Below are 113995 nucleotides of genomic sequence, written 5' to 3'. Positions count from 1 at the left end.
TCTGACACGCAGATGCCGACAACGAGAAGCGCTCATGACACTCCCGCACAACTGGGCGGGAGTGTCCCTACGACATGGGGTCGGTGGTGGATCCTCGCCGCCGCACTGCTGCTGATGTCGGGCCTGGCCGGGACAGCGCAGGGAGCTGCCCCGGTGACCCTCGGTGGTGGCTCCGGCATCGTCCTCGACGACGGCTCTACCTGCACACTCACCACGATCGGCCGGGACGGCTCCGGTCGGCTGGTCGGCTTCACCGCCGCGCACTGCGCCGCGGCCGGTGTCGGCATGGGCGTGGCGGCCGAGGCCGATCAGGAGGCGGGCAACGTGGGCTCGATCGCGTTGCTGAACAGCGAGCTCGACTACGCGGTCATCGCCTTCGACGAGAGTCTGGTGATCCCGGTGAACCGGGTCGGCTCGACCACGATCACCGACGTGGGAGTGCCCGCGCAGTTCCCGGCCGTCGCGTGCAAGGAGGGCCGCACGACCGGGCAGACCTGTGGACTGGTCTACGGCGACGTCTTCGGCGGCGCCACCTGGACGCTGACGCAGATCTGCGTGATCCTCGGTGATTCCGGTTCCCCGGTCGTCGTCGGCACGACACTCGTCGCGATCGTCAACGGATATATCGGGCTGCCGTGCATCGGCCCACAGGTCGGCGCGAATTTCTCGCTGATTCTCGACGACGTCGACGCACAGGGCGGTATCGGGACGGGATACCGGCCGATTTGATCGGGAAAATGGTTACTGTGCCGAAATAGCGGTGGTCAACAGCAGCCGGACCAATTCCGCCTGCCGATGTGTTTTCGTCTTGGCGAAAATATGTTGCAGATGTGTGCGGGCGGTGAACAGCGAGACGGAGAGCTGATCGGCGACGGCGGGCAAGCCGTCGCCGCGCAGCACCCCCATCGCGACCATGGTCTCGGCATCGGTCAGGCCGTACAGCTCGTGCAGTGCCGCGGGCTCGGGTTCGGGGTCGTGGTCCGGATCGGCGACCAGCAGCAGGACCGCCCGGTCCCACAGTCCGTCCCCGGCGATCCCGTCGAGCGGGGTCACCCGCAGGATCAGCGGTTTGCGGCCGGAACAGCGGGTGACCGCGACATTGCCACCGGCGAAGCCGGGATCCGCCGCGCAGTCGATCAGCTGGCGCAGCTGCCGCTGGGTCGTCGCGGATCCGGCCCGCAGGCAGCCCAGGGTGTCGACCGACAGGCCGTCGCCCTGCTGGGTGATCCGTTCGGCCATCGAGTTCGCGAACACCAGCGCCGCGTCGGTGGTGACGATCATGATCCCGTAGTGCGCCTGCTCCAGGGTCGCGAGCGCGAAGGCCCGCTCCCGGGACAGCTCGACGAGCTTGGACTGCGTGCGCAGCGCCCCGCGCAGGTGTGGCACGAGCACCCGCAGCAGCGCCAGGCCCGCGGGCCTGCCGGTGAGCGACTGCTGGTCGGGCATCACCAGGCAGATCCACGACGAGGGGCGGTCGTCGCTGAGCCGGGCCAGGAAGCTGTTGGACAGACCGTTCGCGCTCACCTGGTCGGCGAGGGCGCTGTCGGGTCCGGGGACGGCGAACAGGTCGTCCCCGCTGACGGTGCTGCCCACCGGCAGCTGCTGCACCCGCTCGGCGACGGCCTCGAGCTGGGCCGGTAGGTCCGGTGGGCCGACGGCCCCCGACGTCTTGATCGCGTACCGGTCGGCGGCGGGGTCGGCGATGACGAGAAACCCGTTGACCGCGCCGAAGGTGTCGGTGATCTCCCCGATCGCCGAGTCCCACCGGTCCGGATCGTTGCCGGCGGCGTAGATCGCGGCGATCAAGTTCGAAAAACGTTGTAGCGCAATCGACATGATGGCCCTTCCTCGGCCACGGGCTATCGGCGCCGCCGTTGTGCGGCACGCGCCGCCCGGGAAGTCCCAACCCTCGAATCGTAATCGATCTTCGGGCGTGGCGAAACGCTCCCCGCTGCCTACCGGGTGCTGCCGCAGGGCCCTCACCTGCTATTTTGAACGTCGTTCAATTCCATGGTGAAGGATGTCCGCTGTGCCCGATGTCGAGAAATCCCCTAAGCCCGCGGTCGGTTTCGCCGCACGGGACCTGGCGCAGATCGCGGTCTTCGCCGCGCTGATCGCCGCCCTGGGGCTGCCGGGCGCGATCACCGTCGGATTCAGCGGCGTGCCGATCACGCTGCAGACCCTCGGCGTCATCCTCACCGGCGCGATCCTCGGCGCGCGCAAGGGTACCGCCGCCGTGGCGGTGTTCATCGCGCTCACGCTGATCGGTCTGCCGCTGCTGTCCGGCGGCCGCACCGGCCTGACCGCGCTGGCCTCGCCCACCGCGGGCTATCTGATCGGCTGGATCCCGGCGACCCTGGTCATCGGGTGGCTCACCGCGGCGATCCTGCCGAAGTACCCGATCGTGCCGGGCCTGCTGATCAACGCGCTCGGCGGGATCGTGGTCATCTATCTGTTCGGTACCGCGGGGCTGCTGGTGCGCACCGATCTCGGGGTGTGGGCGGCGATCTCGACCAACTTCGCCTTCCTCCCCGGCGACCTGGCCAAGGTCGTCGTCGCCACGGTCGTCGCCAAGGGCGTGCACCGCGCCTACCCCGGGTTGATCCGTGGCTGAGCGGGTCGCGGCGTGAGTGAATTCGTTGTCGACACGGTCGGGCATCGCTTCGGTGAACGGACCGTGTTGCGGGAGGTCGACCTGCGGCTGACCGAGCGGCGCATCGGCCTGATCGGTGCCAACGGGTCGGGCAAGTCCACCCTGGCCCGCATGCTCAACGGACTGCTGGCTCCCACCTCGGGCACCGTGACCGTCGACGGGATCGACGCCGCCCGCAAGGGCGCGCAGGTACGGCGCAAGGTCGGCTTCGTGTTCACCGATCCCGACACCCAGATCGTGATGCCGACGGTGGCCGAGGATCTGGCGTTCTCGCTGCGGCGCAGCGGACTGAGCCGCGCCGAAATCGCCGCCAGGGTGGGGGAGATGCTCGACCGGTTCGGTCTCGGCGCGCACGCCGACCATCCCGCGCATCTGCTCTCGGGCGGCCAGAAGCAGTTGCTCGCGATCGGCTCGGCGCTGATCCGTGAACCCGAGGTCATCGTCGCCGACGAGCCCACCACCCTGCTCGACCTGCGCAACGCCCGCCGCGTGTCGGAGGCGCTGAACGCGCTGGAGCAGCAGGTGATCGTGGTGACCCATCAGCTCGGGCTGCTCGACGGCTTCGACCGGGTGGTGGTGCTGGACCAGGGGCGCGTGGTGGCCGACGGTACCCCGGCCGAGGCGGTCGACAGCTATCGCCGACTGGTCGAATGATCGGCCTGTACTGCCCCGGCGACTCCCCGCTGCACCGGCTGCCCGCCGGGGTGAAGCTGGCGGCGCTGGTGCTCGCGATCCTCGGCATGACGGTGTTCGTGCGCGATCCACTCGGCGTCGGGGTCGCGGTGCTGGCGGTGACCTGTCTGTACGCGCTGGCTCGGGTCTCGTGGCGGATCGCCGTCGCCCAGCTGCGGCCCGTGCTCTGGATGACGCTGATCATCGCGGTGTTCCAGCTGCTCACCACCTCGCCGACCCGGGCCGTGGTGGTCTGTGGGGTGCTGCTGGTCTCGGTGGCGCTGGCCGCGCTGGTGACGGTGACGACCCGGGTCACCGACATGCTCGACGCCCTCATCCGGGCGCTGGGCCCGCTGCGCCGGTTCGGGGTGAACCCGGAGCGGGTCGGCCTGCTGCTGGCGCTGGCGATCCGGTGCGTGCCGCTGCTGGCGCAGATCGTGCACGAGGTCGCCGAGGCGCGGCGGGCCCGCGGGGTGTCCTGGTCGGCGACCGCGCTGGTCACGCCGGTGCTGGTGCGGGCCCTGCGCACGGCCGACGCCATGGGGGAGGCCCTCGCGGCGCGGGGCGTGGACGACGACTGAGATCGGGGCTTGCCATTAGTAGACGACCGGTCGTATAGTTCCGCGCATGGCACGACCACGGCGCAGCGACGACACGCGGGCCCTGCTCATCGAGGAGGGCGCGGCGAGCCTGCTGTCCACCGGGTACCACGGCACCGGGATCAAACAGGTCCTCGACAAGGTCGGGGTGCCGAAGGGGTCGTTCTACAACTACTTCGACAGCAAGGAGAGCTTCGCGCACGCGGTGATCGACCATCACTCGGTGTGTGTGCAGCGCACCATGGCGGCCACGTTCGGCGGTGCGCCGGACGCGCTCACGGGGCTGCGCCGGTTCTTCGCCCGCCTGACCGAGGAGTTCGTGGCCGCCGACTACACCGGCGGCTGCCTGATCGCCAATCTCGGCGGTGAGCTCGAGGGCAGCGAGGTGCTGCGCACCGCCCTGTCCGACGCGTGGGCCTCCTGGCGCGACGGCGTGGCCGCCGCGTTGCGCACCGCCCAGGCCGAGGGGACGGTCCGCGCCGACCTCGATGCCGTCGACCTGGCCGACCTGCTGCTCGAATCCTGGGAGGGCGCGGTCATCCGGATGAAGATCGACCGCACCGTCGCGCCGCTGGACAAGTGCCTGCGGCGGCTGCTCGACGACTATTTCCGCCCGGATCGTGCCGTCGTCGTGTCCTGACCCCACCTGACCGGCGTTCGGCCGGGAGGGAGCTTGTCGGTCGGCCGTTCCGAGACGACCGGTCGTATATTTCTGGAGAGGATCAGCTCATGTCTGTCTCGAAGACGGTCGTCGTGACCGGCGCGTCCAGCGGCATCGGTCGCGATGTGGCCCGTGCGCTCGTCGCCCGCGGTGACGCGGTGGTGCTCGGCGGCCGCGACGCGGACAAGCTCGCCGAGGTCGCCGCGGAGCTGGCGGCACCGGACCTGGTGGCCACCGTCGCCGGCGACATCGGCTCGCCCGCCACCGGCGCGGCCTACGTCGCCGCCGCCCTCGACCGCTTCGGCCGGGTCGATGCGCTGGTCAACAGTGCGGGAGTGTTCGGCGCGACGCCGTTCGTCGACGTCACCGAGGCCGAGCTCGACCGCTACCTCGGCGGCAACCTCAAGGGCACCTACTTCACCACCCAGGCCGTCGTGCGGCAGCTGCTGGCGCAGGGCACCGGCGGCAGCATCGTCAATATCGGCACCGTGCTGATCGATCACGCGATGACCGGCCTGCCCGCGTCGGCCGCGCTGATCAGTAAGGGCGGCGTGCACGCGCTGACCACCAGCCTGGCTGCCGAGCTCGCCCCGGCCCGGATCCGGGTCAACGCGGTGGCCCCCGGCATCATCCGCACCCCGCTGTTCGGTGACGGCGACGAGCGCGCGGCCGCGGGCGCGGCGCTGCTCGGCCGCATCGGCGAGGTCGCCGACACCACCGCGGCGGTGCTGTACCTGGCCGACGCCGAGTTCGTCACCGGCCACATTCTCCCCGTCGACGGCGGGTTCATTTCGGGTAGAGCGGCGTAGAAAGGAAACCAACCATGCCGTATGTCAACATCAAGGTCACCGACGAAGGGGTCACCCCGGAGCAGAAGGGGCAGCTGATCAAAGGCGTCACCGATCTGCTGTTCGACGTGCTCGGGAAGGCGCCGGCCAGCACCTATGTGGTGATCGACGAAGTGCCGCTGACGGATTGGGGTGTCGGCGGAGTCAACGTGGCCGAGTACCGGGCACAGCGCGCCGCCGAAGGCTGAGCGGTCCGATCGGTGAGCCGGGTGCGGATCGTCCGCACCCGGCTCACCGTCGTTCAGGCCGGGCCGCCGAACGGGATCGAGGCGTCGAGGGCGAACCAGCCCATCGGGATCCGTTTCGTCTTCGTGACGAAATAGCTGGGACCGAGCCACAGGTCCGGCTCGATCTCGCGCAGCTCGTCGTAGACGTGCCGGGCCGGCCTGCGCGAGCCGACCCGCGCGTCGTCGTAGTCGAACAGCACCGCGGGCCGTCCGTCGATCACCGAATCACCCACGGACGAGACGAAATTCAGCGCCCGCATCCCACCGAGCAGGCGAAACACATTGTGGCCCACGGCGACTCCGTCACCGACGTGCCGAAACGACTTGGCCACCCAGAAATACGACGGCCGGGCCATCAGCGGTGCGAGCACCCGCTCCGCGGACCCGGGGAAGGACCGCATCGACACGTCACCGTCCAGGCGGGCGAAGTCGGCGGCCGTCGGTGCGGGCGCCGCGGCGAACAGGGCGCGGAAGGCCCCGAGGCCCGCCGCGGACAACCGGTCCAGCCGGGGACGGTGGTCGGCGGGCCTGCCGATCGGCATCAGGCCGTCGGCGGACAACGGTGTCGGCGTCATGGGCGGACTCGATTCTGTCGGAGCTGAGCCCTTCGCATAGTGCCAACATTCGGTGCCCGGCGGCACCGGAATCGCACGAAGGCGGCGACCCGGGGAACCGGATCACCGCCTTCGGTGTCGTGCCGAGCTCAGCCGCGCAGGGCGAAGGGCTCGATGGCGCCGCGCTCGAGGGCGCGCGCGTCGATCGTCTCGGCGCGGTAGGGCAGCAGGGCCAGGCGGTCGGCCATGCCGCGCACCGGGTCGTCGATCTTCTCGTTCAGGCCGAACAGGAAGGTCCACTCGTGCTCGTCGCTGCCGTAGGGGACCACGGTGGCGAACTGCTCGTGGAAACGCCCCCACGAACGCTTGAGGGTCTCGTTGCGCCACATCGTCGCGCAGCCGGCCTGGGCCGAGAGCACACCGCCCGGCGCCAGCAGTGCCTTACATCGGGACAGGAACTCCGCCTCGTAGAGGCGGTTGTGCTGGGCGTCCTCGACCCGCTCGTCGGGCAGATCGATGACGATCACGTCGTAGCGGGTGCCCGCCTCCTGCGCCTTGGCCAGGAAGTCCCAGCCGTCGGCATAGTGCACGTGCACCGGGCCCTCGCCCTTGACGGCGGCGGCCAGCTCGTCGCTGGTGTAGCCGTAGGGCAGGTGCTCGGCGCACAGCTCCACCTCGAGCTGGTCGATGTCGACGTGGTCGACCAGGCTGGCCCCGGCCGCCACCGACATCTGCGAGGCGACGCCCTCACCGGAACCGATGATGAGCACCCGGTCCAGCTTCTCGGCCAGCACGAACGCCGGGACCATCATGGCCTCGTGGTAGGTGAGCTGGGAGAACTCGGTGGACTGACGGTCGTCGTCGGAGAACAGCGAGATGCCCTGCTGGGTCCGCGCGATCACCATGTGCTGGAACGGGGTGTTGGTGTCCACGATCACCTCGTGCAGATCCCAGATCCGGGTCAGGCCGTCGCCCACCGGTTCGTAGATCTTCTCGGCACCGTGGCCGCGCTGGACCACCTTCATCTGAACATTCTCGGGAGACAACTTGTCTCGCAGAAGTTCCACCGCCTTCGTCGCGCCCGCGCCGATGCTGCCGCAGGTGAAGACGTCGACGAAGATGTCGCCGGACTCCGGATAGGTGTGAATCGAGGCGTGGGACTCCGACAACAGGGCGAGGACGGTCACCCCCTGCGGGTCGAACTTCTTGTGAACGACATCGCAGATGGTGACGCCCGCCGCGATCAGAGACTCACGCAACGCCGATTCGAGTCGTTCGAGATCGTCACACAGAGCAGTGTCGACACCACCGAACTCGGCCAGCACGTGCCAGCCGGTGAATTCCGCCGTCATGGGCAAACTCACTCTCGCTCAGCGCCCGAGACATGAACGGTCAAGGGCGGAAAACCATTGAAGGACACCGACGAATAGCTCGCGGTATAGGCGCCGGTGTCGAGGATCTGGATCTGATCACCGGCTCGCAACGTGGTCGGCAGAAGGACCTTCGTGCGTTGATACAGTACATCGTCGCCGTCGCAGGTCGGACCCGCGACCACCGCCTCACCCACCGGATCGCCGTCGCGATCGGTGACGAATCGGTAGGCGATGTACTCGTTCTCCGTCTCGGCCATGCCGTTGTAGCGGCCGATGTCGAGATACACCCAGCGCCGGCCGTCCGGCGCGAATCGCACGCCGACGACCTCGGCGTGAATGGTGCCCGCGTTGCCCACCAGCGCGCGGCCGGGTTCGACGACCAGGCCGGTGGATTCGGGCAGGAACTCCGCGGCGGCGGCCGTCATGGCGGCCGCGATCGCGTCGAGCTCGGGGGCGGCGTCGGCGTAGGAGATCGGCAGACCGCCACCCACGTTGACCGCGGTGACCCGAATGTCCTTGTCCGCCAACGCGGTCACGATCTCCCCGGCCTGCCGGACCCCGATCCGCCACGCGTCCGGGTCCATCTGCTGGGAGCCGACGTGGAAGTACGGGCCACCCACGGCCAGGCCGAGGTCGCGAGCGCGCACCAGCAGGCGCAGCGCTTCGGCGGGCGCGCAGCCGAACTTCGTGCCGAAGGGGGTGCGTGATTCGGGCGCCGAGGACAGGAACCGGCACTCGACCTCGGAACCGGGCGCGTGCTCGGCGATGCGGCACAGGTCGTCCTCGGTGTCGAAGGCGTAGCGGCGGACCCCGAGCGCGAAGGCGCGCGCGATATGGGCGCTCTTCTTGATCGGGTTGCCGTAGCAGAGCTTGTCCGCGGCGATCCCCAGCCGCAGCGCCTGCTCGATCTCGCCGATGCTGGCCACGTCGAACTCCGCGCCCTCGGCGTCGAGCAGGGTGAGGATGGCGTCGACGGGTGCCGCTTTCACCGCGTACCTGATCCGGGTGCCCTGGCTGCGCCGTGCCGACACGGCGGCGTCGAGGGCTCGGTAATTGGCACGTACCCGTTCGGGGTAGATGACAAGGTACGGGGATTCGGGCATAGTTGAACTTTCGGTCGGCGGCCGGGAGAGACTATCAGCGGCGCCTACCCAACAACGAATCCGTCAAACATTCGTCATTTACGACGATAGGGAACGGGTATCACTCACCCCGCCGATACTGTGACCTCGTCGAACACCACCTCTCCCGCGGCGTCGGACTCCTCCAGATCCACGATCGCCGTCAGTGCCCAGCCGTGGTCGCCCGCGGGGTCGTCGAGCACCTGGCGCACGTGCCAGAAACCGGGCCGCTGCTCCACCTGGAACAGCTGCGGGCCGCGGGCGTCGGGGCCGGTGCCGATCGTGTCGTACTCGTCGAAGTAGGGCGCGAAATCCTGCTCCCAGTCGGGGCCGGGGCTCAGCGCGTCCAGCTCGTCCCAGTATCGCCGGGCGGCCAGCTCGACGCGGCGGAACATGGCGTTGCGCACCATCACCCGGAACGCGCGCTCGTTGGCCGAGATCGGGCGCACCGATTCAGCGCCGAAAGCGATCTGCTCGGCGTCGTTCTCCGCGCCCGGGTTGGTGAGCTGCTCCCATTCGTCGAGCAGGCTCGAATCCACCTGGCGGATCAGCTCGCCGAGCCATTCGACGAGGTCGTCGAGTTCCTCGGTGCGGGCCGCGTCCGGCACCGTGCGCCGCAGCGCCCGGTAGGCGTCGGCGAGATAGCGCAGCACCACGCCCTCGGAACGGGCCAGTTCGTAGAACGAGATCAGTTCGGCGAAGGTCATCGCGCGCTCGATCATGTCGCGCACCACCGACTTCGGCGACGGCGCGAACTCCGAGACCCAGGGATGCCCGGCCCGGTAGGTCTCGAACGCGGGCTCGATCAGTTCGGCCAGCGGTTTGGGCCAGGTCACCTCTTCCAGGAGCTCCATCCGCTCCTCGTATTCGATGCCGTCGGCCTTCATCTCGGCCACCGCCGCGCCGCGCGCCTTGTGCTGCTGGGCCATCAGCAGCTGGCGTGGGTCCTCCAGGGTGGCCTCGATCAGCGAGACGACATCGAGTGTGTAGGTGGGGCTTTCGCGATCGAGCAGTTCGAAGGCGGCCAGCGCGAACGGCGACAGCGGCTGATCCAGGGCGAAGTCGCGTTGCAGGTCGACGGTGAGCCGGGCCATCCGGCCCTTCGCGTCGGGCTCGTCGAGCTGCTGCACCACCCCGGCGTCGCGCAGGGCGCGGTAGAGCCGGATCGCGCGCAGGATGTGCTTGCGCTGGGCCGCGCGCGGCTCGTGATTGTCCTCGAGCAGATGCCGCATCGCGTCGAAACAGTTGCCGGGCCGGGCGATCACGTTGAGCAGCATGGCGTTGGTCACCGCGAAGCGCGACACCATCGGCTCGGGCTGCGCGGCGACGAGCCGGTCGAAGGTCTCCTCGCTCCAGGACACGAAACCCTCCGGCGGCTTGCGCCGCTGCACCTTGCGCTGCTTCTTCGGGTCGTCCCCGGCCTTGGCGATGAGCCGGGCGTTCTCCACCTCGTGCTCGGGCGCCTGCACCACCACCGTGCCCATGGTGTCGAACCCGGCCCGGCCCGCGCGCCCGGCGATCTGATGGAACTCGCGGGCCTTGAGCCTGCGGGTGCGGACACCGTCGAACTTGGTGAGCCCGGTGAGCAGCACCGTGCGGATCGGCACGTTGATGCCCACGCCGAGGGTGTCGGTGCCGCACACCACCTTCAGCAGCCCGTCCTGGGCCAGTTTCTCCACCAGCCTGCGGTATTTGGGCAGCATGCCCGCGTGATGGACGCCGATGCCGTGCCGGATCAGCCGCGACAGCGTCTTGCCGAAGCCCGACGCGAACCGGAATTCGCCGATCGCGGCGGCGATGGCGTCCTTCTCGGCGCGGGTGGCGAAATTCACGCTGGTGAGCGCCTGCGCGCGCTCGAGCGCGGCGGCCTGGGTGAAGTGCACGACGTACACCGGTGCCTGGTGGGTGGTGACCAGTTCCTCGAGCGTCTCGGTGATGGGGGTGCGTACGTACGAGAACGTCAGCGGGACAGGACGTTCGGTGCCGGCGACGACCGCCGTGGGGCGGCCGGTGCGGCGTTCGAGATCGGTGGCGAAGAAGTCGACCTCGCCGAGTGTCGCCGACATCAGCAGGAACTGGGCCCGGGGCAACTCGATGATCGGCACCTGCCAGGCCCAACCGCGATCGGGATCGGCGTAGAAGTGGAACTCGTCCATCACCACCTGCCCGACCTCGGCGGCCGCGCCCTCGCGCAGCGCCAGGTTGGCCAGGATCTCGGCCGTGGCGCAGATGATCGGGGCATCGGCGTTGACGGCCGCGTCGCCGGTGACCATGCCCACGTTCGCCGCGCCGAACACCTCGCACAGTGCGAAGAACTTCTCGCTCACCAGCGCCTTGATCGGCGCCGTGTAATAGCTGCGCTGCCCGTTGGCCATCGCGAACAGGTGCGCGCCGACCGCGACCAGGGACTTTCCGGAGCCGGTCGGGGTCGCCAGGATGACGTGGGACCCCGACGCCAGCTCCATCAGCGCCTCGTCCTGCGCCGGGTACAGGGGCGTGCCCTGCTCGGCGGCCCACGCCCCGAACGACTCGTAGAGCGCGTCGGCGTCGGTCCCGGGGATTTCCAGCAGGTCGGTCAGATCCACTCCGACCACCCTAGTGGGTCGGCGGTTCAGTCCTTGCCGTCGGCGGCGGTGTCGCCGTAACCACCCTGTTCGGCCAGGAAACGCTCGAACTCGGCGCCGAGCTCGTCACCGCTGGGCAGTTCGCCGTCGCCGGCCAGCAGGCTGGACTGCTGCTCCTGCGCGGTGACGAAACTGTCGTACTGGCGTTCCAGCGCCGTCACGACCGTCTCGACCTCCTCGTTGCCCGCGATGTGCTCGGCGACCTGCTCGCGCACCCGCGCGGCCGCGTCGCCCAGCGCGGCGAGCGGCAGTTCCAGGCCCGCGCTGTCGGCGACGTTCTCCAGCAGGGTCTGGGCGGCCTCGGGGTAGTCGGTCTGGGCCAGGTAGTGCGGCACGTGCACGGAGAACCCGAGCGATTCGTGGCCGTGCTGTGCCATCCGGAACTCGAGCAGCGAGGACGCGCTGCCCGGCACCTGCAGCTCACCGGGCCAGCGCTGATGGTCACCGATCAGCGAGCGGTCCGAGGAATGCGCGGTGACCCCGAGCGGACGGGTGTGCGGGATCGCCATCGGGATCGCGGACAGGCCGATCGTGCGGCGCACGCCGAGCTGTTCGGCCAGCAGCCGCACCGCGGTGGTGAACTTCTCCCAGCGCAGATCCGGCTCCAGGCCCGCCAGCAGCAGGAACGGGGTGCCCGCGGTGTCGCGCAGCGCCCACAGGTTCAGCTCCGGCTCGGCGTAGTCGGAGAAGTGATCGGTCTTGAACGTCATCAGCGGACGGCGCGAGCGGTAGTCCAGCAGCTCGTCCACGTCGAACGAGGCGACGAGCTCGGATTCGAGGCTCTCGCGCAGATGGGTGGTCGCCAGGCGCACGGCGTGACCGGCGTCGGTGAAACCTTCGAGCCCGTGCACCAGCACGGGGCCCGCGCCGTCGTCCGAGGACAGCTGCGGTGCCGGGAACTCCAGCTCGTACATATGCGACTGGTCATCCATCGCGTACTCCTTCCTGCGCGGCCACCAACGCTCGCGGCGGGGGAGGCATTGTCCATTGTCCCCCACGCGAGCACACGCGTCGCAGACGGCCGGAGGACAGCTGGTCCTGCTACACAACAGCCACCGCCGCCGCGACATTCCCGCGCGGCGTGGCGGGCGGGCCCGGATCGGCCCGGTGCGGCACAGTGGACGGTGTGAACGTGGCGGAAACGACACCGAACGGCGGGCCCGGCCCGGTCCGGCGCACCCGGCGGCGGCGCGGGGTGCTGGTCTGCGCGGCCGCGATCACCGCGCTGGCAACCGGCTGCGGGGACAGCATCAGCGGGGCGCCGGTGGCGCAGAGCGCGCTGGCGGTGCGCCACGTCGACGGGGTGCTCGCCGAGATGCTGCCCGGTCCGCAGCAGTTCCCGCCCCGGTACCCGGCGGTGGTGCTGCCGCCGCAGGCGGCCGCCGCGGCCGCGGGCGACCTGGACGGCGTCGGCGCGGGCGCCACCGTCAGCCCGGCGCGCTGCGCGCCGCCGGAACCAGAGCCGACCGGGGAACCGCCCGCCGTGGCCGTCGGCAACGACGACGCGAACCGGGCCACCCTCACCGTCGAGCTGTCCCGGACCACCGAACAACCGGCGCGGCTGCGCGACCGGCTGGCCGGGTGCGAACAGATCAGGGTCGCCCGGGTGGGTGCGGAGGCGACCGTGTCGACGGTGCTCGACCCGGCCGTCCCGGCGGGCGCGGACGACGCGGTGTCGTTGCGGCGCACCGTGGTTCCCGACGTCGGCGGACCCGGGCTGACCCAGACCATGCAGACCTCGATCGGGCAGATCGGCGACGTCCGGATCACCGTGACCTCGATGACCTTCGGCGCGGGCACACCCGACAACGCCGCCGTCGACGAGATGTTCGCGGCCGCCGTGCGGCGGGTACGCGACAGCTGAACCGCGCCTAGCACGCGCCGGTGACAGATTCGCCGCCGCCGCGACCCCGGAACCGCTACCTCTCCACAGCTCGAGCGCCGTCAACAGGGCAGCGGAAGCCCCAGGTCGCCGCAGACAGCGGCAGGGGCCGGTCGGGCACGGTGGCGTCATGACATCGTCGACGAACTCCACCCGCCGGACCCACCGCACCAGCCCCTTCGCCCGCGCTCTCACCTGCGCGGAATCCACTCCGCCCGGCTACCGGCCCGGCCTGCCCCAGCCGCCGCTGCGGGTGGACGATCCCGGCACCCTGATCGCCGCGCTGCCGGCCATGCTGGGTTTCGTCCCGGAGCGCTCGCTCGTGGCCGCGGTCCTGCGCGGCACCGGTGCCCCCGGCCCGACGGCGATCGAGGCGGTGGTGCGGTTCGATCTGGACAGCATCACCGACCCGTGGCGCAGAGATCGGTTCACCGCCTGCCTCGGGTCGATCTGCCTGCGCGAACAGGCGGTCGGGGTCCTGGTGGTGCTCGTCGACGACCGGATGGCCGACGGCGCCGACGTGCTGTGCGCCGCGACGCTGATCGAGGCGCTCGGAACCGAGGGGGTCGCGGTGCGCGGCGCCTGGTCGGTGCCCACGATCGCGGCCGGTAGCCGGTATCGCAACCTGTCCGACCCGCGTGACAGCGGGATCGTGGGCGATCCGGGCGCGTCGCCGGTGGCGGTGGCGCAGGTCGTCGACGGCAGGCAGATCCGGCGGTCGCGCGGCGAACTGACCGCGCTGGTCCGGGCGGACCGGCAGCGCTGCGCCCGGGTCCGGACCCGGATCGGGCCCGCGGTGGCGCGTTATCGCGCGGGGCTGACGGCGGCCGCGCGCGCCGGGCAAGCGGTGGCGTTTCAGCGCAATGCCCTGGAATGGGTGCTGTGGCAGATCGCCGACGCCGCCTCCGGGGAACCGCGCGCCGACCGCGAACTGGCCCGGCTGGCCGCCACCCTGCGTGACCGGCCGATTCGCGACGCGATGTACGGATTGGCGCTGACCGATCACGCCGAAGCCGCCGAACAGCTGTGGGCCCAGCTCGCGCGCGCCACACCCGGCGTCGACCGGGCCGAAGCGGCGGCCCTGCTGGGCTTCAGCGCCTACCTGCGCGGTGACGGCCCGTTCGCCGGCGTCGCGCTGAGTGCCGCGGTCCACGCCGATGCCACGCACCCGATGGCGGTGCTGCTGGAAACGTCGCTGCAGAGCGGCCTGCGGCCGGAACGGCTGCGCAGGCTCGCTCGCTGCGGGCACCAGATCGCCGCCGACCTCGGGGTCGACATCGGCCCGATCGACCTGTGACGCCGCCGTTTCCGGCCGGGGATCAGCGTGCGCTGTGCGCCTTGTCGCCGAGCGAACGCAGGAATTCCCACGCGTCGGAGACGATCTCGTCGAGATCGTTGTGCTCGGGCCGCCAGCCCAGCTCCGCGATCGCGCGGTCGCTCGAGGCGATGAGCACCGCGGGGTCGCCCGGTCGGCGCGGGGCGTCCACGGCCTCGATCGGCAGCCCGGTCACCCGCCGGCAGGCCGAGATCACCTCGCGCACCGAGAAACCGGTGCCCGACCCGAGATTGAGGATGCGGTGGCTGCCCGGCTGCGAGGAAGCCAGCGCCAGCAGATGCGCCTGCGCCAGATCGCGGATGTGGATGTAGTCGCGCACACACGTACCGTCCGGCGTCGGCCAGTCGGTGCCGTAGACCGAGATGGCCTTGCGGTGGCCCAGCGCCACCTGCAACACGAGGGGGATCAGATGCGTTTCCACGACCCGGTTCTCACCGAGACCGCCGTAGGCGCCCGCCACGTTGAAGTAGCGCAGGCTCGTCGCCGCCATGCCGTGCGCCACCGCGTAGGAGGTGATGGCGTGGTCGATCGCCAGCTTGCTCGCGCCGTAGGGATTGGTCGGGCGGGTCGGCGCCGCCTCGGTGATCGGCACCTGTTCGGGCTCGCCGTAGACCGCCGCGGTGGAGGAGAACACCAGCCGGGGAGTGCCCGTCTCGCGGATCGCCTCGAGCAGGGCCAGGGTCTTGACCACGTTGCCGTGCCAGTACTTCTCCGGCTGCTCGACCGACTCACCCACCAGCGACTGGGCCGCGAAATGCAGGACGCCGTCGAAGGATTCGGCGCGCAGCAGTTCCGGTGCCGCGACGGCGATGTCGCCATCGACGAAGCGGACGCCGGCGGGGACGCCGTCGGCGTTACCGGTGGACAGGTCGTCGACGACGACCACGTCGTTGCCCTGTTCGACCAGGACCGCGGCGCAGACGCCGCCCACGTAGCCGGCGCCGCCGGTGACGAGGAGTTTCACGAATCAGACCAGCCTCACCTGGACGGCGTGCGCCATCTCTTCGGACAGTTCGAAACCGTTGTGCCCCGGCACCGTGATCAGCACCGCGCCCGGCTTGGTCTCCACGGTGACACGCGCGTCGGGCACCACACCCGCCTCGCGCAGCCGCCCGATGACCTCCGGGTCGGTCTGGATGTGCTCGGCGAGCCTGCGCACCACCACGGCGTGCAAGGTGCCGTTGGGCAGGTCGGAGAGCCGGACCAGCGTCTCCTCGGCAGCGGGGGAATCGCCGAGGCCGAGCTCGTCCAGGCCGGGAATGGGGTTGCCGTAGGGCGAGGTGGTCGGGTGGTTGAGCACCTCGATCAGGCGCCGCTCCACCTCCTCGCTCATCACGTGCTCCCAGCGACACGCCTCGGCGTGCACGTTCTGCCAGTCGAGGCCGATGATGTCGACCAGCAACCGCTCGGCGAGCCGGTGCTTGCGCATCACCGCGACCGCCATGGCGCGGCCCTTGTCGGTGAGCTCGAGATGACGGTCACCCGCCACCAGCAGCAGGCCGTCGCGTTCCATCCGCGCGACCGTCTGGCTCACCGTCGGACCACTCTGCTCGAGCCGTTCGGCGATCCGCGCCCGCAACGGCACCACGCCCTCTTCCTCGAGGTCGTAGATGGTACGGAGATACATCTCCGTGGTGTCGACCAGATCCTTCACCTGTTACCCCTTCGTCGGCACGAATTCTACCCACGCGCGAACGCCCGTCCGCCCGCCGGACCGGCGGCCCTATTTCTACTGCATGTCAACGCGTCACGGGGTCCGCTGCTTCCGACTAGCGTGGCGAGCATGGTCACGCCGTCGCGAAGCGAACAGCCCGGCACCGTCGTGTGGACCGAGCGATTCCTCGGCTACACCTGGGGTCCCGAGCACCCGATGAAACCGGCGCGTCTGCAGTTCACCATGTCGCTGGCCGAAAGTCTGGGCGTGCTCGACGGTGTCGAGCCGTTGACGCCGGACGCGGCCACCGAGGGCGACCTGCTGCGGGTGCACAGCAGCGCCTACATCGAGGCCGTCCGCCGGGCCGGCGACGGCCCGCCCTCGCCCGAGGACACGGTGTACGGCCTGGGCACCGCCGACAATCCGGTCTTCCCGCGCATGCACGAGGCGGCCTCGGTCATCGTGGGCGGCACCCTGGCGGCGGCCAGGGAGATCGCCGAGGGCCGGACCCGGCGAGCGGTCAGCATCGGTGGTGGCATGCATCACGCGATGCCCGACGCCGCCTCGGGGTTCTGTGTCTACAACGATGCCGCGATCGCCATCTCGTGGCTGCTCGAGCACGGCTTCGACCGCATCGCCTACCTCGATGTCGACGTGCACCACGGCGACGGCGTCCAGCGCGCCTTCTACGGCGACCCCCGGGTGCTGACCATCTCGCTGCACCAGCATCCGGCCACGCTGTGGCCCAACACCGGCTGGCCCACCGAGACCGGTATCGGCGCCGCCGAGGGCACCTCGATCAACCTGCCGCTGCTGCCCGGCACCCGGGATGCCCAGTGGCTGCGCGGGTTCCACGCGGTGGTGCCCGGCGCGGTGGCGGCGTTCCGGCCACAGATCGTCGTCAGCCAGTGCGGGGTGGACACCCACCGCGAGGACCCGCTGGCCGACCTCGAACTCACCGTCGACGGGCAGCGGGCGGCCTTCCTGGCCATGCGCGACCTGGCCGACCGTTACGCCGAGGGGCGCTGGCTGGCCGTGGGCGGCGGCGGCTACGGCGTGGTGCGGGTGGTGCCCCGGGCGTGGACCCACCTGCTCGCCGCCGCGCTGGACCGGCCGCTGGCGCCGGAGACGCCGATCCCCGACGACTGGATCGAGCGGGTGCGCGCCGCCGCGCCCCGGGTGCAGCCGCCCACGGCGATGGGCGACGGCGGCGACACCGTCTACCGCCCGTGGGACGGCCCCGGCGGCACCCCCGAGATCGGGGACGCGGGCCAGATCCGCGCGCAACGCGCGGTCGACACCGCCATCACGGCCACCCGGCGGGCCAGTTTCGGCCTGCTGGGGCTCGACCCGGAGGACCCTCGTGACTGAGCCCTTGCTCCCCGACACCCCTGATACGCCCGCGAATCCGCCTGCGCCGCCGCAGCATTGGTACGGCGATGTGCTGGCCTCCGACGGCGGTGTGGTCCGGGTCCGGCCGATCATGCCCGCCGACGCCCCCGCGCTGGCGGCCTTCCACACGGCGCTGTCGGACCGCACCCGCTACCTGCGCTATTTCGGTCCGTATCCGCAGATCTCGCCGAAGGACATGTACCGCACCACGCACGTGGACTACCACGATCGGGTCGGGCTGGTGGCGGTGCTCGGGGACGCGATCATCGGCGTGGCCCGCTACGAGCTGCTCGACCGGCCCGGCCCGCGCGCGGCCGAGGTGGCCTTCGTCGTGGCCGACGAACATCAGGGCCGCGGACTGGGATCGGTGCTGCTCGAACACCTCGCGGGCGCGGCGGCCGAGAACGACATGGCCGCCTTCGTGGCCGAGGTACTGGCCGAGAACGAGGCGATGATCACGGTGTTCCGCGACGCCGGCTATCAGCTGCAGCGCAGCCGCGACGGCGCCGAGGTGCACCTGGAGTTCGCCATCGACCCCACCGAGGCGCTGCGCACCGTGCGGGATGCCAGGGAGGCGGCCTCGGAGGCGCGCAGCGTCGGCAATCTGCTGGCACCCGGTTCGGTCGCGGTGATCGGGGCCTCGCCCGAGCAGACCCGGGTCGGTGGCGCCGTGCTGGCCAACCTGATCGCCGGCGGCTTCAGCGGCCCGATCTTCCCGGTGAACCCGAATCGGCGCTCGGTCCGAGGGGTGCGCGCCTACGCCACGGTGCGCGAGATCCCCGACGAGGTGGATCTGGCCGTGGTCGCGGTGCCGCCCGCGGCGATCGGGTCGGTGCTCGACGACTGTATGGCCAAGGGCGTCAAGGGTCTGGTGGTGCTCACGGCCGGATTCGGTGAGACCGGGCCCGAGGGTCTGGCCGCCGAACAGGATCTGGTCGCCGCGGCCCGTGGTCACGGTATGCGGGTGGTCGGGCCCAGTGCGCTGGGCATCGCCAACACCGACCCCGCGGTCGGTCTCAACGCCACCCTGGCCTCGGTGTTGCCCGACCGGGGACGGATCGGGTTCTTCTGCCAGTCCGGTCCGCTCGGCGCGGCGATCCTGGGGGAGGCGGCCGCCCGCAATCTGGGGCTGTCGACGTTCGTCTCGGCCGGTAACCGCGCCGATGTCTCCGGCAACGACCTGCTGCAGTTCTGGGACACCGCCGCCGACACCGAGGTGATCCTGCTGTACCTGGAGAGCTTCGGTAACCCGCGCAAGTTCTCCCGGCTGGCGCGGCGGGTGGCGCGGGGCAAGCCGATCGTCGCGGTGAGCAGCGGCAGGCTCGCCGCGGGCACCGACATGGACCGCACGGTGGTGCGCGACCTGTTCACCCAGGCGGGGATCATCCAGGTCGACTCGATCTCGGAACTGTTCGACTGTGCCGCCCTGCTGGCCTGTCAGCCGTTGCCCCGGGGCCCCCGGGTCGCGGTGGTCGGCAACAGCGCCGCGCTGAACTGGCTGGCCATCGACGCCGCGCACAGCGAGGGCCTGCGGGGGCACCGGCCCGCGACCGCGGTGGATCGTGGCCCGGGCGCGCGCCCGACCGAACGCAGCGCGGGCACCACCTCGGTCGACGGGCCGGTGGACCTGGGTCCGGAGGCCACCCCGGCCGACTACCGCGAGGCGGTCCAGGCGGCGCTGCGCAGCGACGAGGTCGACGCGGTGATCGTGGTGGTCGCCCCGCCGGTGGCGGTCCCGATGGCCGGCTTCGCCGACGCGCTGCGGGCCGCGGCGGCGTCCGCGCCGGGCAAGGACAAACCGGTGCTCACCACGTTCGTCGCCGAATCCGGCATCCCGAAGCTGCTGGCGGTGCGTAGCACCGGCGGCGCGCCGGGCCGCGGATCCATCCCGTCCTACCCCGATCCGGAGCGGGCGGCCAGGGCGCTGGCCAGGGCGGAGCGGTACGCGCGCTGGCGCGACCGGCCCGTGTCCCCGGTCGTGCGGCCTCCTGGGATCGACACCGAGGCCGCGTCGGCCCTGGTGGCCGAGTGGTTCGCCGACTCGGGCGGGCGCTGGCTCACCGACGAGGAGACAGCGCGTCTGCTCGACTGCTACGGCATCGACGTGGTCGATTTCCGGGCGGTGCGCGACGCCGAGCAAGCGGTGGCCGCGGCCGAGGAACTCGGCTATCCGGTGGCGGCGAAGGCGACCGGTGCACTGTGGCGGCGCCGACCCGATCTGCTCGGGGTGCGATTGGACCTGTGGACGCCGGACGCGGTGCGCCAGGCCTATGGCGATCTGGTCGAGATCTGTGGTGATCCGTTGCTGCACGTGCAGAAGATGGCGACCAAGGGGATGGGCTGCGTGCTGCGGGTCACCGACGACCCGTCGTTCGGGTCGGTGATCGAGTTCGGGCTCTCGGGCATGATCATCGAATTGCTCGGCGACCGTGCCTTCCGGGCGCTGCCGCTGACCGCCGCCGAAGCGGTGGCACTGATCGAGGCGCCGCGCGCGGCACCGCTGTTGTCCGGCGGGCAGGCGGGTCCGGCGGTGGACAAGGCGGCGCTGGCCGAACTGGCCCAGCGCATCTCGGCGCTGTTCGACGACATCCCGCTGATGCGCGAATTGTCGTGCGATCCGGTGCTGGCGGCGCCGTCCTCGGCGGAGATCATCTACGCCCGGGCCCGGATCGGGCCGGAACCGAGCCGGTTCGACACCGGTCCCCGCCGCCTGGCCTGAGCAGGGCCGGGTGGACGGACAACGCCGACCGGCTCGCGGCCACGGAGGGGAGTGGCAGCGGACACCGGCCGGCGTTCGGCAGACGACCCCTGGGGGCCGCCGGGTTCTCGGATCAGCTGGCGTAGGCGCGCAGCCGGTCGGCGCGCTCACCCTTGCGCAGCTTGGACATGACCTCGCGCTCGATCTGACGGACCCGCTCGCGGGACAGCCCGAACAGCTTGCCGATCTGGTCGAGGGTGCGCGGCTGGCCGTCGTCGAGGCCGAAGCGCAGGCGGATGACCTGCTGCTCGCGCTCGTCGAGGGTGGCCAGGACGCTGCGCACGTCGTGGTGCAGCAGGCCGGCGATCACGGCGCTCTCGGCCGAGGTGGCCTCGGAGTCCTCGATGAAGTCGCCCAGCGGGGCTTCCTCGTCGTTGCCGACCGGCATGTCCAGGCTCACCGGGTCGCGGCTGTGGTCGAGCAGGTCGGCGATCTTCTCCACCGGGATGCCCGACTCGTTGGCGAGTTCGGCGTCGGTGGCCTCGCGGCCGAGCTGCTGATGCAGTTCACGCTTGATCCGGGCGAGCTTGTTGACCTGCTCGACCAGGTGCACGGGGAGCCGGATGGTGCGGCTCTGGTCGGCCATACCGCGGGTGATGGCCTGGCGGATCCACCAGGTGGCGTAGGTGGAGAACTTGAAGCCCTTGGCGTAGTCGAACTTCTCCATGGCGCGGATGAGCCCGAGGTTGCCCTCCTGGATCAGGTCGAGCAGCGGCATCCCGCGGCCGGTGTAGCGCTTGGCCAGCGACACGACCAGGCGCAGGTTGGCCTCGAGCAGGTGCGAGCGGGCGGCCTGCCCCTCGCGGACCAGAATCGCCAGATCACGCTTGCGGGTAGCCGATAACCGCTTACCGGTCTCGAGCAGGTGCTGGGCATACAGGCCCGCCTCGATACGCTTGGCCAGCTCGACCTCGTCGGCCGCCGTGAGCAGTGCCGTGCGACCGATTCCGTTCAGGTACACGCGTACCAGGTCGGCGGCGGGGCTCTGGGCGTCGATATCGGACTCGCTGGGGCGCACACGAGTAGTGGCGGGGCTTGTCATGACTTGCCTCCTGTCGGTGGTGTCTCACTCCGATCAACGGACCCGACTTAAGGAAAGTTCCCGATCCCGTGGGTGATAAACAGCTCTGAGCTGCGTGTTCCCACCTCGACGGCTGAGAAGTTCCTGAGAAGGTCACCGTGGCCGGAACTCGGCCCCCACCACCGCCGCGGCTAGACGGGCCGCACCAGTCCGTGGCGTACCAGTCCGGCGACCACGCCCACCGCCTGGGCGGCGAATTCCGGGGTCACCTCGTCGGCGCCCTCGGCGAGGGCCAGCAGTTCGAGCAGCTCGTACAACGGCAGGCCGTCCGGTCGCATTCCCGCGACCAGGGCGACCGTCGCCTCGTCGACCTCGTGCTGCCAGCGGGGACCGTCGCCGCGATGCAGCCGGGCGACCTGCTCGGTCCAGCCGTACTCGCCGGGCAGATACACCCGCTCCAAAGCGGTGGCGGGGCCGGGAGCGAAACGCGAGGTCAGGGCCAGATTCTGGTCGGCGGCGACGGCGCGCAGCCAGGCCGAGCGGGCGAAATAGGCCGAGGCCTCGTCGCCGAGCGGATCGTCGAACCCGTGGGTGAGGTCCTCGGCCATCAGCTCGGTGGGGCCGTCGACGGCGTGCAGGTAGACGAACCCGAAGCCGATGCCCTCGACATCGGCGGCCTCGAACGCGGCCAGCCAGGCCTCGGCGCGGGCCTGGGCCGCCGGGTCGCGCGGGTCCAGCCCGGCGTCACGCAGCCAGGTGCCCACGTAGAGTGCCGGGTCGGCGACGTCGCGCTGCACGACCCAGGCGTCCACGCCGTGGGTGGGCAGCCACGACGAGACCCGCTGCCGCCAGTCCTGTCCCTCGACGTGCACCCACGCGGCGAGCATGGCGGCGGTACCGCCCGGCGCGAGCAGTCCCGGCGCCTGCCCGATGACCAGCTCGCTGGCACCGTCGAGCGCCAGCCCGGAATCGCGATAGGTGTGCTCGATGCGGGCCGGGCCGACCACGAAGGGCGGATTGGCCACGATCTGATCGAAGCGGCGCCCGGCCACCGGCTCGAACCAGGACCCTTCCACCAGTTCGATGTCGAGCTCGTTCAGCGCCGCGGTGGCCCCGGCCAGCCACAGCGCCCTGGCGTTGACGTCGGTGGCGGTGACCCGGCCCGCGTAGCTCGCCGCCTGCACGGCCTGCACGCCGCAGCCGGTGCCCAGGTCGAGCACGGTGCCCACCGGCTCGGTGGGGGTGGCACGCAGCAGCGACAGCGACGCGTGGCCGACACCGAGCACATGGTCCTCGGTCAGGGTTCGCCTGCGCATGGAGTCGTCCAGGTCGGACAGGATCCAGCGGGTGCCCGATCCGGTGTCGAGCGGGCGCAGGTCCAGGGCGGCCGCGATGTCGTCGCCGTCGCGGGTCAGCAGGCCCGCCGCGACGGCGTCGTCGATCCGCACCGGCGCCAGCGCCGCGGCCACCTCGCGCTCGGGCAGCACGTCACCGAGCAGCAGCAACCGGATCAGTGTGCCCAGTTCACCGGCCGCCCGCGCCGCCCGGCGCACCGGCACCGGCTCGGACCGGCCCAGCGCGGCGTGCACCTCGGGACCGAGCGCCGCGAGCAGCGTGTCGGCGTCGTATCCGGTCCGCATCAGCGCGGTCCGCAGGTCGGGGCACAGCGCGGTGAGCAGGGAACCGGTGGCGGTGGGGTTGGTAGACACCCGACTACTGTGCCAGGGCGGCGTGGCGCGGGGAGCACCAGCTGGGGCCGCGTGTCGCCCGGTCAGCCGGTGTAGGGATCACGGCCGGTGACGCAGTACACCGCGTCGCCGGGATCGCGCAGGACGATCCAGCCTTCGCCGTCGGCGACCCGGGTCGCGCCCAGGGCGACGTGCCACGCCGCGGTCGCCTCGATGTCGGAGGAGGCCAGGTCGGGGTGGGCGTCGGCGGGCCGGGGCTCGTCGAGGCGCTGGAGCAGGAAGTGCAGCGGCTGGTCCGGGCCGCGCAGGCGGGAGAATTCGGTCCGTCGTCCCGGGCGGTGGGTCCATCCGGTGAGGCGCTGCCAGAAGGCGGTGTCGGGGTCGAGGTCGGCGGGGGACAGGTCGAGGCAGATCTGGTCGAGCCGGGTCACCGTGCCGTCGGGCGCGGTCGTCACCGTCACCGGTGGCGTGTCGTCGGTGCCGCCGCGTCGCGGGGTGAAGCAGAAGGTCTGTCCGGCGGGCGATTCCAGCACGGTGTAGTCGGGCTCGACGCCGACGACCCGGGCGCCGAGTCCGGTCGCGACCGCCACCGCGGCGGGAATGTCGTCGACGTCGAGGTCGAGATGGATGCCGCCGCCGTCGCCGACGCGTTGCAGCTTCACCCAGGCTGGTCCCTCGGCGGGCAGCAGAGTGACGAATTCGCCGTCCGCGCCGCGTGGTTCGGACACGGTCGAGCCGGTGACGGTCGCCCAGAAGCGCACACAGTCGTCGAAACCGGTGGCGGGTCGGTCCAGGAATGCCCACGTCCAGCGAATCATGCTGTCTCCCTTCGGCTACTGATCGTCACCCGCGGCGGCATGTCGGCGGCGCCACGGGCCTTCGACCGCACCGTAGGCGCGATGCGCCGGGCTGTCGACCGGGTTGTCGCCGAGACCAGGTTTGGCAGGATATCGATGAAAGATGTCACGGCGGCCACTCGTTCGGGTCGCGTCCGTCCGGCACCCTGATCCGGTGACCGATCTGCGCGCGCCTCTCCCGCCCACCGGCGACGACGACCCGGCCGGAGCTCCGGGCGGGTCCGGTCCCGCCCTGCCTGCCTCGGCGGGGCGCCTGCACCCGGCGTGGATCGTGGCCGGTGTCGGCTTCGTCGCCCTGCTCGGCGCCGCCGCGTTCCGGTCGGTGCCCAGCGTCCTGATCGAGCCGCTGCACGCCGAGTTCGGCTGGTCGCACGGCACGATCTCCGCCGCGGTCTCGCTGAACATGCTGCTCTACGGCCTGATCTCACCGTTCGCGGCCGCGCTGATGGACCGGTTCGGCATCCGCCGGGTGGTGTGCTCGGCGCTGGTGCTGATCGCGGCGGGCAGCGGGCTGACGGTGTTCATGACCCAGGCCTGGCAGCTGGTGGCCACCTGGGGTCTGCTGGTGGGCGTCGGCGTCGGCTCCATGTCGATGCCGTTCGTGGCGACCATCACCGGCCGCTGGTTCGTCCGCAGCCGCGGGCTGGTCACCGGTGTGCTCACCGCGGCGGGGGCGACCGGTCAGCTGGTGTTCCTGCCGCTGGTGTCGATGCTGGCGCACGCGCACGGCTGGCGGCTGCCCTCGGTGCTCGTGGCCGGGGTGGCCTTGGCCGTGGTGCCGCTGGTGTGGCTGTTCGTGCGCGACTACCCGGCCGACGTCGGCGTGCGGGCCTACGGCGCACCCCCGGAGTCCGGCGCCGGGGAGCGCGTCCCGGTCACCGGCGGCGCGAGCCGGGCGCTGCGGGTTCTCGCCACGATCGCGCGCAGACCCGGGTTCTGGCTGCTGGCGGGCGGTTTCGCGGTGTGCGGCGCGTCGACCAACGGGCTGGTCGGCACGCATTTCGTGACCGCGGCCCACGATCACGGCATGCCGCCGACCACCGCGGCCGGGCTGCTGGCGCTGGTCGGGATCTTCGACGTGGCGGGCACCATCGCCTCGGGCTGGCTCTCGGATCGGGTCGACCCGCGCTATCTGCTGCTGGGCTACTACTCGCTGCGCGGCCTGTCGCTGCTGATCCTGCCGTCGCTGCTCGGGCCGCACACCCAGCCGAGCATGTGGGTGTTCATCGTCTTCTACGGCCTGGACTGGATCGCGACGGTGCCGCCCACGGTGCTGCTGTGCCGGGAACTGTTCGGCGCCGACGGGCCGATCGCCTTCGGCTGGGTGTTCGCCGCCCACCAGGTCGGCGCGGCGATCGCGGCCACCGGCGCCGGCGTCATCCGGGACGTGCAGGGCACCTACGACCTGGCCTGGTACCTGGCGGGCGCTGCGTGCGGGCTGGCCGCGCTGATGTCGATGCTCGTGCGGCGGCCGCGGCCCTCAGCCGTCGATGGCCTTGTGCGGGCGTGAGTCCAGCGCGATCTGATTCGCGCGGCCGTCCCAGCGGCTCGGCTCGTCCTTGGTGCGCGGCGGCCGGTCGTTGGCGATGAGCACCGCGATCCACGGCAGCGGGACCGAGGCGACGATGATCAGGATCGAGATCAGCGGATTCTCGAACGCGCTGTAGGCGATCGCGGCCAGGATCAGGCACGGGATCCGGAACGCCATGATCATCGTGTACCGGCGCACCCTGGCCCGGTGCTGGTCCTCGAGCGACGGCGCCGCCTCGGTGATCAGCACCGGATGCTTGGCATCGGCGCCGGGGAAATAGCCGCGCGAGGAACCGGGCGCGGCGGGCATCGCCACCTCCGGTTCCGGGGTCGGATCGTCGGCGCCGGGGGTGTCGCCGTAGGACTGCATACCCCGAGTCTTCCACTCGGCGCCGACGAACGCACACGCGGCTGGTCAGCGGCGCGGGCTCGGGATGCGGCATCATGGAAGGCGTGAGTACAGACACTCTGGTACGCCCGGATACCACCACCGACGAGACGACCGGCGACGACGTCCCCAAGTTCTTCCACTACGTGAAGAAGGACCGGATCGCCGAGAGTGCCGTGATGGGCACGATGGTCGTCGCGCTGTGCGGCGAGGTGTTCCCGGTGACCCGTTCGCCCAAGCCCGGCTCGCCGGTCTGCCCGGACTGCAAGAAGATCTACGAGGGCTTGCGCAAGGGCGACTGAGCCGCGTCCCCGGCCGGTGCGGTCGGCGTCTCCGTGGGAGCGTCGACCGCCGGGGCCTCGTCGTCTCCGCGCACCTGATTGCTGAGCCACTCCTTCACCTGCTCCATCCGGGTGGCTCTGGCCGGCCAGAACTCCTGCACCGCGGCGTTGAACTCCGCGCCGAGGATCACCGCGAAGCCGAGGAAATAGGTGAACAGCAGGAACGCGATCGGCGTGGCCAGCGCCCCGTAGCTGACACCGGTGGCGGTGATCCAGGACAGGTACCGGCGCAGCAGATCGCTGGCCCCCATGAAGAACACCCCGGCCACCAGCGCGCCGCCGAAGAGCCGGTGCCAGGGCAGCGATTTGTGCAGGGCCAGCTTGTAGAGCGTGGTGAGCCCGACGATCAGCAGCAGGCCGACGATCGGGTAGTAGAACGTGTCGATCAGCCGCAGCCCCGGCTCGCGCCAGCTGTCCGGCAGCACCCGGCCGATCCGGGTCGGGCCCAGCGCGATGACCGGCAGGATCAGCACCGCCGCCACCAGGAACTGCACGTACAGCAGCAGCGCGAAGATCCGCTGCCAGACCGGGTGCCGCGCGTCCTGCTGGTCGTGGGCCTCCACGATCGCGTCGACGAAGGTCGCCATCGCCGAGGATCCCGCCCACAGCGACAGCACGAAGCCCACCGACACCACCGCGCCCCGGCCGCGCCCCAGCACGTCGTTCACGGTGGGCTCGATCAGGTCCGCGACGACCGACGGGCTGAAGAACTCGCGGCTGAACGCGATGATCTTGCCCTCCACGATCTGTACCGTGTCCGGCCCGAACAACCCGCCCACATAGCCCAGGCTGCCGAGCAGGCCGAGCAGCAGCGGCGCCAGCGAGAGGGTCTGCCAGAACGCCGCGGCCGCCGACTTGGCGAAGATCGAGTTGTTCCAGCATTTCTGCGCCACCCGCACCACCAGGTGCCACGCGCTCAGCAATGCCCGCACCCACCGCGCGTGTTCGCGGGGACGTTGCCCGAGCGCCTCGTGCGCGGTCGCGGGCAGCGCGGGCCCGCCGCCGGGCGGGAGTGCCTGCGGCGGGTGTGCCGCGTCGGCTGCCCGGACCTGGTCGTTGCTCATGTCGTCTCCAGCATCCCGCACGATGGGGGCCGGTGGGGGACGAGCCCGGCATCGTGTCGGCGGGTAACAGGTAAATGGCCGGTGACCTCGGGCGCGGTTGTGACGCGTGTCGCCCACCTCGCGTCGGTTTGGCGACACGCCGTACCGGGCGGCTAGGGTCGTCTGCGTGACTGGGTCGGGTGGCGCCGCTGCGGCGAAGGATGCGGGTACACCGGGCGATTCGACGGCCGGTGTCGTGTCGGGTGGTTCCCTACGCGCCTGGCAGCGCCGCGCGCTGACGAAGTACCTGGCCACCAAGCCGCGCGACTTCCTCGCCGTCGCCACCCCCGGCGCGGGTAAGACCACCTTCGCCCTGCGGGTTGCCGCCGAGTTGCTGGCCGATCGCACGGTCGACCAGGTCACTGTGGTCGCGCCGACCGAACACCTCAAGCACCAGTGGGCCGCCTCGGCCGCGCGCTCGGGCATCGCGCTGGATTCGCGCTTCTCCAACAGCACCGGCGGCACCTCCGGCGACTATCACGGCGTCGTGGTGACCTACGCCCAGGTGGCGGCCCACCCCACCCGGCACCGGGTGCGCACCGAGAACCGCCGCACGCTGGTGATCCTCGACGAGATCCATCACGCCGGCGACGCCAAAAGCTGGGGTGAGGCCACCGAGGAGGCCTTCGGCGACGCCACCCGCAGGCTCGCGCTCACCGGAACCCCGTTCCGCAGCGACGATTCCAAGATCCCGTTCGTCACCTACGAGCCCGACGAGGCCGGCTTCCCGCGCTCGCGGGCCGACCACTCCTACGGCTACGCCGACGCCCTCGCCGACGGCGTCGTGCGCCCGGTGGTGTTCCTGGCCTACTCCGGTGACGCGCACTGGCGCGACAGCGCGGGCGAGGAGCACACCGCCCGGCTCGGCGAACCGCTCAGCGCCGAGCAGACCGCGCGCGCCTGGCGTACCGCGCTGGACCCGGCGGGCGACTGGATCTCGGCGGTGCTGCGCGCGGCCGACACCCGGCTGCGCCAGCTGCGGTCCTCCGGCATTCCCGACGCGGGTGGGCTGGTGATCGCGACCGACCAGGAACGCGCCCGCGACTACGCCGAACTGCTCGAGCACATCTCGGGCGAGCGCCCGGCCGTGGTGCTGTCCGACGACCCGCAGTCGTCGAGCCGGATCGGGGAGTTCGCCGAGGGCACCCAGGCGTGGATGGTCGCGGTGCGCATGGTGTCCGAAGGTGTCGACGTGCCGCGCCTGGCCGTCGGCGTGTACGCGACGAGCGCGTCGACGCCGCTGTACTTCGCCCAGGCCATCGGCCGGTTCGTGCGTGCGCGCAGGCCCGGCGAGACCGCCAGCGTCTTCCTGCCGTCGGTGCCGGTGCTGCTCGACCTGGCCGCCCAGCTGGAACTGCAGCGCGACCACGTCATCGGCAAGCCGCACCGGGAGAAGAACGCGCTCGACGACGAGCTGCTGATCGATGCCAACAAGACCAAGGATGAGCCGGGCGAGGAGGAGAAGTCCTTCGTCGCCCTGGCCGCCGACGCCGAGCTCGACCAGGTGATCTACGACGGGTCCTCCTTCGGCACCGCCACCATCGCGGGCAGCGACGAGGAGGCCGACTACCTGGGCATCCCGGGTCTGCTCGACGCCGACCAGATGCGTCAGCTGCTGCGCGACCGCCAGACCCGCCAGCTCGCCGACCGCAGCGCCCAGGAATCCGCGTCGCCACAGCCCGTCGCGGCGGTGGCCGAACGCGTCGCCACCGCCGACAAGCTCGGCGAGTTGCGCCGCGAACTCAACAGCCTGGTCGCCATGCATCACCATCGCACCGGCAAGCCGCACGGGGTGATCCACGGTGAGCTGCGGCGGGAATGCGGTGGTCCGCCGACCGCGCTGGCCACGGCCGATCAGCTGGGCGAGCGCATCGCCGCCCTGCGCCGCCGCTAGTTCTCGGACGCGGTGGCCGCGGCGAGCACCTGGAGTGCGCTGTCGGCCGCCGCGGTCAGCTCGGCCGCGCCGACACCGTCCCTGGCCTGCACCGACAACCCGAACAGCACCGCGCTGTAGAACGCCGCGAGCGCGGCCGAGTCCGTGCCCGGCCGCAGATCGCCCTCGGTGACTCCGCGGTCGAGGCGGGCGGCGATATCGGCGGTGGTGTGCCTGCGGGCGTCGGCGACGAAGGCGCGCACCGGTGCCGTACGGCTGGTGTAGGTCGCGCCGGACAGCACCACCATGCAGCCCGGCGGCAGCCCGGGATCGGTGTAGGCGGCGATGTTGTCGTGCAGCATGGCCGCGATCGCGGCGTAGGCCGTGGGTTCCTCGCGCAGTGCCCGCGCCGTCCGTGACCCGTCGGTGCGGCCGTAGAGCTCCACGGCCGCGCGGAAGAGGGCTTCCTTGTCGCCGAAGGCGGCGTAGAGACTGGGTGAGTTGATGCCCATGGCGGCGGTGAGATCGGCCATCGAGGCGCCGTCGTAACCGCGTTCCCAGAACACCTCCATGGCCCGGCGCAGGGCGACGTCACGGTCGAAGCCGCGGGGGCGGCCGCGCTCTGCCATGCGGTTCCTTTCTGTGCCGATCGGTAAATATAGCGCACCCACCGAGCCCGTCGCCAATTCTGTGTCGATCGTTAAAAAACTCTTGACGCGCCCTGTCCGCTCGGCTTTGCTCCTTTGTGTATCGATCACTACATAAAGGAGTTCACCTCATGACGAGCAGCACCGTGGCCCTGGTGACCGGCGGCAGCCGGGGGATCGGCGCGGCCATCGCCCGCAGGCTGGCCGCCGCGGGCGCCGACGTGGCGTTCACCTACCAGCGCGACGACGACGCCGCGACCGCGGTGGCGGGCGAGATCACGGCACTGGGCAGGCGGGCACTGCCGATCCGGGCCGACAGCGCCGACGCCGCCCAGGTGGTCGCGGCCGTCGACCGGGCCGCCGCCGAACTCGGCCGCCTCGACGTGCTGGTGAACAACGCCGGCATCTTCCCGGCCAAGCCGTACGCCGACTTCACCCTCGACGAGATCGACCGCGCGCTGCACATCCACGCCCGCGCCCCGTTCGTCGCCGGTCAGGCGGCGCTGGCCCACCTGGGCGAGGGTGGGCGGATCATCTCGATCGGCTCCAACCTCACCGACCGCGCGCTGTTCGGCGGGCTGGCGCTGTACAACCTCAGCAAGTCCGCGCTCAACGGCTACACCAAGGCGCTGGCCAGGGAGCTCGGTCCGCGCGGCATCACCGTCAACCTGGTCCAGCCCGGTCCCACCGACACCGACATGAACCCCGCGAGCAGCGACCACGCCCCGGCGCAGCGGGAATTCAACGCGCTCGGCCGATTCGGCGAGGCGGGGGATGTGGCCGAGCTCGTCGCGTTCCTGGCCGGCCCGGCGGGCCGGTCGATCACGGGCGAGGTCATCACGATCGACGGCGGCACCAACGCCTGAACCCGACAGGGGGCACCGTCGCCGCGCGGTGCCCCGCCGGTGTCACGGCGCCGGATCGAAGAACGCCGCCGGGTCCAGTGTGTGCAGGCTGGTCCAGCGCGGCTCCTGGGCCGGGGCCGCGGCGTCCTCGCCCGCGTCGAAGTACCCCTGCAACTCCAGGGCCAGTCGTGGATTCTCGTCGACCTGCCGGGCGATCGTGTACAGCACCGCCAGCACGTGCAGGCACCGGGCGCTCCGCGCCGAGCACGAGCAGTCCGTGCTGAGCAGGGTGGGGGCGGGGGAGTGGCCCGCGTCGAGCAGCGCCCGGTGCATCTCGTCGGTCAGGACCGTCGGATCCGGGATCACCGCGGCGATCGCGGTGACCGCGGCCCGCGACAGCGGCGCCACCTCGACGTGCGCGACCGAGGCCTGCCCGCCGCGATGCAGGTGCGCGCGGACCGCGCGGCCCTCGATCTCGGTGCGCACGCCGTGGTTGCGGGCGACGCTGCGGGCGCGGGGCAGCAGCGGCTCGGGGCGGGTCTGGCGCAGCGGCTCGGCCAGGCGTACCCAGTCCATGCCCCACGGGGTGTATCCGAATTCGTTGTCGGCCATCAGTTCTCCCGCTTCCGGCGCAGGATGTCGACGAGGGCGTCGTCGTCCAGTCGGGCCAGCTCGGCGATGCCCGCGGCATCGGACAGATCGGTCAGCGCCGATTTGCGGGTGTGCATCGCGGCGATGTGTTCCTCCACCGAGGTGGTGCTGGTGAGGGTGGTGACGGTGACGGTGCGGGTCTGCCCGATCCGGTGCGCGCGATCGGAAGCCTGGGCCTCGACCGCCGGATTCCACCAGCGATCGAAATGGATGACGTCGGCGGCGCGGGTGAGCGTCAGCCCGGTCCCCGCCGCGCGCAGGCTCAGCACGAGCACCGGTGGGCCGTCCGGGGATTGGAACGCGGTGACGATCCCGGCGCGCTGATCGGCGTCCAGGCCGCCGTGGAAGAACGGCGCGTCCACCCCGAACTGCTCGGCCAGATGCCGCACCAGCAGATCGCCGGTGGCCCGGTACTGGGTGAAGATCAGCGTCGGGTCGCCGGTGTCGAGATTGGTGGCCACGATATCGGTGCAGAGGTCGAGTTTGCCCGAGCGACCGGACAATTCGGCCAGGTCGCCGGTGACCAGGCCGGGATGGTTGCATACCTGCTTGAGCCCGGTCAGCGCGGCGAGCACCCGGCCCTGCCGTTGCAGACCCGAGCCGAAACCCTCGTCGAGCGCCGCGGCCAGCACGGAGTCGTAGACCCGTTCCTGCTCGGCGGTGAGATCGCAGAGCAGGTCGCTGTGGATCTTGGCCGGCAGCGAGGCCGCGACCTGAGTCTTCTTGCGGCCCAGCACGACCGGCTCGACGGCATCGCGCAGCCGGGCCGCCGCCGCGGCCGAGCCCTCCTCGATCGGCCGGACGAACCGGCGCCGGAACTGGGTGCGGTGCGCGAACAGGCGCGGCACGGTCAGGTTCAGCAGGGCGAACAGCTCGTCGAGATGGTTCTCCACCGGCGTGCCGGTGAGCGCCACCTTGGCCGCGGCGGGCAGCGCGCGGGCGGCCTTGGACACCTGGGTGCGCGGATTCTTCAGCGCCTGCGCCTCGTCGAAGACGACGGTGGCCCAGGTTGTCCCGGTCAGCGCGGCGCCGTGCAGCCGCAGCGTGGGATACCCGGTGACCACGACGGTGCCCGGTGCGGCGGGCGCGTCGCCGCCGCGCCACGCGACCGCCGTGAGGCCGGGTGCGAACCGGGTGATCTCGTGTACCCAGTTGCCGACCAGCGAGGTCGGGCACACCACCAGCTGCGGCCCCTCGGCTCGGCCCCGCAGGAAGCCGATGGTCTGCACGGTCTTGCCGAGCCCCATCTCGTCGGCCAGCACGGCACCGCCGTACGCGACCACCGTCTCGCGCAACCAGCTCACCCCGCGCACCTGATACGGCCGCAATGTCGCGCTCAGTGTCGTCGCGAGTTCGGCATCGGCGGCCGATGTCTCGCGCAGCACACGCACCGCGCGCTCCGCCGACACGATCGCCGTCCCGACCGCGTCGGGCACGGCATGAGCGGCAGCAGGCAACGCGGGGAAGGCCTGGCCCACACCCGGCCCGGCATCGGCAGACGGCGCCGGGGCGGCATTCGCATTGCTTGATCCGGGGTCGGCGGACAACAGGGTGCGCCAGGCCAGGGCCGACGGGGCCAGCTCGTCGACGGTCACCGCGGCCAGCTCGGCCGAGGTCACGACCGCGACCGGGAGCTCGGCGGGTTCGAGCGCGCCCCGCTCGCCCACCGGCAGCGCGAGGGTGAGCCGCTCCGGATCGCCGATCCCGGGCGCGGGTCCGGCGCCGTGACCGGTCCAGGTCCACAGCGCGAACAGGTGGCGGTCGGGGAGGTAGGTGGCCTGGGTGGCGGGCAGAGCGGTCTCCTCTGAACGGGCGGCACGGACAACCGAACAACGTACACTGTACTGAGTTTGTTCCCGCGCGCCAGAAAGGACGGATCGTGGCCACCGACGCCGACCCGACTTCCCCCGAGCAGGCCACCCGGATCCTCGAGCTGCTGTGGCGCCACACCCTGCCCGCGAAACCGGGCGCGCGCGGTCCGAAACCCGGCCTCACGGTCGACGCGGTCGTCGCCGCCGGGATCGCGCTGGCCGACCGCGAGGGCCTCGACAAGCTGACGATCCGCGCGGTCGCCGCCGAACTGGGCGTGCGTGCGATGAGCCTCTACACCTACGTGCCGAGCAAGGAGGCGCTGCTGGTGCTCATGGTCGACGCCGTGGCCGCCGACGACCCGCCGATCCCGGCGGAGCTGCCCGTCCGCGACCGCTTGATCGCGCTCGCCGGCCAGGTCAGGGCCGAGCTGATCGCGCACCCGTGGCTGCTGACGGTGTCGCCGTGGCGGCAGGTGCTCGGACCGGCCCGGATGCGCCGCTACGAACAGCAGCTCCGGGCGATCGACGGCATCGGGCTGTCCGACCTGGCGATGGACCGCGCGGTCGCGGTGCTCACCGACTTCGCCACCGGCAATGCCCGGCTCGCGGTCGCGGCCGCCGGTGCTGCCGCCCAGCTCAGCGACGCGCAGTGGTGGCAGGTGCACGGACCGCTGCTGGCGCGGGTGATACCCGCCGAGGACTTCCCGCTCGCCGGGCGGGTCGGCACCGCGGCCGGCGAGCACTATCAGGCGCCCGCCGACCCCGACGGCGCCTTCGCCTACGGCGTCGCGATCCTGGTCGACGGCATCCTGACCGATCCGGACCGCCCCTGACCCGCGGACGAGAACAGCGGGCGACCTTTCCGGTCGCCCGCTGTCGGGGTTTTCTGTTGTCTGATGGTGTTGTGTCGGACGCGAGGAGGGGTCAGAGCGCGGGCGCGGATTCCGTATCGATCACGGCTTCCAGTTCGCGCAGGCGATCCATGTGTTCATTCGCGTGGTGCTGGCAGAAGAGCAACTCGCCACCCGCGGGAAGAACGGCACGCACTCGGGCAGCCGCCCCGCAACGATCGCAACGATCGACCGCGGTCAGTGGGGTGCTGGTCAGGGTTCCTGGCATGACTCCTCCGTCCCGGCTCCCGGCGCTTCGTGGCCGTTCGCCTAGGTGTGGGCCCCGTGGTCACTCCACGTGGCTCGCGTCCGCTACTTCCCAGCAGTGGTACGACTACTCTCTCAGACGTTCGGGGTTCAGGCTTTGTTCCCGGAAGTGAATCTTTGTGTTTTCGATAACACGACCTGCGGTTTCGCTGAAAGCGAACATGCGCCGGTCACCGTGTCGAGGCCACGCCGATCGCTCGCCGGTGCTGCTGTGCCACCTCCCAGTCGATCCCGTCACTCACCGATATGTCGCTCGCTGAGGTGTTGCTCGTTACCGGCCGAGCGTCACCGTCGCCGGAGCGGTACCGAGGAACCTGTGACAGGGTCTTCACGTCCGAAGCTGTTGTCTACCCGGAGATTACCCGTGACCACCGACACCCACACGCTTGTTCACCTGTGTTCTTCCCAAGAATGGGAGCAGGCGCGCCACGGCACCGAGCTGCGGCCGCCCTCGCTCGCCGCGAACGGCTTCGTGCACCTGTCCACGCCGGAGCAGGTCCACCTGCCCGCCGACCGGCTGTTCGCGGGCCGGAGCGACCTGGTGGTGCTGTGGCTGGACCCGTCCCGGTTCACCGGCGAGCTGAAGTGGGAACCGGGCGTGCCGACCGATCCCGCCTCGATGCTGTTCCCGCATCTGTACGCGCCGTTGCCCGTGGCCGCGGTGCTGGAGGTGGCGCCCTATCTGCCCGGCGCCGACGGACGCTTCGGCACGCCCCGGCGCGGCACAGTGGCGTAGACCACATCCGCGCGCGCCCGCGATTACTGTAGATGGTGTGAACGTCGACGTCACAGCGCTACCGGGAATCGGAGTGCGCAAGGATTTCGAGGTCAAGTCCGGTCGCCGCGTCGGGGTGGTCGCCCACCGCGACGGCGACATCGACCTGATCGTGTCCAAACCCGACGACCCGGACGCGATCGCCGCCCAGGTGCCGCTGTCGACCGACGAAGCCTCGGTGCTGGCGAACCTGCTCGGCGCGCCGCAACTGGTCGCCAAACTCAACGACGACCACCGCGACCTGCCGGGCATCACCACCCGTCAGCTCGCCGTCGGCGACGAATCACCATACGCGGGACGCACACTCGGCGAGACCGCGATGCGCACCCGCACCAAGACCTCGATCGTCGCGGTCATGCGCGCCGGTCAGCTGCATCCGTCGCCGGGGCCCGACTTCACCTTCACCGAGGGTGATCTGCTCGTGGTCGTCGGCACCCCCGACGGCCTGGACGCGGCCGCGAAGATTCTCGCGCACGGCTGACCGCCGTGAACTCGCAGGCCCTGGCTCTGCTCGAGCTCGGCGTGATCTTGTTCGCGCTGGGGCTCTGCGGGCGGGTGGCCGCCCGATTCGGTATGTCGCCGATCCCGCTGTATCTGCTGGGCGGGCTGGCGTTCGGGCGCGGCGGGTTCGTCGAGCTGGAGGTGGCCGTCGACTTCGGGCATCTGGCCGCCGAGATCGGCGTCGTGCTGCTGCTGTTGCTGCTGGGGCTCGAGTACACCGCGCCCGAGCTCATGACCGGCCTGCGGCGATCCTGGGCGGCCGGCGTGGTCGACCTGATCGCCAACGCGCTGCCGGGCGTGGTGGTGGCGTTCCTGCTGGGCTGGGGCGTGCTGGGGGCCGTGGTGCTGGGCGGGGTCACCTACATCTCGTCCTCGGGCATCGTGGCCAAGGTGCTCGACGATCTGGGGCGCCTCGGTAACCGCGAGACCCCGGTGGTGCTGTCGATCCTGGTCTTCGAGGATCTGGCGATGGCGGTGTACCTGCCGATCCTGACCATGATGCTGGCCGGGCTGAGCCTGCTCAGCGGACTGGTGTCGCTGGCGATCGCGCTGGCGACGATCTCGGTGGTGCTGGTGGTGGCGCTGCGCTTCGGCCGGGTCGTCTCCACGGTGCTCGACAGCGTCGACCGCGAGGTGTTCCTGCTGCAACTGCTCGGGGCGGCGCTGCTGGTGGCAGGCGCGGCCTCGGCGCTCAACGTCTCGGCCGCGGTCGGGGCGTTCCTGCTCGGCATCGCCATCTCCGGCTCCACCGCCCGCGAGGCCGCCAAGCTGCTCGAACCCCTGCGCGACCTGTTCGCCGCGATCTTCTTCGTGGCCTTCGGCCTGTCCATCGACCCGGCCGCGATCCCACCCGTGCTGGGCTGGGCCGTCGTGCTGGCGGTGGTGACCACCGGCACGAAGCTGGCCGTGGGGTGGTGGGCGGCGAGCAAACAGGGCATCCGGCGGATGGGCCGGGCCAGGGCGGGCGCCGCGCTGGTGGCGCACGGCGAGTTCTCCATCGTCATCGCCGGACTCGCCGTGGGTTACGGCAAGGCCGACGCCCGCCTGGCCGCCCTCGCCTCCGCCTATGTGCTGCTGATGGCGATCGTGGGTCCGATCGCGGCCAGGATCGTCGAGCCCGTCGTCGAATTCACCCGCCGCCGTGCGGGACTCGCGCCGAGCTGATCAGTCCACCACCCGGCGCGGCCAGGCGCCGACCCCGTCGTAGACCAGTTCCTCGGTGTGGTGCTCGCTGTGGCCGGGGGCCGGCATCGGCGGCGGTACGGGCGCGGGCCGCGGCGCCCGCGGCTTGGGCTCGTGCCGGGAGGTCAGCCACATCCGCGGCAGCGCTTCCTCGTTCTCGATCTCGGTGAGGCTCACACTGATCAGCACCAGCATGGTGACGATGCTGCTCACCCCGATCAGGGGAGCCAGCAGATCCATCGCGCCCGAACCGGTCGGCGGGGCCGCGTGGTGATTGGAGTGCGCGTGCATCGCCGCCATGCCGGTGTAGTGCATGCCGCAGACTGCGACGCCCATGATGATCGCGGCACCGACGGTGGCCAGGAATCCCTTGACGCGCAAGGTGAACCACAGCGCCACGATGGAGGCGACCACCGCGATGACCATCGACAAGGTGACCAGCCCCGGGTCGTAGCTGACCGTGGCGGTGGACTTCATCGCGTACATGCCGGTGTAGTGCATGGTGCCGACACCGAGCCCGGTGATCGTGCCGCCCGCCAGCAGCGAACGCAGCGTGGGCTGCGGTTTGTTGACCATGAACAGGCCGATGCCGACGACCACCATCGCCGTGGCCGCGCTGAACAGCGTCAACGGCAGGTCGTAGCGGATCTCCGCGCCGCGGATGGTGAAGCCGAGCATGGCGATGAAATGCATGACCCAGATGCCGGTTCCGCCGATCGCGATGGCGGCCCCGATCAGCCAGGCCGTCCGGCCCTCGGCGGCGTTGCGGCCGCGGGCCGCGCACTGCAGGCCGAGCAGGCAGCCGGTGACGGACATGAAATACGCGAGAACGGGAGTGATCCAGCCATAGCTGAAGTGATAGATGTCGAGCACGCCGCGAAAAACCCTCAATGCCAGTACCGCAGACCGGCGGCGGTAGAACCAAAAGCTGCGAGTGACGATACGGTGAAGTTCGCGAATCCGCGTCGTTCACAGCGCAATCCAGCACTGTGGGTTTGATCACGAAACGGTTACCGTCTCCGGTTTATCGGGAATACAGACCGGCCGGAATTCTTATTCGGAAACAAAAAGAAGGCGGGTCCATCCGGTGGATGGACCCGCCTTCGCGTTCGGGCGTGCTAGTCGAGGTAGTCGCGCAGCACCTGCGAGCGGCTCGGGTGGCGCAGCTTGCTCATCGTCTTCGACTCGATCTGCCGGATGCGCTCACGGGTGACGCCGTAGACCTGGCCGATCTCGTCGAGGGTGCGCGGCTGACCGTCGGTGAGACCGAAGCGCAGCCGCACCACGCCCGCCTCACGCTCGGACAGCGTCTCCAGCACCGACTGCAGCTGATCCTGCAGCAGGGTGAAGCTCACCGCGTCGACCGCGACGACCGCCTCGGAGTCCTCGATGAAGTCGCCGAGCTGGCTGTCGCCCTCGTCGCCGATGGTCTGGTCCAGCGAAATGGGCTCACGCGCGTACTGCTGGATCTCCAGCACCTTCTCCGGCGTGATGTCCATTTCCTTGGCCAGCTCCTCCGGCGTGGGCTCACGGCCCAGGTCCTGGAGCAGCTCGCGCTGGATACGGCCGAGCTTGTTGATGACCTCGACCATGTGCACCGGGATACGGATGGTGCGGGCCTGGTCGGCCATGGCGCGGGTGATGGCCTGGCGGATCCACCACGTGGCGTAGGTCGAGAACTTGTAACCCTTGGTGTAGTCGAACTTCTCGACCGCGCGGATCAGACCCAGGTTGCCTTCCTGGATCAGGTCCAGGAACGCCATGCCGCGGCCGGTGTAGCGCTTGGCCAGCGAGACGACCAGACGCAGGTTGGCCTCGAGCAGATGGTTCTTGGCCCGGTTGCCGTCGCGCACGATCCAGTTGAAATCGCGGCGGGTGGTCACCGACAGCTTCTCGCCCGCCTCGGCGAACTCGCGCATCTTCTCCGCGGCGAACAGACCGGCCTCGATCCGCTTGGCGAGTTCGACCTCCTCCTCCGCGTTGAGCAGCGCGACCTTGCCGATCTGCTTGAGGTAGGCGCGCACCGAGTCGGCGGAGGCGGTGAGCTCGGCGTCCTTGCGCGCCTGGCGCAGCGCCTCGGACTCCTCCTCGTCCCACACGAAATCGCCGGAGGCCTTGTCCTTCTCGGACGGCTCCTCGGTCTCGGCTTCCTCGGTGGTGTCCTCGGCCACCTCTTCGACCAGGGCGTCACCGTCGGTGAGCTCGTCCTCGGAGACCTCCAGATCGCCGAGGTCGTCGAGCTCGATCGACTCGTCGTCGAGCTGTTCCTCGCCACCCTCGGCCGAGGTCGCCTTCTTCGCGGCGGTCTTCTTGGCCGGAGCCTTCTTGGCAGCGGCCTTCTTCGCCGGAGCCTTCTTGGCAGCGGCTTTCTTCGCCGGGGCCTTCTTGGCGGCGGCCTTCTTGGCCGGAGCCTTCTTGGCCGGGGTGGTGGCGTCGGCGTCGGCGTCGGCCGAGTCGGCGGTCTGACGGGTATTCGTGGCTACCACGTACGCCCTTTCGTGACGGTCTCGTGCGGCGTCACGCCAGAGTGATTTTCCGGCGGAGCGGTCGGTCGGGTTGCACCGGCGGTGCGACGGTCGGGTGAGTCGGTGGCTTCGTCACCGGCTTTCTCGCGACCGGCCGCGGCCGGAAGGTTTCACCGGCTCACCGCCGGACGTGTTCCATTGTAACGATCCAACCAGGGTACCCATGGCACGATGCCGTCCAGGCGTTGCGCCACCCCGCGCGGCGGACTAGGGCGCGATCCCCTTGTCGACGGCCATCGCGGCCCCGACGATACCCGCGGTGTTCTTCAGCACGGCCGGGATCACCGGAGTTCGGTTGGTGAGCAACGGGATCCACTGTTCGTGGTCGCGGCTGATGCCGCCACCGGCCACGATCACCTTCGGCCAGAACAGGTCCTCGAGGTGGCGCAGCACCGTGCTGACCCGCTCGGCCCACTGCGGGTAGCTCAGTTGCTCGCGGTCCTTCACCGAGGCCGCGGCGATGTGCTCGGCCTCGTCGCCGGCGACGACCAGGTGGCCCAGCTCGGAGTTGGGCACCAGAGTGCCGTCGTAGAGCAGCGCCGAGCCGATGCCGGTGCCGAAGGTGAGCAGCAGGGTCAGCCCGTCCAGGTCGCCCGCCGCGCCGTAGCTGTCCTCGGCCAGGCCCGCGGCGTCGGCGTCGTTGAGCACGGTCACCTCGCGCCCGCCCAGCACCTTCGAGAACAGGGCGCGGGCGTCGGTGCCGATCCAGCCGTGATCGACGTTGGCCGCCGTCCTGGCATGGCCGTCGAGGACGACGCAGGGCAGGGTGATCCCGACCGGGCCCTCCCACTGCGCCAGCTCCACCAGCTCGGCCACCGCGCCGGCGACGGCGTCGGGTGTGGACGGCTGGGGTGTGGCGATCTTGAGGCGCTCATGGGTGAGCGTGCCGGTCGCCAGATCGACCGCGGCGCCCTTCACCCCGCTGCCGCCGATATCGATGCCGAATGCGTGCCCCCGAGCGGACATGGTTCAACCCCTTGCTGACGCGGTCGATGTGCCTGACAAAGAGTAGCGGTAGTCACCCCGTGGGCGCGGCGACGCCACATGTGATCCGATGGAGCGGTGCCCGAACACACCGCGTCCGAGACCGTCCTCGCCCCGACCGCCGACCACGAACCGTTGCGGCTGCTGGCCGTCGAACTCGCCGAGGCCGCCGCGGCGCACGTGCGCGCCCGCAGGCCCGAGGTGTTCGCCGGCGGCGGCCCCGCCGACGGCGCCGTGGCGACCAAGGGCCACGCCACCGATCCCGTCACCGTCGTCGACACCGAATCCGAACAGCTGATCCGGGCGCTGCTGGCCGAGCGCAGGCCCGGCGACGCGATCCTGGGCGAGGAGGGCGGCGGCGATGTCGGCGCGACCGCGGCCGGGACCGTCACCTGGGTCGTCGACCCCATCGACGGCACCGTGAACTTCCTCTACGGGCTGCCCGGGTACGCCGTCTCGGTGGCGGCGGTGCGCGACGGCAGTCCCGTCGCGGGCGCGGTCGTCGACGTGGCGGGCGCCACCACCTACAGCGCGGCCCGCGGCGGCGGCGCCTACGCCGTGTACGCCGACGGCACCCGCGCGAAACTGGCCTGCACGCGCGAGGACTCGCTGGGGCTGGCCCTGGTGGCCACCGGCTTCGCCTACGGCAGTGTGCGCCGGGCCAGGCAGGCCGAGTTCGTGGCCGGGGTACTGCCCGCGATCCGCGACATCCGCAGGCTCGGTGCCGCGGCCATGGACCTGTGCCATGTGGCGGCGGGAGAACTCGACGCCTACTACGAGCACGGCCTCAACGCCTGGGACTGGGCGGCCGGTGCGCTGATCGCCGCCGAGGCGGGCGCGATCGTGTCGGTCCCCGACGTGACCGTCGGCGGTGCGGCGGGGGAGCTCACCGTGGTCGCCGCGCCGGGCGTGGCGGCCGAGCTGACCGCGTTGCTCACCCGGGTCGGCGCCACGGTGGCGCTGCCGGACTGACGAGCCGGGCCGCGGGTCGGGACCGACCCGCGGCCTCAGGCCCGGGTCAGCACTTGACGGTGCGGGCGGCGTCGAGCAGATCGGGGTCGATCGAGGACGAGCCCGATCCGGGCGCGAGGTTCTTCAGCGACCGCAGCACTTCCTCGGCGTCGGCGCCGGGGCGCAGCGATTCGCCGAAGGCCAGACCGAGGACCAGGTCGACGGTGTCGTCGGTGCGCGGATCCTCGATCAGCTCGGCGCACGGGGCCACCAGCTGGACCGAGGCCGCGGCCGGCCTGCCGTTCACGCCGAAGCGGATCTGGCCGGTGCAGTTGAGGTCGCCGCCCACGTAGACCGGATCGTTACCGACCTGTGTCCCCGGCGCGCCCGCGAAGCCCAGGTCGCCCAGGGCCGCGGCGATGTGGCCGGCCTGGCCGCTCTTGCCGTTGGCGTTGAAGACCCGCACCTTCGACTCCGACAGCGCCGCCGGGTCGACGTCGTCGAGCCGCGAGGGTCCGACGCGCGAGCCGAGCGGGGCCGGCTTGGCGACGTTGGTCGCCGTGGGTGTGCTCGGGGCGTTGCACGCCATGGGCTCGTTGCTGTCGTCATGCGTGCGAAACGCCGTGATCCAGACGAACAGGCTGATCAGAGCCAGGATGAGGACGAGCGCGAGCCAGAGCTCGGGGCGCCGCCGCGGAAAGGGGTTGCCGTCGCGATCGGTCGCGCTGCCTTCGGTGATCAGTGAAACCACGCGCTTACTCTACGAGTCCGGGGGCGGCACGCGAGTGCGGGAGGTCTCGGCGAGTTTCCCGCCAGGTGAAGATTCGTCGTCGGTTTCGACTCGGCCGGGTTGTGATTGCGACATTTGTCCGTAGGTCCGCTATTGTCTGGCCGCCCAGATCGAATAATCACCGGTGAAACGGTGCTCGGTCGCGGGAACAACAAGGGCATGTCCTGCGTTAACCGAACGCTGTCGGAGTAGATCTTCGCCGATCGAGGCCGATAGGCGACCGGTGTACGTGTGAGGTGCACCACCGGCGGGGCGGTACGAACGCCGAATCCCTGCGGGGATCTCGGCCATCGAACTGATCCGGGATATACGGAGTAAGGACTGAGGGGAAGACGACATGGCAACCGACTATGACGCACCGCGGCGCACCGAATCCGACGAAGTGTCGGAGGATTCGCTCGAGGAGCTGAAGGCCCGCCGCAACGAGGCGCAGTCCGCCGTCGTGGACATCGACGAGTCCGATACAGCGGAATCGTTCGAGCTTCCCGGCGCGGACCTGTCCGAGGAAGTACTGAGCGTTCGGGTGATCCCGAAGCAGGCTGACGAGTTCACCTGTTCGAGCTGCTTCCTCGTGCATCACCGCAGCCGCCTGGCCAGCGAAAAGGGCGGCCAGATGATCTGCATGGACTGCGCCGCCTAGGCGACGCGAGAGGTCAGCCCGCGCTCGGCAGCCCGAGCGCGGCCAGGACCCGGTCCGGCCGGCGCGTACTGACCAACCAGTACGGCGTCGGATCGTCCGGATCGTCCAGAACCAGCAGCGCCATCGGCCCGATCCAGGCCCGGTGCTGCACATACGCGGCGGGGTCGAGCTGTCGGCCCAGGGCCGCGCTCTTGGCCGTCGGGGCGACGGCCGCGGCGCGCGCGACGAAGCTCACCGGCAGGTGGGCCCGGTCCACGCGCAGTTCCGCCGTACCGTCGGCGGCCACAGCGACCTCCAGCCGATGCCTGCTCATCCACAGCAGGATCCAGACCGGGACCGGCGCCAGCAGCACATAGGGCAGCCAGGCGCGCAGCCCGGGCGCGCCCATGTGGATCTCGGCGGCGAGCAGGCCCGCGATGGCGAAGCCGATCGGCCACCACCACAGCGGCACCCACAACCGTTCGCGGTAGGGCGAGACACTGTTTCCGGCGGACGCCGAACGCTCGGTGTCCGGGGTGTCGGTGGTCGGGGAATGGGGCTGGTCGGGCACCCCTCAACACTAGGTCACCGTGCCACGGCGGCGGCGGGAAGGTCCGCGTAGGCTCGACCGATGTGAACGCACTTGCACCGATTCCGCTGCGGCGGCTCGATCCCGGCATTCCCGTGCCGACGCGTGCCCATCCGGGTGACGCGGGCGTCGATCTCTGTACCACCGAGGACGTGATCATCGAACCGGGCGAGCGGGTGCTGGTCGGCACCGGGATCGCGATCGCGCTGCCTGTCGGCACGGTGGGGCTGATCCATCCGCGCTCCGGTCTGGCCGCCAAGGCGGGCCTGTCGGTGGTCAACACCCCGGGCACCGTCGACGCCGGCTACCGCGGCGAGATCAAGGTGTGCCTGATCAACCACGACCCGCGCACGGCCATCGAGCTGCGCCGCGGCGACCGCGTCGCGCAGTTGCTGGTGCAGCGGGTCGAGCTGGTCGAGTTCGCCGAGGTCGACGACCTCGACGAGACCGCCCGTGGCACCGGCGGATATGGGTCGAGCGGCGGGCATGCCAGCCTGTCCGGCGAGGAGGCGTAATGGGTCTGTTCGGTAAGAAGAAGCGCGCGCCGCGCGCGGACGAACGCTACGACGACGCGGTCTACGACGACGCCGACGACTACGTCGAGGCCGGCGAATTCGACGAGTTCGAGGACGACTACGACACCGACGAGTTCCCGCGCCCCGACTTCGCGCGCCTGGACTTCGACGACGCCCCGACCGACGAGCGCATCTACGGCAACTTCGACCACGAGCCGGACGCCGCCGCGGGACCATACGACATCAGCGAGGTCACCGACGAGATGGTCGCGCGCCGCCTCGATCTGGGCTCGGTGGTCATCCCCGTGCCGGACGGCGGTCAGCTGCAGGTGGAGATGAGCCCCGACGGCACCCCGCAGGCGGTGCACCTGGCCACCGAGCACGGCAGGCTCACCGTGGCCGCCTACGCGGCGCCCAAGTCGTCGGGTCAGTGGCGCACGGTCGCCGCCGACCTGGCCGAGTCGCTGCGCGGTGACGGCGCGAGCGTGGCCGTGGAGAAGGGGCCGTGGGGCCGGGAGGTCAAGGCGATCACCGAGGGCGCGGATCTGCGCTTCATCGGTGTCGACGGGCCGCGCTGGATGATCCGGCTCGTCGCGGCGGGCCCCTCGGGCGCGGTGGACGAGCGCAGCCCGCTGATCGCGGCCGCGCGCGCGGTACTGGCCGACGCCGTGGTCCGTCGCGGCGAAGAGCCGCTGCCGGTGCGTGACCCGCTGCCGGTGGTGCTGCCGCAGGAACTGGCCGAGCAGCTCGCCGCCGCCCATCAGCAGCAGGTGCTGGCCCAGCAGCAGGCGCTGGCCGCCCAGGCCGCGGCCGCGCAGGCCGCGCCGACCTCGGCGCTGCCGCCGAAGCTGCCCGACGAGCCGCGCCGGGGTGCGGACGGCTCGGCGATGCAGCAGCTCGGCCTGAACTGAAAGCGCCCGCGCTGCCCGCCGTCAGTGCGGGGCGGGCAGCGCGCGTGCCGAATCGTCCTGCAGGGCGGCCAGTTCGGTGAATCCGGCGTGTCCGAGCACCGCGGGGTCCGCGCCGAGCGCGTCCAGGGTGACCCGCCGCAGTCCGGCGTGGGGCAGCGTCGTCGCCCACTCCTCGGCGACGGCGATCGGGTGGACCGGGTCGTCGCTCGCGCCGACCACGGCCACCGGAACCCGGGTGCCCGCCAGCTGTTCGAGGGTCGGCCAAGCGTAGGCGGCGGCCTCGTCCAATGCCCGCGGCAGGTGCGGCCACTGGCCGCGCCAGGACTGGGTGAGCGCGTCGGCCAGCCAGGCCGGGCTCGACGCCCGCATCCGCGCCAGCACCGCGTCCAGACCGTCGGCGCGCAGTTGCCCGGCGGTAACCGAGGCGCTCAGCGCGGCCGGGCAGGCGGCGGTTTCGGGACCCGTCCACGCGGGTAATGCGGTAATGACACCGACCACCGCGGCCGGTCGTTCGGCTGCCCAGTCGAGCGCGATCGCGGCGCCGAGGGAGATCCCCGCGGCCAGGACGGGACCACGGGCAGCGGCGGCGTCCAAAGCCGCGGTACAGCTCGCGATCACGGCCTGGGGATCCGGTTCGACGGCCTGGAACGCCAGGCCGTGCGCGGCGGCCGCGGGCCCGAACGCACGGGCGGCGAAATCGGCGTCGGAACCGGTTCCGGGCAGGGCGACCACGGTGACCTGGGGTGGGGTGCGCAACACGGACCGAGCGTAGCGGCCGGGCGTTTGCCCATCTACAGTGGCGGTGTACGGCCAACTAGCGGGAGAAGCGTGCCATGTCGTCATCCACGGGCGGACACAAGTCGGGATCGGGTCCGGACTCGGGATATTTTCGTCGACTCGGCCGCCGCCTGACCGCCGATATCGACCAGCTCGACGCCGAGGAACTGGCGGAGACCGCCGATGCCTCCGGCGCCCGCCGGGCGGTGGACTGTTGTCGTGGCGAAGAGGCGACCATCCTGGGCAGGCTGCGCAGTGTGGAGGCCTGTCCGAAGGCCGCGGGCGCGACCGTGCAGGCCGAGTTCTTCGACGGCACCGACGCGATCACCCTCGTCTGGATCGGTCGCAGGCGCATCCCCGGCATCGAACCGGGCAGGCGCATCCTGGTCCGTGGCCGCGTCGGCGACCGCGACGGCCGCAAGGTGATCTTCAACCCCTACTACGAACTGCGCGGGAACAGCTGACGTATGCCCTCCAGCGACGAGTTCCGCACCGCCGCGGACCCCGAACCGACTGTCGTGCTGCCGGTGCCGGCCTCGAATGAGGTGGACCCCGAGACCGACGCCGAGGTCGAGAAGGCCGAGCAGACCCTGCTCGAGCAGCTCGGCGGATTCAGCGGCCTGATCTACTCCACCCTGCCCGTGCTGGTGTTCGTGCCGGTGAACTCCCTGGCCGGGCTCACCGCGGCCATCTGGGCGGCGCTGGGCGTCGCCGCGGGCGTGCTGGCGTGGCGGCTGTTCCGCCACGATCCCGTGCAGCCGGCGATCTCCGGCTTCCTCGGTGTGGGCCTGTGCGCGTTCATCGCCTACCGGGCGGGGGAGGCCAAGGGCTTCTTCCTGTTCGGCATCTACACCAGCCTGGTGTACGGCGGGGTGTTCCTGCTGTCGATCCTGTTCCGCTGGCCCCTGGTCGGCGTGATCTGGGGCGCGCTCAACGGGCACGGCACCGCCTGGCGCGCCGACCGGCGCATCCGCAGGCTCTACGACCTGGCCACCGTCGTGTGGGTGGTGGTCTTCGCCGCCCGCTATCTGGTCCAGTCGCAGCTCTACGACACCGACCACACCACCTGGCTGGCCGTGGCCAGGATCGGGATGGGCTGGCCGCTGACGGCGGTGGCGCTGGTGGTCACCGTGTGGGCGGTCCGGCGGGCCGGGCACCTGCCGGTGGAGAAGGGCCAGTCCGCCCGCGCCGGAACGGATTCCGCGCCCGCCTGAGGGGTGGGTCCGGCCGCCGCCGGAGGTGGGGAACTACCCACCCTGGGGTGTCTGGTCGCCGGGTCCGGTTCGTCGCACGATCAATGCGTACCGAAAAACGCAGTGATCGTGAAAGGACCGGCGACCATGATGGCTACCGAGCACCGCCCCGCAGGCCCGTCGAAGAAGGCGAACGCCGCCGTGCTGTCGGAGAGCAAGCGCATCGGAGCCGAACTCGACGCGCTGATCGGGCCCGCCGCCGCCGGTGATCGCGCCGCCGTCGCCGAGATCGTGCGCCTGGTGCACCCGCTGGTCCGGCGCTACTGTTCGGCGCGGATGGGCGCCACCGGGCACCTCACCGTCACCGCCGACGACGTCACCCAGGAAGTGCTGATCGCCACCGTCACCGCCATCCCGCGCTACCGCGACCAGGGCAAGTCGTTCCTGGCGTTCGTGTACGGCATCGCCGCCAACAAGGTCTCCGACGCGTTCCGCCGCGGCAAGCACACCGCCTACCCGGTGGCCGAGGTGCCCGACACCGCCTGCGGCGCCGCCGGCCCCGAGGAGTGGGCGCTGGCGCTGGAACGCCGCGCGGCCACCCGCGAACTGATGGAGGTGCTGGCGCCCAACCATCGCGAGGTGCTGGTGATGCGGATCGTGCTGGGCTGGAGCGCCGCGCAGACCGCCGAGGCCATCGGCACCAGCCCGGGCGTGGTGCGGGTGATGCAGCACCGCGCGCTCAACAAGCTGCGCGCGGAACTGAAGGTCGCCTGAGCGCGACCCGGCGTGCGAACCGTATCGGGGAGTTACGGTTTGATGCCGTGGGTGGCCAGGGTCAGGCGCAGGTCCTCTTCGGCCTCCACCGAGGTGACGAACAGCAGTTCGTCGTCGCCCTCGAACGGGTCGTCGGGCTGCGGCACGATGACCCGGCCGCCGCGCAGGATCGTCACCAGCGCCGTGTCGCGCGGCATGACCAGGGTGCGCACCGGCTTGCCCGCCAGCTGGGTGTCGGCGGGCAGGGTGATCTCGACCAGGTTGGCCTGGCCCTGCCGCAGCGTCATCAGCCGCACCAGATCGCCCACCGACACGGCCTCCTCGACGAGCGAGGCCAGCAGCCGCGGCGTCGACACCGCGACGTCGACACCCCAGGACTCGTCGAACAGCCACTCGTTGCGCGGATCGTTGACCCGGGCCACCACCCGGCGCACCCCGAACTCGGTCTTGGCGAGCAGGCTGTGCACCAGATTCGCCTTGTCGTCGCCGGTGGCGGCGATGACCACCTCGTAGGTCTCGAGCCCCGCGTTCTCCAGCAGGGAGAGCTCGCAGGCATCGGCGTGCACCCACACCGCGTCGGGAATGGCGGCGGGTTCGATGTGGTCGAGCTGGCGTTCGAGCAACATCACCCGATGCCCGCCGCGTAGCAGTTCCCTGGCGATCGAGCGTCCGACGGCGCCCGCTCCGGCGATGGCCACCTTCATGTTGTTCAGTCCTCGCTCACGGGAGCCTTGGCGGCCATGGCGACCGCCTCACCGACACTGCCGGACGTCACCGCGACGTACACCACGTCGTCGGCCTGGACGATGGTCTTGGAGTCGGGCAGCAGCCCCTGGCCGAAGCGCAGGACGAAGGCGACCCGCACGCCCAGTTCGCGTTCCAGGTCGCGCACCGTGCGCCCGGACCAGTCCTCGTGCAGGGTGAGCTGGGTGACCGCCACCGCGCCCGTGGGGTCGCGCCAGGTGGTGGTGGAGTTGTCGCCGATCAGGGTGCGCAGGAACCGGTCGGTGGTCCACGGCACGGTGGCGATGGTGGGGATGCCGAGCCGCTCGTAGACCTCGGCGCGCTTGGCGTCGTAGATCCGGGCCACGACCCGCTCGACCCCGAACATCTCCCTGGCCACCCGGGCCGAGATGATGTTGGAGTTGTCGCCGGAGGACACCGCGGCGAACGCGTCGGCGCGCTCGATCCCCGCCCGGGTCAGCACATCCCGGTCGAAACCGACACCCACCACTTCCTGGCCGGTGAAACCCTCGCCGAGCCGGCGGAACGCGCTGGGATCGCGGTCGATCACCGTGACCTCGTGTCCCACCCGGACCAGGGCGCGCGCCAGCGACGAGCCGACCCGTCCGCACCCCATGATCACTACGTACACCGTGCACCCTCGTTCCTGGCCAAACCCGTGGCGTCCGGCAAGGACCGTACCCGCCGGATGCCCCCATCGCCCATTTTCCCCAGGCCGACGCGGCACAAACAATCACGACACCGCCGTCGAGCGCGCCCGGTGTGCGCGCGAAGACCTCGGTGAACTGCTCTATGCTCAGCCCGGTGTCCAAGTTGACGACGGCAGCCAAGCGATTGCTGCTGGGCAGGCCGTTCCGCAGCGATTCCCTCGGCCACACGTTGTTGCCCAAGCGTATCGCTCTTCCGGTGTTCGCCTCCGACGCGATGTCGTCGGTGGCGTACGCGCCGGAGGAGATCTTCCTGGTGCTGTCGGCGGCCGGTATCTCCGCCTATCTGTACGCGCCCTGGGTCGGTCTGGCCGTCGCGTTCGTGATGGCCGTGGTGGTCGCCAGCTACCGGCAGAATGTGCACGCCTATCCCTCCGGCGGCGGTGACTACGAGGTTGCCACCACCAACCTCGGACCCAACGCCGGCCTGACCGTCGGCAGCGCGCTGCTGGTGGACTACGTGCTCACGGTGGCGGTGTCGATCTCGTCGGCGGCGTCCAACATCGGCTCGGCCGTCCCGTTCGTGGCCACCCACAAGGTGCTCTTCGCGGTGGTGGCGATCGCCGTGCTCACCGCGATCAACCTGCGTGGGGTCCGGGAATCCGGCAAGGCCTTCGCGATTCCGACCTACGCCTTCATCGTCGGCATGGTGGTGATGCTGGCCTGGGGCCTGATCCGGATCTTCGTGCTCGGCGACGACATCAAGGCCGAGTCGGCCGGATTCGGGCTCAACGCCGAGGACGAGCACCTCTACGGCCTGGCCTTCGCCTTCCTCATCGCCCGCGCCTTCTCCTCCGGCTGTGCCGCGCTCACCGGTGTGGAGGCGATCAGCAACGGTGTGCCCGCGTTCCGGAAACCCAAGTCGCGCAACGCGGCGACCACGCTGCTGATGCTGGGCACCATCGCCATCGTGCTGCTGATGGGCATCATCATCCTGGCCCAGAAGATCGGCATCGTCTACGCCCACGACACCGCGAACCTGGTCGGCGCGCCCGCCGACTACCACCAGAAGACGCTGATCGCCCAGCTCGCCGAGACGGTGTTCCACGGGTTCCCGATCGGGTTCTTCTTCATCACCATCGTCACCGCGCTGATCCTGGTGCTGGCGGCCAACACCGCGTTCAACGGTTTCCCGGTGCTGGGCTCGATCCTGGCGCAGGATCGCTACCTGCCGCGCCAGCTGCACACCCGCGGCGACCGGCTGGCCTTCTCCAACGGCATCCTGTTCCTGTCCGGCGCCGCCATCGCGTTCGTGGTGCTGTTCGGCGCCGAGGTGACCAAGCTCATCCAGCTCTACATCGTCGGCGTGTTCGTCTCGTTCGTGCTGAGCCAGACCGGCATGCTGCGGCACTGGACGCGGCTGCTGCGCACCGAGACCGACCCGGGGCAGCGCGCGAAGATGAAGCGGTCGCGGGTGATCAACGCGATCGGCCTGACCGCGACCGGCGCCGTGCTGGTGATCGTGCTGATCACCAAGTTCTTCGCCGGCGCCTGGATCGCGATCCTGACGATGGTGGCGATCTTCGTGGTGATGAAGCTCATCCGCCGCCACTACGACTCGGTCTCGCGCGAGCTCGACGAATCCGACTGGGACGGCGTGCTGCCCAGCCGCACCCATTCCATCGTGCTGGTCTCCAAACTGCACCTGCCGACCCGGCGCGCACTGGCCTACGCCCGCGCGACCCGGCCGGACACGCTCGAGGCGGTGACCGTGAACGTCGACGACGCCGACACCCGCAAGCTGGTCCGCGAGTGGGAGAACAGCGAGATCAACGTGCCGCTGAAGGTGATCGAATCGCCGTATCGCGAGATCACCAAGCCGGTGCTGGACTACGTCAAACGGGTCCGCAAGGACGCGCCGCGCGACGTGGTCACCGTGTTCATCCCCGAGTACGTGGTCGGGCACTGGTGGGAGCAGGTGCTGCACAACCAGTCCGCGCTGCGCCTGAAGGGCAGGCTGCTGTTCGAGCCGGGCGTGATGGTGACCAGTGTGCCGTGGCAGCTCAGTTCGTCGACGCGGGCGAAGCAGGCCGCCGACATCAACGCGCCGGGCTCGGTGCGTCGTGGCTTCGAGCAGCCGGGTCGTCGTCGATGAGCGATTGGCGCGGACAGGAATTCGAGATCCGGCTCGGGCCGCCCGGGCACGGCGGCTTCTGCGTGGGCAGGCACGAGGGCCGGGTGGTGTTCGTGCGCCACGGCCTGCCCGGTGAGCTGGTGCTGGCCCGGGTCACCGAGGACCGCGGCGGCTCGTTCTGCCGGGCCGACGCGATCGAGATCGTCGAGGCCTCGCCCGATCGGGTGCCCGCCACCTGTCCGGTGTCCGGGCCGGGCGGCGCGGGCTGCTGTGACTTCTCCTTCGCCACCCCGGCGGCCCAGCGGGCGCTCAAGGCGACCGTGGTGGCCGAGCAGCTGCGCAGGCTGGCCGGGGTCGAGCGGGAGGTGACCGTCGAGCCGATCGCCGGTGACTCCGGTGAGGTCACCGGCGGCTGGCGCACCCGGGTGCGCCTGGTCGTGGACGCGGCGGGCCGCGCCGGCGTGCACCGCTACCGCAGCACCGACGTGCTCACCGACCTGCGCTGCCCACAGCCGGTGGCGGGTGCGCTCGACGGGGTGGCGGAGCGGCAGTGGACGCCGGGATCGGATCTGGTCGTCGCGGTCGACGGTGACGGCGTGCGGCATCTGGTCGAGCTGGCCGCGATCCCCGACGCCGCCGGGCCGGGCGGCCGTCCGGAGACACCGCGCGGCGCGGGACGCGGCCGGGGACAGCGGCCCGCGCGCCGCCGGGAATCCCCGGGCCGTGGCGGCGACGAGCGCGGCGCGGTCCGCGACCGGGCCGCCGCGCGCAAGTCGGCCACCAACGCGCCCCGCGAGGAATGGGTGATGGCGGGCTCGGGGCGCGCCGTGGAATACGTGAACGGCCGGCGCTGGGAGCTGGCGGCCACCGGCTTCTGGCAGGCGCATCGCGGTGCCGCCCAGTGCTATTCGGATCTCGTCGCCGAGTGGTCGGGGCTCGCGCCCGGCGGGTCGGGCTGGGATCTGTACAGCGGGGTCGGTGTCTTCGCCGCGCGGCTGGCCGAGCAGACCGGGCAGACCGGCGCGGTCGCGGCCGTGGAGTCGGCGCGCGCCGCCGTCGCCGACGGCACCGAGGCGCTGCGTGACCTGCCCTGGCTGGACCTGCGCGCCGATCGGGTCGAACGCTGGGTCCGCTCGCACGCCGGCACACCGGACGTGGTGGTCCTCGACCCGCCGCGCGCCGGGGCGGGCAAGGAGGTCGTCGCCGCCGTCACCGACGCCGACCCGCGCCGGATCGTGCACATCGGCTGCGACCCGGCCTCGTTCGCTCGCGACCTGGGCCTGTACCTGGACGCGGGCTACCACCTGGCCGACCTGCGCGCCTTCGACGCGTTCCCGGCCACCCATCACGTGGAGTGCGTCGCGCTGCTCGACCGCTGACCGGCGGCGACGTCAGTCCAGCGCCCAGGTGACCCGCACCATCGCGCCGATCTCGGTCTCGCCCGGCACCACCGGGACGGGGGAACTCGCCTTGGCCATCAGCATCGGCGCCTCCATCTCGGCGCTGATGTCGTAGGCGCGCGGCAGCGGTGTCGCCGTGTCCTCGGTGATCTGCAGGACCGCCCCCAGCGCGACGCCCGCCCGCGCGGCGTACTGCTCGGCCTTGGCCTTCGCGTCGTCGAAGGCGGCGTCGCGGGCCCGGGCCAGCAGCGGTTCGGGGTCGGCGACGCCGCGGGTGAGCCCGCCCAGGCGCACGTCGTCCCCGCCCGCGGTCACGGCCGCCGCCACGGTGTCGGCGGGCTCGGTGCCGGTGCCGTCGCGCAGGGCGATGCTGAGCCCGGTGGTCGCCAGGTAGCCGGAGATCTCGCTGCGGCCCTGATCGGTGTAGACGGTCTCGGTGCGCACACTGAGGCCGCTGGTGGCCATGTCGGCATCGTTCACCCCGGCCGCGCGCAGTGCCGTGACCACGGCGGTCACCCGGTCACCGGCGCGTCCGTAGGCGGCCGCGACCGTCTCGGCGCGCGACTCCACCGAGAGGGTGACCCGGATCAGGTCGGGAATCGCGCGTACCGTGCCGCGCCCGACCGTCGTGGTGCTCGCCTGCCAGGATTTCTTGCCCACCGCGTTCTCCTGTCGGTCGTCCGATGCTGTGCTGCCCAACGTCTCGCGGCGGGCCCGAGTTCCGCCGCGACGGTCAGTAGTTGCTCGCGTTGCCCGAGATGGTCCGGATGGTGGCGTCGATCTGCGCGTAGGCGCTGGCGGCGAGCCGTTGCAGCAGCGCCAGTTTCAGCTGCGGATACGCCTCGGTGAGGTGGTCGAAGACCGCGGGCGGCAGCACCGCCGCCCGCACCGGCGTCTCGGCGACGATCTCGTTCATGAACGGTTCGCCGAGCAGCATCGGGATCTCCCCGAACGACATCCCGACCGACAGCGTCACCAGCCGGTGCACGCGGCCGTCGGTGCCGGTAAAGGTCATCCGCACCCGTCCGGCCAGGATCAGATACAGGCCCGACCGCGACCCGCCCCGCTCGGCGATGCGTTCCCCGCGCGCGAAGGTCCGCGGCTCGAAGTCGGCGGCGAGCCGGGCCCGGTCGTCGGGGGCCAGCCCGGCCATCAGCGGATGCTCCTCCAGCGTGAGCGAGGCGCGGTCGCCGTCGCCGGGTGGCCGGTGCCGGTGCAGGACGATGTCCTCGCACCATTCGGTCGCGGTGTCGCGGTCGACGAACACCCGCCCACGCGGGTCGTCGGGGTCCAGGCTCGACGATTCGTGGCCGAGCCGGGCTTCGGGGTCGACCAGGGCGACCCGGCTGCCCCGCCGCACGAGCTCGGCCTGCAGCGCCGTGAACATCTCCCGCGCCACCGCGCTCACCTCGCCGACCCGGCGCAGGTCGATGACGAGCGCGTCGAGTTCCCCGACCCGGGTCTCGATGGCCCGCACCGCCCGTTCGGCGCCGGCGAAGAGCAGGTCGCCGTGCAGTTCGTAGACCCAGGCGCGGTCGCCGTGGGCGGCCAGCGCCTCGGCGTCCTCGGGGGAGCGGCGTAGCCGCGAGGGCACCTGCGCCACCGAGTAGTCGGCGCGGATGGCGGTGCGCGCGGCCCGGGTGACATGACAGAAGTGCAGCTCCAGCCGTCGCGACAGTTCCCGGCAGGCCGCGACGCCGCGCACGCTGTTGCCGTGGGCGTCCAGGCGCGGGGAGTACACCGAGATCCCCAGCTGGCCGGGCAGCACGGCGATGATGCCGCCGCCGACCCCGCTCTTGGCGGGCAGGCCGACGGTGGTCACCCAGTCGCCCGCGGCGTTGTACATGCCGCAGGTCGTCATCACGCTGAGCACCCGTTCGGTCAGCGCGGTGGACAGCGCGCGTTCCCTGGTCTTCGGGTTCACGCCGTTGTCGGCCAGCGTCGCCGCCATCACGGCCAGATCGGCGCAGGTCACCTCGATCGAGCACTGCCGGAAATAGCGGTCCACCGCGTCGTCGGGGTCGACGTCGATGATGCCGACCGAGCGCAGCATGTACCCGATGGCGCGATTGCGGAAGCCGGTGCGCGCCTCGGACCGGTAGACGGCCTCGTCCATGGTCAGTTCCCGGCCCGCGAAGCGGGAGTAGCAGCGGCGCACCCGCTCGAACTTGTCGGTGGTGTCGCGGCCGGTGATCAGCGAGGCCGCGGTGATGGCGCCGGAGTTGATCATCGGATTGCTCGGACGCTGGGTGTCCGGCTGGAGGCTGATCTCGTTGAACGGCTCGCCCGACGGCTCCACGTCGATGTGCGCGGCCACCCCGTCCAGGCCGCGGTCGGCCAGTGCCAGCGCGTAGGTGAACGGCTTGGAGATCGACTGGATGGTGAAGCCGGCCTCGGTGTCGCCGACCTGGTAGATCAGGCCGTCGGCGGTGGCCAGGCACAGGCCGAACGCGTCCGGCTCGACCGCGGCCAGCTCGGGGATGTAGTCGGCGGGCGCGCCGGAGGTGTCGGCGCGGCAGGCCGCGTACACCTCGTCCAGCATGCCTGCCACCACACCGGGGTCGATCGTGCGCGCAACACCGTCGGGTTCGGCCACAGCGTCACTGTAGGTCGCCGCCGGGATCTGCCCCGGTGGGGCGCGCGGGGGAGATAGTCCTCACAGCAGGTCGACGGGCTCTGCGCGGTCCTCGCGCGTCCGTGGGCCGTGCGTCCGCGGCCGGGTGCCCTGTTCACGCGGCGTGGCACGCGTATCGTCGGCGGACGTCGGGTACCCCGGCGGGAGGCGCCCGGAAGGGGCCGCGGGCCGGAGCCGCTCGCACGGCCAAATACACTGGGCGGATCACACAGTAGTCCGGAGGGAGCGAGTTCAGGTGGGAGTGCTGTCGCGGGTGGATTCACCCGAAGATCTGCGCCGGCTGAGCGTGCCGCAACTGCGGGACCTGGCGGACGAGATCCGCGAGTTCCTGGTGCAGAAGGTCGCCGCCACCGGAGGGCACCTCGGTCCCAACCTAGGCGTGGTCGAGCTGACCATCGCGCTACACCGGATCTTCGACTCCCCGGCCGATCCGCTGATCTTCGACACCGGCCATCAGGCTTACGTGCACAAGATCCTCACCGGCCGCAAGGACCGGTTCGACTCGCTGCGCATGCGCGACGGACTGTCGGGCTACCCGAGCCGCGCCGAGAGCGAGCACGACTGGGTGGAGTCCTCGCACGCCTCGGCCGCGCTGTCCTACGCCGACGGCCTGGCCAAGGCGTTCGCGCTGACCGAGCAGAACCGCACCGTGGTGGCGGTCGTCGGGGACGGCGCGCTCACCGGCGGCATGTGCTGGGAGGCGCTCAACAACATCGCGGGCGCGCCCGATCGCCCGGTGGTGGTCGTGGTCAACGACAACGGCCGCTCCTACGCGCCGACCATCGGTGGTCTCGCCGACCGGCTGACCGCGTTGCGCACCCAGCCCGCCTACGAGCACGCCCTCGACGCGGGCAAGCGCATCCTCAAGAGCATTCCCGCCGTGGGGGATTCGGCGTATTCGATGGTCCACGCGCTCAAGGCCGGGATCAAGGACGCGGTGAGCCCGCAGGAACTGTTCGGCGATCTGGGCATGAAGTACGTCGGCCCGGTCGACGGGCACGACCTCGTCGCGCTCGAGGCGGCCATGCGCCGCGCCAAGGACTTCGGCGGTCCGGTCGTGGTGCACGTGGTGACCCGCAAGGGCAACGGCTACGAGCACGCCGAGAACCACGTGGCCGACCAGATGCACGCCTGCGACCCGATCGACCCGCTCACCGGCCGCCCGCTCGCGGGCAAGAAGGCCAAGGGCTGGACCGCGGTGTTCTCCGAGGAACTGATCGAGCACGCGGAGCGCCGCGACGACGTCGTGGCCATCACCGCCGCCATGCCGGGGCCCACCGGGCTGGCCGCCTTCGGCGAGCGGTTCCCGGCGCGGATGTTCGACGTCGGCATCGCCGAGCAGCACGCGATGGCCTCGGCCGCCGGTCTCGCGCTGGGCGGCATGCACCCCGTGGTGGCGATCTATTCGACCTTCCTCAACCGCGCCTTCGACCAGCTGCTGATGGATGTGGCGCTGCTGAAGCAGCCGGTCACCGTGGTCCTGGACCGCGCGGGCATCACCGGCCCCGACGGTGCCAGCCACAACGGCATGTGGGACTTCTCGCTGCTGGGCATCATCCCCGGCATCCGGGTCGCGGCCCCGCGGGACGGCGCCACCCTGCGCGAGGAACTGGCCGAGGCGCTGGCGATCTCCGACGGTCCCACGGTGCTGCGCTTCCCGAAGGGCAGCGTCGCCGAGGACATCACCGCGGTGGAACGCCTCGACGGTGTCGACGTGCTGCGCCTGGCGGTGCCCGGCGCGGGTTCGGCACAGGCCCAGCACGGCGATGTGCTGCTCGTCGCGGTCGGCCCGTTCGCCGAGACGGCCATGCGGGTCGCCGAACTGCTGGAGCCCCAGGGCATCTCGGTCACCGTCGTCGATCCGCGCTGGGTGATCCCGGTGTCGGACACGCTGGTCAAGATGGCCGAGAACTACCGGCTCGTCGTCACGGTCGAGGACGGCGGCCTGCACGGCGGTATCGGGTCCACGCTCTCGGCGCGCCTGCGCGACGCCGGTCTGGACGTGCCGACCCGCGATCTCGGTGTGCCCCAGCAGTTCCTGGACCACGCCTCCCGCAACGAGATCCTCGACGACCTGGGTCTCACGCCCGACGCGATCGCCCAGCGCATCGGCGGCTGGCTGCAGTCGCGCTGAGCGCGGGCACAGCAGCACACGAGCGGCCGCGCGCCCGGTGCCGGCACCGGGCGCGCGGCGCGTTCACGACCGGGGACGGCGGGCGACGACCGCGAAGTTCAGCGGGATCCGTGGCTTCCCGGCGGGCAGCGTCCAGCCCTCGGCGCACGGCACCAAGTCGGGGAACGCGGGCCAGTCCATGGACGGCAGCTCCCGCAGCGCCTCGATCACCAGCCCGGCCGCCAGCAGCGCACCCACGATCTCGCCCAGGTCGTGGCGCCATTCGTGATTGGTGGTGTGCGCGATGAGCCCCGCCGAGTCCTCGGTGTAGGTGCCGGAATCGGTGTAGGTGCGTACCCCGCCGCCGGCCAGGTAGTCGTCGGTGAGCTGCCACGGTTCGTGGTCCAGCGCGCCCAGGATCGGATGGTCGTCGCGGACGAGGAACACACCGCCCGGTTCGAGCAGGTCGTGGATCGATCGCGCCCAGGCGGTCAGCTCCGGCAGCCACACGATGGTCCCGGCGCTGGTGACGATGGTTGCGAAGCGCCGGTCGAGCACCGAGGAGGCGAACCGGGCGTCGCCCTCCACCCAGGTGATCGCGCGCCCGTCCGCCGCCGCGATACGGGCGGCGTGCCGCAGCGAGTTCGGCGACAGGTCCAGCCCGTGCACGTCGACCGCGCCGAGCCGTGCCCACGACACCGTGTCGGTCCCGATGTGGCACTGCAGATGCAGCAGCGACCGGCCCGCGACACCCGCGTCCGGCAGATGCGGTGCGAGGACGGCGAGGTCGTTGCGGACGACCGTGGAGATCTCGGCCGGATCGGCCAGGAAGGCCTCGACGTCGTACATCCGCGAGCGCGCGTGGACGTCGGCCCGATCGTCCCAGTTCGCACGATTGGCGGCGATGGCTTCGGCTTCGGACACGGCGGATCCTCTCGACGGGGGCGGGGCAGCGCCACGCTAGCGTCGGAAAGATCGCCGGGTCGACCGGTTTTCGGTCGTGAGGTCGCGGTCTACTTGTCGGCCGGGGTGAGTGCCTTGGTGAGCGCGGGCACCGCGAGATGACGTTGCCAGGGCCGCGCCCCGCCGGCCAGCAGGAAGGCCTCGATCGTGGCCGACAGCTCGTCGGGCTCGCCCACGTTGGTGTAGTCGGGCAGGCCGTCCCAGCACAGGCGCCGCACCAGGTCGGGGGAGAGCAGGTTCTCGACCGGGATGGCGTACTCGGTGGACAGTTCCCCCATGGCGCTGCGCGCGGTGGACAGCCGGGCCGCGGCGGCCGGGTCACGCCGCTCCCAGCGGTTCACCGGCGGCGGACCGTCGAACGGCAGGGTGAGCGGCGGCAGCTCCTTGTCGGGCAGGGTGCGGCCGCGTTCCACGGCGCCGAGCCAGTCGCGGGAGTAGCGGCGCTGCCGCGGCCCGCCGAACACCGGCAGGGTGCGCAGCTGGGCGATGCTGCGCGGTTCGGCGGTCGCGGCGGCGACGATGGCCGAATCGGGCAGGATCCGGGCGGGCGCCACGTCCCGGGCGCGGGCGAGGCCGTCGCGGGTGGTCCACAGTTCCCGCACGATCGCCAGCTGCCTGGCCCGGCGCAGCGTGTGGATGCCGGAGGTGCGCCGCCACCGGTCGGCCTTGGGCGCGGCCGGCTCCATCGTGCGGACGTGCTCGAATTCCTCTGCGGCCCATTCGATCTTGCCCTGCTCGGCCAGGTCGGCGGCGACGGCCGCGCGCAGCTCCAGCAGCAGTTCCACGTCGAGGGCCGCGTAGTTGAGCCATTCGTCGGGCAGCGGCCGGGTCGACCAGTCGGCGGCACCGTGGCCCTTGCGCAGCGAGCGGCCGAGCAGGTTCTCCACCATCGCGGCCAGACCCACCCGCTCGTACCCGGCGATCCGGCCGCCCAGCTCGGTGTCGAACAGGCGGGCGGGCCGCAGGCCCAGCTCGGCCAGACCGGGCAGATCCTGGTCGGCGGAGTGCAGCACCCATTCCAGGCCGTTGATGGCCTCGGCCAGCGGGGTCAGCGCGTCGGTGACCGGGATCGGGTCGATCAGGAAGGAACCCGCGCCCGCGCGGCGCAGCTGGATCAGATAGGCCCGGGCCGAGTAGCGGAAACCGGACGCGCGCTCGGCGTCGACCGCCAAGGGACCGCTGCCCGCGGCGAGCGCGGCCGCCGCCGCGGCGACCTCCGCGGCGGTCGCCAGCACTGGCGGAACCCCCTCGGCGGGGGCGAGCAGGGGCTCTGCTGCGGTTGGTTCCTCGGCGACCGGCATAAACGTGAACTCTACGTGGCGATCAAGGGCGATCGGTGCGGGTATACGACTCCGGTCGCAAATGGGTGATCCCCGCGGGCGGCAACCCGGCGGCGAAGGCCAGTACCTCGCAGAACGCCTCCACATGCCGGCGCATCTCGGTGTTCATCGCCGTCCAGGACGCGCGCAGCTCCAGCTGATGGGCCCGCGGCGGTCCGGCGATGTCGCCGTAGCGCACCGAACTGGTGGCGGTGACGGTGCCACCGAGGGCGGTGAACGGCTCCCCGCGCGACTCCAGCGAGTCCACCAGCCAGCTCCACGCCACCTCGGGCAGCAGCGGGTCGGCGGCGAGCGCGGCGTCGATGTCGGCCTGGATATAGGCGACCAGCCGGAACACGCCGTGCCAGGCCTCGTCGCCCTCGGGGTCGTGCAGCAGAATCAGCCTGCCGAACGCGTCGCCCTCGGAGTCGATGGGCACCATCGCGCTGTCGGGGTGGGTGACCTCCGCTCCCAGGGCATAGGAGAACGGCGCCAATCGTTGCGGGGGCCGGATAGGCGCCAGCTCGATTCGGGGGTGCACGGTTGCGGTGCCCATCGCATCGACCGCCGCCCGGAAAGAAGCAGGCTCGCGGGGCGTTCCCCCGGTCGGTGCGGCGCCGTCGCGGATGTCGAGCGGTGTCACGAGGAGCAACGGTAGACCGTCGCCCCGCGGCGCCGTCGGAGGCGCGCCGCCAACCGCGTCGCGGTGCGGGCGGCGTTGCGCAGCGCGCATTCTCGGCGTACGCGTGATGCGCGATGTGCGACGAACGGCGGCGGGAGACGGGTCCGCCGCGTCCGCCGCCTAGGATGAGCGGTGATGAGCACATACACCCGCCGCCGGTTGACCGATGCCCCCTTCCTGGCCGCCGCCACCGGCGCGACGCCCAGCAGGCGTCCCGTGTGGTTCATGCGTCAAGCTGGCCGTTCGCTGCCGGAGTACCGGGAGCTGCGCAAGGGCATCGGCATGCTCGAGTCGTGCTTCGACCCGGAGCTGGTCTGCGAGATCACCATGCAGCCGATCCGCCGCCACGGCGTCGACGCGGCAATCCTGTTCTCCGACATCGTCGTTCCGCTCAAGGCGGCGGGCATCGACCTCGACATCGTGGCCGGTGTCGGCCCGGTCGTCGCGTCGCCGGTGCGGACCGAGGCCGACGTGCGCGCGCTGCCGCGACTGCGGCCAGAGGAAGTCGGCGCGGTCGCCGAAGGCGTGCGCCTGCTCACCGACGCGCTCGGCGACACCCCGCTCATCGGGTTCGCGGGCGCGCCGTTCACCCTGGCCTCCTACCTGGTCGAGGGCGGACCGAGCAAGCATCACGAGCGCACCAAGGCGATGATGCACGCCGATCCGAAGACCTGGCACGCCCTGCTCGGCTCGCTCACCGACATCACCATCGCCTTCCTGCAGGCCCAGCTGGCCGCCGGCGTCGACGCGGTGCAGCTGTTCGACTCGTGGGCGGGCGCGCTGTCGCTGGCCGACTATCGCGAGTTCGTGCTGCCGCACTCGGAACGGGTGTTCGCCGAGGTCGCCGCCGCGGGCGTGCCGCGCATCCACTTCGGTGTCGGCACCGGGGAACTGCTCGGCGCGATGGGCGAGGCGGGCGCGGACGTGGTCGGCGTGGACTGGCGGGTGCCGCTCACCGAGGCCGTGCGCCGTGTCGGCGCGGGCAAGGGCCTGCAGGGCAACCTGGACCCGGCCATCCTGTTCGCCGGTTTCGACGCGGTCGAGGCCGAGACCCGGCGGATCCTGGCCGAGGCCGACGAGGCGATCACCCTCGGCGCCACCGGCCACATCTTCAACCTGGGCCACGGTGTGCAACCCGACACCGACCCCGGCGTGCTCACCGCGCTGGTGGAGCTGGTGCACTCGCTCTAGCGCCTCAGACCATGCCGAGGCGGTGACCCCGCCCGGAGCGCCGGGCGTGGCGCCGATGCCGTGGCCGATCCGGGTGGAATCCGATCCGCGGTCCTGGCGCTGTCGGCGGAACCCGGGCGCGGTGCCGTGATCCGGATGACACTGCCGAGGACGTGTGCTCGGCCGGCGCCCGCGCACGACTACGGTCGAGGCATGCGGATCGCGATTATCGGTGGTGGCATCAGCGGGCTCGTCGCGGCGTACCGGTTGCGGCGGCGGCTGGGAGCCGAGGCCGACATCGTGGTGCTCGAGCAGGGCGCTCGCGTCGGCGGGGTGCTGCACACCGGTGAATTGGCCGGGGAGCCACTGGATCTCGGCGCCGAGGCGTTCGTCGGGCGCAGGCCCGAAGTGCTGGAGCTGATGACCGAGCTCGGCATCGCCGACCAGCTCGTCCGCCCGGCGGGCAAGCGTCCGCTGGTGTGGGCAGGGGGCTCGGCCCATCCGCTGCCCGGGCGCACGCTGATGGGCGTTCCGTCCGACGCGGAATCCCTGCGCGGGCTCGTCGACGACGCCACCCTGGCGCAGGTCGCGGCCGAGCCGCAACGCCCGCTCGACTGGACGCCGGGCGCCGACGTGGACGTGCACAGCCTCGTCGCCGACCGCTTCGGCGCGCAGGTGGTGCAGCGCAGCGTCGACCCGCTGCTGGGTGGCGTCTACGCGGGCACCAGCGCCTCCATCGGCGTGCGTGCCGCGCTGCCCACCCTCGCCGCCGCCCTCGACCGCGGCGCCCGCAGCCTCACCGAGGCCGTCCGCGAGGCGCTCCCGCCGCCGAGCACCGCGCCGGTCTTCGGCGGACTGCGCGACGGCTACGGCGCCCTGCTCGCCGCGCTCACCGCGGCCGCGGACGCGCGCCTGGTCACCACCCTCGCGGCCACCAGGGTGGCCGCCGCGCCGCGCGGGTGGGTGGTCGATCCGGTCGGCCTCGTCGACGCCGTCGTGCTGGCCACCCCGGCGCCCGTCACCGCCCGCCTGCTGCACTACGTCAACCCCGGCGCGGCCGCGGCCGCCGCCGGCATCGAGCTGTCCTCCTCCGCGCTGGTCGCCATGGCGCTGCCCCTGGAGACCGGCTTGCCGGACAACTCGGGGATCCTGGTCGCCACCGGGGAACCCTTGCGCGCCAAGGCTTTCACGCTGTCCAGCCGGAAGTGGCCGCACCTGGGCGCCCGCGAGGTCGCGCTGGTGCGCGCCTCCTTCGGCCGGTTCGGGGACGAAGCGCCGCTGGCGTGGCCGGACGAGGAACTGGTGGCCGCGGCGATCGCGGACCTGAGCACGGTCACCGGCGCCGACATCGCCCCGATCCAGGCCGTGGTCCAGCGCTGGCCCGGCGGCCTGCCCCAGTACGCCCCCGGCCACACCGAACGCGTCGCCACCATCGAGGCGGCCGTCGCCGAACTCGACGGGCTCGCGGTGGCCGGCGCCTATCTGCACGGCGTCGGCGTCCCGGCCTGCGTGGCCTCCGGTAGCGCCGCGGCCGAGCGGATCGCCGCGTCGCTGTCTTCCCGCGTCGACTAGCGATCACGGTTGCGGAGGGTTCGCGGTGACCGAAAATACGCACGCGCGGACGTAATAGATCGCACGGCTCGACGACGGCGGAAACCCGTGCTCACGCCGATAGTCTCGACGTCATGCAGCTCTCGCCCTCCACCGACATCGCGCTGCGGGCCGTCATGCGGCTGGCCGCCGGTGACGACACGGGCGGCCGGGTCACGACCGGGATCATCGCCCGTCAGGTCGGCGCATCGCCACGGCACACGTCCAAAGCCATCGCCCGCCTGGTGGACTTGGGGCTGGTCGAGGCCCAGCGCGGCCGGATGGGCGGCCTGACGCTCACCACCGCGGGCCGGGAGATCCGGCTCGGCACGCTGGTCCGCGAACTCGAGGGTGACCGCGAGATCGTCGACTGCACCGGCGAGCATCCGTGCCCGCTGATCGCGGCGTGCCGGTTGCGCAGGCTCCTGGCCGAGGCGAAGGCGGCGTTCTACGCCGAACTCGACCGCTACGTCGTGGCCGACCTGGTGTCCGGACCCGCCGGGCGTTTGCTGCACCTGCTCGCGCAGCCACGCGTGGGCACCGGTAATTCCCAGGAGTGAACCATGAGCACATCCGTCCGTCGCGGCGCCCCCGAACTGACCCCGGCCCACGCCGACACCGTCCGCGCGACGCTGCCGCTGATCGGCGCGAACATCGACCGGATCACCGCCACGTTCTACGCGACCCTGTTCGACCACCATCCCGCGCTGCGCCGCGACCTGTTCAACCGCGGCAACCAGGCCCAGGGCAGCCAGCAACGCGCGCTCGCGGCCTCCATCGCCACCTTCGCCGGCTACCTGGTCGACCCGGAACTGCCGCATCCCACCGAACTGCTGGCCCGGATCGGCCACAAGCACGCCTCGCTGGGCATCACCGCCGACCAGTACCAGGTGGTGCACGACAACCTGTTCGCCGCGATCGTGGAGGTGCTCGGCGCCGACGTGGTCACCGCGCCCGTGGCCGAGGCGTGGGACGCGGTGTACTGGCTGATGGCCGACGCGCTCATCGACCTGGAGAAGCAGCTCTACGTCGCGGCGGGCGTCGAGCCCGGTGACGTGTTCCGCCGGGTGCTCGTCACCGAACGCGCCGACGACGCCGCGGGCACCGCCGTCTTCACCGTCGCCGCTCCCGACGGCGCGGCACCGCTGCCGGACTTCCTTCCCGGACAGTACATTTCGGTGGGCGTGCGGCTGTCCGACGGCGCGCGTCAGCTGCGCCAGTACAGCCTGGTCAACGCGCCGGGCGGGGGAGCGCTCGAGTTCGCGGTCAAGCGGGTCCGGGCCACGGCGGGCTGCCCGGCCGGTGAGGTGTCGAACCACCTGCACGACCACGTCCACGCCGGCGACGAGCTCGAGATCACCCTGCCCTTCGGCGATCTCACCGTCGACACCGACGCCACCACCCCGCTCGTGCTGATCTCCGCCGGTATCGGCAGCACCCCGATGGTGGGCGTGCTCGAACATCTCGCGGCCCGCGATCCGCAGCGGCCGGTGCGGGTCCTGCACGCCGATCAGGCGCCGGGCACCCACCCGTTGCGCGACCGCACGCGGGCGCTCGTCGGACGGCTGGAGTCGGCGAGCCTGGACCTCTGGTACGCGGAGCCCACCCCGGGCGCGCACCCGGGACTGCTCGACCTGAGCGCGGTCACCTTCGCGCCCGAGGCGGAGTTCTATCTCTGTGGCGCACCGGGATTCCTGGACGCCGCCCGCGCGCAGCTCGCCGCCGCCGGTGTCGCGCCGGAGCGGATCCACCTCGAACAGTTCACGCCCACCGACTGGCAGGCGCTGAGCTGCCCGGTCTGAGACCGGCGTGTCCGGCAGGTCACGGTGATAGCGATCGGGCATGATCGCCCGCTGTGACCTCCCCCGACACCCCGCAGCGCACCCTCATCCTCGACCCCGACCTCGGTCCGGTCGAATTCCAGGCCGATCGGGTCAGCACCGTCGTCTCGATCTTCGGCACCGACGAGAACCGGCCGTGGCGCACGGACCGGCCCACCACGAGCTGACCGGCACGACAGTGGCACGATAGGAATCATGGCGCGACTCGATTATCAGGCTCTCAACTCCACCATCCGCTACCTGATGTTCTCGGTGTTCCAGGTGCAGCCGGGTGTGCTCGGCGAGGACCGAGCCGGTGCGATCAAGGAGGCGCGGGCGTTCTTCGACGGCCTCGCCGACAAGGGCGTGGTGCTGCGCGGAATCTACGACGTGGCGGGCCTGCGCGCCGACGCCGACTTCATGCTCTGGACCCACGCCGAACGCGTGGAGGACCTGCAGGCCGCCTACGCCGACTTCCGCCGCACGACCGAGCTCGGCCGGGCCAGCGCCCCGGTGTGGAGCAATGTGGCCGTGCACCGGCCCGCCGAATTCAACAAGAGCCACATCCCGGCGTTCCTGGCCGGCGAGGACGCGGGCAACTACATCTGCGTGTACCCCTTCGTGCGGTCCTACGAGTGGTACCTGCTGCCCGACGAGGAACGGCGCAAGATGCTCGCCGACCACGGCAAGGCCGCCCGCGGCTACCCGGACGTCCGTGCCAACACCGTCAGCTCGATGGCACTGGGCGACTACGAGTGGATCCTCGCCTTCGAGGCGCCGGAACTGCACCGCATCGTCGACCTCATGCGTGACCTGCGCGCCACCGAGGCCCGCCTGCACGTGCGCGAGGAGATCCCGTTCTTCACCGGCCCGCGCGTGGAGATCGAACAGCTCGTCACCGCGCTGCCGTGATATTGGAGCGCTGGCGCGCTCGGGTTCGCGGCCCTCGGGTCCCGTCGGTCAGGCACCGTTGCTTGCTCCTTCGTCGCGGACGCAACGGCGCCTGACCGACGGGACGGCCGCGAACCGCCGACTTCGTCGGCGGGACCCTCCTCGAGGTCGGGTCGTGGGGGCGCGGAGTGCGCTCAGGCAGATTCCTCCGGTGTCGTCGGCTGCAGGCGCAGGGCGATGGAGTTGATGCAGTAGCGCTGGTCGGTGGGGGTGGCGTAGCCCTCGCCCTCGAAGACATGGCCGAGATGGCTGTGGCAGTTCGCGCACAGCACCTCCACCCGGCGCATGCCGAGCGAATCGTCGGCGCGCAGGATCACCGCGTCGGAATCGGCGGGATCGAAGAACGACGGCCAGCCGCAGTGCGAATCGAATTTCTCGGTGCTGCGGAACAATTCGGCGTCGCAGGCGCGGCAGGTGTAGACGCCCTCGGTCTTGGTGTCGGTGTATTCGCCGACGAACGGGCGCTCGGTGGCGGCCTCGCGCAGGACGGCGTACTCCTGCGGATCCAGTTTCGCCCGCCACTGCTGCGGCGTCAGCTGGATGCGCGGCGTGGGCAACGAAGTATCGGAACTCATCACTCCACGCTAATGGTTTCGGCCGGTGCGCGCCGCGATCGCCGCGTCACGCACCGGCCGAGCCGGCTATTTCAGCGCGGGCTCACGGTCGCCGACCGGTTCCTCCGGGGTGACCGGGTCGTCGCGATCCGGCGCGGGCGTGACCGCGACCTGCTTCTCCTCGGCCGCGACACCGTCGCGCGAGTCCGGGGCGCTCGCCATCCACGCCGGGTCGATCCCGAACCGCAGCCTGCCCTCGCGCCGGGCCGCCAGGTAGCGGTCGCCGAGCACGCAGAACACCACGATCAGCAGCAGCCCCCAGCCGAAGGTCACCCGCAGGTACTCGAGCGTGCGCCCGGTGCTCTGCCAGCGGTCCGAGAGCCACTTGTCGTAGGTCATGAACCCGAAGATCGCCAGCCACGCGGGCCAGTTGCGCAGCACGGAATTGCGCAGCACCACCGACATCAGGAACGGGAACAGCATCATCGAGTAGTACATCTGGCCCAGCGAGGGCAGCAGGAAGTACGCGGTGAGCAGCACGCCCGAGGACGTGGTGACGAAGAACAGCTCGTCCTCGCGGTAGTAGCGCCACAGCAGCCACAGGGTGATCGCGACGATGCCCGCCATCAGCACCCGCACCAGCAGGGTCAGCCATTCGGGCAGGCCGTAGTAGGCGCCGTTGCCGACGATCGCGCTGTTGAAGTAGTCGCGCGACTCCATCAGATACGGCGTGACCTCGGTGAAGAACTTGCCCGCGTCCTTGGACAGCGGCCAGGCGATCGCGGTGAGCGCCACCGGCACACCCAGCGCGGTGACGAACACCTTCCACTGCCCGCGCGCCGCCGCGATCAGCAGCAACGGCGCCAAGGTCGGTTTGACCGCGATACTCAACCCGAGCGCGACACCGGCCCACAGGTCACGCCGTTGCAGCAGCAGGTGGATGAACAGCAGCTCGGCCAGCAGCAGGCAGCCGTTGACGTTGGTGAACACCAGCGTGTTGGTCACCGTCTCGGAGGCGAACATCGCCAGCAGCAGCGCGGGCGCGGCGATCGAGCCGAGCCCGAACTTGAACAGCCGCAGCAGCAGGTACCAGGCGAGCAGGATGGCGGCGGCGTTGAGCGCGATGAACAACCATCGCGACAACTCGTACTCGATCACCGCGACCGGTGCGATCAGCAATGTTCCGCTGGGCGGATACAGATAGTGCGGATCGACGGAGTCGAAGTTGGCCGTGTAGACGGGCCTGCCGTTCAGGAACTCGAACGAGGCGTTGTAGACCGGCCGGTAGTCGTCGGTGATGAAACCGTTGACCGCCTTGATGAAGACGCGGTTCAGCACGGTCATGACCGCGAAGGGCCAGAGTGCGAACTTGATCACCTCGGCGGAGGTGCGAGCGGTACGGGGCTCGAGCTGTCGGAACAACACTGGGGCACGGTACACCGGATCGGGTAGCGATGGTGTCGCCGGACCCGTCCGACGCGCCGTAACGTGCTGGTCGGTCGACCGGGATCAGGCCGGGCAGGCGCCGCCGTCGGCGGGCAGTTTCGCCTCGGCGAGGTAGTCGGCGACCGCCTTCTGGGCGCACCCGGAATGCGCGACCACCGGATGTCCCCAGCCCTGCCACGTCATCGTGGCGTGCCTGGCTCCCGCGGCGCCCAGCGCGCCGGTCACCGAGCCCGCCGCACCGCCCACGACCGGGTCGGCGGCACCGGCGAACACCAGTACCGGCAGCTCCAGCTTCGACGGCAGCGGCGGCGCGGTGGAGACCGGCCACGCCGAGCAGACCATCAGCCCGATCGCGGCATTGCGGCCGAACACCGGATATTTGCCGGCCCAGGTGCCGGTGAGTTCGCGGGCCTTGTCCGGGGTGGGTGGCTGCTGACTGTCGGTGCACCGGTTGACGAACTCGCCGTCGGAGTTGATCGCCGCGTTCTGCTGGGTGGCCAGCGTCACCAGCGGCGCGCGATCGCCCCGGTCGGCGGCGGCCAGGACATCGGCGAATCCGGCGACCCGGCTCGCCTGGTCGCCGTGCGGGCTGGACAGGAAGCCGGTGAGCACGGTCGACAGGTCGGCGGCGGAGACGTCACCCAGCGCGCCGGTGCTCGCCTTGGTCATCAGCCCGGTGATCGTGGCGCGCGGATCGGGGCCGAGCGCGCAGTTGATCGCCTTGCAGCGCTGCGCGAACGCGGTGAGCGCGGCCTCGGCGCCGGTGACGGCGGCCTCGGTCATCGTGGTGATGTCGGCGCCGACGGGTTCGGGGGAGTCGAGCACCAGCCGGGCCAGGTGGTCGCCGTAGCGGCGGGCGTAGCTGAGCGCGACCTTGCCGCCGTTGCCGGTGCCGAGCAGGTTGATCTTCTCCACCTGCCATTGCTTGCGCAGCTGTTCGATGTCGTCGGCGGCGTGCGGCGCGTCGAAGGTGCCCTCGTAGGGCTGCAGGAAGTCGCGGCACGCGATGGTGGCGTCCTGGCTGTAGCCGGCGACGGCGCCGACCTGGTCGTCGCTGCCGACGCCGAACTGGCCCAGATCGGTCATCACCGCGCGCAGCTGGGCGGGAATGCAGTCGATGGGCTGGGACCCGCCGATGCCGCGCCGGTCTACGGCCACGATCGGCTGGGCGGCCAGCAGCGCGCTGTTGGGTCCCACGGCCAGCCCGGCCAGGGTCGAGGCCGACGAGCGGTCGGCGCCGGAGGTGAGCACCAGCGGTGCCGCGTCGGCGGGGGTCTGCGGGAGCCGGGCGCGCAGCGCGGCGGCGCGGAACGTGCCGAGCACGGTGCCCGCGGTATCGATCGGGGTGGCGAAGTCGGCGCATTCCAGCACCAGTCCCGCGGGCGCCGGGCCGAAGTCGAGCGAGGCCAGCGTGGAGGCGGTGCAGTCCTTCCAGGACAGGTCGGTGGTCGGCTTCTCGGCCTTGGCCGGTTGCTGCACCGTGGCGGTCTCGGTCTGGCCGCCACCGGATCCGGGGCGCTCGACCGCGACGACGGGCCGATCCGACGGTCCGGCCCCGCAGCCCGCGAGCATGATCGACAGTGTCGCGGCCGTCGCCGCGGCCCGAGTCCAGCGCATGGGCTACACACTGCCAGGTTCGGCGCCAGGTTTCATCGACGGGCCCAGCGGGCGAGCACGGTGCCGTCCTCGGCGAGGACGAGCTGCCTGCGGTGCATCGGGGTGTCGAAACCGCTCGCCGACAGCGAGATTCGCCCACCCGCTCCGCCCACCAGCACCGGCGCCGTGGTCAGGCACAGTTCGTCGACCAGGTCGGCCTCGGCCAGCTGGCCGAACAGATGCGGCCCGCCCTCGCACAGCACCCGCTGCAACCCCTGCTCGGCCAGCACCCGCAGCAGGGCCGCGGGCATGATCGCGGCCTCCCCGGCGACGACCACCCGCGCCCCCGCCTGCTCGAGCGCGGCGACCTGGTCGGGCGCCGCGTGCGCGGTGGTGACGATCAGCGGCGCGACCTCGGCGTCGGTGAAGAACGTCGACGCCGGATCCAGCCGGGCACTCGCGGTGACCACCGCGATCGGCGGCGGCGTGCCGTCCGCCGATCCGCCGATCCCGTGCCGGAAATGCGCCCGACGCCGGTCCGGATCGGGGTGCGCGCCACCGTAGTTCTCCGCGCGGACCGTGCCCGCGCCGACGACGATCACCTCGGCCAGCTCCCGCAGCAGCGTGAACACCCGGTGGTCGGCGTCGGTGCCCAGCCCCGCCGAGACGCCGTCGACGGTGAACGCCCCGTCGATACTGTTGACGAAGTTCGCGCGCACCCACGGTCGTTCCAGGTGCCGGGGATAGGCATAGCACCTGGCCAGTGCGTCGTCGTCGAGGTCTGCGAGCTGGGTCACATTGTGGATACGCTGCATGGGAACCGATGCAACCACGTCCGTACGATTCGTTCATGCAAGAACGCCTCGTCGATCGCCATCCGGAGGTCCCGGCCGACCAGCTCGTCGCGCAGATGGTGCCCCCGCCCATGTTCGACGAGGTGAGCTTCGCCTCCTACATTCCCGACCCCAAGGAACCGAGCCAGGCCGCCGCGGTGGCCAAAGCCGAGGAATTCGCGGGTCAGGTCGCCAAGATCCACAAGGCGGCGTCCAAGAAGAGCCTGTTCGGGAAGAAGAAGGCCGTCAGCGGCGCGGGCCTCTACCTCGACGGCGGGTTCGGCGTCGGCAAGACCCACCTGCTCGCCTCGATCTTCCACAGCGCGCCCGCGCCCAAGTCCTTCGGCACCTTCGGCGAGCTCACCAACCTGGTGGGCGCGCTGGGCTTCGTGAACGCCGTCGAGCGCCTGTCCGGCAACAGCCTGCTGTGCATCGACGAGTTCGAGCTCGACGATCCGGGCGACACCACCATGGTCTCGCGGCTGCTCACCGAGCTGTCGGCGGCGGGCGTCTCCATCGCCGCCACCTCCAACACGCTGCCCAGCCAGCTGGGTGAGGGCCGCTTCGCCGCCCAGGACTTCCTGCGCGAGATCAAGAAGCTGGGCTCGATCTTCCAGCCGGTGCGCGTCGACGGACCCGACTACCGCCACCGCGACCTGCCGCCCGCCCCCGAGCCGACCTCGGCCGAGGTGCTGGCCGAACGGGCCGCCACCACACCGGGTTCCACCCTCGACGACTACGACGCGCTGCTGAAGCACCTGAGCACGCTGCACCCGTCCAAGTACGGCGCCCTGATCAACGGGGTGAGCTCGGTGTTCATCTCCGGCGTCCACCCGGTCACCGACCAGGCCGTCGCGCTGCGCATCGTCGTGCTGGCCGACCGCCTCTACGACGCCAGCATCCCGGTGACGGTGTCCGGCGCCAAGCTCGACGAGATCTTCTCCCAGGAGATGCTCGACGGCGGCTACCGCAAGAAGTACCTGCGCGCGATCTCGCGTCTGCTGGCACTGTCGCGCTTCGAGGCCGCCGCCGCGTAGCCGCCCGGCGCCGGGTACGTTCTGAACCGACCGTGACCCGGCGTCGAAGGAGCCCAGCCGTGATCCGTAGCCGTGCCGTGCACGCGAGTCTGGCCGCCGCGACCGGGATGGCGGTGCTGCTCGGGCCGGTCGTCGCGGGCCCGGCGCTGGCCGCGCCCGTGGGCGGCGAGACCACCGTCGCCGACCGGCTGCTGGGGCTGTCCGGTGTCCAGAACGCCAGGGACGCGGGCGGATACCGCACCGTCGACGGTCACCAGGTTCGGACGGGCCTGGTGTTCCGCACCGGCGCGCTGGACAAGGCCACCCCCGAGGACCTGGCCCGGCTGAGCGCGCTCGGCGTGCGCGTCGTCGACGACCTGCGCACCGGCTACGAACGCAACCTGGCCCCCGACCGGCTGCCCGCGGGCGCCGTCGGCCACTCCTACGACGTGATCGGGCAGGCGCCGCCGCTGATCCTGGCCGGTGCCCTGTTCGGCGGGGAGGGCATGTACCGCGCCTTCATCACCGCCCCCGGCGCGAACGAGGCCTTCGCCGCGGTGCTGCGCGACATCATCGCCGCCGACGGCGCGGGCGTGCTGTATCACTGCAGCGCGGGCAAGGACCGCACCGGCTGGACCTCGGCGGTCCTGCTGACGCTGCTCGGCGTCGACCGGGCCACCGTCACCGCGGACTACCTGGCCTCCAACGCCTACCGCAACGCCGCGCCCGCCGACCCGCTCAACGGGGTGCAGCAGAGCTGGCTCGACGCGGCGTTCGACCAGGCGAACCAGTCCTACGGCAGTTTCGACGGCTATGTCCGCGACGGCCTGGGCCTGACCGGCGCCGACATCACCGCACTGCGGGCCGCGCTGCTCAGCTGAGCTCGCGTTCGAACACGTAGTCGTCGTGCACCTGGTTGCCGACGGTGAGGGTCTTGGTGCCCACCCGCGCGAAACCGTGCTTGGCGTAGAACTTCTGCGCCCGCTCGTTGGCCTGGTTCACGCCCAGCCACAGTGCCACCGCACCCGCCTCGCGCGCGGTCGCCACCGCCGCCGCCATCAGCGCGCCGGCCACCCCGCTGCCGTGGTGGCCGGGCAGCACGTAGAGCTTGCTCAGCTCCACGACGGGCCCCCGGCTGAGCAGGTCCGCGACCTCGGGATCATTCGGCGTGCCCGCGACGAGCATGGCGTAGCCGACGATCTCGTCGCCCTCGACCGCCTTGAGCACGGTGCGCCGCGGATCCGACAGGTACTCGCCGAATCGCTCGCCCGAGAGCATCTGCTCGAGGAAGATCTCGATGTCGCCCTGACTGGCCTCGGGCGGGCACGCGAGCGGGAACGTCGCCGCGGCGACATCGCTGAGCTCCTCGGCGTCCCAGAGCCCGGCCCGATCCACCACGACGGAACTGTTGGTCATAGTTCCAGTACAGCACGGGTCGGCCCCGCGGCGGTGGCACCGTGCGGCCGGTGCCGAGTACTCTCCTCGCCATGACGAGCGGTAGCCGCATCGGGATCGTCGGTGCGGGAGTTGCGGGTTTGGCCTGCGCGAAGGTGTTGAGTCGAGCGGGGTTCCCGGTCGAGGTGTTCGACCGGGCCCCTGACGTCGGAGGTGTGTGGAGCGCCACCCGCCGCTATCCGGGCCTGCGCGCGCAGAACAGCAAATTCACGTACCACTTCAGTGATCACCCGATGCCGGAGGACTACCCGCGCTGGCCCGACGGCCAGCAGGTGCAGGCCTACCTCGCCGGCTACGTCAGCGAGTTCGGCCTCGGCCCACACCTGCGCCTCGGCACCGAGGTGGTCGCCGCCGACCCGGTCGACAGCGGGTGGCTGCTCGAGATCCGTGACGCGAACGGCGCGCACCGCACCTCCTGCGATCACCTGATCGTCGCCAACGGCGTGTTCAGCGACCCGGTCATGCCCGCGCTGCCCGGCGAGGCGGCCTTCCGCGCCGCGGGCGGACGGCTGTGTCACGTGTCGGAGTTCCACGATGCCGAGTGGGCGCGCGACCGTTCCGTCGTCGTGATCGGCTACGGCAAGTCGGCCTGCGACGTCGCCGAGGCCGTCAGCCACGTGGCCGACGAGACCAGCGTCGTCGCGCGCACGCTGACCTGGAAGATGCCGCGCACCTTCGGCTACGGCGCCGACTACGAACGGCTGCTGCTGACCCGGATGGGCGAGTCGCACTTCCGGTCCCGCTTCCCGTATCGCGCCGAGCGGCTGCTCGACGCGCTGGCGCTGCGGCAGGCCAACCTGGACCTGGTGCAGGAGCGGGTGATCCGCGTGCAGCGGCTGCGCGAGCTGAACCTGGTGCCCGAGGGCTCGATCTCCGACATCGCCACCAGCAGTGCGAGCCTGGCCACCGAGGGCTTCGTCGAGCAGATCGAGGCGGGCCGGATCGCGGTGCACCGCGACACCGAGGTCACCGAGCTGATCGGCGGCCAGCACGGGCCCGCGGTGCGGTTGTCCGACGGCAGCCTGAAACTGGCCGAGATCGTCGTGTGCGCCACCGGATACCGGCAGGAGGTGCCGTTCCTCACCCCGTTCGTGCGGCGCAGCCTCACCGACGAGGCGGGCGACTTCCGGCTCTACCGCAACATCCTGCCCGTGGAGATCCCCAACCTGAGCTTCGCCGGCTACAACAACTCCAATGTGAGCACGCTGAACGCCGAGGTCGGCGCGCACTGGATCGCCGGGCTGCTCACCGGGAAGTTCGTGCCGCCGATGCCCGAGCAGATGAACACCGAGATCGACGAGCGCCTGGCCTGGTCGCGGGAACGCAGCGGCGGCGAGCACGCCCACGGCGCCTCGGTGGTGCCGTTCTCGCTGACCAATGTCGACGAGATGCTCGACGACCTCGGCAGGCCGCTGCCGTTGACCAGCCGCCTGGCGCAGTGGGTGCGTCCCGTGCGGCCCGCCACCTACCGCCGCGTGCTGCGCGAGACCCCGGTGCAGGCGCCCACGGCCCCGGCACCGGCTCCGGTAGCGGAGCGATAGCCGACACGCCGGATCGCGGTCACCCGCAACACTTGGCCGCGATCGGAGCGTTGGTGATAATCCTCGCGTGGACGCGCTGGACCTGAACCTGTTGCTCGCCCTCGACGCGCTGCTCGACACCCACAGCGTGACCGAGTCGGCCCGGCGGCTGCACACCTCGACCTCGGCGATGAGCCGCACCCTCACCCGGCTGCGCACCGTCCTGGGCGACCCGCTGCTCGTCCGCTCCGGCAGACAGCTGGTGCCCACCCCGCGCGCCCTGGAACTACGCCACGACGTCGCGGCCCTGGTCGACCAGGCGCGGTTGCTGCTGACCGCCCGCGACGCCACCGGTGCCGGGCGCACCCGCGAATTCGTCGTCCGCGCCACCGATTCGGTGTCGGCCCGGCTGTCCGGCCCGCTGCTGGCCGCGGTGCGCGCCCAGCTGCCCGGGGTGACGGTGCGCCTGCTCGCCGCCGACCCGGCCGACACCGCGGTGGCGCTGCGCGACGGACGGGTCGACGTCGAGGTCGGCATGCTCGGCCAGACCGATCCCGAGACCGTGGTGACCCGCCTGTTCGCCGACCGCTGGGTGGGTTTGGCCGCCGCGGACCACCCGTTCGGCACCGACCGCCCCACTGTCGCCGCCTACGCGTCCGCGCCGCACCTGGAGGTCTCGGCCACCGGCCGCACCCACAGTCCCATCGACGACCGCCTGGCGCTGCACGGCCGCACCCGCCGCGTGGTCGCCACGGTGCCCGACCTGTCGACGGCCCTGTTCACCGTCGCCACCACCGACCTGGTCTGTCCCGCACCGGAACTGCTGTCCCGGCCCGCCCGCGCGGCGCTGGGCCTGACCATGTTCGAGATCCCGCTGCCCCTGCCCGCCCCCGTGGTGGCGATGGCCTGGCATCCACGCAATTCCGCCGACGCGGGTCACCGCGCCCTGCGCGACCTCATCGCCGACGTTCTGCGCGACACCCCGCGACCCGAGCTGGTGCCGGTCGCGGCGCCTGCCTAGCCCGCGTCGGTCGGCGGCGGCCCGAACACGTCGCGCCGCTGCAACCCGGCCGACCGCTTCAGCTCGTCGAGCATCGCCTGCAGTTTGTCGCCGTGCGCCCGCTCCTCCCGGTCGAACGCGCGGAAGGTACCGGTCACCGTGATCCCGGCCGCATCGGTCTCCGTCGGCGGCGCCGGATCGGACGTGATCCGCCGCAGGGGGCTGGTCGCGGGGGAGTCCGGCGCTGTCGCCCCGTTCACGGTTCCGGTGAATTCGGTTGTGCCACTGTAGTTCCCGGTGTCGAACCGTGCCGGCGCCGAGCCTGCCGGAGCCGGTGTGGTGAACGCCGTTGACCCGGTGAGGGGCGTCGAATTCGCGGACCCGACGCGGCCGCCCGCGGAGGGGAGATCCGCAGCCGCATCGAACGGTGCCTGGTGACCGGGAGCGGCTGAATTTGCCGCACGAGTGTCGAAGTCGGCCGCGCCCAACGTCGTCGGCGTATCGGCATGCGTCAGTCCATCTGCGCGCTGCGCCGTCGCTCGCCCAGTGGGAGCTTCCGGCGCACCCGTGTTCGTGAAGGCGTCGAAGTCGGCCTTCTCGGCCACCGCCGCGTCCCCGGTGTAGGCCGGGCTGTCGGGGCGTCCGGCCGGCTCGACCGTCGGCCGGACGCTGGGAGTACCCGTCGCGCCGGTGTCCCCGGAACTGTCGAAATGTGCGGTCCCCGGCGTCGTCGCAGCGCCGGAGCCGCCGAGGTCGGCCACGTTCCCCGACGACACCGGTGCGCCGGGGTTGGTCAGGCCAGTGGGCCTTGTTTCGCCGCGGGACGCAGGAGAAGCACTGGGGTTTGTCAGGCCGGTGGGCCTTGCCTCGCCGCCGGGCCCAGAAGTGACGCTGGGGTTGGTGTCGGCAGGGCTTGCCTCGCTGCTGGGCGCAAGAGTGACGCTGTGGTTGGTGCCGACGGGCCTTGCCTCGTTGCCGGATGCAGGAGTGACGCTGGGGTTGGTCAGGCCGGCGAGGTCCGCGGCATCCATGGTCGTGCGGTGGGCGGAGAGGCGTGACGGGCTGCGGGTCGGGAGGCCGCTCGGAGTCGGCGAGCTGGGATCGGCGCTGGATCCGCGGGTGGGCAATTCGACCGAGGCGCTGTGTGCGCCGAAGTGCGCGGGTGCGGTGGGGGTTCCCGGCTCGCCAGGCCCCGCGGCGGGGGAGGTGAGGGTCGATCGGGGCTCTGATGGGGATGAGGCAGGCGTGGCGGGGTTGTTCAGGGCTGAGCTCGGGTTCGTGGCCGGGCCCGGTCTCGTAGCTGTCTCCGGACTCATGGGTGTGTCCGGACCGAAGGTCGTGTCCGAGCCGATGGTCGTGTCTGGACCAGGGGGAGTGGCTCGGCCCGGCAGGTAGCCGGAATCGGTGGCGTACGGGCGGTTCGGTGCGTCCGGTTTCGGGGCGGAGAGGCGAGTCGGCGGGGCCGGGGCGTCCGTGTGCGGTGCCGCGGACGGCGATCCCGGACCGCGGTCGTCGACGGACGAGTCGGAGTGCTGGGATCCGCCGGTGAATCCGTTGCGGGGGTGGCCCGCCGGGCTCGGCGCCGACGGCGTCGTCAGGTCCTCGTCGGTGAATGTCCACTGGATCCCGTTGGCGGTGGAACCCGACACCGCGGTGCCATGATCCGCGACGGCACGCGCGTCGAACCCGTTCACCGCGCGTCCGTTGACCGGCGACTCCTCACGATGACCTGCGGTGAGCCCGGCGGACCGGAGATCTCCTGCCGCAGGCTCCTCCCCGGCGCTCCCGGTCCGCGCCTCCGGCACACCATGCCGCGCCACCACACCGGGCACGGTCACGTCGTCGCCGTGCCTGCTCACCGGCCGGGCCCGCTCGACCTCGACGGGCCGCATCCCGACCTCGGTCTTCTCCTCCGAGAACGGATCCGCCACACCGGCATCCGCCGACGACGTGAACCCGGCATCCCGCCCAGGCGCGCCGTGCCCGCCGACCGGCGCCGCCGCAGCGGATCCCGCCGTCGAGGTCGGGCCGTCGGCAACGGGCACCTCGGCCGTGTCACCGAATCCCTGGACCCGGCCACCATCGACAGATTCCGTCGCGTCCCCGGCAGTGCCCAGCCCGTGACCGACGCCGACCGCGCCGCTGCCCGTCGCGCTGTAACTCCGCGCAGAACCGGACGTTCGGTCCTCTGCCCGGACGACACCGGCTGTCGTCGGCGGAACATCGGTCCCCTGCACCGCAGTGTCGAGCTCGGCGTCGTGCGCCGACTCGCTCAGCTCGGAGCCGAGCGCCCGGCGAGCGGCCGGAATCGTCCGGGCGAACCCCACCGGCGAACCGTGCACCGCCCGCGAGTCGTCCCCGGTCGCGTCCGCCGAACTGTCCGCAGGCTGCTGCGCTTCCTCGGCGGTCCGAGCCTCAGCCGAACGGGAACCGCCGGCAGACTGTTCGCGATCCAGCGCGCGGCCGGGCTCGCTGACCTGACCGCCGGCCCGCGTGCTGTCCAGATCCCGGTCGTGAGCCTGCTGTGCGCGGTCGGTCTCGCTCCGGGCTCCCGGGGCGCTGTCGAGCGCTGGATTCGCGCCGTGCCGGGAACCGTTGCGCGTCTGCGCATCGGTGTCGAGCGCTCGGGCGCCCACCGGTTCGCTCAGCGCTCGGGTCGGGATCGGGCGGGCGCCGTTGCGTGGTGTGGCGGTGGCGCTGCGCGGCGGCAGGGCGTCCTGGTCGGAATCGGAGGTAGGCCGGCTGTCGGTCGTGCCGGATCCGTTGCGTGGCGCGATCTCGGGCAGCGATTCGGGCGGTCTGGACTCGTCGAGAACACGGATACCGGTCGACGCGGTCGCGCTCGTGTCCGCCGCCAGCGCGCCCGCGGCCCGCGCACCGTTGCGCGACGCCGCCTCCACGGGCGACGACGCGGTGGCGGACCGGCGGCCGTTGCGTGACGGCGCATCCGTCGACGACGCGGTGGCCGAACCGGCACCGTTGAGCGAAGCCTGGGGCGCGCGCCCCGACGTGTCGGCCGCCGGATAGCCGTTGCGGGGCGGCACCTCGGCCGCCGACGAGGCGACACCTCCGCGATGCCCCGGTGACGGCGCATCCTCCCGCCGGGCACCGTTGACGGTCCGCGCGCCGCCGCCACCTCCCGGACCCTCAGGCGAGAGGCCCCCGCCCGGCGAGGAGTCCGGCGGAAGCGTCACCTGCACACCGGCATCGGCTTGCAACGCCGCGATCAATTCGGCCAGCGCGGCCCTGGTCGAGCCGTCGTCGCTCGCTCGCGCGGGCTCCTGCGCGGCAGGCGCTTCGGGCGTTGCCCGCACCTCCTCGGGCGCGGTCCACTCCGCGGACGCGGCCCGGTCCTCGGCCGCCCGCGGAACCGGGGCGACGGTCAACGGCCAGGTCGGATCGCCCAGGTGATCGGTGCGCGAGTGCCTGCGTTCCAGCGGCGGACGCTGCGTCGCCTCGTCGATGTCCGGCTCGCCCCGTTCGGCGGCGGCACGTTCGGCGGCCTCGCGCACTTCCCGGCGACTTCGCGTCCCGCGCGGGGTGGGCGGCGGTGGCTGGTCTCCGTCGCCGCCGTCGAGCGCGTCCAACCGGGAACTCAGGCGCGAAATGTCCTGTGACGCATGAAAGGCCCAGGATTCCAGCCTGCGGATCCGGGTCTGGTCGGGAAGATCTTCGTCGGCGGGGAAGGCCGGCACTTCCTGCTGCACCCGCGCGGCGACGACATCGAGTTTGTCACTGACCTCACGCAGTGCCGCGGCGATACTCGCCAGCATCGACCCGATGGACTCGTCGTGCTCAGCGTGGTTCATGCACACCCTACTTCCCGTGCTCGGCGAGCGTGCCCGCCCCGGCCGCAGCGATCATATCCACCGTGGCCCCGGCCCGTGCGGCCGCGATGTCGCCGAGACCGGATCGGCGACGCGCCGAACGAATCGGTAATCCGGACGAAACGGACGGGCAACAGGCCCGGTCTGTGTATCGAAATGATCAAGATCTCGGGGACATTCCGCGACGTCGGCGCAATGAAATACCTTGATATACAGGTAGAGTCGCGTTTGTGATCTCGCTCACCGGCCGATGACGCACCCGAGCGCGGGTCAAGGGGGCTGGCGGCGTGTCGGCCGCTGCGGGAACCTGGAGGCGAGGGCGCGGACCAACGTCCCCGTCCCCGGCGAGGGAGTGATGGTGTGAGGACGAAGCGGCGGAGCGACACCCAGGTGGTGTGCGGACGGCGGGCGCTGCTCGACGAACTCGGTATCTCCGAGGGCACCAGGCGGGCGGCCCCGGAGCGCACCGGCTACGGCTGCGGGTGCCCCGAATGTGTGGCGACGCAGTGGAATACCCAGCGTCTGGAACATTGGATCAGCGGCAGGCTCACCGCGGCGGGCGCCGACGAAGCCGAGGTGGACGCCCGGATCGGCGACATCCCCGTCGACATATATTGGCGCCGCGGCGACCGTCGCTGTGTGGTGGAGGTCCACAGCGGCCCGCTCGACATCACCGCGGCCAGGGCACATCGGAAACGCCTGCAGGCCGCCGGAATCGACGACGTCCTGTGGGTCTGCCCGCAGGGGTATTGGGTGCCGCTGGTCCCCGCGGTCGGGATAGCCGACTTCGCGCCCGCTGCCGCCGACTACCGGATCGAGCAGGGACTGCTGACAGCGAGCGAGTCGGGTTTCGCCGCGCCGCTGCGAGCGAGCCAGGAGTTGCGTGACTTCCTCGCCGGTTGGGTGGCCGGCGAGATGCACTGGGGTCATGTGGATGTGAGCACAGGAGGGTGGGCCGAGGTGGGCACCTGGGAACGGCATACGGCGGCGCAGGCCGCGATGATCGAGCAGCAGCGCAACCAGCTGCGGGACCAGCGGGTGGAGCTGGCGGTCTCCCGGCAGACCGTGCGGGACAAGCAGAAACTGGTGACCCGCCTGCATCACCGCATCGACCGCGCGGGCGTGAACGCCGACGCCGAGGCGATCACCCTGGCCGGGGTGCGCAGCGAACTGGTCGCCCAGCAGCGGATCGCGGCCGGTCTGCGCGCGACGATCGGGCGGATGGACCGCACCATCAATCAGTGGCAGTGGCTGACCTGCTGCGCGATGCTGCTGGTGATCACGGTGATGGCGGGCGCCCTGGTGACGCGCTGAGCCGCAACGGCGTTCGGTCCCACCGCCAGTCGTTGCGCAGCACGAGCCCGGCCAGGTCGAGCAGCTCGAGGCCGGTCTCGGCGCGTAGCGCGGCCAGCGCGCGCCGGTCGTAGGGCCCGCGCGCCAGCTCGGCGGTGAGGCGCTGCTCCACGGCGGGATCGGTGGCGCGGGCGCGCAATTGGTCCGGGCCGAGTGCGCTGCCGGTCCAGGTGAGCCACCCCCAGCCGTGCTCGTGCGCGTACGCGCGGCCCAGCTCGCTCTGGATTCTGGTGTGATGGAAGGCGATCCGGCCGAGCGGGACCACGTCGATCAGAACGATCCGCCCGTCGGTGAGCTGGGCGGCGACGGTGGGGTAGTGCACGTGGTCGGCGCCGTCGAACTGGTAGGTGAGCGCGGTCGGCTCCTCGTGGAAGGCCGCGACCAGCGGGCTGGTGTCGAGGGTCCGCAGCAGTCGCGCGGCCAGCGCGGAGTCGTAGGCGACCTCGCGGCCCGCGGTGGCCAGATAGAACCGGCCGCGGCCCTCGTCGTCGGCGTCGGCGACCCGGGCCGAGGCGGTGGGCAGCGGCGCCGCCGGGCCGGTGGGCCAGTCGACGTCGTCGAGCAGCGGACCGAGGTCGTCGGGGGCGTCCACCGGGTGGAGTTTGGCCAGCATGCTGGCGGTCTTCTTCTGCCAGCCCAGGATTCGCTGCATCACGTAGCCCGCGACGCGTTTGGCGTCGGCCTGGTCGTGCCCGGCCAGCCGCAGCTTCAGGTAGGACCATTCCATCGCCACCAGGTCGGTGTCGGTCGCGTAGGTCTCGCCGAGCAGCTGCCGCACGAGCCGCAGATCACCCGCGTCGCGCGGGTAGCGGTGCTCGAACACGGTGCCGCAGCGATGGCCGGAGCGGGCCGCGTCCCGCACGATCCGGCCGATCGCCTTGGCGTAGAGCTGGCGGACACGGTCGCGGGCCAGGTCGTACCTGGCGCCGATGCGGGTGAGCGTTTCCGGCCGCTGACCGCCGATCCCCAGGCGCAGCGCGACGATCCGCGCGTCCCTGGCGGCGCGTTCGGCATGCTCGGCCAGTAGTTCGGCGACCAGTTCGTCGAGTTCCTCGAGCTCGAAGGAGACATCGCCGGCGATGTCGTTGTCGAGTTCCCTGCCGGCACTCACTGGGCGACCTCCCGCTGCTCGCTGTGTCGGGTCAGCGTAGCGGGGCGGACCGACAGTTCCGGGCTACAGCGCGGTGATGTACTCGCCGTAGAACAGGCACAGCCCGATCGCCGAGGCGATGCCCGCCAGCACCCAGAACCGGATGATCACCGCGGTTTCGGGCCAGTTGTTCAGTTCGAAGTGGTGATGGAACGGCGCCATCCGGAACAGCCGCGTGTGCGTGGTGCGGAAGACGACGATCTGCAGCAGCACCGACAGGATCTCGGCGACGAACAGCGCGCCGAGCACCACCGCGAGCAGTTCGGTGCGGCTGGTGATCGACAGCCCGGCGACCAGGCCGCCGAGGCCGAGCGAGCCGGTGTCGCCCATGAAGATCTTGGCGGGTGCGGCGTTCCACCACAGGAATCCGATGCAGGCGCCCGCGGCCGCGGCGCTGACCACCGCGAGATCGAGCGGGTCGCGCACGTTGTAGCAGCCGCGACCAGGGCCGAGTTCGCAGGAGTTCTCGTACTGCCACAGCGTGATCACCACGTAGGCGCCGAGGGTCAGGCTCATCGAGCCGGCGGCGAGCCCGTCGAGTCCGTCGGTGATGTTGACCGCGTTGGACCAGGCCACCACCAGCAGGCAGATGAACGCGACGAAGATCAGCGAACCGAACGCGATGGTGTTGATGTCGCGGACATAGGAGAGGTTGTTGCTCGCCGGGGTGAGCCCGGTGGCGCCGGGGAAGCGCAGCGCCAGGACCGCGAACACGACGGCGGCGCCGATCTGCCCGAGATATTTGCCCGCCGCGGTGAGTCCGAGGTTGCGGTGCTTGCGCAGTTTGATCGAGTCGTCGAGGAAACCGACCATGCCCAGTGCCGAGGCCAGCAGCAGGACCAGGACGCCGGAGGCGCTGGGACCCGGCGCGTCCCACAGCAACCCGATCAGGTGCGAACCGAGGAAGCCCGCCCAGACGCCGGCGCCGATCGCGAGGCCGCCCATGGTGGGGGTGCCGCGTTTGGTCTGATGGCTGGCCGGTCCGTCGATCCGGATCTCCTGGCCGAAGCCGCGCCGGGCGAACACCCGGATCAGCACGGGGGTGAGGGTGATGGTGACGAACAGGGCGATCCCCGCCGACAACAGGATCTGCCTCAACTGCTCGCCCTCCCACTGGCCGGTCCGCAGCGCCGCCGCAGGCCCGGCGACGCCGAGTGCCGATACTAGGGGAGCGCCGACCGGATCCGTGCCGGGAGTGACCTGGGTTACATCGGCACCGGCCGGCGGCCGGGCCTGGATACGCAAGAAGGCCCCGGTCGAAACCGGGGCCTTCTTGTGGTGCGCGATACTGGGATTGAACCAGTGACCTCTTCCGTGTCAGGGAAGCGCTCTCCCGCTGAGCTAATCGCGCGAGGTGGAGACGGGAATCGAACCCGTGTGCACGGCTTTGCAGGCCGTTGCCTCACCACTCGGCCACTCCACCGCGCAAAGGAGGATGGCATAATGCCTAACCTACCTCTCGAGCGGATGACGGGATTCGAACCCGCGACCCTCACCTTGGCAAGGTGATGCGCTACCAGCTGCGCTACATCCGCATTCACACTTCCGGAGGCTGTCGGCCTGGCGGCTTGGCTGCTCTCCGTGGTGCGAGGAAAACATTAGCCGACGGTCGGCGCAGACTACAAATCGGCTGGTAGATGGGCCTAAATGTGAATTACAGGCATGTTGTTCGGGTGGTCGGCAGGGGAGTGTGGGCGGCCGATGGGTGCTGAGGGTCCGGTGCTGCCCCGCATCCCGTGGACCGCGCCGAACTCGGCGGCGGGACCCGGTAGGCACCGCTTCTACGCGCGCGAGGCGGGGGCGGCAGCGAAGGGCGGAGTGATCGAGGGGCGGAGTGATCGAGCCGCCGAGTCGGCGCAATGCAGCATGAGATAACGTAGATATGCGCATTGAACGATGCGTTCCGCGATTGCTCCACCCGGCCCGCCACCGCGAGCGGCGGTCCACAGACTCCGCAAGGAAGCCGAACCGCCCCGTCACAAGGCGATTTGGTGTCACACCGGTGCCCCGTGCTAATGTTCCATCTCGTTCGAGAGGCCCTGAAAAAGCCGCTCGGCGCAGAGTTCGGTCCCATAGCTCAGCGGGAGAGCGTCCGCCTCACACGCGGAAGGTCGCTGGTTCGAAACCAGCTGGGACCACCGAGAACAGGCCATCACCGGCGCAGGTGGTGGCCTGTTTTGCTGTGCGCGGGTGTCGAAGACCTCACCGGGGGACATCCGGCGTCAGTGAAATTCCGGCGCTCATTAGCATCGATGCGACGGACAGATGAATGAAACCTGAGGACGTGTGTTGACTACCGAACAACTTGACCGCTGGAACGCTCAGGAAGCTGCGGCGGAGGCGATGATCCCGATCATCGGCACCCTGTACCGCAGCAAGGGCGTGACGATCCTGCTGCACAGCCGATCGCTCGTGAACAAGTCGGTGATCAGCATCCTGCGGACGCACCGGTTCGCGCGGCAGATCGAGGGCGAAGAGCTGTCGGTGGACGAGACCCTGCCCTTCCTGCAGGTGCTGAACACCCTCGACCTCGGTCCCTGCAAGATCGACCTCGGTCAGCTCGTCACCGCCTACCGGGCCGACGAGCGCGGCCTGTCGGTCGCCGAGTTCGCCGAGGTGGCGCTGGCCGACGTGATCGGCGCCGGCGCCGGGTCGCCCGGCCCGCGGGACGTGGTCCTCTACGGTTTCGGCCGCATCGGCCGCCTGGTGACCCGTCTGCTCATCGAGAAGGCCGGCTCCGGCAACGGCCTGAACCTGCGGGCCGTCGTGGTCCGCAAGGGCGGCGACGAGGACCTGGCCAAGCGCGCCTCGCTGCTGCGCCGCGACTCGGTGCACGGCGCCTTCAACGGCACGATCAAGGTCGACACCGACAACGACACGATCACCGCCAACGGCAACGTCATCAAGTTCATCTACAGCGACGACCCGAACTCGATCGACTACACCGAGTACGGCATCAGCGACGCGATCCTGATCGACAACACCGGCCGCTGGCGCGACCGTGACGGGCTGTCCCAGCACCTGCGCCCCGGCATCGCCAAGGTGGTGCTGACCGCGCCGGGCAAGGGCGACGTCCCCAACATCGTGCACGGCGTCAACCACCGCGGCCTGGACCTGACCCAGCAGATCTTCTCCTGCGCCTCCTGCACGACCAACGCGATCGTGCCGCCGCTCAAGGCGATGGACGACGAGTTCGGCATCCTGCGCGGCCACGTCGAGACGGTGCACTCGTTCACCAACGACCAGAACCTGCTGGACAACTACCACAAGGCCGACCGTCGCGGCCGGTCCGCGCCGTTCAACCTGGTGCTCACCGAGACCGGCGCCGCCTCCGCGGTCGCCAAGGCGATGCCGGACTTCAAGGCCAAGATCACCGGCAACTCGATCCGCGTTCCCACGCCGGACGTGTCCGTCGCGATCCTGAACCTGCACCTGGCGCAGGAGACCACCCGCGAGGCGGTGCTCGAGTACCTGCGTGAGGCGTCGCTGCACGGCCCGCTGAGCCGCAACCTCGACTACACCGCCGCCACCGACGTGGTGTCGAGCGACTTCATCGGCTCGCGCGCCGCGGCGATCATCGACGCCAACGCGACCATCGTCGAGGGCGACACCGCGATCCTCTACGTCTGGTACGACAACGAGTTCGGCTACTCGTGCCAGGTGGTCCGCACCGTGCAGTTCATCTCCGGGATCGAGTACCCGACCTACCCGCTGGTGACGGCGCAGGCCGAGGTGCGCGAGCCGGTCGCCGCCGACGCGGGCTAGTCACGCGGACGAGGCGGGCATCGGGCTGCGGCCCGGTGCCCGCCTTGTCGTGGTGGACGTCGATGTGCATACTGGGCACATGACGACTCGTCGAAAGGGCGTTCTGCGCCCGGGCCGTTGAGCCCCGCGCCGGTCATCGAACCGGCTTCCCGTCTTTCCTTCTGGCTGCGCGTGCGCGAATTCGCCGTGCCGCCACCCATGATCGAGATCGCTGCCGCGCGCCGCGGTGTCGGCGATTGGGCCGGCGCGTGTGCCGCGGCCGGTGTGGATGTCGACCTGGATCTGCGCGCGCTGGCCCGCACCAGGGGGCGCGCTCTGGCCGCCGCCGTCCGGGCCGATCTGCGTCATCTGGCACCGGATCTGCTGCGCTGGCACCTGCCCAGGATCGCGCCGGACGGCCTGCTCCGGCCGGGTCTCACGATGACGCTGGCCCGCTACGGCGAGCGCGAAATCGATGATGGCGGTGCCGGTGCCGTGCACCTGGTGGCGCGCACCCCGCCCGCGTGGGCCGATGCCGGTCAGCGGATCGCGCTCGCGCTGTGGGACGGATCCGGTCCGGTGCTGCATCCGCATCCACACCCCAATCGCCGGTTCCGGCTCGACCTGCACCGCCATCTGTGGGACGCGCGTCGCGCCGGTGAACTCCACAGTCGTTCCGGGGCGGCGCAATTCGGCTTCGCCGGTGTTCCGAGCGGTGTGGCGGCCGCGAACTGTGTGGTGCCCGTCGACTGGGCTGCGCCCTCCGGTCTCGCGGTGGACGCGGACTTCGGGAGTGCCGAGGACTGTGTGGTGCCCCCGAGCCTCGCGGTGCCCGCGGACTGCGCTGTCCACCGGTGGGCGGCTGAAGCGGGCATCCTGCTGCGGGCCGAGCATCGCGACAGCGGGCAGGTGCTGGTGCGCTGTGGGGCCCGGCAGCGCGTCGTCCTGGACGTGGCTTCCGACCGTGGTGCGTCACCGAGCCTGCGGATCGCCGAAAAGACCCCGCGCGGTGGGCTGTCCGGGCTACCCGTCCTCCCCGACGCGGCGACCTGGACCCTTCCTGACCTGGCCCTGATCCGGTCCGGAGCGCTCACCCCCGATCGGCTGCACCCGCTGGTCGCGCGCGCCCTCGCCCCGGACCATCCCGTCGCGCAACCCCACTCAGACAGCGCAAGTGCGCAGCGGATCGTGGAATGCCGAGGTGAGCGGCACCGGATCGGCCTCGTCGACGGTGTCCTGGTCGCGCTCGACCACGACGCCGACGAGATCCGGCGTGAGGAACTGCTGGTCGCGCTGACCGGGACCGCCCTGCCCTGCCTGCGGGCCGTCGACCTGGCGCATCGCCGCCCCGACTGGCTCGTCGACGTGCGGGAACGCTTGCACCACGGCGACATCGACGGTGCGCTGACCGTCGTCGAGGGTCTGCTCGGCCGCGACGCGGTGCTGCGTGACGGACCGTTGCGCGCCGAACTCGAGGCCGCGGCACGCCGCCGCGTCACCTACGGCCTGTTCCGGGCGGGCCTGCCCGCACCCGGTCACCACATCCCGATCTCCGCACCGAAGCGCAGGGACGCGCACCGCGCGCACCCGCGCCACGCGACCGCGCGCTGACTCGCGCGCCGATCCCTGTCCGTTCTTCTCGACCCCGAGGTGGTTCACTCATGTCTACACACACCTTTTCGGCCCGCTCCGAGGCCGCTCAGCTCGCCATCGCCGACGATCTGCTGACCCTGCTGGCCGACGTCGCCACCGAATCGCGCCCCGACACCCGCCTGGAAGCGCTCACCCTCGCCGTGGCCGCCGACCTGCCCGTCCTGCTGTGGGGCGAGCCTGGCATCGGCAAGACCGCGGCGCTGACCCAGCTCGCCGATTCCCTCGATCTGCCCCTGACCACCGTGATCGCGAGCGTGCACGAGCCGTCGGACTTCTCCGGGCTGCCCATCATCGGTGACGATCCCGCCGCGCACGGCGTCCCGATGGCGCCGCCGGAATGGGCGGTGCGGCTGGCGAAAGCCGGACGCGGGCTGCTGTTCCTGGACGAACTGTCCACCGCGCCGCCCGCCGTGCAGGCCGCCCTGCTGCGGGTGGTGCTGGAACGGCGGATCGGCGCGCTGCGGCTCCCGCCCGGCGTCCGGATCGTCGCCGCCGCCAACCCGCGGTCCTCGGCCGCCGACGGCTGGGAACTGAGCCCACCGCTGGCGAACCGCTTCGTGCACCTGCAGTGGACCCACGACCACGACGTCGTCGTCCGCGGCCTCGGCGGCACCTGGCCCCGCGCCACCCTGCCCCAACTTGATCCCGAAAGACTCCCGGCGGCAGTATCTTTCGCGCGGCGCGCGGTGTGTGGACTGCTCGCCGCCCGGCCCAAACTCGTGCATCAGATGCCGACGACCGAAACCCGGCGCGGCGGGGCGTGGGCATCCCCGCGCAGCTGGGACATGGCGCTGCGGCTGATCGCCTTCGCCACCGCCGCGGGTGCGGGTCGCGACGTACTGTCGATCCTGGTGCGGGGCGCGGTCGGCGACGGGCCCGGTTTCGAACTGCTCACCAGCATCGACCGCATGGACCTGCCCGATCCCGAAGTGCTGCTGGCCGATCCGGCCGCGGCCGACCTGCCCGAGCGCGGCGACCTGCGGCAAGCCGTACTCGACGGGGTGGTGGCCGCGGTGCGCAAGCGGCCGGACCGGGCGCGCTGGGACGCGGCGTGGGCGGTCCTGGTCAAGGCCGTGGAGACCGGAGCACCCGATCTGGTGGTCGTGCCCGCGACCACGCTGGCCACCCTGCGGCGCGAGAACTGGGACGTGCCCGCCGCGATCGAACGGCTGGCCGGCGTGGTGTCGGTGTCGCGCACCGCCGACCGGGCGGCCGAGCGGGTCGCCGAGCGGGTGGGCCGATGACGGCCGGCGCGGTCCTGGACCGCGACAAACTGTTCGCCGCGCGGCTGCACGCGGTCCGGGCCAGGCCCTACCTGGCGACCGCGCTGTACGCGCTGCACCTCGTCGAGTCGCGCCGGGTGCCCACGATGGGCGTCGACAAGTACTGGCGCTGCTACGTCTCGCCCGTCTTCGTCGACCGCACGCCCGTGGAGGAACTCGCCTCGGTGCTGGTCCACGAGGTCGCACACCTGCTGCGTGAACACCACGCCCGCAGTGATCGCTTCGCCCGCGACCACGACCTGACCGGGCCGGCGCCACGGCTGCGGATGAACATCGCCGCCGACGCCGAGATCAACGACGACGCGTTCGGCGCGGGGCTGGTGACCCCGGCGGGCGCGGTCACCCCCGCGACGCTCGGGTTGTCCGAGGGGCAGCTCATGGAGGACTACCTGCGGCAGTTCACCCTCGGCCACACCACCCAGGACTGGGCCTGGCTCGACTGCGGCAGCGGCGCCGACGGGCTCGAGCGGGAGTGGGACCTGGGCCCCGACGGCGCCGACGGACTCAGCGAACAGGAACGCGACGCCGTCCGGTTCCGGGTGGCCCAGGGCATCGTGGGCCGTCCCGGTGACGCGCCCCAAGGGTGGCAACGCTGGGCCGAGGAGGCGCTACACCCACCGCAGGCCTGGCGCGTGCTGCTGGGCGCCGCGCTGCGCGCCGCCATCTCGGCGCCGGGGGTCGGGGAGGACTACACCTACCGGCGGCCCGCGCGCCGGGCGGCGAGCCTGCCCGGTGTCGTCCTGCCGAGCCTGCGGCGCAGCCCACCGCAGGTCAGCGTCGTCATCGACACCTCCGGATCGGTCAGCGACGCCGAACTGGGCAGCGCGCTGCTCGAGGTCGCCGCGATCACCCGTGCCGTGGGCGGGCGCCGCGACCTGGTCACGGTGTTCTCCTGCGACGCCGCGGCCCGTGTCGCCGTCCCGCTGTGCCACGCCGAGGGCATGGTCCTGATGGGCGGTGGCGGCACCGACCTGCGCACCGGGTTCACCAAGGCCCTGCGCACCAGCCCGCGTCCCGACGTTCTCGTCGCCCTCACCGACGGCCAGACACCCTGGCCCGCCGCCCGCCCACCCTGCCGCACGATCATCGGCCTCTTCCGCCGCGCCCCCTCCGTGCGGCACGACGACCCCGACTACGTCCCGGACCTGCCCCCGTCCTGGGCCCGCGTCGTCGACATCGGTTGAGCCCGAACGCTATCCGGCCGCGCCGACGAGCTGCCGGTAGGCGCCGTTGCGGGCGAACAGGTCGTCGTGCGGGCCGGTGTCGACGATCTGCCCGTTCGCCAGGAACACCACGGTGTCGGCTTCCCGGATCGTCGACAGGCGGTGGGCGACGACGAGCAGTGCGCATTCCCGCCGCACCGCTCGGATGGTCGCGTGCAATGCCTGCTCGGTGTCGGCGTCGAGCATCGCGGTCGGTTCGTCCAGCATCATCAGCACCGGTCGGCGGATCAGCGCCCGCGCCAACGCGACCCGTTGCCGTTCGCCGCCCGACAGCAGCACGCCGTGCTCGCCCACCGGTGTGTCCAGGCCCTGGGGGAGTCGCGCGACCAGATCGGTCAGGCCGGCGAGTGCTATCGCGTGTCGCACGTCGTCCTCGCCCAGCTCCGGCTGCCGGTAGGTCACATTGTCGCGCAGACTGCCGAACAGCAGGGGCGCGTTCTGTTCCAGCAAGCTGATGTCGGAGCGCCACGCTCGACGGGACCGAGCGGCACAGGAGCGGCCCGCCAGCACGATCTCGCCGTCGTCCGGTGTGTAGAACCTGCTCACCAGCGAGAACACCGTGGACTTCCCGGCGCCGGAATGCCCGACCAGCGCCACATGTCCGCGCGCGGGCACCGAGAACGTCACGCCGTCGAGGACCTTGCGCTCGCCGTAGGAGAAGTGCACGTCCTGGAACTCGAGCGCGAGATCACCTGCCTCCCGGGTTCTTTCGTCGTCGTGCAGCGCGGCGTCGACGTCCTCGGCGGGCAGCGCGAGAGTGGATTCGATCCGGTGCAGCGCACCGAGCGCCTGCTGCAGTCCCACGGAACCGTTGAAGAGATCGCCGACCGGCATCAGCAGGTTCATCGCGAGCAGCATCATCGTGACGAGCGCACTCAAGCTCATCTGGCCGTCGGCCACCCGGATCCCGCCGACCAGGAGCGACACGACGAACGAGCCGGTCACCGCCAGGTGCATCGCCGGATTGCCCAGTGCCTTCAGCCGGGCGGCCCGGATCCCGGCGGTGAACGCGGCCCGGGCCAGCTCCGTGAGGTGTTCGTGCTCGCGATCCTCGGCATTGTTCACCTTGACCGTGCGAACCCCGGCGATCGCGCGTTCGATGTCGGCCGACAATGTCCCGACACTGTCCTGCAACTGGGTGGAGGCCGTCTCGATGCGCTTCATGACGAACAACATCGCGCTCGCGGCGACGGCGACGGTGACGATGACGATGGAGAACAACAGCCAGTCGATGTAGATCATCACGACGATCGTCCCGACCAGAGTGATCATCCCGGTCAGCAACTGCACCAGACTGGACCCGACGGCATTGCGGACCACTGTCGCATCGAGGGTCACGCGGGAAATCAGATCCCCTACCCGCAGCGATTCGAGCGTGGGAATCCGCAACCGCAGCAGATGCCCCGTCAACCGTTCCCGAATCGACAGCAGCACCGACTCACTGGATCGCTCGAGCAGATAGTGCCCGCAGGTATCGGTCACGGCATACAGCAGATACGCCCCGACCAGCGCGGCAACCGAACCCGCGATCGCCTCACCCGCGACCGCGTCCCGCACCACCCACCCGGCCAGCAACGGCTGCACCAGCGACAACGTCGTCCCCACCAGCAGCAGCAGCGTCGCCGAACCCAGCGCCCCGCGCTGCGGTGCGACCAGCCTGAGCAGCACTCCTACCCGCCGTGTCCACGAATCGCGCGGTGTGACAAGGGATTCGGCAGGCGTCATAGGTCGAAACTACGCGCGCACGCGGGCGCGGCGGGCGCGGAGGCGGGGTGCGGCGAGCATGTACAGGCCGGTGAAGAACAGGGCGGCCAAGGGGAGCAGGGGGAGGTAGGAGACCCAGATGATCGGGTCCGGCAGGGACAGGGCGATCACGGTGGCGAGGACCGTGACGACGAAGACGACGGCCGACCAGCGGTGGACCGGGCGGACGCCGCCTGCCGGGGCGCCGCGGTGCGCTCGCTGTCTGCGGTAGACCCCGACATACACGGCCAGGCCGGTGAGGAACAGGCCGGCGAGGGGGAGCAGCGGTAGATAGGAGACCCAGGTGGGGCCGCCGACGGCCAGGGTGAGGACGGTGACGAGCAGGATCACGGTGAAGGCGATCGCGCACCAGCGGTGCGCGCGCCGAATCCAGGAGGCGTTCATCGGCAACCCTTTCGTGGTGGCTGGACGTGCCGTGTGGACGATGCTTCCACCGCATCGCGGGCGCGGGCTTCTCGATTCCTGACCGGTGTGCCGGGTCGGGAGCGGGATGGGCGCTTGATTCATAGTGTGTGGTGCACGTCACAGTTGAATCGCGATTCGTCCCATTCGCCTCGAGGGCTTTCCTTACGCTTGGGTAATTCTTTACTATTGGCCGGACCCTGTGTCTCGGGTCTTCTTCGCCGCTCGCTCGCAGCTCAGCATCTATTGCCAGTGCATGTTCGACCGATGAACCGGGAGCCATGAAGGCCCCGGCGAAGGAGAATGATGACCGACAATGATCCTCCGCGCGCGTCGCTGAAATCCCTTCTGCAGCATGATCTCCCGGCGTCCGTCGTGGTGTTCCTGGTCGCCCTGCCGCTGTCGCTCGGTGTCGCGCTGGCCTCCGGCGCGCCCGTGGTGGCCGGCCTGATCGCCGCCGCGGTCGGTGGCGTGGTCGCCGGATTACTCGGCGGCTCCTCGGTGCAGGTGAGCGGGCCGACCGCGAGCCTGGCCGTGGTGGTCGCTGCCGCCGTGCAGCAATTCGGCTGGGCCGCCATGTGTTTCATCACCGTCGGGGCGGGATTGCTGCAGATCCTGTTCGGGCTCAGCCGGATCGCGCGTGCCGCGCTCGGGATCGCGCCCGTGGTGGTGCACGCCATGCTGGCCGGCATCGGCGTCATCATCGCGCTGCAGCAGGTGCACGTGCTGCTCGGCGGCGACACCGTCAGCTCCACCTGGGCCAGCATCGTCGCGCTGCCGCAGCAGGTGATGTCGGTGCACAAGGGCGATCTGTTCGTCGGCCTGCTCGTGATCGCCGTGCTGATCGGCTGGCAGTACCTGCCGCGTCGCGTGCGGCTGGTGCCGGGGCCGCTGGTCGCGGTGGTGACGGCGACCGTGGTGTCGCTGATCCTGCCGCTGAGCGTGGACCGGGTCCGGCTCGACGGTTCGCTGCTCGACGGCATCGGCCTGCCCGCCCTGCCGCACGGCGGGTGGGTGCCGATCCTGCTCACCATGCTCACCGTCGCGCTCATCGCGAGCGTGGAGACCCTGCTCTCGGCGGTCGCGGTCGACAAGATGCGCCCGCGGCAGCGCACCGACTTCGACCGCGAACTGCTCGGTCAGGGTGCGGCGAACATGGCCTCCGGCCTGCTCGGTGGCCTGCCGATCGCCGCGGTGATCGTGCGCAGCATCACCAACGCCAATGCCGGAGCGCGCAGCCGGGCGGCCACCGTGCTGCACGGCTGCTGGATCCTGGTGTTCGCGATCGCGCTGGTCGGCCTGGTCCGGCAGATCCCGACCGCGGCGCTGGCCGGGCTGCTCGTGCTGATCGGCGTGCAGCTGGTGAAGCTGGCGCACATCAAGCGGGCCCGGCGCACCGGTGATCTGTACGTGTACCTGGTGACCGTGCTCGCGGTGGTTTTCCTGAACCTGTTGCAGGGCTTGGTGATCGGGCTCGTCGCCTCGTTCGCACTGCTGCTGTGGCGGTTCGTCAAGTGCGGTATCGCGGCCACCGCGCGACCCGACGGGAGCTGGCTGGTCCGGATCGACGGCACCTGCACCTTCCTGGCCGTGCCCAAGCTCACCGGCGAGCTGGCGAAGGTGCCCGCCGGGGCCGGGGTGACGGTGGAACTGAGCGTGGACTTCCTCGACCACGCCGCCTGCGAACTGCTCTCGGAGTGGGCGAGTCATCGCGAAACAGCCGGTGGCGCAGTCGACTTCGTCGAACTCGGGACGGCGCGGATGGCCCGGGCGCAGGACGGCCCGCCCGAGCACGGGCAGGCGCGCAAGGCCGTCGACGAGGCGCTGCGGCCGTGGCGGCGCAGCGGGGGCGTCGACCCGATCGCCGCGGGCATCACGGCCTACCACCGCGGGCACGCGCACCTGGTGCGCCCGCACCTGGCCGGGTTGCGGCACCGCCCCGACGCCGACACCTTCTTCCTGACCTGCGCCGACGCGCGCATCGTGCCCAATGTCATCACCAGCAGCGGTCCGGGTGACCTGTTCACGGTGCGCAATGTGGGCAATCTCGTCCCGGTCGGCGGCAGCGACGTGTCGGTGGAGGCGGCCCTGATCTACGCCCTGGACAAGCTCGACGTGCGCGCGGTGGTGGTGTGCGGGCACAGCGGGTGCGGTGCGATGGAGGCGCTGTACGGGCAGGTCCAGGCGGGTCCGGGGCTCGATGACTGGCTCGCGCACGCCGTGCCGACGCTGGCGGCGTTCCACGCGGGTCATCCGGTGGCGGAGGCGGCGCGGCAGGCCGGTTTCGGTCCGATCGACCAGCTCGGCATGGTGAACGTCGCCCGCCAGGTGCAGACGCTGATCGACTATCCGGCGGTGCGCAGCGGCATCGTGCAACGCGGGGTGGCGGTGTCGGGCCTGTTCTTCGACCTGGCCACCGCCCGGGTGATCGAGGTGACCGTCGACGGGATCGCCGAATTCGACGATGCCGGGAGCCGGGTCGCGGCCGAACCGGTGTGAGGCGCTTCTGGTGTGTGCCACACCACAGCGGGCCTGCGCTTATGGCGGCACCCACTCTTCGTGCGGCACACTGGTTTTGCCAACTCTTTACCAATAGGTTGGTTAGCGCCGCGCTCCGGTTCGCCGACGCATCGGTGCGCCCGCGCTTCATCGCTGGAAGCTGTTCCGCGGTCCCTTCGACCGCTCCTGACACGTCGATCGTCCATCGACCGTGGCCGCGCGCCCGGTCGGCGAAGGAGAACCATGTCTATCGCGAACGACCTAGCTCCACCTCTCACCCCGGCCCCGCCGCCGGCGCGCCCCTCCTGGCGTGACACCGTCCTGCGCCACGATCTGCCCGCCTCGATCGTGGTCTTCCTGGTGGCCCTGCCGCTGTCGCTCGGTATCGCGGTCGCCTCGGGCGCGCCGGTCGCCGCGGGCCTCGTCGCCGCGGTGATCGGCGGCATCGTCGCCGGTTCGCTCGGTGGTTCCGTGCTGCAGGTCAGCGGGCCCGCGGCCGGCCTGACCGTGGTCGTCGCCGAGTCCATCGCGCAATTCGGCTGGCGCCTCACCTGTTTCATCGTCGTCTGCGCCGGGCTGTTGCAGATCGCGTTCGGTCTGAGCCGGATCGCGCGCGCCGCGCTGGCGGTGGCCCCGGTGGTGGTGCACGCCATGCTGGCCGGCATCGGTATCACCATCGCGCTGCAGCAGATCCATGTCCTGCTCGGCGGATCCTCGCACAGCACCGCGTGGCGCAACCTCGTCGAGCTGCCCGGGCAGCTCATGTCGCTGCACGGCGGCGACGTGCTGGTGGGCGCCGTGGTGATCGCGGTGATGCTGGGCTGGAAGTACCTGCCGCCCAAGGTGCGCGCTGTGCCGGGTCCGCTGGTCGCGGTCGTCGCGGGCACCCTGCTGTCGCTGGTGCTGCCGACCGAGGTGGAGCGGATCGTGTTGAGCGGCTCGCTGTTCGACGCGCTGCAACTGCCCGAACTCCCGTCCGGGAACTGGTCGGCGGTCGCGATGACCGTGCTCACCATCGCGCTGATCGCCAGCGTGGAGAGCCTGCTCTCGGCCGTGGCGGTGGACAAGATGCACACCGGCCCGCGCACCGGATTCGACCGCGAACTGATCGGGCAGGGCACCGCCAACGTGCTGTCGGGCATGGTGGGTGGCCTGCCGGTGACCGGCGTGATCGTGCGCAGCGCCACGAATGTGCAGGCGGGTGCGCGCAGCCGGGCCTCGGCGATCATGCACGGCTGCTGGGTCCTGCTGTTCTCGGTGGCGCTGGTCGGCCTGGTCGAGCAGATTCCGAAGGCCGCGCTGGCCGGGCTGCTCATCGTCATCGGTATCCAGCTGGTGAAACTGGCCCACATCCGGCTGGCCCGGCGCACCGGTGATCTGCTGGTGTACGTGGTCACCGTGCTCGGCGTGGTGTTCCTGAACCTGCTCGAGGGCGTGATCCTCGGTCTGGGCCTGGCCTTCGGCCTGCTGCTGTGGCGCGTGGTGCGGGTGCAGGTCGCCGCGACCCCGCTGCCCGACGGTCTGCGCTGGCTGGTCCGCATCGACGGCTCCTGCACCTTCCTGGCCCTGCCGAAGCTGTCCGCCGAGCTGGCGAAGGTGCCCGCGGGCGCCGCCGTCACCGTGGAGATGACGGTCGACTTCCTCGACCACGCCGCCTTCGAGGCCATCGAATCCTGGCAGCACCAGCAGGAAAGCGGCGGCGGCCGGGTCGATTTCGTCGAGATCGGCAGCGCGAAGATGGCCGACACCACCGGTGCGCCGCCCGCCCGCGGCTACGGCCGCGCGACCTGGGACCAACTGCTGGGCCCGTGGCGGCACCAGCCCGGCGACGACGCCGTGACCGCGGGCGTCGCGGCCTTCCACCGCAGCCACGCGCACGTGGTGCGCCCGCATCTGGACGAGCTGCGCGACCGGCAGGACCCGCATTCCTTCTTCCTCACCTGCTCCGATTCGCGGATCGTGCCGAACGTGATCACCTCCAGCGGCCCCGGCGACCTGTTCACCGTCCGCAATGTCGGCAATCTCGTGCCCACCACCGGCGACGACTCCGTGGAGGCGGCGCTGGCGTTCGCGCTCGAGGAACTGGCCGTGCGCTCGGTGGTGGTCTGCGGGCATTCCGCCTGTGGTGCGATGAAGGCGATCTACACCGGCGCCGAGGCCGAGGGCGGCCTGAGCGCGTGGCTGCGGCACGGCGCGGCGAGCCTGGACCGGTTCCGGGCCGAGCATCCGGTCGCCGCGGCGGCCAGGGCGGCGGGCTTCGACGAGATCGACCAGCTGAGCATGGTCAATGTCGCGGTGCAGGTGGAGACGTTGCAGCGGCATCCGGCGGTGCGCGCGGCCGTGGCCGAGCGCGGCGTGGTGGTGTCGGGATTGTTCTTCGACATCGCGGGCGCGCGCGTCATCGAGGTGACCGCCGACAGCGTGCGGACCCTCGACGATCGGATAGAGCCCCCGGTCACCGCGTGATCCCGGCGCCCGCGGCTCGTAGTCTGGAGCGATGACGAGCGAGACGACCGCAGGCGCCACCGACTCCCCGGCGGAATCCGCCGCCGGGGACAAGGACGGCCCGGCGCCCCGGCACCGCTGGCGCGCCTTCCGGGCGAGCATCGAGAAGCGCCCTACCCTGAACCTCGGCTACCGCATCGCCGTCGGCGTGGTCGGTGGGCTGGTGCTGCTCGTCGGGATCGTCACGATCCCGTATCCGGGACCCGGCTGGGCGCTGGTGTTCGCCGGGTTCGGCATCCTGGCCACCGAGTTCGTCTGGGCCCACCACACGCTCGGGTGGGTACGCGGCAAATACCGCGTCGTCATGGACTGGTACACCTCGCGCGGGTGGACGATCAAGATCCTCGGCGCGGTGGCCACCTTCGCCCTCGTCGTGGTGACGCTGTGGCTGCTCGGCACGTATTCGTTGGTCGGTGGGTGGATCGGAGTCGATTGGCCATGGTTGCGCAGTCCCCTGATGTCGTGAGCACCGTCCCCGGGCGGCTGCTCACCGATCCCGCCTGGATCGCGGGCCGGATCGGCGAGATGAGCCGTGCCTGGGGCACCGACGCCGCCCGCGTCGGCGGCACCCTGTGGTGGTGCATGGTGGCCTCCGCCCTGGTCGACCAGGTCACCGCGGCCTACGCGGCGGGCCGTCCAGCCCCGGTCGCCGGGCTCGACGATCTCGACTGCGCGGTCCGCCCGGACGGCGGCATCGAACACATCCGTTTCCGCGACCACGCGGCGCCCGGCGACCCCGAGGCCGTCGGCCGTGCCCTGCGCGAGACCCTGAACACGCTGATCCCCCAGGTCGCCGCGGTATCCGGCGCCGGCATCCCCGCGCTGTGGGCGATCGTCTCCGACGCCATCGGCAACCGCGCCCTCGACGCCGGCGCCCCCGAGGTGGCCCCCCGCCTCGCCACCGAAATCGGCTCCCGCCTGCTCCCACCCCGCTTCGTCACCGTCGGCGACCGCACCTTCGTCAAGCGACTCTCCTGCTGCCTCGTCTACGAGGTCCCCGGCTGCGACATGTGCACCAGCTGCCCGAAACGCCCCGCCGCGGAACGAACAGCCCTGCTGTCGAACCCCTGATCCCGCACCCGCAACTCGAGCGAGCACATGGGTAACTCACCGGGCACGGGCTGACCCCGCGACGCTGTCACCGCCGGCCGCCTGCCGAATCTGCCGCGAACCTGGGCCCGGCCTGAATACGCGGAGAGGCGGGATAGCATGGTGCGCGTTCGTAGGATCAGCCTGCGCCGTGCGGGAAACACCCGCCGGACGAGACGTCAAGGAGAGCATCCCCGTGACCACCTCTGCACCCCTCAGCCCTGTCGCCCTCGTCCGGGTGCAGGCCGGGACTACCGCGGGCGCCGCGGTGCGGGAGGCGGGGCTGCCCACCAAGGGCCCGGGCACGATCGTGGTGGTCCGCGACGCCGAGGGCGCGCTCAAGGACCTGTCGTGGGTCCCCGAGGAGGACGTCGAGGTCGAGGCCGTCGCCGCCGACACCGAGGACGGCCGCAGCGTGATCCGGCACTCGGCCGCGCACGTGCTGGCCCAGGCGGTGCAGCAGGAGTTCCCCGACGCCAAGCTGGGTATCGGCCCGCCGATCAAGGACGGCTTCTACTACGACTTCCGGGTCGACCGGCCCTTCACCCCCGAGGATCTGGCCAAGCTGGAGTCCCGGATGAAGAAGATCGTCAAAGGCGCGCAGCGCTTTTCGCGTCGCGTCGTCGAGATCGACGAGGCGCGGGAAGAACTGGCGAAGGAGCCGTTCAAGCTCGAACTGATCAGCGACAAGTCCGGCATCGACGATCCGGAGATCATGGAGGTCGGCGGCAACGAGCTGACCATCTACGACAACCTGGACCCGCGCACCGGCGAGAAGATCTGGGGCGACCTGTGCCGCGGCCCGCACATCCCCACCACCAAGTTCATCCCCGCCTTCAAGCTCACCCGCAGCTCGGCCGCCTACTGGCGCGGTGACCAGGACCGCGAGGACCTGCAGCGCATCTACGGCACCGCCTGGGAATCGACCGAGGCGATGGACGAGTACCTGCACCTGCTGGCCGAGGCCGAGCGCCGCGACCACCGCAAGCTGGGCCTGGAACTGGACCTGTTCAGCTTCCCTGACGAGCTCGGCTCGGGCCTGCCGGTGTTCCACCCCAAGGGCGGCGTCATCCGCAAGGAACTCGAGGAGTACTCGCGCCGGCGCCACGTGGCCGCGGGCTACGAGTTCGTCAACACCCCGCACATCACCAAGGGGCACCTGTTCGAGGTCTCCGGTCACCTCGACTGGTACCGCGACGGCATGTTCCCGGCCATGCACCTCGACGCCGAACTCAACGAGGACGGCACCGTGCGCAAGCCCGGCCAGGACTACTACGTCAAGCCGATGAACTGCCCGATGCACAACCTGATCTTCCGCGCGCGCGGCCGCTCCTACCGGGAGCTGCCGCTGCGGCTGTTCGAGTTCGGGTCGGTGTACCGCTACGAGAAGTCCGGCGTGATCCACGGCCTGACCCGCGTGCGCGGCATGACCCAGGACGACGCGCACATCTACTGCACCAAGGAGCAGATGCACGCGGAGCTCACCAGCACGCTCACCTTCGTGCTGTCGCTGCTGCGCGACTACGGTCTCGACGACTTCTACCTCGAGCTGTCCACCAAGGACCCGAAGAAGTTCGTCGGCTCCGACGAGCTGTGGGAAGAGGCCACCGAGACCCTGCGCAAGGTGGCCACCGACTCCGGCCTGGATCTGGTGCCGGACCCGGGCGGCGCCGCGTTCTACGGCCCGAAGATCTCCGTGCAGGCCAAGGACGCGCTGGGCCGCACCTGGCAGATGTCGACCATCCAGCTGGATTTCAACCTGCCCGAGCGTTTCGAGCTCGAGTACACGGGCGCCGACGGCGCCAAGCACCGTCCGGTGATGATCCACCGCGCCCTGTTCGGCTCCATCGAGCGCTTCTTCGGCGTGCTCACCGAGCACTACGCCGGCGCCTTCCCGGCCTGGCTCTCGCCGGTCCAGGTGGTGGGTATCCCGGTCGCGGAAAACTTCGCCCCGCACCTGGATTCGGTGATCGAGCGGCTGCAGGACGCGGGTGTGCGGGCCCAGGTGGACCGCAGCGACGACCGGATGCAGAAGAAGATCTTCAACCAGACCGCGCAGAAAGTGCCGTTCATGCTGCTGGCGGGCGCCCGCGACGTGGAGGCGAACGCGGTGAGCTTCCGCTTCCGCGACGGCACCCAGGTCAACGGCGTGCCGGTCGACGACGCGATCGCCACCGTGCTGGCCTGGATCGGCAACCGCGAGAACGCCTCGCCGACCGCCGAGGGTTTCCCGGTGGTCACCGCGGCGAAGGCGTCGTCATGAGCGAGAGCATCGCCTCGGAGGCCGGCTCGATCGTCGACACGGGCGCGGGTCAGCCGGACCGGCTGCAGCGGCTGTGGACGCCGTACCGGATGTCCTACATCACCGGTGAGGTCAAGCCCAAGGACGCCACCGGGCACCCGTTCACCGACATTCCCAAGATGTCGGACGAGGACGGGCTGATCATCGCCCGGGGTGAGCTCGTGTACGCGGTGCTCAACCTGTACCCGTACAACCCCGGGCACATGATGGTGGTGCCGTACCGCCGGGTCGCCGACCTGGAAGACCTGACACTCGCCGAGAGCACCGAGCTGATGGCCTTCACCCAGCAGGCCATCCGCACGATGAAGCGGGTCTCGCGGCCTGCCGGTTTCAATGTCGGGCTCAACCTGGGCGGGGTGGCGGGCGGCTCGCTGGCCGACCATCTGCACCAGCACATCGTGCCGCGCTGGGGCGGGGATGCGAACTTCATCACCGTGGTCGGTGGGGTGAAAGTGATGCCACAGTTGCTGCGCGAGACGCGGCAACTGCTGGCGGAGGCGTGGGAGGACTGACAACCGTGCTCAGCTTCTTCGGCCGCCAGACGTTTGCGAAAGCGACTGCGCCGCTGGGCAAAGCGCTCGTCGGGACGGGGCTCACCCCGGACGCGATGACACTGATCGGCACCACGGCCACGATCGCGGCCGCGGTGACGCTGTTCCCCTCCGGGCACCTGTTCTGGGGGACGATGGTCATCTGGCTGTTCGTCATGTTCGACATGCTCGACGGCGCGATGGCCAGGGCCCGCGGCGGCGGCACGAAGTACGGCGCCGTGCTCGACGCGACCTGCGACCGGGTCGCCGACGGCGCCATCTTCGGCGGCCTGGCCTGGTGGGCGGTGTACCACGAGCAGAGCAAGCACCTGTTCGCGGCGACGCTGATCGTGCTGGTCACCTCGCAGGTGATCTCGTACGCGAAGGCCCGCGCCGAGGCCAGTGGCCTGTCCGCCGACGGCGGCCTGATCGAACGTCCGGACCGGCTGGTCATCGTGCTCGTCGGCGCCGGGCTCACCGGTATCGGCGGGCACTGGGGCATCGAATGGCTCACCTGGGCGGTGTACGTGGCCATGTGGGTGCTGGTGGTGGCGAGCATCATCACGGTGTTCCAGCGGGTGCTGGCGGTGCGTAATTCGCCGGGCGCGCGCGTGATCATCCCGCCCGCGCCGCGCGAGCAGCCCGACACCACCGGAGGTTCGGCGGCGTGAGTCTGCGCGAGCGGTTGAGCGACTGGGGCTATGCCGCGGGCTGGCGGCTGGTGCGTGCGGCGCCGGAACCCCTGGTGCGCAAGGTTTTCGACTTCGGCGCCGACCGGGCCGTCAAGGACGGCGGCCCGGAGCAGTTGCGGCGCAACCTCGCCCGCGTGCTCGGGGTGACCCCGGAGCAGGTGCCCGCGGACCTGATGCGCGCGAGCATGCGCTCCTACGCCCGGTACTGGCGGGAGGCGTTCCGGCTCCCCAGCATGGACCACAGCACCGTCGACTATTACGTCGACGGGCTCGAGCACCTCGACGCGGCCCTGGAGCGGGGCCGCGGTGTCGTCTTCGTGCTGCCGCACTCGGGGAACTGGGACATGGCCGGGGTCTGGCTGGTGCAGCACTACGACACTTTCACCACCGTGGCCGAACGGCTGAAGCCGGAATCGCTGTTCGAGCGGTTCGTCGAGTACCGGGAGAGCCTGGGTTTCGAGGTGTTCCCGCTGACCGGTGGCGAGGCGCCACCCTTCGGCGCGCTCGCGGACCGGCTGCGGCAGAACCGGATCGTGTGCCTGATGGGCGAACGCGACCTCACCGGCAAGGGCGTGCCGGTCGACTTCTTCGGCGAACGCACCTGGATGCCGGCCGGTGCGGCCAAGCTCGCCATCGAGACCGGCGCCGCGCTGCTGCCGGTGCACGCCTGGTTCACCGTGGACGCCGACGGCACCGAGGGCTGGGGCCTGAAAACCGGTGCGCCGGTGGATGTCTCCGGTGGCGTCGCGGCCGCGACGCAGGCGCTGGCCGATTCGTTCGCCGAGAACATCGCCGCCCATCCCGCCGACTGGCACATGCTGCAGCCGCAGTGGGAAGCGGATCTGTCGCCCGAGCGGCTGGCCCGGATCGCGGCGAACCAGGGAGGTGGCCCGCGGTGAAGATCGGCATGGTCTGCCCGTATTCGTTCGACGTTCCCGGCGGGGTGCAGGCCCATGTGGTCGAGCTCGCCCGGGTCTTCCTCGAGCGCGGCCACAAGGTGAGTGTGCTCGCGCCGGCCTCCGACGACACCCCGCTGCCCGACTTCGTGGTGTCGGCCGGGCGCGCCGTGGCGATTCCGTACAACGGGTCGGTGGCGCGGCTGTCGTTCGGGCCGATGGCCTACACCCGGATCCGGCGCTGGATCGACGGCAACGACTTCGACGTGCTGCACATCCACGAGCCCAACGCGCCGAGCCTGTCGATGCTGGCGCTCAAGATCGCCGAGGGCCCGATCGTGGCGACCTTCCACACCTCCACCACGAAATCGTTGGTGCTGAGCACTTTTCAGGGCGTGCTGCGCCCGTACCACGAGAAGATCAACGGGCGCATCGCCGTCTCGGAGCTGGCCCGGCGCTGGCAGGTCGAGGCGCTGGGGTCGGACGCGGTGGAGATCCCCAACGGGGTCGATGTGTCGGCGTTCGCGCGTGGCCCGCTGCTCGACGGCTACCCGCGCGCGGGCAAGACGGTCTTGTTCCTCGGCCGCTACGACGAGCCGCGCAAAGGCATGGACGTGCTGCTCGGCGCGCTGCCCACCCTCGTCGCCCGCCACCCCGACGTGCAGCTGCTCATCGTCGGCCGCGGTGACGAGGACCGGTTGCGCCGGGAGGCGGGCGAGCACGCCGGGCACCTGCGTTTCCTCGGCCAGGTCTCCGACGCGGAAAAGGCCGCCGCGATGCGCAGCGCCGACGTGTACGTCGCGCCGAACCTGGGCGGGGAGAGCTTCGGCATCATCCTGATCGAGGCGATGGCCGCGGGCACCCCGGTGGTGGCCAGCGAGCTCGACGCGTTCCGGCGGGTGCTGCGCGACGGGACCGCGGGCCTGCTCAACCCGGTCGGTGATGCCGCCGCCCTGGCCACCGCGATCGACACCGTCCTCACCGACGACGACACGCGCGGGCAGCTGGTCCGCACCGCGACCCAGGTGGTCGCCGCCTACGACTGGCCGGTGGTGGCCGAGCAGATCCTGCGGGTCTACGAGACCGTCACCGTCGGCGATCTCCGCGTGCGGGCCGCCGGATGATCACCTTCTCCGCGACCACGGTCCTCGTTCTCGGGCTGATCGCCCTGCTCGTGCTCGCCCTCGGCGTCTGGGCCTACTCCACCGCCAACCGGCTCGACCGGCTGCACGTGCGCTCCGACCAGTCCTGGCAGGCCCTCGACGCCGCGCTCGCGCGCCGCGCGGTGGTGGCGCGGGCGGTGGCGATGGCCATGGCCGGACCGGTGAGCGCCGATTCGCGACGAGCCGAGCGGGCCGCGCAGCTGGCCGCGCTGGCCGATCGCGCCGAACGGGCCGATCGCGCCGACCGGGAGACGGTCGAGAATCAGCTGTCCTCGGCGCTGTCGCTGGTCGACATCGATCAGCTGCGCCCGCAGCTGGTGGCCGAACTCGCCGACGCCGAGGCCAGGGTGCTGATCGCGCGCCGCTTCCACAACGACGCCGTGCGCGACACCCTCGCGCTGCGCACCCGCCGCCCGGTGCGGATCCTGCACCTCGGCGGTACCGCGCCGCTGCCGCACTACTTCGAGATCACCGAGCGCGCGACCCCGGCCGCGGCCACCGGCCTCGAGGTGAACACCACCCGCACCTCGGCTCGCGTGGTCCTGCTCGACGACCAGGACCGGGTCCTGCTACTGCGCGGCCACGACCCGATGCTGCCCGAGGTGGCGTTCTGGTTCACCGTCGGCGGCGGGGTGGAACCGGGGGAGAGCCTGCGCGCGGCCGCGGTCCGCGAGATCTACGAGGAGACCGGCCAGCAGGTCGATCCGGCGGCCCTGCGCGGACCGCTGTGGCGCCGGGTCGCGGTGTTCCCGTTCAACGGCGAGCTCATCCGTTCCGAGGAACTGTTCTTCACCCTGCGCGCGCCCCGCTTCGAATGGCGCCCGGCCGACCTGAACGCGATGGAACGCCGCACCATCACCGATCACCGCTGGTGCGCTCCCGCCGACATCCGCGCCCTCGACGACGCCGGTGAAGCGGTCTACCCGTATCACCTCGACGAGCTGCTCCCGGAGGCCGTCACCGCGGCCGCCGACGACACCGAGCACGAGGTCCGCTCCATCCGCTGAACGCTGAGACGCAGACCACTCGAGCAGGCCAGCGGCGGCGGTGCCGGGCATCGCCGCTGGTCGTGGCAAGGCCAGTGGTGTGCAACTGGCTATGAAAGCCGATTTCGGGCGGCTCTAGAATCGACGGTGTCAACCCCCCGAGCGACCTGATTGGCGCACATGACACAGGAGACAGCCGTGACTACGCCTGAGACCACCACCACCGTCGGCACCGCCCGCGTGAAGCGCGGCATGGCCGAGATGCTCAAGGGCGGCGTGATCATGGACGTGGTCACCCCGGAGCAGGCCAAGATCGCCGAGGACGCGGGCGCGGTGGCCGTCATGGCGCTCGAGCGGGTTCCGGCCGACATCCGCGCCCAGGGCGGCGTCTCCCGGATGAGCGACCCGGACATGATCGACGGCATCATCGCCGCGGTCTCCATCCCGGTCATGGCCAAGGCGCGCATCGGCCACTTCGTCGAGGCGCAGATCCTGCAGAGCCTGGGCGTGGACTACATCGACGAGTCCGAGGTGCTCACCCCGGCCGACTACGCCAACCACATCGACAAGTGGAACTTCACGGTCCCCTTCGTCTGTGGCGCCACCAACCTGGGTGAGGCGCTGCGCCGCATCACCGAGGGCGCGGCCATGATCCGCTCCAAGGGCGAGGCCGGCACCGGCGACGTGTCCAACGCGACCACCCACATGCGCACCATCCGCGCCGAGATCCGCCGCCTGACCTCGCTGTCGGAGGACGAGCTGTTCGTCGCCGCCAAGGAGCTGCAGGCGCCGTACGAGCTGGTCCGTGAGGTCGCCCAGACCGGCAAGCTGCCGGTCGTCATGTTCACCGCCGGTGGCATCGCCACCCCGGCCGACGCCGCCATGATGATGCAGCTCGGCGCCGAGGGCGTGTTCGTGGGCTCGGGCATCTTCAAGTCCGGCAACCCCGAGCAGCGTGCCGCCGCCATCGTCAAGGCCACCACCTTCTACGACGACCCGGACGTGCTGGCCAAGGTCTCGCGCGGCCTGGGTGAGGCCATGGTCGGCATCAACGTCGAGGAGATCCCGCAGCCGCACCGCCTCGCCGAGCGCGGCTGGTGATCTGAGGCCCCTTCGGCCACCGCCACACCGTCTCCGGCGGGTGTCGTGCGCGAGCGCGGCACCCGCCGAGCCATGTAAAACTGCCGATTGGACGTACCGTACAGTCGGACTGTGACCGCGCTCGACTTCTTCTTGCTGGTCGTCGCGGGATTCTTCACCGGCCTGGTCGGTTTCGTCACCGGGATGGCCTCGATCGTCTCGTACCCGGCGCTGCTCGCAGTCGGGCTGCCGCCAGTGGCGGCCAATGTCACCAACACCGTCGCGATGGTGGCGGTCGGGGTGGGGGCCACGGCCAATTCCGGGCGCGAACTCGTGGGCCGCGGGCGCACGCTGGTGCACTGGGCGATCCTGTCCGCGCTGGGCGGCCTGCTCGGCGCGCTCGCGCTGCTGGTCGCCCCCGACGGCGCGTTCGAGGTGGTGGTGCCGTTCCTGGTCGCCCTCGCCTCGCTCGCCCTGCTGGTGCAACCGCTGGTGCGCAAGCACGTCGGTGAACTGAGCGCGCCGTGGATCGTGCCCGCGGGCATCCTGCTGATCTCCACCTACGGCGGCTACTTCGGCGCGGGCGCCGGGGTGATCTATCTGTCGCTGATGCTGCTGTGCACCTCCGAATCCGTGTGGAGCGCTTCGGTTCTCAAGAGCTTCCTGCTCGGCATCGCCAACCTCGTCGCCGCGGTCGGCTTCGCGGCCTTCGGCCCGGTGCACTGGTGGGCCGCTCTCGCCCTGGCCCTCGGCGCGCTGGCCGGTGGCTGGTGCGGCCCGCCCGTGGTGAAGGTGATCCCGCCGAACCTGCTGCGCGTCACCGTCGGCGTGCTCGGTCTCGGCCTGGCGGTGTACCTGGCCCGCTGACGTGGTTCCGAGCGATCGAGATGTGACCGGTACTTGTTCGTCCGTCGGCGGTCCGGGTCCGTCCGTACCGTGGAAACGGTGCGCCACCCAGATGTCGAAATCGCTGTTCACGCAACACAAGTCGCCGCCGAGATCATCCGCTCGGCCTATCTCGGACCACTCACCCATTACGCGAAAGTGGGTGACGATTTCGCCACCCAGGCCGACCTGGCCGCGGAGCAGGCCATCCTGGACGTCCTGGCCGACGCCTGCCCGGACGACCGCTTCGTGGGCGAGGAATCCGGGGAGAGCGGCGCGGCGGGCAGCGCACGGACCTGGCTGATCGATCCGCTCTGCGGCACCCGCAATTTCGCCGTCGGCACGCCGTCGGTGGCGGTGAACGTGGCCCTGCGCACCGGCGACACCGTCACCGCCGCGGCCGTCGGCGCCCCGTTCTCCGGCGAAGTGTTCTGGACCGGTGGCGACGGCGCGTTCGTCCGACGCGACGGCACGGACCGGCGACTACGACCGAGCGCAGGCAATCTGCTGGTCGATGTGGATCTCGACGATCCGCTGCCGTGGTCGAGCGCGGCGGCCCTGTTCGACGCGCCTGGGTTCGCCGGGGTGTTCCATCCGCGCGCGCTGTCGACGTCGCTGGCGCTGGTGTGGGTCGCGGCGGGTCGGCGCGCGGCCTACGTCACCGGCGTCGAGGTGAGCGACAGCGTGCATTTCGCCGCGGCGGTCGCCGTCTGCCGGGCCGCGGGCTGCGCCGTCACCGGTGTGGCCGGTCAGGACCTGCGCGCCGCGCCGTACGGCCTCGTCGCCGCCGCCGACGCGGACACCAATGCCAGGCTGGTCGCCGCGATCGCCGGCTTGCGCTGACCGCCGCCGCGCGGAGGGCGTGTCGTCGCGAATCATGATGTGTTCCACGGCGTCGGGTCGCGCGTCTCACAGTCCACCGTGACCCCGTTCTCAGAGTTTCCTCACCATCGCTGGGTAGCGTCCGGGCCGAGGCATCGAGGCCTGCGTCGGTTGGCGCGGGTTCGTGCCGTCGCCCGTTGGGGCCGAAGACGCCGACCCGAGGTAAAGGACGAGTGGATGAAGTTTGGTAAGGCCGGACGTGTCGCGATCGCGGGCCTGGCGGTGGTCGCCGCACTGGGACTGAGCGCGTGCAGTGACGACAAGGGTGACAAGCCCGCTGCCAAGACCACCACCAGTGTGAAGGCGTCGGCGTCGGCCGCCGCGGATCTGCCTGCGGTGCCGACGGTGGATCAGCTGAACGCGCAGCTGAACACGGCGCTGGATCCGTCGATCCCGAATGAGCAGAAGACCGATTTCGTGCAGGGTGGCGAGGCCGATCCGGAGTTGCCGAACCGTTTGGCGGTGGCGGCCAAGGACGCCAATGTCCAGGTGCAGGTGACGGAGGTGACCTCGTTCGGTGACAGTGTGAACGCGAAGGCGAATTTCACGGTCAACGGTCAGACGAATGTGGTGGATGTGCCGTTCGTGGCCGAGGACGGTAAGTGGAAGGTGCAGAAGGTGTGGGCGTGCACCATGCTGACGAACCTGGGTCAGCAGTCGGTGGCCTGCGCCTGATCAGGCTCGGGGGAGGCCCCGGCCGGACGTCGTTCCGGTCGGGGCCTTTCTGTGTCCGGCCGGGTTCTGTTGCGGGGCTTACGGGTCGATGTGGAGCGCCGCGCGGTCTGGGTGGTCCCAGCGCACCGTCCAGGTCGCCGTCTCGGGGTGCTCGGCGGCGTGATCGCGCAGAGCGGGCAGCGTCCAATGCTGCCCGGCGGGGGTGCGGCGGCGCGCGGCCTGCTCGCTCAGCACCAGGCGCACGGTGAGATCGAAGTCGAGATCGCGGCCCAGCAGCATCGGACCGGCCAGGATCAGCACCAGATCGGCGGGCGCGGTGCGCACCGGAACCCGGGCCGACCGGTCGCGGTCCTCGTCCCAGAGCGCGGGCAGCCAGCGACCCGTCGTCCGGAGCGGGCCGAGGATCTCGCGGCGCACCGCGTCGTAGTCGAACCAGGCTGTGCGATAAGACCATTCGTCCTCGCGGCCGAACTCCATCCGTACCGAGGCGGGCCGCACGAAATCGTGCAGCGACACCACCGCCGCCGACCGGCCGCGCGCGGTCAGCGTCTCGGCGAGGAGTTCGGCCGGTTCGAGCGGGGCCGCCGCGTCGGCGCCGTCGACGGCCAGCACCCGGCGGCCGGACAACTCCGCGCAGCGATCGGCGACGAGCCCGGCCAGCGCGGCGGGGGACAGGGGCGTGAACGACGGCACCGGCCTATCACAGCAAATTCCGCGCCGCAGCGCCGAGCCGGACAGACCAGGCGGTCGGCGACGGGTTAATCTCGAGCGCATGGCGACTATCGAAGAGGCGCTCGAGATCGAGCAGCTGGAACGGGACATCTTCCGCGGTGCGGCGACCGAGTCCCAGCTGACGCGCACCTTCGGTGGTCAGGTCGCGGGCCGGGCGCTGGTCTCGGCCGTGCGGACGGTGGACCCCGCGTTCCAGGTGCACTCGCTGCACGGCTACTTCCTGCGGCCGGGCAATCCCGAGGAACCCACGGTCTACCTGGTCGAGCGCATCCGCGACGGCCGTTCCTTCTGCACCCGTCGGGTCACCGGCGTGCAGGACGGGCAGGCGATCTTCACCATGTCGGCCTCGTTCCACCGCGGCGACGAAGGGCCCGAGCACCAGGACGTGATGCCCGCGGTCGAGGGGCCGGAGGAACTGCCCGACGCCAGCGTGACCCTGAGCCCCGAGCGGCTGTGGGCGATGCGCGAATGGGAGCACTGGGATATCCGCACCGTCCCGTCCGAGCAGGTCGCCCAGCGCGAGGGCTACGTCTCCCAGCAGCAGGTGTGGTTCCGGTACCGGCACAAGCTGCCCGACGACCCGCTGTTCCACGTGTGCACCCTCGCCTACATGAGCGATATGACGCTGCTCGGCTCGTCCAAGGTGGCTCACCCCGGCGAACCCACCCAGGACGCCTCGCTCGACCACGCCATGTGGTTCCTGCGTCCGTTCCGCGCCGACGAATGGCTGCTCTACGACCAGTCCTCCCCGTCGGCCGGGTTCGGCCGCGCCCTCACCGGCGGCAAGATCTGGGACCGCGAGGGCAATCTCGTCGCCGCGGTCGTCCAGGAGGGCCTGATCCGCACCCCGCGTCACAAGTAGCAGCGCGCCGCGAGGCGTGAGCGGGCGCACACCGGGCCGCCTCGTAAGCTGCTCGGCTGTGAACGCAACCTCCGCCGCCGTCCGGCCGACCATCGGTGTCCTCGCGCTCCAGGGCGACGTGCGCGAGCATGTCGCGGCGCTGGCGCACTGCGGCGCCGACGCGGTGCTGGTGCGCCGGGAGTCCGAACTGGCCGCCGTCGACGGGCTGGTGCTGCCCGGTGGCGAGTCGACCGCCATCTCGAAGCTGTTGCAGGCCTTCGACCTGCTCGAGCCGCTGCGCGCGCGGCTGCGCGACGGCCTGCCCGCCTTCGGTTCCTGCGCGGGCATGATCCTGCTGGCCTCGGAGGTGCTCGATACCCGCGCCGACGCCCAGCACCTGTCCGGCATCGATATGACGGTGCGGCGCAACGCCTTCGGCCGTCAGGTCGACTCCTTCGAGACCGATCTGGACTTCGCCGGACTGGACACGCCGGTGCGCGCGGTGTTCATCCGCGCACCGTGGGTGGAGCGGGTCGGCGACGGCGTCGAGGTGCTGGCCCGGGTGCCGCACGGCCCGGCGCAGGGCCGCATCGTCGCAGCCCGGCAGGGCAATGTCGTGGCGACCTCGTTCCATCCCGAGGTGACCGGCGATCTGCGGGTGCACGAACTGTTCGTCGACCTGGTTCGTTCGGCACGGTAACGCCCCCGTCCGCGGGCGCGCGCGGTCCGAGTAGGCTGGATCGAGCTTGTCCGCCCGGGCAGACGCGCAACCGACCTGAAGGAAGTAGGGCATGAGCGGCCACTCCAAATGGGCCACCACCAAGCACAAGAAGGCGGGAATCGACGCCAAGCGCGGCAAACTCTTCGCCAAGCTGATCAAGAACATCGAGGTGGCGGCCCGCACTGGTGGTAGTGACCCTGCGGGCAATCCGACGCTGTACGACGCCATCCAGAAGGCGAAGAAGTCGTCGGTCCCCAACGACAACATCGAGCGCGCCCGCAAGCGTGGCGGCGGCGAGGAAGCCGGCGGCGCCGACTGGCAGACCATCATGTACGAGGGCTACGGCCCCAACGGTGTCGCCGTGCTGATCGAGTGCCTCACCGACAACCGCAACCGCGCCGCGGGCGAAGTCCGTGTCGCGATGACCCGCAACGGCGGCAACATGGCCGATCCGGGTTCGGTGGCCTACCTGTTCGGCCGCAAGGGCGTGGTGACCCTCGAGAAGAACGGCCTGACCGAGGACGACCTGCTCGAGACGGTCCTGGACGCGGGCGCCGAAGAGGTCAACGACCACGGTGACGCCTTCGAGATCATCAGCGAGCCCGGCGATCTGATCGCCGTGCGCAGCGCGCTGCAGGCCGCGGGCATCGACTACGACTCCGCCGAGTCCGGCTTCCAGGCGTCGGTGTCGGTGGCGGTCGACGCCGAAGGCGCCCGCAAGGTGCTCAAGCTGGTCGACGCGCTGGAGGACAGCGACGACGTGCAGAACGTCTACACCAACGTGGAGATCTCCGACGAGGTCGCCGCCCAGCTCGACGACGAGTAAGCCTTCTCGTCCGTGTACTGCCCCGGCCGGTATCCGGCTGGGGCAGTACGCGTTCGCGGGCTAGGACGCGCGCTGGGCGTAGTAGCCCGACATGGCCGGGTAGTAGTCGGCGAAGTCGGGGCGTTCGGTGTGGGTGCAGGCGGCGACGAACATGTCCGCGTAGTACTCCCAGCCGGGACCGATCTGCGGGATCTCGGCGAGCTGGTACTCGGAGGTGAGGTGGTGGACCAGGCGCACCTCGGTGGCCGCGCCGGTGTCGAGCAGCGTCACCTCCAGCCGCCACACCCCGATCTGGTCGGTGGACGACAGCGCCAGGTGGATCGGCGGGGTGCACTCGTCGATGTTCATCCCCGTCCACGGCTCGCCCTCCTCGAACCGCAGCTGCACCCGGATGCTGTTGCCGGTGCCCGCCTCGCCCTCCCAGGTGCCGTACCAGCCCGCGGTGAGATGCGGATCGGTGAGCCTTGCCCAGACCTCCTCGATCGGCAGCCCCAGCGACCGGGTGATCACCAGGTCGCGGCCGTCGGGCGTCGGGGTGATGGCACCCGTGGGTGTGGGCATGCGCGGTTCTCCTCGGCTCGGCTGGAGCGACGATCTGCGACGATCTCGACGGTACGCCGCGAAACGCGGTGGTGTCGTGCGCGGCGCGGCCAGCACAATGGGGCGATGACACGACTCGAGGCAGTGCGCGGCGACATCACCGATCAGCGGGTCGACGCGGTGGTCAACGCCGCCAACTCCTCACTGCTCGGCGGCGGCGGTGTCGACGGGGCGATCCACCGCAAGGGTGGGCCCGAGATCCTGTCCGCCTGCCGCGACCTGCGGGCCTCGCATTACGGGAAGGGCCTGGCGACCGGGCAGGCGGTGGCGACCACGGCGGGCAAGCTGCCCGCGCGCTGGGTGATCCACACCGTGGGCCCGGTGTGGTCGGCCACCGAGGACCGCTCGGCGCTGCTGGCCTCCTGTTATCGCGAATCCCTGCGGGTGGCCGACGAACTGGGTGCGACGACGGTGGCGTTTCCGGCGATTTCCACCGGCATCTACGGCTGGCCGATGGACGACGGCGCCCGGATCGCCGTGGCGACGGTGCGGGCCTCCGGCACCGCGATGGAACTGGTCCGGTTCGTCCTGTTCGACGACCACGCGCTGACGGCGTTCACGGCGGCCCTCGGCTGAGTGCTCGGCCCGCCGCGGAATCCACGGTGCGTCGGCCTCGTCGGGTAGTGTCTCGGCTCTATCCGCTTGTGCCCGAGGGGGACCGATGACCTACCAGCCGCCACCGCCGCCGTACCAGCAGGGATATCCGCAGGGCGGGTACCCGCAGGGTGGCTATCCGCAAGGGGGTTACCCGCAGAACTACGGGTACCCGCCGCAGCCGCCCAGGAAGAAGCCGGTGTGGCCGTGGATCGTCGGTGGCATCGTGCTGGTGCTGGTGCTGCTCGCCGGTGGGTGCGCGGTGCTGGTCGGGGTGGCCGCCAACGAGATCGACAAGGAAGCCAAGAGCAGCGCCGACCTGGTCTACGAGGTCGGCGGCACCGCCTCGCAGGTCGACATCACCTACTACACCGGCGATTTCGACCAGAACAGCGCCAATGCGACCAGCGTGCCCTGGCGCAAGGACGTCACCGTCTCCGGCTTCGCCAAGATGGGCAGCCTCACCGTGACGACCACCGGCCTGGAAGAGGGCACGGTCAGCTGCCGGATCCTGCGCGACGGCAAGGTCCTCGACGAGCAGACCTCCTCGGGCACCTTCGGCTTCGTCTCCTGCAGCGCCACCGTCGACTGACCCCAACCTGTCGGACCCAGCGCGGGCTCGTCGCCGATCCGGCCCGCCACCGGGCCCAACGTGCCACGGACCGAAGGCTGCTCGGGCCGGCGTGACCGGGGCGGGCCCGTGTCGCTGGTCGGTGACCGGGTGGGGATGATCTAGACTTTCGAACAACTGTTCGTGTCTTCGAAGGGGCTGCCGGTGCGGGTGATGGGCGTCGATCCCGGGCTCACCCGGTGCGGGCTCAGCATGGTGGACAGCGGACCGGGGCGCAAGATCGCGGCCGTCGACGTCGGGGTGGTGCGCACCCCGGTCGACGCCGAACTCGCCCTGCGGCTGATGGCGGTGGCCGACGCCGCCGAGGAGTGGATGGACACCCACCGGCCCGAAGCGGTCGCCATCGAGCGGGTCTTCGCCCAGCACAACGTGCGCACCGCGATGGGCACCGCGCAGGCGGGCGGGGTGATCGCGCTGGCCGCGGCCCGGCGCGGGATCCGGGTCGCCTTCCACACGCCCAGCGAGGTGAAGGCCGCGGTCACCGGCAACGGCACCGCCGACAAGGCACAGGTCACCGCCATGGTGACCCGGATACTCGGACTGAAGGTCGCGCCGAAACCGGCCGACGCCGCCGACGCGCTCGCCCTGGCGATCTGTCATTGTTGGCGGGCGCCGCTGATGGACCGGATGGCGGCCGCGCAGGCACAGGCGGACGAGGTCCGCCGCCGCTACGAACAACGGCTCGCCGAACAACGGAAGGTGGTGCGCGGGTGATCGCGTCGGTACGCGGCGAGGTACTCGAGCTCGCGCTCGATCACGTGGTGATCGAAGCCGCCGGCGTCGGCTACCGGCTCAACGTCACGCCGGCGACGCTGGCCGGGCTCAGCCGCGGCGAGGAGACCCGGCTGTACACGGCGATGATCGTCCGCGAGGACTCGATGACGCTGTTCGGCTTCGCCGACACCGAGGCCCGCGACCTGTTCGGCCTGCTGCAGACCGTGTCCGGCGTCGGCCCGAAGCTCGCGCTGGCGGTGCTGGCCGTCCTGGAACCGGAGGCGCTGCGCAAAGCGCTGGCGGAGAGCAATGTCGCCGCGCTCACCCGGGTGCCCGGCATCGGCAAGCGCGGCGCCGAACGCATGGTGGTGGAACTGCGCGACAAGGTGAACCTGGTGCCGGTGCCCGCCGGTCCGCCCGGCGCGCAGGCACCGCTCACCCCGGTCCGCGAGCAGGTCACCGAGGCGCTGGTCGGGCTCGGTTTCCCGGTCAAACAGGCCGAACAGGCCGTCGACACCGTGCTGGCCGACCAGCCCACCGCCACCACCTCCGTCGCCCTGCGCGCCGCTCTCGGCCTGCTCGGCAAGAACAGGTAGGCCATGGACGACGACTTCGAGACCGGCGAGTTCGAGACCGACGACTCCGCGCTCACCGCCCGGTATCTGCACTCCGACGGTGAAGCCGAGACCGGCCTGCGGCCCACTTCGCTCGAGGACTTCATCGGCCAGCCGCGTGTCCGCGAGCAACTCGCCCTGGTGCTGCGCGGCGCCAGGCAGCGCGGCGCCACCCCCGACCACGTGCTGCTCTCGGGTC

At 71.1% G+C, this 113995-nt stretch carries 109 protein-coding genes and 4 tRNA genes (2 of these 113 running past the window's edge); 68 read left to right on the top strand and 45 right to left on the bottom strand.

From position 1 onward, the window contains the following. A protein-coding gene (locus tag EL493_RS25595; RefSeq protein ID WP_126405887.1) for a hypothetical protein crosses the window boundary here: on the top strand, positions 1-5 show its 3' end. 226 nt of this gene lie to the left of the window's left edge; only the last 5 of its 231 coding nucleotides appear in the window; its start codon lies off the left edge, out of view; its stop codon occupies positions 3-5. Between the two features lie 109 nt (positions 6-114). Further along, positions 115-729 (top strand): chymotrypsin family serine protease, encoded by a 615-nt coding sequence (locus tag EL493_RS25590; RefSeq protein ID WP_022566384.1) that lies wholly within the window; start codon positions 115-117, stop codon positions 727-729. A gap of 12 nt (positions 730-741) precedes the next feature. Here the strand turns inward: EL493_RS25590 and EL493_RS25585 are convergent, their stop codons facing one another. Then, the gene (locus tag EL493_RS25585; protein ID WP_019048016.1) at positions 742-1806 is read right to left on the bottom strand and encodes a helix-turn-helix transcriptional regulator; all 1065 of its coding nucleotides are present in this window, start codon (positions 1804-1806) and stop codon (positions 742-744) included. A gap of 214 nt (positions 1807-2020) precedes the next feature. Here EL493_RS25585 and EL493_RS25580 point away from each other — a divergent pair, with 214 nt between their 5' ends. The 6 genes from EL493_RS25580 (at position 2021) to EL493_RS25555 (ending at position 5621) form a co-directional block, all read left to right on the top strand. After that, positions 2021-2614: a BioY family transporter gene (locus EL493_RS25580; RefSeq protein WP_019048015.1), complete on the top strand. Its 594-nt coding sequence runs from the start codon at positions 2021-2023 to the stop codon at positions 2612-2614. Positions 2615-2626: 12 nt separating this feature from the next. Continuing rightward, a complete protein-coding gene (locus EL493_RS25575; protein ID WP_019048014.1) occupies positions 2627-3307 on the top strand; it encodes an energy-coupling factor ABC transporter ATP-binding protein in 681 nt (226 codons plus the stop codon). Next, positions 3304-3906, top strand: coding sequence for an energy-coupling factor transporter transmembrane component T family protein (locus EL493_RS25570; RefSeq protein WP_019048013.1), 603 nt, complete (start codon positions 3304-3306; stop codon positions 3904-3906). Before EL493_RS25575 ends, EL493_RS25570 begins: the two co-directional genes overlap by 4 nt. Before the next feature lie 46 nt (positions 3907-3952). Continuing rightward, the gene (locus EL493_RS25565; RefSeq protein WP_019048012.1) at positions 3953-4564 is read left to right on the top strand and encodes a TetR/AcrR family transcriptional regulator; all 612 of its coding nucleotides are present in this window, start codon (positions 3953-3955) and stop codon (positions 4562-4564) included. 89 nt (positions 4565-4653) lie between these two features. Further along, on the top strand, positions 4654-5394 hold the full coding sequence (locus EL493_RS25560; RefSeq protein ID WP_019048011.1) for an SDR family NAD(P)-dependent oxidoreductase: 741 nt from the start codon (positions 4654-4656) through the stop codon (positions 5392-5394). 14 nt (positions 5395-5408) lie between these two features. Further along, complete coding sequence (locus EL493_RS25555) at positions 5409-5621, top strand: tautomerase family protein (RefSeq protein WP_019048010.1); 213 nt, start codon at positions 5409-5411, stop codon at positions 5619-5621. A 53-nt stretch (positions 5622-5674) separates the two neighbouring features. Here EL493_RS25555 and EL493_RS25550 read toward each other — a convergent pair whose 3' ends face one another. From EL493_RS25550 to EL493_RS25530, 5 genes are all read right to left on the bottom strand, one after another. Then, positions 5675-6235, bottom strand: a complete 561-nt coding sequence (locus EL493_RS25550; protein WP_019048009.1) for a hypothetical protein — start codon at positions 6233-6235, stop codon at positions 5675-5677. 128 nt (positions 6236-6363) lie between these two features. Then, positions 6364-7566 carry an adenosylmethionine decarboxylase gene (speD, locus tag EL493_RS25545; RefSeq protein WP_019048008.1) on the bottom strand — a complete coding sequence of 401 codons (1203 nt, stop codon included), beginning with the start codon at positions 7564-7566 and terminating at the stop codon, positions 6364-6366. Positions 7567-7574: 8 nt separating this feature from the next. Beyond that, positions 7575-8690 carry a type III PLP-dependent enzyme gene (locus tag EL493_RS25540; RefSeq protein WP_019048007.1) on the bottom strand — a complete coding sequence of 372 codons (1116 nt, stop codon included), beginning with the start codon at positions 8688-8690 and terminating at the stop codon, positions 7575-7577. A gap of 104 nt (positions 8691-8794) precedes the next feature. Next, positions 8795-11293 carry a DEAD/DEAH box helicase gene (locus EL493_RS25535; protein ID WP_019048006.1) on the bottom strand — a complete coding sequence of 833 codons (2499 nt, stop codon included), beginning with the start codon at positions 11291-11293 and terminating at the stop codon, positions 8795-8797. Between the two features lie 26 nt (positions 11294-11319). After that, positions 11320-12264: a proteasome assembly chaperone family protein gene (locus EL493_RS25530; RefSeq protein WP_022566387.1), complete on the bottom strand. Its 945-nt coding sequence runs from the start codon at positions 12262-12264 to the stop codon at positions 11320-11322. A 194-nt stretch (positions 12265-12458) separates the two neighbouring features. Here EL493_RS25530 and EL493_RS25525 point away from each other — a divergent pair, with 194 nt between their 5' ends. Together EL493_RS25525 and EL493_RS25520 are read left to right on the top strand one after the other, a co-directional pair. Further along, positions 12459-13196 carry a hypothetical protein gene (locus EL493_RS25525; RefSeq protein ID WP_022566388.1) on the top strand — a complete coding sequence of 246 codons (738 nt, stop codon included), beginning with the start codon at positions 12459-12461 and terminating at the stop codon, positions 13194-13196. 148 nt (positions 13197-13344) lie between these two features. Then, on the top strand, positions 13345-14511 hold the full coding sequence (locus tag EL493_RS25520) for a DUF4192 domain-containing protein (protein ID WP_019048003.1): 1167 nt from the start codon (positions 13345-13347) through the stop codon (positions 14509-14511). A 22-nt stretch (positions 14512-14533) separates the two neighbouring features. Here EL493_RS25520 and galE read toward each other — a convergent pair whose 3' ends face one another. Both galE and EL493_RS25510 read right to left on the bottom strand, forming a co-directional pair. Continuing rightward, the gene (gene galE, locus EL493_RS25515) at positions 14534-15514 is read right to left on the bottom strand and encodes a UDP-glucose 4-epimerase GalE (RefSeq protein ID WP_019048002.1); all 981 of its coding nucleotides are present in this window, start codon (positions 15512-15514) and stop codon (positions 14534-14536) included. A gap of 3 nt (positions 15515-15517) precedes the next feature. Continuing rightward, positions 15518-16204 (bottom strand): metal-dependent transcriptional regulator, encoded by a 687-nt coding sequence (locus EL493_RS25510; RefSeq protein ID WP_019048001.1) that lies wholly within the window; start codon positions 16202-16204, stop codon positions 15518-15520. A 129-nt stretch (positions 16205-16333) separates the two neighbouring features. On the opposite strand from EL493_RS25510, the gene EL493_RS25505 reads away from it, so the two are divergent. Together EL493_RS25505 and EL493_RS25500 are read left to right on the top strand one after the other, a co-directional pair. After that, positions 16334-17575: an acetoin utilization protein AcuC gene (locus EL493_RS25505; protein ID WP_019048000.1), complete on the top strand. Its 1242-nt coding sequence runs from the start codon at positions 16334-16336 to the stop codon at positions 17573-17575. Further along, positions 17568-20315 carry a bifunctional acetate--CoA ligase family protein/GNAT family N-acetyltransferase gene (locus EL493_RS25500; RefSeq protein WP_030202813.1) on the top strand — a complete coding sequence of 916 codons (2748 nt, stop codon included), beginning with the start codon at positions 17568-17570 and terminating at the stop codon, positions 20313-20315. Before EL493_RS25505 ends, EL493_RS25500 begins: the two co-directional genes overlap by 8 nt. Positions 20316-20427: 112 nt before the next feature. On the opposite strand, the gene EL493_RS25495 is transcribed toward EL493_RS25500, so the two are convergent. From EL493_RS25495 to EL493_RS25485, 3 genes are all read right to left on the bottom strand, one after another. Further along, on the bottom strand, positions 20428-21396 hold the full coding sequence (locus EL493_RS25495; RefSeq protein WP_022566390.1) for a sigma-70 family RNA polymerase sigma factor: 969 nt from the start codon (positions 21394-21396) through the stop codon (positions 20428-20430). Positions 21397-21566: 170 nt separating this feature from the next. After that, the gene (locus tag EL493_RS25490) at positions 21567-23015 is read right to left on the bottom strand and encodes a DUF7782 domain-containing protein (protein ID WP_051719538.1); all 1449 of its coding nucleotides are present in this window, start codon (positions 23013-23015) and stop codon (positions 21567-21569) included. Positions 23016-23146: 131 nt separating this feature from the next. Then, positions 23147-23881, bottom strand: a complete 735-nt coding sequence (locus EL493_RS25485) for a VOC family protein (RefSeq protein WP_019047996.1) — start codon at positions 23879-23881, stop codon at positions 23147-23149. A gap of 193 nt (positions 23882-24074) precedes the next feature. Here EL493_RS25485 and EL493_RS25480 point away from each other — a divergent pair, with 193 nt between their 5' ends. Continuing rightward, positions 24075-25430, top strand: coding sequence for an MFS transporter (locus EL493_RS25480; RefSeq protein WP_019047995.1), 1356 nt, complete (start codon positions 24075-24077; stop codon positions 25428-25430). Here the strand turns inward: EL493_RS25480 and EL493_RS25475 are convergent. After that, entirely contained in the window at positions 25401-25760 is a 360-nt protein-coding gene (locus EL493_RS25475; RefSeq protein WP_036836312.1) for a DUF3099 domain-containing protein, read from the bottom strand. The two genes, EL493_RS25480 and EL493_RS25475, sit on opposite strands and share 30 nt — an antisense overlap. 143 nt (positions 25761-25903) lie before the next feature. On the opposite strand from EL493_RS25475, the gene EL493_RS25470 reads away from it, so the two are divergent. Beyond that, positions 25904-26140 (top strand): DUF3039 domain-containing protein, encoded by a 237-nt coding sequence (locus EL493_RS25470; RefSeq protein ID WP_030202808.1) that lies wholly within the window; start codon positions 25904-25906, stop codon positions 26138-26140. Here the strand turns inward: EL493_RS25470 and EL493_RS25465 are convergent. Next, complete coding sequence (locus EL493_RS25465; protein WP_019047992.1) at positions 26113-27243, bottom strand: YihY/virulence factor BrkB family protein; 1131 nt, start codon at positions 27241-27243, stop codon at positions 26113-26115. The genes EL493_RS25470 and EL493_RS25465 overlap by 28 nt on opposite strands. Positions 27244-27478: 235 nt before the next feature. On the opposite strand from EL493_RS25465, the gene EL493_RS25460 reads away from it, so the two are divergent. Next, positions 27479-29176 (top strand): DEAD/DEAH box helicase, encoded by a 1698-nt coding sequence (locus EL493_RS25460; protein WP_019047991.1) that lies wholly within the window; start codon positions 27479-27481, stop codon positions 29174-29176. Here the strand turns inward: EL493_RS25460 and EL493_RS25455 are convergent. Continuing rightward, positions 29173-29784 (bottom strand): TetR/AcrR family transcriptional regulator, encoded by a 612-nt coding sequence (locus EL493_RS25455; protein ID WP_019047990.1) that lies wholly within the window; start codon positions 29782-29784, stop codon positions 29173-29175. The genes EL493_RS25460 and EL493_RS25455 overlap by 4 nt on opposite strands. Positions 29785-29933: 149 nt before the next feature. Between EL493_RS25455 and EL493_RS25450 the strand changes: the two genes are divergently transcribed. Beyond that, positions 29934-30668, top strand: coding sequence for an SDR family NAD(P)-dependent oxidoreductase (locus EL493_RS25450; RefSeq protein WP_019047989.1), 735 nt, complete (start codon positions 29934-29936; stop codon positions 30666-30668). Positions 30669-30710: 42 nt separating this feature from the next. Here the strand turns inward: EL493_RS25450 and EL493_RS25445 are convergent, their stop codons facing one another. Both EL493_RS25445 and EL493_RS25440 read right to left on the bottom strand, forming a co-directional pair. Continuing rightward, a complete protein-coding gene (locus EL493_RS25445; protein ID WP_030202795.1) occupies positions 30711-31259 on the bottom strand; it encodes an SWIM zinc finger family protein in 549 nt (182 codons plus the stop codon). Continuing rightward, on the bottom strand, positions 31259-33052 hold the full coding sequence (locus tag EL493_RS25440; protein ID WP_030202794.1) for a DEAD/DEAH box helicase: 1794 nt from the start codon (positions 33050-33052) through the stop codon (positions 31259-31261). Before EL493_RS25440 ends, EL493_RS25445 begins: the two co-directional genes overlap by 1 nt. A 125-nt stretch (positions 33053-33177) precedes the next feature. Here EL493_RS25440 and EL493_RS25435 point away from each other — a divergent pair, with 125 nt between their 5' ends. Then, positions 33178-33942 carry a TetR/AcrR family transcriptional regulator gene (locus tag EL493_RS25435; protein WP_019047986.1) on the top strand — a complete coding sequence of 255 codons (765 nt, stop codon included), beginning with the start codon at positions 33178-33180 and terminating at the stop codon, positions 33940-33942. A gap of 91 nt (positions 33943-34033) precedes the next feature. Here EL493_RS25435 and EL493_RS25430 read toward each other — a convergent pair whose 3' ends face one another. Continuing rightward, entirely contained in the window at positions 34034-34228 is a 195-nt protein-coding gene (locus EL493_RS25430) for a DUF7455 domain-containing protein (protein ID WP_029903635.1), read from the bottom strand. Between the two features lie 402 nt (positions 34229-34630). Here EL493_RS25430 and EL493_RS25425 point away from each other — a divergent pair, with 402 nt between their 5' ends. From EL493_RS25425 to EL493_RS25415, 3 genes are read left to right on the top strand one after another with little or no spacing between them, the layout of a single operon-like run. Then, positions 34631-35002, top strand: coding sequence for a DUF952 domain-containing protein (locus EL493_RS25425; RefSeq protein WP_019047985.1), 372 nt, complete (start codon positions 34631-34633; stop codon positions 35000-35002). 37 nt (positions 35003-35039) lie between these two features. Next, positions 35040-35522: a cation:proton antiporter regulatory subunit gene (locus EL493_RS25420; protein ID WP_022566393.1), complete on the top strand. Its 483-nt coding sequence runs from the start codon at positions 35040-35042 to the stop codon at positions 35520-35522. Between the two features lie 5 nt (positions 35523-35527). Then, the gene (locus EL493_RS25415) at positions 35528-36706 is read left to right on the top strand and encodes a cation:proton antiporter (RefSeq protein WP_019047983.1); all 1179 of its coding nucleotides are present in this window, start codon (positions 35528-35530) and stop codon (positions 36704-36706) included. On the opposite strand, the gene EL493_RS25410 is transcribed toward EL493_RS25415, so the two are convergent. The 3 genes from EL493_RS25410 to ppgK form a co-directional block, all read right to left on the bottom strand. Next, positions 36707-37597 carry an MHYT domain-containing protein gene (locus EL493_RS25410; protein WP_019047982.1) on the bottom strand — a complete coding sequence of 297 codons (891 nt, stop codon included), beginning with the start codon at positions 37595-37597 and terminating at the stop codon, positions 36707-36709. It abuts the gene before it with no gap. 245 nt (positions 37598-37842) lie between these two features. Continuing rightward, entirely contained in the window at positions 37843-39210 is a 1368-nt protein-coding gene (locus EL493_RS25405) for an RNA polymerase sigma factor (protein ID WP_019047981.1), read from the bottom strand. Positions 39211-39456: 246 nt separating this feature from the next. Further along, on the bottom strand, positions 39457-40215 hold the full coding sequence (gene ppgK / locus EL493_RS25400; RefSeq protein ID WP_019047980.1) for a polyphosphate--glucose phosphotransferase: 759 nt from the start codon (positions 40213-40215) through the stop codon (positions 39457-39459). 96 nt (positions 40216-40311) lie between these two features. Between ppgK and EL493_RS25395 the strand changes: the two genes are divergently transcribed. After that, positions 40312-41205, top strand: coding sequence for an inositol monophosphatase family protein (locus EL493_RS25395; protein ID WP_019047979.1), 894 nt, complete (start codon positions 40312-40314; stop codon positions 41203-41205). A gap of 46 nt (positions 41206-41251) precedes the next feature. Here EL493_RS25395 and cei read toward each other — a convergent pair whose 3' ends face one another. Further along, the gene (gene cei, locus EL493_RS25390) at positions 41252-41935 is read right to left on the bottom strand and encodes an envelope integrity protein Cei (RefSeq protein ID WP_019047978.1); all 684 of its coding nucleotides are present in this window, start codon (positions 41933-41935) and stop codon (positions 41252-41254) included. 376 nt (positions 41936-42311) lie between these two features. Between cei and EL493_RS25385 the strand changes: the two genes are divergently transcribed. After that, the gene (locus tag EL493_RS25385; protein WP_019047977.1) at positions 42312-42614 is read left to right on the top strand and encodes a DUF4193 domain-containing protein; all 303 of its coding nucleotides are present in this window, start codon (positions 42312-42314) and stop codon (positions 42612-42614) included. Between the two features lie 13 nt (positions 42615-42627). Here EL493_RS25385 and EL493_RS25380 read toward each other — a convergent pair whose 3' ends face one another. After that, positions 42628-43164 (bottom strand): DUF3093 domain-containing protein, encoded by a 537-nt coding sequence (locus tag EL493_RS25380; RefSeq protein WP_019047976.1) that lies wholly within the window; start codon positions 43162-43164, stop codon positions 42628-42630. A 62-nt stretch (positions 43165-43226) separates the two neighbouring features. Between EL493_RS25380 and dut the strand changes: the two genes are divergently transcribed. Both dut and EL493_RS25370 read left to right on the top strand, forming a co-directional pair. Beyond that, positions 43227-43697 carry a dUTP diphosphatase gene (gene dut / locus EL493_RS25375; RefSeq protein ID WP_019047975.1) on the top strand — a complete coding sequence of 157 codons (471 nt, stop codon included), beginning with the start codon at positions 43227-43229 and terminating at the stop codon, positions 43695-43697. Positions 43698-43702: 5 nt separating this feature from the next. Next, positions 43703-44608: a DUF3710 domain-containing protein gene (locus EL493_RS25370; protein WP_030202790.1), complete on the top strand. Its 906-nt coding sequence runs from the start codon at positions 43703-43705 to the stop codon at positions 44606-44608. 21 nt (positions 44609-44629) lie between these two features. On the opposite strand, the gene EL493_RS25365 is transcribed toward EL493_RS25370, so the two are convergent. Then, positions 44630-45367, bottom strand: coding sequence for an alpha/beta fold hydrolase (locus tag EL493_RS25365; RefSeq protein WP_019047973.1), 738 nt, complete (start codon positions 45365-45367; stop codon positions 44630-44632). A 74-nt stretch (positions 45368-45441) separates the two neighbouring features. On the opposite strand from EL493_RS25365, the gene EL493_RS25360 reads away from it, so the two are divergent. From EL493_RS25360 to shbA, 3 genes are all read left to right on the top strand, one after another. Beyond that, complete coding sequence (locus EL493_RS25360) at positions 45442-45849, top strand: OB-fold nucleic acid binding domain-containing protein (RefSeq protein WP_019047972.1); 408 nt, start codon at positions 45442-45444, stop codon at positions 45847-45849. Between the two features lie 3 nt (positions 45850-45852). After that, on the top strand, positions 45853-46599 hold the full coding sequence (locus EL493_RS25355; RefSeq protein ID WP_019047971.1) for a DUF3159 domain-containing protein: 747 nt from the start codon (positions 45853-45855) through the stop codon (positions 46597-46599). Between the two features lie 129 nt (positions 46600-46728). After that, complete coding sequence (shbA, locus tag EL493_RS25350) at positions 46729-47352, top strand: RNA polymerase sigma factor ShbA (RefSeq protein ID WP_030202788.1); 624 nt, start codon at positions 46729-46731, stop codon at positions 47350-47352. 32 nt (positions 47353-47384) lie between these two features. Here shbA and EL493_RS25345 read toward each other — a convergent pair whose 3' ends face one another. Further along, positions 47385-48056, bottom strand: a complete 672-nt coding sequence (locus tag EL493_RS25345) for a potassium channel family protein (RefSeq protein WP_019047969.1) — start codon at positions 48054-48056, stop codon at positions 47385-47387. Positions 48057-48061: 5 nt separating this feature from the next. After that, complete coding sequence (locus EL493_RS25340; protein ID WP_022566396.1) at positions 48062-48727, bottom strand: potassium channel family protein; 666 nt, start codon at positions 48725-48727, stop codon at positions 48062-48064. 173 nt (positions 48728-48900) lie between these two features. On the opposite strand from EL493_RS25340, the gene EL493_RS25335 reads away from it, so the two are divergent. Both EL493_RS25335 and EL493_RS25330 read left to right on the top strand, forming a co-directional pair. Next, positions 48901-50898, top strand: a complete 1998-nt coding sequence (locus EL493_RS25335) for an APC family permease (protein ID WP_030202786.1) — start codon at positions 48901-48903, stop codon at positions 50896-50898. After that, entirely contained in the window at positions 50895-52256 is a 1362-nt protein-coding gene (locus tag EL493_RS25330; RefSeq protein WP_019047966.1) for a class I SAM-dependent RNA methyltransferase, read from the top strand. The genes EL493_RS25335 and EL493_RS25330 overlap by 4 nt, the downstream gene beginning before the upstream one ends. 12 nt (positions 52257-52268) lie before the next feature. Here the strand turns inward: EL493_RS25330 and EL493_RS25325 are convergent, their stop codons facing one another. Both EL493_RS25325 and glsA read right to left on the bottom strand, forming a co-directional pair. Further along, positions 52269-52937, bottom strand: coding sequence for an SIMPL domain-containing protein (locus EL493_RS25325; RefSeq protein ID WP_019047965.1), 669 nt, complete (start codon positions 52935-52937; stop codon positions 52269-52271). 73 nt (positions 52938-53010) lie between these two features. Further along, positions 53011-54819 (bottom strand): glutaminase A, encoded by a 1809-nt coding sequence (glsA, locus tag EL493_RS25320; RefSeq protein WP_030202784.1) that lies wholly within the window; start codon positions 54817-54819, stop codon positions 53011-53013. Positions 54820-55147: 328 nt separating this feature from the next. Here glsA and dxs point away from each other — a divergent pair, with 328 nt between their 5' ends. Continuing rightward, positions 55148-57046, top strand: coding sequence for a 1-deoxy-D-xylulose-5-phosphate synthase (dxs, locus tag EL493_RS25315; protein ID WP_030202782.1), 1899 nt, complete (start codon positions 55148-55150; stop codon positions 57044-57046). Between the two features lie 63 nt (positions 57047-57109). On the opposite strand, the gene EL493_RS25310 is transcribed toward dxs, so the two are convergent. The 3 genes from EL493_RS25310 to EL493_RS25300 form a co-directional block, all read right to left on the bottom strand. After that, positions 57110-57949, bottom strand: coding sequence for a class I SAM-dependent methyltransferase (locus EL493_RS25310; RefSeq protein WP_019047962.1), 840 nt, complete (start codon positions 57947-57949; stop codon positions 57110-57112). An 89-nt stretch (positions 57950-58038) separates the two neighbouring features. Then, on the bottom strand, positions 58039-59289 hold the full coding sequence (locus tag EL493_RS25305) for an HRDC domain-containing protein (RefSeq protein ID WP_022566398.1): 1251 nt from the start codon (positions 59287-59289) through the stop codon (positions 58039-58041). A 22-nt stretch (positions 59290-59311) separates the two neighbouring features. After that, positions 59312-59863 carry a DUF3000 domain-containing protein gene (locus EL493_RS25300; RefSeq protein ID WP_051719526.1) on the bottom strand — a complete coding sequence of 184 codons (552 nt, stop codon included), beginning with the start codon at positions 59861-59863 and terminating at the stop codon, positions 59312-59314. Between the two features lie 261 nt (positions 59864-60124). Between EL493_RS25300 and hemE the strand changes: the two genes are divergently transcribed. The 6 genes from hemE to hemQ all read left to right on the top strand — a co-directional run bounded on the left by hemE (position 60125) and on the right by hemQ (position 65481). After that, on the top strand, positions 60125-61180 hold the full coding sequence (hemE, locus tag EL493_RS25295; RefSeq protein ID WP_019047959.1) for a uroporphyrinogen decarboxylase: 1056 nt from the start codon (positions 60125-60127) through the stop codon (positions 61178-61180). Positions 61181-61372: 192 nt separating this feature from the next. Then, positions 61373-62731 (top strand): protoporphyrinogen oxidase, encoded by a 1359-nt coding sequence (locus EL493_RS25290; RefSeq protein ID WP_022566400.1) that lies wholly within the window; start codon positions 61373-61375, stop codon positions 62729-62731. A 113-nt stretch (positions 62732-62844) separates the two neighbouring features. Next, positions 62845-63309, top strand: coding sequence for an RrF2 family transcriptional regulator (locus EL493_RS25285; RefSeq protein WP_019047957.1), 465 nt, complete (start codon positions 62845-62847; stop codon positions 63307-63309). Between the two features lie 3 nt (positions 63310-63312). Beyond that, positions 63313-64551, top strand: coding sequence for a globin domain-containing protein (locus tag EL493_RS25280; protein ID WP_019047956.1), 1239 nt, complete (start codon positions 63313-63315; stop codon positions 64549-64551). Positions 64552-64604: 53 nt separating this feature from the next. Further along, positions 64605-64757 (top strand): hypothetical protein, encoded by a 153-nt coding sequence (locus EL493_RS32510; RefSeq protein ID WP_019047955.1) that lies wholly within the window; start codon positions 64605-64607, stop codon positions 64755-64757. Between the two features lie 28 nt (positions 64758-64785). Then, the gene (gene hemQ / locus EL493_RS25275; RefSeq protein WP_019047954.1) at positions 64786-65481 is read left to right on the top strand and encodes a hydrogen peroxide-dependent heme synthase; all 696 of its coding nucleotides are present in this window, start codon (positions 64786-64788) and stop codon (positions 65479-65481) included. 173 nt (positions 65482-65654) lie between these two features. Here the strand turns inward: hemQ and msrB are convergent, their stop codons facing one another. The 4 genes from msrB to EL493_RS25255 form a co-directional block, all read right to left on the bottom strand. Further along, a complete protein-coding gene (gene msrB, locus EL493_RS25270) occupies positions 65655-66095 on the bottom strand; it encodes a peptide-methionine (R)-S-oxide reductase MsrB (RefSeq protein ID WP_019047953.1) in 441 nt (146 codons plus the stop codon). A 66-nt stretch (positions 66096-66161) separates the two neighbouring features. Next, entirely contained in the window at positions 66162-67499 is a 1338-nt protein-coding gene (locus EL493_RS25265) for a glycosyltransferase family 87 protein (protein WP_019047952.1), read from the bottom strand. A gap of 84 nt (positions 67500-67583) precedes the next feature. After that, positions 67584-69137, bottom strand: coding sequence for an alpha/beta hydrolase (locus EL493_RS25260; protein ID WP_019047951.1), 1554 nt, complete (start codon positions 69135-69137; stop codon positions 67584-67586). A gap of 32 nt (positions 69138-69169) precedes the next feature. Continuing rightward, positions 69170-69931, bottom strand: a complete 762-nt coding sequence (locus EL493_RS25255; protein WP_019047950.1) for a pyrimidine reductase family protein — start codon at positions 69929-69931, stop codon at positions 69170-69172. A 35-nt stretch (positions 69932-69966) separates the two neighbouring features. Here EL493_RS25255 and zapE point away from each other — a divergent pair, with 35 nt between their 5' ends. Both zapE and EL493_RS25245 read left to right on the top strand, forming a co-directional pair. Continuing rightward, positions 69967-70986, top strand: a complete 1020-nt coding sequence (gene zapE, locus EL493_RS25250; protein ID WP_019047949.1) for a cell division protein ZapE — start codon at positions 69967-69969, stop codon at positions 70984-70986. A 59-nt stretch (positions 70987-71045) separates the two neighbouring features. Continuing rightward, on the top strand, positions 71046-71846 hold the full coding sequence (locus tag EL493_RS25245) for a tyrosine-protein phosphatase (RefSeq protein ID WP_022566404.1): 801 nt from the start codon (positions 71046-71048) through the stop codon (positions 71844-71846). On the opposite strand, the gene EL493_RS25240 is transcribed toward EL493_RS25245, so the two are convergent. Beyond that, complete coding sequence (locus EL493_RS25240) at positions 71839-72381, bottom strand: GNAT family N-acetyltransferase (protein ID WP_019047947.1); 543 nt, start codon at positions 72379-72381, stop codon at positions 71839-71841. The genes EL493_RS25245 and EL493_RS25240 overlap by 8 nt on opposite strands. A 71-nt stretch (positions 72382-72452) precedes the next feature. Between EL493_RS25240 and EL493_RS25235 the strand changes: the two genes are divergently transcribed. Continuing rightward, complete coding sequence (locus EL493_RS25235; RefSeq protein ID WP_036836282.1) at positions 72453-73961, top strand: flavin-containing monooxygenase; 1509 nt, start codon at positions 72453-72455, stop codon at positions 73959-73961. Positions 73962-74028: 67 nt separating this feature from the next. Beyond that, positions 74029-74961, top strand: a complete 933-nt coding sequence (locus tag EL493_RS25230) for a LysR family transcriptional regulator (protein ID WP_019047945.1) — start codon at positions 74029-74031, stop codon at positions 74959-74961. On the opposite strand, the gene EL493_RS25225 is transcribed toward EL493_RS25230, so the two are convergent. Beyond that, positions 74958-78749: a hypothetical protein gene (locus tag EL493_RS25225; protein WP_020684142.1), complete on the bottom strand. Its 3792-nt coding sequence runs from the start codon at positions 78747-78749 to the stop codon at positions 74958-74960. The two genes, EL493_RS25230 and EL493_RS25225, sit on opposite strands and share 4 nt — an antisense overlap. A gap of 378 nt (positions 78750-79127) precedes the next feature. Between EL493_RS25225 and EL493_RS25220 the strand changes: the two genes are divergently transcribed. Continuing rightward, positions 79128-80081: a hypothetical protein gene (locus EL493_RS25220; protein WP_022566406.1), complete on the top strand. Its 954-nt coding sequence runs from the start codon at positions 79128-79130 to the stop codon at positions 80079-80081. On the opposite strand, the gene EL493_RS25215 is transcribed toward EL493_RS25220, so the two are convergent. The 5 genes from EL493_RS25215 to EL493_RS25195 form a co-directional block, all read right to left on the bottom strand. After that, entirely contained in the window at positions 80047-81231 is a 1185-nt protein-coding gene (locus EL493_RS25215; RefSeq protein ID WP_019047943.1) for a sigma-70 family RNA polymerase sigma factor, read from the bottom strand. The genes EL493_RS25220 and EL493_RS25215 overlap by 35 nt on opposite strands. A gap of 63 nt (positions 81232-81294) precedes the next feature. Then, positions 81295-82368, bottom strand: coding sequence for a phospho-N-acetylmuramoyl-pentapeptide-transferase (gene mraY / locus EL493_RS25210; protein ID WP_019047942.1), 1074 nt, complete (start codon positions 82366-82368; stop codon positions 81295-81297). A gap of 178 nt (positions 82369-82546) precedes the next feature. Beyond that, positions 82547-82621, bottom strand: a tRNA-Val gene (locus EL493_RS25205). A 1-nt stretch (position 82622) separates the two neighbouring features. Further along, a tRNA-Cys gene (locus EL493_RS25200) sits at positions 82623-82693 on the bottom strand. A 39-nt stretch (positions 82694-82732) separates the two neighbouring features. Then, positions 82733-82805: transfer RNA gene (locus EL493_RS25195), tRNA-Gly, on the bottom strand. A 531-nt stretch (positions 82806-83336) separates the two neighbouring features. On the opposite strand from EL493_RS25195, the gene EL493_RS25190 reads away from it, so the two are divergent. The 5 genes from EL493_RS25190 (at position 83337) to EL493_RS25170 (ending at position 89134) form a co-directional block, all read left to right on the top strand. After that, positions 83337-83408: transfer RNA gene (locus EL493_RS25190), tRNA-Val, on the top strand. Positions 83409-83613: 205 nt separating this feature from the next. Further along, entirely contained in the window at positions 83614-85035 is a 1422-nt protein-coding gene (locus EL493_RS25185) for a glyceraldehyde-3-phosphate dehydrogenase (protein ID WP_019047941.1), read from the top strand. A 198-nt stretch (positions 85036-85233) separates the two neighbouring features. Next, positions 85234-86625, top strand: a complete 1392-nt coding sequence (locus tag EL493_RS25180) for a hypothetical protein (protein ID WP_211359246.1) — start codon at positions 85234-85236, stop codon at positions 86623-86625. 50 nt (positions 86626-86675) lie between these two features. Further along, on the top strand, positions 86676-87911 hold the full coding sequence (locus EL493_RS25175) for an AAA family ATPase (RefSeq protein ID WP_019047939.1): 1236 nt from the start codon (positions 86676-86678) through the stop codon (positions 87909-87911). Continuing rightward, positions 87908-89134 (top strand): vWA domain-containing protein, encoded by a 1227-nt coding sequence (locus tag EL493_RS25170; protein WP_019047938.1) that lies wholly within the window; start codon positions 87908-87910, stop codon positions 89132-89134. The genes EL493_RS25175 and EL493_RS25170 overlap by 4 nt, the downstream gene beginning before the upstream one ends. Positions 89135-89143: 9 nt before the next feature. On the opposite strand, the gene EL493_RS25165 is transcribed toward EL493_RS25170, so the two are convergent. After that, positions 89144-90841, bottom strand: a complete 1698-nt coding sequence (locus tag EL493_RS25165) for an ABC transporter ATP-binding protein (RefSeq protein WP_019047937.1) — start codon at positions 90839-90841, stop codon at positions 89144-89146. 66 nt (positions 90842-90907) lie between these two features. After that, entirely contained in the window at positions 90908-91321 is a 414-nt protein-coding gene (locus EL493_RS32795) for a hypothetical protein (protein WP_022566410.1), read from the bottom strand. 321 nt (positions 91322-91642) lie between these two features. On the opposite strand from EL493_RS32795, the gene EL493_RS25155 reads away from it, so the two are divergent. The 14 genes from EL493_RS25155 (at position 91643) to EL493_RS25090 (ending at position 107523) form a co-directional block, all read left to right on the top strand. Beyond that, positions 91643-93838 carry a SulP family inorganic anion transporter gene (locus EL493_RS25155; protein WP_019047935.1) on the top strand — a complete coding sequence of 732 codons (2196 nt, stop codon included), beginning with the start codon at positions 91643-91645 and terminating at the stop codon, positions 93836-93838. 243 nt (positions 93839-94081) lie between these two features. Continuing rightward, positions 94082-96304 (top strand): SulP family inorganic anion transporter, encoded by a 2223-nt coding sequence (locus EL493_RS25150; RefSeq protein ID WP_019047934.1) that lies wholly within the window; start codon positions 94082-94084, stop codon positions 96302-96304. A gap of 31 nt (positions 96305-96335) precedes the next feature. Continuing rightward, the gene (locus EL493_RS25145; RefSeq protein WP_019047933.1) at positions 96336-96809 is read left to right on the top strand and encodes a TIGR02611 family protein; all 474 of its coding nucleotides are present in this window, start codon (positions 96336-96338) and stop codon (positions 96807-96809) included. Continuing rightward, positions 96806-97414: a (2Fe-2S)-binding protein gene (locus EL493_RS25140; RefSeq protein ID WP_019047932.1), complete on the top strand. Its 609-nt coding sequence runs from the start codon at positions 96806-96808 to the stop codon at positions 97412-97414. Before EL493_RS25145 ends, EL493_RS25140 begins: the two co-directional genes overlap by 4 nt. A 214-nt stretch (positions 97415-97628) precedes the next feature. Next, positions 97629-99695, top strand: coding sequence for a threonine--tRNA ligase (gene thrS, locus EL493_RS25135; RefSeq protein ID WP_030202765.1), 2067 nt, complete (start codon positions 97629-97631; stop codon positions 99693-99695). Next, a complete protein-coding gene (locus EL493_RS25130) occupies positions 99692-100246 on the top strand; it encodes an HIT family protein (protein ID WP_019047930.1) in 555 nt (184 codons plus the stop codon). The genes thrS and EL493_RS25130 overlap by 4 nt, the downstream gene beginning before the upstream one ends. A gap of 5 nt (positions 100247-100251) precedes the next feature. Further along, a complete protein-coding gene (gene pgsA, locus EL493_RS25125; protein ID WP_022566414.1) occupies positions 100252-100935 on the top strand; it encodes a phosphatidylinositol phosphate synthase in 684 nt (227 codons plus the stop codon). After that, on the top strand, positions 100932-101855 hold the full coding sequence (locus EL493_RS25120; protein ID WP_019047928.1) for a phosphatidylinositol mannoside acyltransferase: 924 nt from the start codon (positions 100932-100934) through the stop codon (positions 101853-101855). Before pgsA ends, EL493_RS25120 begins: the two co-directional genes overlap by 4 nt. Further along, complete coding sequence (locus EL493_RS25115) at positions 101852-102976, top strand: glycosyltransferase family 4 protein (RefSeq protein ID WP_019047927.1); 1125 nt, start codon at positions 101852-101854, stop codon at positions 102974-102976. Before EL493_RS25120 ends, EL493_RS25115 begins: the two co-directional genes overlap by 4 nt. Next, a complete protein-coding gene (locus EL493_RS25110; RefSeq protein WP_030202762.1) occupies positions 102976-104022 on the top strand; it encodes an NUDIX hydrolase in 1047 nt (348 codons plus the stop codon). Before EL493_RS25115 ends, EL493_RS25110 begins: the two co-directional genes overlap by 1 nt. Before the next feature lie 159 nt (positions 104023-104181). Beyond that, entirely contained in the window at positions 104182-105102 is a 921-nt protein-coding gene (gene pdxS, locus EL493_RS25105) for a pyridoxal 5'-phosphate synthase lyase subunit PdxS (protein ID WP_019047925.1), read from the top strand. Positions 105103-105213: 111 nt separating this feature from the next. Next, positions 105214-105948, top strand: coding sequence for a sulfite exporter TauE/SafE family protein (locus EL493_RS25100; RefSeq protein WP_019047924.1), 735 nt, complete (start codon positions 105214-105216; stop codon positions 105946-105948). 78 nt (positions 105949-106026) lie between these two features. Further along, on the top strand, positions 106027-106809 hold the full coding sequence (locus EL493_RS25095) for an inositol monophosphatase family protein (protein ID WP_126405885.1): 783 nt from the start codon (positions 106027-106029) through the stop codon (positions 106807-106809). Between the two features lie 216 nt (positions 106810-107025). After that, positions 107026-107523 carry a hypothetical protein gene (locus EL493_RS25090; protein WP_019047922.1) on the top strand — a complete coding sequence of 166 codons (498 nt, stop codon included), beginning with the start codon at positions 107026-107028 and terminating at the stop codon, positions 107521-107523. Between the two features lie 78 nt (positions 107524-107601). On the opposite strand, the gene EL493_RS25085 is transcribed toward EL493_RS25090, so the two are convergent. Next, on the bottom strand, positions 107602-108216 hold the full coding sequence (locus tag EL493_RS25085; protein WP_019047921.1) for a nucleoside/nucleotide kinase family protein: 615 nt from the start codon (positions 108214-108216) through the stop codon (positions 107602-107604). Positions 108217-108295: 79 nt separating this feature from the next. On the opposite strand from EL493_RS25085, the gene EL493_RS25080 reads away from it, so the two are divergent. The 3 genes from EL493_RS25080 to EL493_RS25070 all read left to right on the top strand — a co-directional run bounded on the left by EL493_RS25080 (position 108296) and on the right by EL493_RS25070 (position 110643). Continuing rightward, positions 108296-109117: an acyl-CoA thioesterase gene (locus EL493_RS25080; RefSeq protein ID WP_019047920.1), complete on the top strand. Its 822-nt coding sequence runs from the start codon at positions 108296-108298 to the stop codon at positions 109115-109117. Positions 109118-109175: 58 nt separating this feature from the next. After that, a complete protein-coding gene (gene pdxT / locus EL493_RS25075; protein ID WP_019047919.1) occupies positions 109176-109796 on the top strand; it encodes a pyridoxal 5'-phosphate synthase glutaminase subunit PdxT in 621 nt (206 codons plus the stop codon). 91 nt (positions 109797-109887) lie between these two features. After that, positions 109888-110643, top strand: coding sequence for a YebC/PmpR family DNA-binding transcriptional regulator (locus tag EL493_RS25070; protein WP_019047918.1), 756 nt, complete (start codon positions 109888-109890; stop codon positions 110641-110643). 60 nt (positions 110644-110703) lie between these two features. Here the strand turns inward: EL493_RS25070 and EL493_RS25065 are convergent, their stop codons facing one another. Continuing rightward, entirely contained in the window at positions 110704-111204 is a 501-nt protein-coding gene (locus EL493_RS25065) for an SRPBCC domain-containing protein (RefSeq protein ID WP_019047917.1), read from the bottom strand. 105 nt (positions 111205-111309) lie between these two features. Here EL493_RS25065 and EL493_RS25060 point away from each other — a divergent pair, with 105 nt between their 5' ends. From EL493_RS25060 to ruvB, 5 genes are all read left to right on the top strand, one after another. After that, positions 111310-111819, top strand: a complete 510-nt coding sequence (locus tag EL493_RS25060; protein WP_022566418.1) for an O-acetyl-ADP-ribose deacetylase — start codon at positions 111310-111312, stop codon at positions 111817-111819. Positions 111820-111904: 85 nt separating this feature from the next. After that, entirely contained in the window at positions 111905-112429 is a 525-nt protein-coding gene (locus tag EL493_RS25055; RefSeq protein WP_019047915.1) for an MmpS family transport accessory protein, read from the top strand. A 183-nt stretch (positions 112430-112612) separates the two neighbouring features. Then, the gene (gene ruvC, locus EL493_RS25050; RefSeq protein WP_022566419.1) at positions 112613-113182 is read left to right on the top strand and encodes a crossover junction endodeoxyribonuclease RuvC; all 570 of its coding nucleotides are present in this window, start codon (positions 112613-112615) and stop codon (positions 113180-113182) included. Next, positions 113179-113778 (top strand): Holliday junction branch migration protein RuvA, encoded by a 600-nt coding sequence (ruvA, locus tag EL493_RS25045; protein ID WP_019047913.1) that lies wholly within the window; start codon positions 113179-113181, stop codon positions 113776-113778. Before ruvC ends, ruvA begins: the two co-directional genes overlap by 4 nt. A gap of 3 nt (positions 113779-113781) precedes the next feature. Next, on the top strand, positions 113782-113995 hold the 5' end (the start) of the coding sequence (gene ruvB, locus EL493_RS25040; protein ID WP_019047912.1) for a Holliday junction branch migration DNA helicase RuvB. 884 nt of this gene lie beyond the right edge of the window; 214 of the gene's 1098 nt are visible here — the first part of the coding sequence; its start codon is at positions 113782-113784; its stop codon lies beyond the right edge, outside the window.

Origin of the sequence: Nocardia asteroides (genome assembly GCF_900637185.1) — a bacterium.
GTDB classification, from domain to species: domain Bacteria; phylum Actinomycetota; class Actinomycetes; order Mycobacteriales; family Mycobacteriaceae; genus Nocardia; species Nocardia asteroides.
Note: the sequence above shows the minus strand (reverse complement) of the source record. Positions and strands in the feature narration are given on the sequence as shown.

Coding starts and splice junctions, on each gene's coding strand:
- EL493_RS25530 (WP_022566387.1), bottom strand. CDS start 12,264: ATGGATGACCAGTCGCATATGTACGAGCTGGAGTTCCCGGCACCGCAG.
- EL493_RS25090 (WP_019047922.1), top strand. CDS start 107,026: ATGAAGTTTGGTAAGGCCGGACGTGTCGCGATCGCGGGCCTGGCGGTG.
- zapE (WP_019047949.1), top strand. CDS start 69,967: ATGCAAGAACGCCTCGTCGATCGCCATCCGGAGGTCCCGGCCGACCAG.
- EL493_RS25565 (WP_019048012.1), top strand. CDS start 3,953: ATGGCACGACCACGGCGCAGCGACGACACGCGGGCCCTGCTCATCGAG.
- EL493_RS25155 (WP_019047935.1), top strand. CDS start 91,643: ATGATGACCGACAATGATCCTCCGCGCGCGTCGCTGAAATCCCTTCTG.
- EL493_RS25560 (WP_019048011.1), top strand. CDS start 4,654: ATGTCTGTCTCGAAGACGGTCGTCGTGACCGGCGCGTCCAGCGGCATC.
- EL493_RS25150 (WP_019047934.1), top strand. CDS start 94,082: ATGTCTATCGCGAACGACCTAGCTCCACCTCTCACCCCGGCCCCGCCG.
- EL493_RS25590 (WP_022566384.1), top strand. CDS start 115: ATGTCGGGCCTGGCCGGGACAGCGCAGGGAGCTGCCCCGGTGACCCTC.
- EL493_RS25070 (WP_019047918.1), top strand. CDS start 109,888: ATGAGCGGCCACTCCAAATGGGCCACCACCAAGCACAAGAAGGCGGGA.
- EL493_RS25540 (WP_019048007.1), bottom strand. CDS start 8,690: ATGCCCGAATCCCCGTACCTTGTCATCTACCCCGAACGGGTACGTGCC.
- EL493_RS25475 (WP_036836312.1), bottom strand. CDS start 25,760: ATGCCCGCCGCGCCCGGTTCCTCGCGCGGCTATTTCCCCGGCGCCGAT.
- EL493_RS25290 (WP_022566400.1), top strand. CDS start 61,373: ATGCGGATCGCGATTATCGGTGGTGGCATCAGCGGGCTCGTCGCGGCG.
- EL493_RS25300 (WP_051719526.1), bottom strand. CDS start 59,863: ATGGGCACCGCAACCGTGCACCCCCGAATCGAGCTGGCGCCTATCCGG.
- EL493_RS25225 (WP_020684142.1), bottom strand. CDS start 78,749: ATGAACCACGCTGAGCACGACGAGTCCATCGGGTCGATGCTGGCGAGT.
- EL493_RS25280 (WP_019047956.1), top strand. CDS start 63,313: ATGAGCACATCCGTCCGTCGCGGCGCCCCCGAACTGACCCCGGCCCAC.
- msrB (WP_019047953.1), bottom strand. CDS start 66,095: ATGAGTTCCGATACTTCGTTGCCCACGCCGCGCATCCAGCTGACGCCG.
- EL493_RS25445 (WP_030202795.1), bottom strand. CDS start 31,259: ATGGCCGACAACGAATTCGGATACACCCCGTGGGGCATGGACTGGGTA.
- EL493_RS25080 (WP_019047920.1), top strand. CDS start 108,296: ATGGCGACTATCGAAGAGGCGCTCGAGATCGAGCAGCTGGAACGGGAC.
- EL493_RS25465 (WP_019047992.1), bottom strand. CDS start 27,243: ATGAGCAACGACCAGGTCCGGGCAGCCGACGCGGCACACCCGCCGCAG.
- EL493_RS25550 (WP_019048009.1), bottom strand. CDS start 6,235: ATGACGCCGACACCGTTGTCCGCCGACGGCCTGATGCCGATCGGCAGG.
- EL493_RS25485 (WP_019047996.1), bottom strand. CDS start 23,881: ATGATTCGCTGGACGTGGGCATTCCTGGACCGACCCGCCACCGGTTTC.
- EL493_RS25240 (WP_019047947.1), bottom strand. CDS start 72,381: ATGACCAACAGTTCCGTCGTGGTGGATCGGGCCGGGCTCTGGGACGCC.
- hemE (WP_019047959.1), top strand. CDS start 60,125: ATGAGCACATACACCCGCCGCCGGTTGACCGATGCCCCCTTCCTGGCC.
- EL493_RS25450 (WP_019047989.1), top strand. CDS start 29,934: ATGACGAGCAGCACCGTGGCCCTGGTGACCGGCGGCAGCCGGGGGATC.
- EL493_RS25345 (WP_019047969.1), bottom strand. CDS start 48,056: ATGAAGGTGGCCATCGCCGGAGCGGGCGCCGTCGGACGCTCGATCGCC.
- EL493_RS25145 (WP_019047933.1), top strand. CDS start 96,336: ATGACGAGCGAGACGACCGCAGGCGCCACCGACTCCCCGGCGGAATCC.
- speD (WP_019048008.1), bottom strand. CDS start 7,566: ATGACGGCGGAATTCACCGGCTGGCACGTGCTGGCCGAGTTCGGTGGT.
- EL493_RS25490 (WP_051719538.1), bottom strand. CDS start 23,015: ATGCGGACCGGATACGACGCCGACACGCTGCTCGCGGCGCTCGGTCCC.
- EL493_RS25305 (WP_022566398.1), bottom strand. CDS start 59,289: ATGCCGGTCGCCGAGGAACCAACCGCAGCAGAGCCCCTGCTCGCCCCC.
- EL493_RS25260 (WP_019047951.1), bottom strand. CDS start 69,137: ATGCGCTGGACTCGGGCCGCGGCGACGGCCGCGACACTGTCGATCATG.
- EL493_RS25175 (WP_019047939.1), top strand. CDS start 86,676: ATGTCTACACACACCTTTTCGGCCCGCTCCGAGGCCGCTCAGCTCGCC.
- EL493_RS25055 (WP_019047915.1), top strand. CDS start 111,905: ATGACCTACCAGCCGCCACCGCCGCCGTACCAGCAGGGATATCCGCAG.
- shbA (WP_030202788.1), top strand. CDS start 46,729: ATGGCTACCGAGCACCGCCCCGCAGGCCCGTCGAAGAAGGCGAACGCC.
- EL493_RS25495 (WP_022566390.1), bottom strand. CDS start 21,396: ATGACAAGCCCCGCCACTACTCGTGTGCGCCCCAGCGAGTCCGATATC.
- EL493_RS25060 (WP_022566418.1), top strand. CDS start 111,310: ATGACACGACTCGAGGCAGTGCGCGGCGACATCACCGATCAGCGGGTC.
- EL493_RS25555 (WP_019048010.1), top strand. CDS start 5,409: ATGCCGTATGTCAACATCAAGGTCACCGACGAAGGGGTCACCCCGGAG.
- EL493_RS25355 (WP_019047971.1), top strand. CDS start 45,853: ATGCCCTCCAGCGACGAGTTCCGCACCGCCGCGGACCCCGAACCGACT.
- EL493_RS25285 (WP_019047957.1), top strand. CDS start 62,845: ATGCAGCTCTCGCCCTCCACCGACATCGCGCTGCGGGCCGTCATGCGG.
- EL493_RS25505 (WP_019048000.1), top strand. CDS start 16,334: ATGGTCACGCCGTCGCGAAGCGAACAGCCCGGCACCGTCGTGTGGACC.
- hemQ (WP_019047954.1), top strand. CDS start 64,786: ATGGCGCGACTCGATTATCAGGCTCTCAACTCCACCATCCGCTACCTG.
- EL493_RS25330 (WP_019047966.1), top strand. CDS start 50,895: ATGAGCGATTGGCGCGGACAGGAATTCGAGATCCGGCTCGGGCCGCCC.
- EL493_RS25185 (WP_019047941.1), top strand. CDS start 83,614: ATGATCCCGATCATCGGCACCCTGTACCGCAGCAAGGGCGTGACGATC.
- EL493_RS25130 (WP_019047930.1), top strand. CDS start 99,692: ATGAGCGAGAGCATCGCCTCGGAGGCCGGCTCGATCGTCGACACGGGC.
- pdxS (WP_019047925.1), top strand. CDS start 104,182: ATGACACAGGAGACAGCCGTGACTACGCCTGAGACCACCACCACCGTC.
- EL493_RS25455 (WP_019047990.1), bottom strand. CDS start 29,784: ATGGCAGAGCGCGGCCGCCCCCGCGGCTTCGACCGTGACGTCGCCCTG.
- EL493_RS32795 (WP_022566410.1), bottom strand. CDS start 91,321: ATGAACGCCTCCTGGATTCGGCGCGCGCACCGCTGGTGCGCGATCGCC.
- EL493_RS25180 (WP_211359246.1), top strand. CDS start 85,234: ATGATCGAGATCGCTGCCGCGCGCCGCGGTGTCGGCGATTGGGCCGGC.
- EL493_RS25065 (WP_019047917.1), bottom strand. CDS start 111,204: ATGCCCACACCCACGGGTGCCATCACCCCGACGCCCGACGGCCGCGAC.
- EL493_RS25580 (WP_019048015.1), top strand. CDS start 2,021: ATGTCCGCTGTGCCCGATGTCGAGAAATCCCCTAAGCCCGCGGTCGGT.
- EL493_RS25170 (WP_019047938.1), top strand. CDS start 87,908: ATGACGGCCGGCGCGGTCCTGGACCGCGACAAACTGTTCGCCGCGCGG.
- EL493_RS25255 (WP_019047950.1), bottom strand. CDS start 69,931: ATGCAGCGTATCCACAATGTGACCCAGCTCGCAGACCTCGACGACGAC.
- EL493_RS25570 (WP_019048013.1), top strand. CDS start 3,304: ATGATCGGCCTGTACTGCCCCGGCGACTCCCCGCTGCACCGGCTGCCC.
- EL493_RS25430 (WP_029903635.1), bottom strand. CDS start 34,228: ATGCCAGGAACCCTGACCAGCACCCCACTGACCGCGGTCGATCGTTGC.
- glsA (WP_030202784.1), bottom strand. CDS start 54,819: ATGCTGGACGAGGTGTACGCGGCCTGCCGCGCCGACACCTCCGGCGCG.
- EL493_RS25520 (WP_019048003.1), top strand. CDS start 13,345: ATGACATCGTCGACGAACTCCACCCGCCGGACCCACCGCACCAGCCCC.
- ppgK (WP_019047980.1), bottom strand. CDS start 40,215: ATGTCCGCTCGGGGGCACGCATTCGGCATCGATATCGGCGGCAGCGGG.
- EL493_RS25385 (WP_019047977.1), top strand. CDS start 42,312: ATGGCAACCGACTATGACGCACCGCGGCGCACCGAATCCGACGAAGTG.
- EL493_RS25235 (WP_036836282.1), top strand. CDS start 72,453: ATGACGAGCGGTAGCCGCATCGGGATCGTCGGTGCGGGAGTTGCGGGT.
- EL493_RS25360 (WP_019047972.1), top strand. CDS start 45,442: ATGTCGTCATCCACGGGCGGACACAAGTCGGGATCGGGTCCGGACTCG.